Here is a 109,352-nt window from a genome sequence, read left to right on the forward strand (position 1 = left end):
GTAAAATGTACAAACTTGTATAGGGGAGGAGTGGCCTTGACCCAAAACACTGTCTGGCAGAATGTACTCGAGTACGTGCGCCAAAGCATCACGGAGGTGGAGTACCACACCTGGTTCGAGAAGATTCAACCGTTGGGGGTGGTCAACGGCTCGCTCGAGCTGGGTGTTCCTACCAGCTTCTTCAAGGGCTGGATTGAGGATCACTACGCCGAGCTGCTGACCGAGGCCCTGGCCCGTCTGGGAGCCCAGGCACCTCGCTTCGAACTCAAAGTAATTCCAGGAAAACCCGTCCAGGAAGATATTTTTTCCGCATCCACTCCCAGCAAGCCCCAAGAGGCACGCGCCCGGCTCAACCCCAAGTACATCTTCGAGAACTTTGTGGTGGGGCAAAACAACAACCTCGCCCATGCTGCGGCTGTCGCAGTCGCAGAGTCCCCCGGCAACGCATACAACCCCTTATTCATCTATGGCGGCGTAGGATTGGGCAAAACCCACCTAATGCATGCTGTTGGGCACTCGGTAGCCCAGCGTTTCCCCGACAAAAAGATTGAATACGTTTCCACCGAAACTTTTACCAACGAACTTATCAATGCCATCCGCGAAGATCGTATGACCGAGTTCCGCGACCGCTACCGCTCGGTGGATCTGCTGTTGGTAGACGATATACAGTTTATTGCCGGCAAGGAACGAACCCAGGAAGAGTTCTTCCATACCTTTAACGCCCTCTACGAGGCCCGCAAGCAGATTATTCTTTCGTCAGACCGACCGCCCAAAGATATCCTGACCCTCGAGGCCCGTCTGCGCAGCCGCTTTGAGTGGGGCTTGATTACCGATATACAGCCTCCCGACCTCGAGACCCGGGTAGCCATCCTCAAGATGAACTCCGAGTACCGCAACATGCGCGTTCCCGAGGAGGTGCTAGAGTACATCGCCAAACAAATTACCTCCAACATCCGCGAGCTCGAGGGTGCCCTCATGCGGGTAATTGCCTATGCTTCCCTCAATGGTGTACAACTCAGCAAAGCGGTGGCCGTCAAGGCCTTATCCGACGTGTTTGCGGCCTCCGAGAGCGGGCTGGCCCCAGAAGAAATCCTCAAAGCCGTAGCCGAACACTACAATCTTAGGCCGGAGGAAATACGCGGCGCGGGCCGGCGTAAGGAGGTCGTGATCCCTCGTCAAATTGCCATGTATTTGATCCGCGAAATGACCCACGCTTCCCTGCCAGAAATCGGACAGTTCTTCGATGGACGAGACCACACCACGGTGCTATACGCCATCCAAAAGATCCAGGAGAGCCTGGATACCGAACCCAGCCTTCAACAGGCCCTCAAAAGCATCCGGGAACGCCTGCGCTGAGGTTATCGCGCTCAGCGAGTCAAATTATTTGAACAACATAATCGGCAAGCTCGAGGCTGTGGATAAATTAATTTAGCCTGTGGATAACCCTGTGGATAACCTGTGGATAACCCTGTGGATATACCTGTGGATAAATGCGTCCGCACCGAGCCTGTGGATAAGTGCCCCATTTTTCCACAGCTTATCCACAGCTTATTCACAATTCTCCACACCTTTTATCCACAGGCTTAATTCGATACCAATGGGCCTTAATTCAGCCTTATCCACATATCCACAGCCCCTACTACTACTAGTACTAATCTTAAAAATTTTTAAAAACAAGAAGGAGTAGTTTAAAAACGGCCCCACTAACCCGCTGTTTGGTTCAAACCCCTTAAATGGGATGATGGCATTCTGCAAACTGGCTTCAATCGTTTGGTGGGTTGACTGTTAGAATATCTGGGCTGACCGGGGCGGTTGCCCCGACCAGATAGCCCAGCATGGAGGCCAGCGTGGAAGTTCGCATCCCCAAACGTACCCTTGCCGAAGGACTATCCATTCTAGAGCGGATTATTCCCAGCCGCAGCTCCAACCCCATCCTGACCTATTTACCCGTCGAACTTTCCGAACAAGGCCTAATTCTGCGGGGTACCAACGGCGAGGTGGACATCGAGGTTAAGCTACCTGCTGAGGTACGGGGCAGGGGTCAGGTGCTGATAATGGCTCAGACCTTCACACAGATTGTGCGCAGCGCCCCAGGGGAACTGGTGGAATTAATCTTTGGGAACGGGGAGCGCTTAGAACTGCACTCGGGGGCCTTTAATACCCAGCTTTCCACCACCAGTCCAGACGGTTACCCCGAGCTATCGTTTGGCCCGCCAGGTGTTGAAAAAATCGCCGCCGCCCGTCTAGCCCAGGCCATCACCCGTGTGCGCTACGCTGCCAGCACCGAGGAGTACCGGGCCATCTTCCGTGGGGTGCAGCTCGAGATGTCTCCTACCAGCCTGCGTGCGGTGGCCTCCGATGGCTACCGCCTGGCCTGCTACGACCTACCCATGCAGCTTCAACCCCGCAAGCTGGTTATCCCGGCCCGGAGCGCCGATGAGATCGTGCGGGTTTTCAAGGATGCCCAAGGTGAGGTGGCCCTGGCGGTGGCCGAGGGCACCCTGACGCTGGTGGGCGAGGCGGTTCGAATGTCGGTGAAGTTGATGGAGGGTGAGTTCCCTGACTATGGGCGGGTTATTCCGCAAAGTTTTGTGTTGGAGGCCACCTTGCAGGCCGAGGCCTTGCGTGAGAGCCTGAAGCGGGTAGCGGTGCTCTCGGATCGCAACAACCACCGCGTCAATCTTCTGTTTAATAACAACAGGCTTGATATTGATGCCGAGAGCGATTATGGCCGGGGTAGGGAAGAGCTTAGCATAGAGGCTTCGGGTGAACCCCAGCTGATGGTAGCTTACAACGCCCAGTTCCTGATAGATGCCCTGGCCCCCATCGAGGGGGCGGTGCGGATCAAACTATCCGGCACGACCAGCCCCAGCTTGCTACAGGCGGTGGAGGACAGCGGCTACCTGGCGGTGGTGGTTCCCCTGCGGGTTTAAGGCAGTGCAGAGTATCGCTGGTGGTGTAACCAATGTGGCGGCATTCCAGGCCTCGAGGTGTAGACTCTTAAGCGGTTGCGGGAAATAGAAGCGTTTCCAGCGAGGAGGCACAAACCAATGACCACAATTGTTGAAATCAAAGGACGCGAAGTACTGGATTCACGCGGCAATCCCACCGTCGAGGCCGAGGTGGTGCTGGAGTCAGGGGCCCGCGGGCGGGCCATGGTGCCTTCGGGTGCCTCCACCGGGGCCCACGAAGCGGTGGAGCTACGGGATGGCGGGCCCCGCTTTGGGGGTAAGGGGGTGCTGCGGGCGGTGGCGGCTATCAACGAGCGCATCGCCGACGAGGTGATTGGGCTGGATGCGCTCAATCAGGAGGCCGTGGATAAAACCATGCTCGAGCTCGACGGCACCCCCAACAAAGGCAACCTGGGGGCCAATGCCATCCTGGCAGTTTCGCTGGCCACGGCCCATGCGGCGGCCAGCGGGCTGGGCCTGCCGCTTTACCGCTACTTGGGGGGGGTGCAGGGGGTGACCCTGCCGGTGCCCTTGATGAACGTAATCAACGGGGGCAAGCACGCCGACAACAACGTAGACTTCCAGGAGTTCATGCTGGTGCCGGCTGGCCTGCCCACCTTCTCGGAGGCCCTGCGGGCTGGAGTTGAGACCTTCCACGCCCTCAAGTCGGTTTTGAAGGCCAAGGGCTACAACACCAACGTGGGGGACGAGGGAGGGTTTGCCCCCGACCTCAAGTCCAATGAGGAGGCGGTGGAGGTGCTGCTTACGGCCATCGAGAAGGCCGGCTACAAGCCCGGCCAGGAGATCGCCCTCGCCCTCGACCCAGCCAGCTCGGAGTTTTACCAGGAGGGCCGCTACGTGCTCGAGGCCGACGGTAAGTCGCTCTCCGGCCCGGAGATGGTGGCCTACTGGGAAAACTGGGTCAACCAATACCCCATCGTCTCCATCGAGGACGGGCTGGCCGAGGACGACTGGGAGACCTGGAAGCTCCTGACCGAGCGGCTGGGCCGGCGCATCCAGCTTGTGGGCGACGACCTGTTTGTGACCAACCCGGCCATTCTGAAGCGCGGTATCGAGATGGGGGTGGGGAACTCCATCCTGGTCAAGGTTAACCAGATCGGCACCCTCTCCGAGACCCTGGAGGCCATCCGGCTGGCCCACCGCTCGGGCTACACCACCATCCTCTCGCACCGCTCGGGGGAGACCGAGGATAACACCATCGCCGATATCGCTGTGGCGGTCAATGCCGGCCAGATCAAGACCGGCTCGGCCAGCCGCTCGGATCGCCTGTCCAAGTACAACCAGCTTTTACGCATCGAGGAGGAGCTGGGCGCAGGGGCGCGCTTCCTGGGGTTTGAGGCCTTCAAAAAATGAGGCTGCAGGCCAGCCCGAGATGAGACTATGGGACTCTTGAAACGAACCAAAATTGTGGCCACCCTAGGGCCTGCCTCGCGTTCGCCTGAGGTGATCCGGGCCCTGATCGCGGCCGGCGTCGATGTTTTTCGCCTCAACTTTTCGCATGGCGTGCCCGAGGATCACCGGGCCTCGGTGCAGATGATCCGGGAGGCCTCGAGCGCCCTCGGCCGTACCGTGGCCATCCTGCAAGACCTGCAGGGCCCCAAAATTCGCTGTGGTCGCTTTCGCGAGGGGGCGGTGGAGCTGCAGGCCGGGCAGAAGTTCATCATCACCTCTGAGCCTGTCGAGGGGGATGAAACCCGGGTCTCGACCACCTACCGGGGCCTGCCCAACGATGTGACCCCAGGACAGATTTTGCTCCTGGACGACGGGAACATCCGGCTGCGTGTCGATGAGGTGCGGATCAACGACATCCACACCACCGTGCTGGTGGGGGGGCGGCTGTCCAACAACAAGGGCATCAACATCCCCGGCGCCGACCTCTCAATTCCGGCCCTAACCGATAAAGACATCGACGATATCGCCTTGGGGGCCGAGCTCGAGGTGGACTGGGTGGCTATTAGCTTCGTACGCAGCCGCGACGATCTGCTGCTGGCCCGTCACTACCTGACCCGCCACAACTCCCGCGCCCGGCTGATGGCCAAGATCGAGAAGCCCAGCGCGGTGGCCCGCTTCGACGAGATCCTGGAGGAGGCCGACGGCATTATGGTGGCCCGCGGCGACCTGGGGGTGGAGATGCCGCTGGAGGAGGTGCCGGCGGTGCAGAAGCGCATCATCCTCAAGTCGGTGCAGGCCGGCAAGGCCGTAATTACCGCCACCCAGATGCTGGAGTCGATGATTAAAAACCCCAGCCCCACCCGCGCCGAAGCCTCGGACGTGGCCAACGCCATCTTCGATGGTACCGATGCGGTGATGCTTTCAGCCGAGACCGCTGCCGGTCAGTACCCCGTCGAGGCAGTCTCGTTCATGACCCGGGTGGCCAAAACCATCGAGGCCACCCAGGAGTACAAAGACCGTCTCAACGCCCTGCGCCCGCCGGCCACCCGCACCGTGCAGGACGCCATCGCTCGGGCTGTGGACGATGTGGTGGAGTCCACCGGGGCCAAGGCCGTGGTGGTGTTTACCTCCAGCGGCGGGGCGGCCCGCCGGGTGGCCCGCACCCGGCCCCCGGTGCCGATTCTGGCCCTGACCCCCAACCCCCACGTGCGCAACCAGCTGGCCCTGGTTTCGGATGTGCTGCCCCTGCTGGCCCCCGACCCCAAAGACACCGATGACATGGTGCAGATTGCCGTGGCTAAAGCCAAAGAGACCGGCCTGGCCGAGGTGGGCGAGTATGTGGTGATTGCCGCTGGGGTGCCCTTTGGGGTGCGGGGTACCACCAACATGATCCGGGTGGAGCGGGTTAGCTGAAGCCGGAAGGAATGCATGCGGGTAATACTGAAGAGCCTGGTGGTGCTGCTGTGGTGCAGCAGCCTAGCGATGACCCAAGGAGCAAGCGTGGAACGCCCGGATGCCCCGCCCCTGGCGGCTCGAGGCAGCGCGGTGGTGGGGGTCAGAACCCTGCAACTCACCGACCCAAGCCGTCAAAACCGAAGCATTACCGTTGAGGTTTGGTACCCTGCCAGCGGAGTTCAACAAAATACGGTCTACCAAAGCGCGATCGGCCAGACCCCGGTTCGGATTGCCGGGCGCGCCAACCGGGATGCCGCGCCCGCCAGTGGCAGGTTCCCACTGATTGTGGCCTCGCACGGTCAGCCCGGCACCCGCTTTCAGTTTGCTTACCTGAATGAGCACCTGGCCAGCCGGGGCTTTGTGGTGGCCGCGCTCGACCACCCCGGTTCGACCTACCAGACCCTGACCCAGCCAAACTACATCAGCAGCATCGTGGACAGGCCGCTGGATATACTGTTTGCCATTGGCGCGGTAGCCCAGCAGATTCCGAGCGCTGATGCTAGCAACGTGGGGCTGCTGGGCTACAGCTACGGTGGTTACAGCGTGATCAATGCGGCCGGGGCGGGGTTGGATGGTGCGGCCCTGGGCGAATACTGCCGGGCCAGCAACAACGAGGGGCCCTGTTTTGCTCTGCCCTTCTTTGCCCAGCTCGAGGCCCAGCGCGGTGCCAGGATTGCTCAGCCTGATCCCCGCATCAAGGCGGTGTTTGCCATGGCCCCCTACGGCCAGCCCTGGGTAGGGGCCCGCTCGCTGGCAAACCTCAAGGTTCCTTTGTTCGTAGCGGCGGGCGAGGCCGACGATGTGGCCACTTACCGGCGCGATGCGCTGGAGTACTTCCGGCAGGCGGGTTCGCAGGATAAGTACCTCCTGACCCTGGTTGCTGCCCAGCACAATCCTTTTGTCGAATGTCCCCCCGAGGTGCGGGGTAGGGAAGAGGACTACTGGCGCTGCTTTGAGCCGGTGTGGGACATGGAGCGCGCCCACGACCTGGTCAAGCATTTTGCCACCGCTTTTTTCAGGCGCTTTTTGCTGAACGATGGCGAGGCAGGGCGCTTTTTGAACCCCAGTTTGCCTGGATTCAAACCGCGCACCACCGTAGGGGTCAGGCTGGAAACCGCGAGATGAAAGGGTTGCCGATGCCCTGCTGCCCGTTGAGGTAGCAGATTGGCGGGTTTTGCGCCAAGCCGTAAACCGTGATACAACAGCTTTTAGAGGTCGGAGGGCCTCGAGTCGGGAGCCCCAGCCATGCCACACCACCTGCCAACCCAACGCCCCCTAAAGGTCAGCCGCTGCATTAAGCCAATGCTCCGCGAGACGTCCCAGGAAGTCCAGCGGGTCGTTACCATGTTGTGTGGCTCCAACCCAAAGCAGAAGGAGGCGGGGTGGTGAGCCCTCCCCTGAACAGCCCGAAAGATGCCTTCTGGCGGGGTTTTTTGGAGGTAATGCCGATGACCATCGGGGTGATCCCCTTCGGCCTGGTCACCGGCCTCGCCGGGCTCAAGGCGGGGCTGAACGTCCTTGAGATCACCCTTATGTCGGCCCTGGTGTTCGCAGGGGCCTCACAGTTGGTCGCACTGCAGCTAATGCATTCGGGGGCGGCGATTCCCCTGGTGCTGCTGGCCGGGCTGGTGGTGAATCTGCGCTATGTGATGTATTCCTCGGCCATTGCCCGGCACCTGGCACCCTTCCGGGGCTGGCTCAAACCCCTGGCGGCCTTCCTGATGGTGGATCAGAACTTCGCCCTCACCATGGAGCGCCACCAACGATTGGGCCCTAGGTTCACGCCGTGGTACTTTCTGGGCGGAGGGGTGCCGCAGTATATCGCCTGGGTGGGCAGCACCTACATTGGTGCGCTGCTGGGGGCGCGGGTTCCCGAAGGCTGGGGCCTCGAGTTCGCCATTCCACTGAGTTTTATGGTGCTCCTGATCCCTGCCCTGCGCGACCGCCCCAGCCTGGCCGCCGCCCTGGTGGGCGGCCTGGTGGCCACCGCCCTGGTCAGCCTGCCCTACCGCTTGGGGCTGTTTATTGGCGCCCTCGCGGGTATTGCGGCGGGGGTGTGGCTGGAAAACCGCAAGAGGGGCCCGGCGTGGGAAGATGCCCTGAAGGAGATGAAAAAAGGGCCATAACAGAGCAAAACCCCCCACCACTTCAGAGCACGACCGCTTTTTCCTGTAGAACATGACCCCGCTCGATATCTGGCTTAACATCCTGGGGCTTGCCCTGATCGCCTTCGCGGTGCGCTACTACCCCATGACCCTCCTCGAGCGTTTCAGGTTGCCCTCGCTGGTGCAGCAAGGCCTGCGCTACGTACCTGCCGCAACCCTGGCCGGGCTGGTCTTCCCGGCCTTGCTTACAAAAAACGGCCAGTGGGCTGGGCTGGCGCACCCCGAGCTGTGGGCCGGGCTGGTTGCCGCGTTGGTGGCCTGGCGTTTCAAGAACGCGCTGCTTACCATTGGGGTGGGGCTGCTGGCCCTATGGCTGCTGCGCTCGGTGGGTTTATGAGGCTTGCTTTTTGGGCCCCGATTATCTTTGTGCTGCTGTGGAGCACCGGCTTCGTGGGGGCCAAGTTTGGGCTGCCCTACGCCGAGCCCTTCACCTTTTTGTGGGTGCGGATGCTGATTGTGGCGGGGCTGCTGACGGCGCTGGCCGGGCTGCTGCGCTCGGCCTGGCCCAGGGGCTGGGCCCTGAACCTGCACATCGGGGTCTCGGGGCTGCTGCTGCACGCGGGCTATCTGGGCGGGGTGTTTTTTGCCATCTCGCGGGGGATGCCCGCCGGGCTGGCGGCCCTGATTGTGGGCTTGCAGCCCATCCTGACCGCTCTTTTGGCCCAGCCGCTGCTGCGCGAACGGGTGGGTATGGTGCAGTGGGCCGGCCTGCTGCTGGGCTTTGTGGGGGTGGGGCTGGTGGTGGGGGAGAAGGCCCTGGGCGCTCGAGTTCTGCCCATCGAGCCCTCGGCCTTTGCGGCCATCGTTCTGGCCCTGTTCTCCACCACGCTGGGCACGCTGTACCAGAAGCGCTTTGCCGTACAGATGCCCCTTATCGGCGGGACGGTGGTGCAGTACCTGGCGGCGGCGGTGGGGTTGTTTGTTTTAGCCCTGCTCTTTGGCGAGACCATGCAGATCCAGTGGACGCCGCAGTTCATCCTGGCCATGGCCTGGCTGGTTCTGGTGCTCTCGGTGGGGGCCATTCTGCTCCTGATGTACCTGATCCGGCACAACTCGGCCAGCCGCGTGGCCAGCCTGTTTTACCTGGTGCCCCCGGCCACCGCGCTGGAAGCCTATTTTCTGTTTGGCGAGCGGCTCGGGGGGCTGGCCCTGCTGGGGATGGGCCTGGCCGCCCTGGGGGTGGCCCTGGTGGTGCGGCGCTGAAGCGTTCAGGTCGTGGCAACGCTTGCCTTGCTTCTGGAGGCGATCTCCTTCCGCACCACCGGCGCTACCTCGGTGCCTAGAAGCTCGATAGCCCGCAGAACCTTGCGGTGCGGGAGGGTGCCCACGGTGAGCTGGAGCAAGAAGCGCTGGTGACCGAAAATTTCGTGCTGGAACAGGATTTTCTCGATGATCTGCTCGGGGTGGCCCACAAAGTTGGCCCCGCGCAGGCCGGTGGAGCCTTCGTACTGGGCGCGGCTCTGGGGGGGCCAGCCGCGCTCGCGTCCGATGCGGTTCATGATGTAGCTGCTGCTGGCGTAGGCCAGCTCGAGGGCCTCCCGGGGGTCATCGGCGATAAAGCCGTGCGAGTTGATGGAAAGGGGCTGGGGGGCGTGGCCCAGCCGCTGGGCGGTCTGGCGGTAAAGCTCGAAGAGGGGGGCAAAGCGCTCGGGCATCCCGCCGATGATGGCCAGAGCCATGGGCAGGCCCAGGCTGGCCGCGCGCACCACCGACTGCGGCGTGCCGCCCACCGCCACCCAGACCGGTAGGGGGTTCTGCACCGGACGGGGATAGACCGCCTGGTCGTGCAGGGCGGGGCGGAACCGGCCGCTCCAGGTGACGCGCTCCTGCTCGCGGATTTTCAGCAGAAGCTCGAGCTTCTCTTCAAACAGCTCGTCGTAATCGTCGAGGTTGTAGCCAAACAGCGGGAACGACTCGATAAAAGAGCCCCGACCCGCCATAATCTCGGCCCGGCCCCCCGAGAGCAGATCCAGGGTGGCAAACTGCTGGAAGACCCGCACCGGGTCGTCGGAGCTGAGCACGGTGACGGCGCTCGAGAGCCGGATGCGCTGGGTGCGCCCGGCAATGGCCGCCAGGATGACCGCCGGGGCCGAGGCCAGGTACTCCTCGCGGTGGTGCTCGCCCACCGCAAACACGTCCAGCCCCACCTGGTCGGCCAGCTGGGCCTGCTCGAGCAAGTCCTGCATGCGCTGGGCAGGGTCTAGAAGCCGACCGGTGTAGGGGTCGGGGGTGTTTTCTACAAAGGTGTAGAGGCCAATTTCAAAGGGCTTGGGCTCCATGCCGGTAGTATACTTTTTATAGCACTAGCAAACCTGGACTGGATTACCATGGGTGCTCTCAGGCCTCCCGCCGCACCAGGCTTTGCAGGATTTCCAGCACCAGCGCCCCATAAGCGCCCCGTGGGGCCCCGCGCAGCACCGGCTCGAGGGCTTCCAGCCCCTCGGCCAGCAGCCGCTCGGCCACCTGCTGGGCATGGGCCACCGCCCCCGACTGCAACAGCCGCTGGTGCAGCCACTGCACCTCCGGGGCCGGCTTTTGCTCCCTAGGAATGCGCAAAAGGGCCTCGGCCCGGCGGCGCTCCTCGGGGCTGGCCTGCTGCAAAAAGCGCAGCAAAATAAGGGTGCGCTTGCCCTCCCAAAGGTCGCCGGCGATCTCTTTGCCGTACTTGGCGGGGTCGCCCATCAGGTTGAGCACGTCGTCCACAATCTGGAACCCGATCCCCAGCTTCATCCCCGCCTCGGTGAAGGCGGCGGGCGGCTCTGCCCCGGCAGCCAGCGCCCCCAGCCGCAGCGGGGCTACCGCGGTGTAGTAGGCGGCCTTCTGGCCCACCATCTCCAGGTAGTCCGCCTCGCCCAGGTCGAAGCGCTGCCCCTCCATCCAGCTCATCTCCAGGTGCTGGCCCTGGGCGGTTTGCTCCACCATGTGCACAAACTCGAGCAACACCCCCCGGGAAGCCCCCGCCTCCACCAGCAGGGCCCACTGCCGCGCATGCAGGGCATCGCCGGCGTTGAGGGCCAGCGGCACCCCGTACAGCTTGTGCAAAGCCGGCTTGCCGCGCCGTTCGTCGGAGGCGTCCTCGATGTCGTCGTGAATCAGGGCCCAGTTCTGGAAAAGCTCGAGCGCCGCCGCAACGGGCAAAACCTCTTCCAGCGAAGCCCCATAGGCCAGCCCGGTGTACACCAGCAGCGTACCCCGCAGCATCTTGCCGCCGCGCTCGGGGTAGTCGCGCAGCATCCGGGCAAACTGGGCCAGCTCGAGGCGGGTGGCCGCTTCGGGCTTGGGCAGCGCCTCCAGCAGGTACTGCTGGATGGCCGCCCGCACCTGGGCCGGAGAAAGATCGGCAACCATGCCCAAATACTACCCCCACACGCCCCCGCCCGACACCGCCTGCCAAAAATGCCTGCGCGATCGCACCCACCCCACACCAAACTCAACCCGAAACCAGTCCAGAACATCACGGAAGCACTTTCACCAAATAACCCATTCTGTTTTGCGCAAAATGCTATAATGCTCCCGTCGAGCAGTTCGATAGCGCACTTTGAAAGCCAGCTTTTGCGATGAAAAAGGCAAACCCACGCCACAAAAAATCTAAAAGCGTGGAAAAGTAAGCCCTCATCGCAAAAAACGCACTTTTTACCCCAGTTATCCACAGGGGAGCTGTGGATAACTCCACTTTCTCATAAATACCCCCTCCAGCACCCCTGTACAGCACGGCGTTTAACGGGGTATGCTGTCGCAAACAAAAAGCCCCGTAAGGGGATTGCAACTTGGGTTTACGCATAACAAACACCCCTCACGCTTGGGTCGCAAACAAAAAGCCCCGTAAGGGGATTGCAACACTGACCTTGCCTCTACATCCGTGCTTGGCGGATATCGGCCAGTCGCAAACAAAAAGCCCCGTAAGGGGATTGCAACCCGACCGCCGCCGCGATGTGTTCTGCCGCCCGCGTGACATGTCGCAAACAAAAAGCCCCGTAAGGGGATTGCAACAAAGCCAAACTTCGTGGCTTGGCGCGGCGAGGAAGAATGCTTCCGTGTGCCAGCGTGAGGGTGGGAACTGGTGGGTTTTCTGCTATTCCAATAGCTTCATCAGTTGCTCGGGGCGGATTATCCGGGTTTTTCCCACTTTTTTTAGGGATAAGACGTGCTCTTCGTCCAGACTAACCAGGTAGTTGGCTTTGCCTTCGGTGGCAATAAGCAGTATCAGGTCGTCGTCGGTGTCTTGTGACAAGGGTTTGGCTTTACCGTGCGGCACCAGCTCGGCTCTGGCCTTGAGGGTGTTGATCATTGCCCCGGCTTGGGCAGGCCGGATAATATCTTTGAACTTGGCGTAACGGCTTACGCGACGCAGCTCAGCAAGCTGTGCCCTGGAGGTGAGGAGGGTAAACTGGCCGCTCCGCCAGGCCCAGTACACCCGGGCTACGCGGGACGCAGGGGCAATGAGAGTAGAAATGTAGATGTTGGTGTCGAGGACTACCCTCACTGTTTTTTACGGGCTTTTCGCACAGCTTCCACCGCCATTTGTACGGCTTGCTGGTCGCTAATTTTGCTGGCCTTGGCTCCGGCTTTGCGCACCTCGGCGTCCCAGTTGGAAAGCTTCACGGCCTCGTCAAGGATTTTTTCAAGCTCTTTGACCCACCTGCGCCCTTTGATGCGCTTGAAGGCCTCGAGTTTTTTGTTGATCTCCTCGGGCAATGCGGCGGCCATGCCTCGAGGATAGCACACCCAGTGGGCGGGCGTTTCGCCGTTTGATCCCGGCTTTGCGTGCGGTGGAGGTTGTGAGGGGGGTGGGGGTGCGCTACACTGGGTTGCAGGAGGGACAAGTATGGGTATTCTCGACCGGCTTTCGCGCCTGATTCGGGCCAATATCAACGATCTGATTAAGCGGGCCGAAGACCCGGAAAAAATCATCGAGCAGGCCTTGGAAGACATGCGGGCCACCCTGCGCGAGGCCCGGATGGAGGTGGCCGAGGCCATGGCCGAGCTGAAGAAGCTCGAGCGCGAGCAGCAAAGCTACGCCGAGCAGGCCCGGGCCTGGGAGCAAAAAGCCGCCGAGGCCCTCAAGGCGGGGCGTGAAGACCTGGCCCGCGAGGCCCTCAAGCGCAAGCAGCAGGCCCAGGCCCTGGCCGATGGCTTTGCCCAGCAAGTGGCCCAGCAACAGACCCTGGTCAACCAGCTCACCACCCAGCTCAAGGCCCTGGAGGGCAAAATTCAGGAGTCCGAGGCCAAAAAAGCCCTGCTCATTGCCCGCAAGAAGGGCGTGGAGGCCGCCGAGACGGTGCGCAGGTTCGAGTCCAAGGTGGACGCCCACAGCGCGCTGGAGGCCTTCGAAGACATGGAGCGCCGCATCGAGGCCATGGAGGACAAACACGCGGCCCTTTTGGAAATGGACAAAAGCGATGTGGAGAAGGAGCTCGAGCGCCTGGGCAGCAATAAAGAGGTGGAAGAAGACCTGGCCCGCCTCAAGCGTGAACTGGGGATGGCCTAAGGGCTTTGACGGGAAAAGTCGGCTGAGCCCCAAGCCCGGACGCCTGGGCGGTTTTGCACTTTGCGAAGGGGGCTGTACTCTTAAGGCAACATGGCCGGTATTGCCCTGTTGGAGCTGATGCTCTTGTTGCTGGCGGTGGGGCTTTTGGTCTGGGTGTTTGGGGCCAGCCGGAACCTGCCACCAGCGCAAGAAGAGCAGGCTCACCGGCTACAGGCGGCCCTGGCCGAGATTGAGCGGCAGGGGAGGCGGCTGCCCCATCTGCGCGATGCGCTCAAAGAGGCCCAGCAGTACGGGCGGAACCTGGGTAAGTTGCTGCCGCAACTGGCCGAGCTCGAGCGCTTCTTAGCCAAGCCCAGCACCCAAGGCCCCACCCGCGACCGCCTGCTGGTGCGCCACCACGAGCTTACGCGGGGCTTTGAGCGGGGTGTGGAATACCTCGAGCGCCTGGGGGCCGAGCTGTTGCTGGTCTCAGGCTCGGAGGAGCCCCTGGCCCTGGCCGAGCTGCCGCAGCTCTTAATCGAATTGCGCGAGGTTTTACATCCATCCCCCCTCACCCGGGGGTAAATTGGGGCGATGCAACGAATTGCCCTGCTGCTACTGCTGCTTCTGGGGGCCTGCGCCCCCCGTGCTACCGAACCCCAGACCAACACCGCCCTCATTCAGGGCCCGGTGGGCTTCTACCCATCCCAGCCGGGACTGGACTGGATTTACCTGCCGCCCCGGGCTTCCATCGGCGACCCGCCGGTGCGTTTATCGGTGCTGGGCCCCTCCACCTTTGAAGGCCAGCCGGCCATCCGCTACCGCCTGAGCGGGCGGGGCCTCGAGCGCTCCTACTACCGCCAGGTGGACGCCAGCGGGGTGCGGCTTTTGGGTATGGAAGACTTCGGCCGGCTCCAGGTGACCCGCTACACCCCCCCCATCCAGGAATACCCGCCCCAGGCCAGCCTGGTGGTGGGGGCCCGCTGGGGCGGCCAGACCCGCGAGGTCATCGAGCTGCGCACGGGCAACAACGTGACCCGGGTGAGCGACCGGATGCTGGACTATACCTACACGGTGCTGGGCAAGTCCAACGTGACCGTACCGGCGGGCAGCTTCGAGGTTTTCCGCATCGCCTGGGAGGTGCGCGACCCCCGGAACCCCAGCCTGCGTGAGGGCTTCGAGATCTGGTTTTACCCTGGGGTGGGCGAGATCTACAGCTCGGTGAACTTTGGCGACCAGGGCGGGCTCTCGCTGATTGACCGCAACTTCAAATAGGCCCCTTTGTTCCCTGGGGTACTGCAACAGACCCACAAACCCCTAGAGTTTAGAACAGGATGCACGCGGCGGTCGGGTCATCGCCGGGTCGTTTTGGGAGGCGCCTGTGATATTGCAAAAGGTCAACCAGCCGCAAGACCTCAAAACCCTCTCGCAAGAAGAGCTGCTGCAACTGGCCCAGGAACTGCGCAGCGAGATTATCCGGGTGTGTGCCCAGAACGGCGGCCACCTGGCCTCCTCGCTGGGGGCGGTGGAGCTGATTGTGGCTTTGCACCGGGTCTTTGACTCGCCCCGGGATCGCCTCTTGTTCGATGTGGGCCACCAGGCCTACGCCCACAAAATCCTGACCGGGCGTAAGGAGGTTTTCCACACCATCCGCCAGGAAGGGGGCATCTCGGGCTTTACCAAGGTTTCGGAGAGCGAGCACGACGCCATTACGGTAGGCCACGCCTCTACCTCGCTGGCCAATGCCCTGGGCATGGCCATTGCCCGCGATACCCTGGGCGAAAACTACCACATAGTGGGCATCATCGGCGACGGGGCCCTGACCGGCGGCATGGCCCTGGCCGCGCTCAACGTAATCGGCGAGCGCAAGCCCAAGCTGCTGATAATTCTGAACGACAACGAGATGTCCATCTCCGAGAACGTGGGGGCCCTCAACCGCTACTTTAGGGAGTACCAGACCAAAAAATGGGTACAGGACACCCAGAAGTGGGGTAAGCAGGTGCTGGAGGGCATCTCGCCCCGGCTTTTCAATCTAGTAGACCGGGCCAAGGAGGCCGCCAAGCTGATGCTGCACCAGGAGAACCCCTTCTACGCCTGGGGCATTCGCTACGTGGGGCCGGTGGACGGGCACGACCTGCCGGGCCTGATTCACATCCTCGAGCAGATCAAAGAACTCGACGGCCCCACCCTGCTGCACATCGTGACCCAGAAGGGCAAGGGCTACGGGGTGGCCGAGGAAGACCCCATCTACTGGCACGGGCCGCCCGGCTTCAACCCCCAGAAACCCGAGAAGGTGAGCAAGGGCTACTCCTGGTCGGCGGCCTTCGGCGACGCGGTGACCGAGCTGGCCTATCGGGAGCCCCGGCTTTTTGTGATCACTCCGGCCATGCGCGAGGGTTCGGGGCTGGTAAAGTACTCCCAGACCCACCCCGAGCGCTACCTGGACACCGGCATCTGCGAGGACGTGGCGGCCACGGTGGCGGCGGGCATGGCCCTGCGGGGCCTCAAGCCGGTGCTGGCCATCTACTCGACCTTTATGCAGCGGGCCTACGACCAGATCATCCACGACATTGCCATCGAGAACCTGCCGGTGGTGTTTGCGGTGGATCGGGCCGGGATTGTGGGGGGTGACGGGGCCACCCACAACGGGGTTTTCGACATCGCCTACCTGCGCACCGTGCCCAACGTGCAGATTGCCGCCCCCAAGGATGCCCTGGAGCTTCGGGCCATGCTCAAGAAGGCCCTGGAACTGGGCGGGCCCATTGCCATCCGCTACCCCCGCGACAACGTGGAGAAAGCCCCCGAGGGGGCCTGGCCCGAGATCGAGTGGGGCCGCTGGGAGGTGCTGAAGGAGGGCTCCAAGGCCTATATCCTGGCCTTTGGCAAGACGCTCAAGTACGCCCTCGAGGCCGCCCAGGATCACCCCGAGATTGGCGTTATCAACGCCCGCTTCCTCAAGCCGGTGGACAAGGGGATGCTGGAGGCGCTGGCCCTGGAGGGCTACAAGCTGGTTACCACCGAAGACCACCAGAAGATGGGGGGGTTTGGCAGTGCGGTGCTGGAGGCCCTCAACGAACTGGGCCTGAAACCCGATATCCGGGTGCTGGGCCTGCCGGATGTCTTCTTTGATCACGGCTCCATCCCCCGCATGCACCGCGAGGCCGGCATTGACGCTGCGGCCATCCGGGCGGCTTTAGCCGAGATGGGGGTTTCGCTTCAGACCGTTGGCGAAGCAATAAAGCCTTGATGCAAGTTTTTTCGCTGACCGCCAACCTGTACTTGCTGGACACGCCGGAGGGTTTATTACTGGTGGACTCCGGCATGCCGCAGGAGAACCAAAGGCTGCTGCGGCACCTGGGGGGGCGCAGGCCGGTGGCTATGCTGCTGACCCACCACCACCTCGACCACGTGGGCGGGGCCCGGATGCTCTGGGAGCGCTACGGGCTGCCCATCTACGCCCACCCGCTGGATATCCCCTTCATTAGCGGGGAAGCGCGCCGCCCACCTTTTCCGCCCATTCCCTGGCTGGGCGACTGGATTGCCAACAGCCCCAGGCCGGTACCTAAAGAGGCCCTGAGGCCTGTTGAAGAGGGCGCGGAAGTGCTGAGCTGGCAGGTGGTGCACCTGCCCGGCCATACCCCCGGTCAGATTGGCCTGCTGCGCGAGGGGGTTTTGCTGGCTGCCGACGCGCTGCGGGTGGGTGCGAGGGGCCCCTGGGTTCCCCCGGCCATGGTCAACCACGACACCCTGGAGGCCCGGCACACGGTGCGCAGGATCGCCCGCCTCGAGGCCCAGAAGATCTACGTGGGGCACGGGCCGCCCACCACCACCCAGGCGGTGCGTGCCCTGGCCGATAGGCTGGGGGTTTGAGCGCAGTGGGCTAGCGCTGCAAATCCCCCTTTTTCACCGGCAACCCCGCGGCCTGCCAGGCCGAGATTCCCCCGGCCAGGTTGTAGACCTCGAGGCCCTTCTCGGCCAGAAACTCGGCGGCTTGCTGGCTGCGGCTGCCGCTCTCGCAAAAGCAGATGATGGGCCGGTCTTTGGGCAGGCTTTCCCAGCGCCTGGCCAGCTCGGCCAGCGGCAGGCCCTGGGAGCCCGGTATTTTGCTTAGTTTGCGCTCGAGGGGGGTGCGCACGTCGATCAGGAGAGCCCCGGCCTTGAGCTTCTCCTGGGCCTCCAGCGCGCTTATCCGGGGCACCCTTGGCCCCAACCCCAGCAGGTTTTTGAACCAACCCCACATGCTTTTAGTCTAGGGGTCAACCGCTCTTGCGAAATATATCCCCTGGGGGTATACTGAAGGTATACCGGTGGGGGTATAAAACCCCGCTCAAAGGAGAAATCATGTTTCTAGACGAGAAAATTCAAGCCCAGGTGCGCGAGATGCTGGCCCCCATCAAAACCCCTGTGGAAGTGGTGGTCTTTACCACCGCGGGCCTCGAGCTGCCCGGCCAGGAGGTGGGGCTGCAGGAGGAAACCCTGGGCCTGCTCAAGGAAGTGGTGGCCCTGAACCCCCACCTGAGCCTGGAACAACGCTCCATCCACTCCGACCCCGAGGCCCAGGCCTTGGGCCTGAGCTATGCACCCACCATTCTGCTGCGGGAAAAAGGCTCAGAGCGCAACAACATCCGCTTTTTGGGGCTGCCGGCTGGCTACGAGTTCAGCACCCTGATCGAAACCTTGCTGATGCTGGGTACCGGCGAGAGCAAGCTGGGGGAAAAGTCGCAGGCCGATCTGCAAAAAGTGGCCTCGCCGGTGCGTATGCAGGCCTTTGTGACCCCCACCTGCCCCTACTGCCCGCAGGCCGTGCTGGCGACCTACAAGCTGGCCTACCACAACCCCAACATCATTGCCGAAGGGGTGGAAGCCAGCGAGTTCCCCCAGCTCTCGAGGCGCTACAACATCTCGGGGGTGCCCGACACCATCATCAGCGGCGCGACCCAGCAGCGCATCCTGGGCGGGCAGTCCGACCGGGTCTTCGTGGAGGCGGCCATTAAGGCCAGCGCTGGGGTGGTGGCATGAAGGCCATAGCCGGCCTGGTGGTTTTTCTGGTGGCCTCGTCGGGGCTGGCCCAGAGCTTCAAGGTCGTAACTGTGGACGACCTCTACCGCGCGCTATCCGACCCCAAAAGCTTTGTGATCGACGTACGCACCCCGCAGGAGTATGCCCAGGGGCACGTTCCCGGAGCGGTTAACTGGCCCTTGCAGCAGATTGAGCAATGGTGGAGCAAAGTCCCCAAGGATCGGGTGGTCTACGTCAAGTGCAATACCCAGAACCGCAGCAGGGTTGCTGTGCAGTACCTGTTCTCCCGGGGCTATCGGAATCTGAACCTGGTCACCGGGGGCATTCAGGCCTGGATGGCCCGCGGGTATCCCACCGTCCGATAAAGGAGCGTTTCCCATGCCCGCCGCCCCTGAAGCACCCCCGAACCTTCGCTTTGACGTGCAGGATAAAACCCGGATCATCCACCGGCTGCGCCGCCTGGAAGGGCAGGTGCGGGGCTTGCAGAAGATGGTAGAGGAAGACCGCGAGTGTCGGGAAATCCTGACCCTCCTGAGCGGGGTGAGGCGTGCGCTGGACTCGGTGGGGGAGGAGATCCTGGAGGCCTACTTAGCCCGCTGCCAGGCCAGCCCAGGGCAGCCCCAGCCGGCCCAGGTGGTTGAGGTGGTGCGGCTGTTGCGGAAGTAATACCAGAACACTTTGGCAAGAAGACCGACCCATCCCATCCTGGGGGAAGCTGGAGAAAGCCTGCCGTATCCCCAAGACACGCCACCTGGTTCCACAAAGCCTGGGTGCAGGGCAGGGTTTGCTTCAGGGGTGACCGCAATGAGCAATCCTGTGTAGTTTATAGACCGCCAATTGGGCTAATCTTTTGCAATCAGGACGGGGTGAATTCGGTCGCGGCCCGCTTGTTTTGCTTTGTAGAGGGCCTGGTCGGCCTGCTCGAGCCAGCGCTGCACGGTGGCCATCGAAGCGGGGATTTCGCCACCGGCCAGGCCCACCGAGATGCTCAGCTGCCAGGCGATGGGGCTGACCTGCAGGGCCCGCACCTCGCTCTGGATGCGCTCCAGCACCCGGTAGGCGTCCTCGAGGTCGGCCCCGAATAGCACCAGCGCAAACTCCTCTCCCCCCAGCCGCACCGCCAGGTCGTCGCTCCGGCTGGCTTTGTGCAGCACCTCGGCCAGCTGCTTGAGCAGCTTGTCGCCGACCGGGTGGCCGTAGGTGTCGTTGACCTGCTTGAAGCGGTCGAGATCCAGCAGGGCCAGGGTGATGGGTTTGTTGCGCTCACCCGCCAGGCGAATCAGACGCTGCAGCTGGCGCTCAAAACCCCGGCGGTTCAAAAGCCCCGTCAGGGGGTCGGTATAGGCCTTGCTGCGCCATTCGTTGAGGGTCAGGGAGAGTCGCAGCCGCTCGGTGAGCAAAGGGGCCAGGGCTTCCAGCCTGCGGGTGTCTTTGGGTGCGCTGGAGAAGTAGAGCCGTCCCTCGGTAGGGGTGTCCAGGGCCAGCTCGAAGGTGTAGACGTAAGGGCCGCTCTGCCCTGCCCGGATGGTCACGTCCGAGCGCACCTCGATCCCCGCCAGGTTGCCGTACAGGGGCCTGAGTCCGTCCATCACGCTGTGCAGCACCCCTTGGGGCGTGAGGTTCTGGGTGGACTGGGTTTTGGTGGAGAGGCTCTCCAGCAGGTTGATCCAGAGCTCGAGCTGCCGCTCGGCTTTGATAATCCGTTGATAGACCCCCCAGCCCACGCCGCCCAGGGCGACCAGCGCCACATAGCCCCATCCCACCAAGACCGCGCTGTGGAGCGGGTGCACAACCTGGGAAGGCCATCCCAGCAGCACCAGGCTGCCCAGCAAACTCCCCAGCACAAACCCCAGCAAACCCTTGCCCAGGCGGGTCTCGGTGGCCTCGAGGTAGCCCCCCCAGCCGATCAGAACGAAGCCCAGGGCCCAGACCAGATACACAAACCCGCTGGGGGGCCAGCCCAGCGCTAGGGCCCAGCTACCCCCGGCCTTGAAGATCAGGCCTAGGCCCCAGACCAGGCGGCTTTCACCGGCCTGCCCGTGCAAAGCTGCTTCCAGAAGGGGTAGGGCCAGCAGCACCGGTAGCAGGTCGGTTAGCCACACCATCTGAGAAGAGCGGTCTGGAAGACCAGATAGGGCGGTTACCAGGGCGGCCAGCACAAAGGGTAGCAGGGCCAGGCTTAGGCGGGGGGGCTCGTACAGGCGCAGCTGGCGCAGGGTGGCGGCCCAGGTCAGGGCGGCGGCAAACAACAGGACGCCGGAGGGTGTCAGGGAGGCCTCGAGGCCCCCCTGGCGCTCGAGGAGCCAGACTGCGGCCTGCATGCCCCAGAGCAGCGTTCCCAGACTGGCCCAGCGCCAGACCGGTTCTGTCCTGGCCGGCCACCAAAGCGCTAGACCGGAGGCCACAGCCAGCAACAAGAGCCCGACTTCGGGGTGTACTCCAATCACCTTTACGAAGGTAGCATTGACATGGAAGGAAGTGTCCCAAAAATGCACATTACTACGTTACTTTTGCTTTATTTTCTCTTTAACTGAAGCAAGCTTTCTTAATCTGGTGGATCCACAGGCCCGCCCAACCCGATAAATTCGGGCTATGTTCAAGGTGGTACTCTACCAACCTGAAATCCCTCAGAACGCTGGCAACATCGCCCGTACCTGCGCGGCCACCGGGGCCGAGCTGCACCTGATCCGCCCGCTGGGCTTCCAGTGGAACAGCGCCAAACTGCGGCGGGCCGGTCTGGACTACTGGCCCGAGGTGGAGTACGTTCTCCACGACTCCTGGAGGGCTTTTCTGGAAACCCTGCCCCCGGCTGGCCGGGTCTGGGCCTTTAGCAGCAAGGTGCCGCAGCTTTACAGCGAGGTGCGCTACCAGCCCGGCGATTACCTGTTGTTTGGGCCGGAAAGCCGTGGGCTCCCCAGCGAGGTATTGGAGCGTTTTCCTAGTGTGACCATTCCTATGCCAGGCAGGGGCGGGCGCTCGCTCAACCTGGCGGTGGCGGTGGGAATTGGGCTGTATGAGGCGCTAAGACAGGTGGGCTTTGGTACGGCTACTTAGCCAGCCGGATGAGGGCAAGGCGCAGCGCCTCGATGGCCTTCAGAAACTCGGGGATTTCCACGTGCTCGTTGGGGGTGTGGTCGAGGGTGGAGTCCCCCGGCCCGTAGGCCACCATGGGCACCTTCCAGTGTGGGGCCACGATGTTCATATCGGAGGTGCCGGTTTTGTATTTGAACACCGGCTCGCCCCCGGCCTGGCGGATGCCGATGCGCAGGGCGCGGGTCAGGGGGGTGTCTTTGGGGCCCACGTAGGGCACCTCGCGCCCGGAGAAGTCGAGATCCAGAACGGGCGGGGCGTAGGCCGAAAGATGGCGGATGGCCTCTTCCACCGAAAGGCGGGGTGGGAGGCGCAGGTCGAACTTCATCTCGGCGAACTGGCGGGTGTCGGGGTGTTCGATGCGGAAGTCGCGCAGGTTGTACTGCACCTGGTTGAAGGGCCCCTGGCCGCTGTTCATGGCCTCGGCCCAGGCCTTGATGCTCACAAAGTAGCTGATGAGCTCCTCGGCGGCGTTGGGCTCGTGGTGGGCCGAGTGGAAGTTGTCCTTCTCGCGCCGCACCCGCACCAGCAGGCGGCCCTTGTAGCCCAGGGTGATGCCCTGCCAGCTCGAGGGCTCCCCGATCACCACGTAGTCGGGCTTGAGCTTGTCCACCACGTAGCGGGCCCCTTTGGAACTGGGCACCTCTTCCTCGGTGGCCCCCACCAGGTGCAGGGTGAGCTTCTGCAAGACCTCCGGCGGGAGGCTGGCAGCGGCCAGAATGAAGGTCACAAAGGGCCCCTTGGCATCCACCGAGCCGCGGCCAAACAGCTTCTGGCCCTCGATGCGCACCGGTACCTCGCCGGGCACGGTGTCGATGTGGCCCAGGAGCACCACCTGCACCGGCCCCGTGCCAATCTGACCGCGGGCGTTGTCGGCCTCGTCCACCCAGGCTTTGGCAAAACCCAGCTTTCTCATGCCCTCGGCCAGGTACTGGGCCACCGCGCGCTCCTGTCCCGAGACCGAGGGGATCTCCAGCGCACCTTTCAAAAACTCGACGGGGTCTAGGCTCAGGCCAGTATCCATAAGGGTTTTGCTGGCCTTTTGCAGGCCAAACGCTTTTAGAATAGCACTTACGGATGGTGTGGGGCCTCTTGACTTCTTGCAAAATTCTTTAGAATAAAGACCAGTTTGGTGGCTCTGCCCAGCAACCCAAGCCCAGTCAACGGAGGAAAAAGCCATGCCCCATGTGATTGTTGAACCCTGCATCGGCACCAAGGATAAGTCCTGTGTCGAAGTCTGCCCGGTGGAGTGCATCTACGACGGTGGTGATCAGTTCTACATCCACCCCGACGAGTGCATTGACTGCGGGGCTTGCGTGCCAGCCTGCCCAGTCTCGGCCATCTACCCTGAGGAAGACGTGCCCGAGCAGTGGCACGACTACATTGCTAAAAACCGAAAGCTGGCAGGGCTCGAGTAGACCCCTTGCGTTTTGTCGGGCCGGGGTAATTCCCGGCCCTGGCTTTTTCCATCTGCAAATGCCATACCGGATTCAAAAAGAAGGTTATCTTTTTGCATCCGAGAACACACCCCTCCCTACGCTCGGCGAAGAAAGCAGATCCCCTCGGTCGGGTTGGCTCGCTGCCTTCCAGCGCTGAACCAACCAAGTTAGGCTCCCGATGTCTTGTTTTCGGCAGGCGACGGGGGCTGTGCTTTTGACTCCAGTAAGGCTCTCTTCTTATCGCGCCGGATGCGCCACCCCAGGTAGTAGACCGCCACCATCCGCAGCCCCATCGAGACCAGGATGGGCAGGTGATAGGCGCTGGGAAAGAGCTGGAGATTTTTGTGCAGGTTGCCCAGGGCCCCGCCCAAAAGCGAGCCCAGGATGCCCCCCACCGCGTAGGCCGTCCAGTACCAGGCCAGGTAGAGGTTGCGCTTTTCTGGCGAGGCGCTTTGCAAGGCCACGTTGGTCAGGGCGGTGCCAATCCCGCCCCAGGCCACCGCGTCGAAGACCGCGGCCATCCAGATGGTCTCGAGGCGGCCTGGCCCGCCGGCCAGCCACAAAGGGGGCAGCACCAGGGCGGCCACGCTGCTGCTCAAAAGCAAAACCTGCCAGTGCCCGATCCGGTCGGCCAGCCGGCCCCACAAGGGGCTCAGCACCAGCCCGCAGCTTGCAGCGATCACCGTCCAGAGGCCCACCTGGGTAAAGCTCATGCGAGCGTACTCGAGGAAGAGCGGAAACACGAAGGGCCCCCCCACGCTCACCGCGCCCAAAAACAGCACCACAAACCCCAAAAACCCCCGGAAGCGCCGGTCGGAGAGGGGCTGGATGTACTCGGCTGGGCGGGGTGGGGTGCTGACCATGAGCGGCTCAAACTGCCGCCGCAAGATAAAGGTGGCCCCAACCCCTGCCCCCACCGCCAGGCCCAGCACCAACAGAAACCCCCAGGGTTTACCCAGGGCATCGATCAGGCTACCGGCAGCCAGGTTGCCCAGGGTGCCCACCAGGCCCAGCAGCCCGTTACGAAGCCCAAAGTAGCGTCCCCGTAGTTGATCTGGCACCAGATCGGCCATCCAGCTTGTCCAGAGCACGCTAACCGGGGCCAGGATGAACTGTGAGAGGGCGGCAATGGTCAAGAGACCTGGTATGCGCCAGGCTTCGGGCATCAACGGCACGAACAAAGCCAGCACGAAAAGCCCACGCCCGAACACCGAGAGGTTGGCGCTCAAATCCTTTCGGCTGCCCCGGAAGAAGAGGGCCAGCGGCGCGGCCATCTGCCCGACCATGGGCAGCGCCCCTAGAATAGCCAGGGCCACCGGGGGTGCTCCCAGCCACAAAGCGTAGCCGGTCATGACCATGCCGGTGCTCCAGTTGATGAATAGGATGGCCAGCACGCCTTCCCAGATGGCCAGGGTTTGTGAACGGCGGGGCTCGCCAGGGGGCAGTGTCACGAAAGCCCATTATTGACCGACAGGTCAGGTTTGCAAAGGGCAGACTTCCCCAAATCTACATAAATCCCACCCTGGCCCTTCATGGTCTGAGGGCAGACTGGGGACATGGCCGGGTCTACCGATACACTGGAGCCGATGGCGCTGGTACTGGTGGTGGAAGACGAGCCGGAGATCGCCGAGATTCTCGAGGGCTATCTGCGCCGGGAGGGGTTTCGCACCGAGCGGGCCTCCGATGGCCGGCAGGCTTTGAACCTTCTGCGGGCGGCCCGGCCCGACCTGGTGCTTCTGGACATCATGCTGCCGGAGATGGACGGCCTCGAGGTGCTGCGTCGCATCCGCAGCAGCGGCCACACCCCGGTCATCCTGGTGACGGCCCGCGCCGAGGATCTGGACAAGCTGCTGGGCCTGGAGCTGGGGGCCGACGACTACGTGACCAAGCCTTTCAGCCCCCGCGAGGTGGTGGCCCGGGTCAAGGCGGTGTTGCGGCGGGTGGTGCTGGCCGAGGCCCCCAAAGAGGTGCTGCGGGTGGGGCCGTTGGAGATTGATAGCGAGAAGGTGGTGGCGCGGCTGGGAGGGGTGCGCCTCGAGCTCACCCCCACCGAGTTTCGCTTGCTGGAAACCCTGGCCCGTACCCCCGGCAAAGCCTTCAGCCGGGCCGAGCTGCTGGAGGCCGCTCTGCCCGACTCGGACGCGCTGGAGCGGGTGGTGGACGTGCACCTCAAGAACCTGCGCAGGAAGCTCGAGGCCGCCGGGGGCGCGGGGCTTCTGGAGACCGTGCGGGGGGTGGGGTACCGGCTCTGGACGGAGTAGGTGGGGCCACCCGAAAAATATATGCGCTTCTTCAACCGCATTGAGGTTCGGCTAAGCCTGCTGATGGTGCTGGTGGTGGTGGTGACCAGCCTGCTCACGGTGGGCCTCAACACCTACCAGCGCGAGCGCACCTTCCGGGAGCTGCCCGCCGAGGTGCGCGATATCTTGCGGCGCAGCGATAGCCGCCTGCCGGCGCTGGGTTTCCCCGCGGAGCTGCGCGATGTGCTGCTTTCCGGTCAGGAGATTCGCGTGCGGCTCGAGCCCAGCCCCGACCCCGGGAACCCCAATCCGGTCTTTGTGCTGAGCCTGCCCGACGGTTCAGGCAGCGAGATTCGGGTGCAGCCGCCGCCCCGCCTGCGGCGGCCCAGCCTGGAGACCCGGTTGCAACAGAACCTGCTGATTGCGAGCCTGGCCGCAACCGGTCTGGGGGTGTTGCTGGCGCTGGTCTTTGCCCGGCGGATTGCCCGGCCCATCGAGGCCATATCCGATGCCGCAGGCCGCCTGGCCCAGGGCGACCTCAAGGCCCGGGTGGGCCCCCAGCCGGGCGAGGACGAGGTGGCCCGGCTGGCCCGCAACTTCGACCAGATGGCCGAGGCTTTGGAGCGGCTCGAGGCCGAGCGGCGGGCCATGATTGCTGATATCGCCCACGAGCTGCGCACCCCCCTGACGGTGATGCAGGGCCGCCTCGAGGCCATTCAGGACGGGGTGCTGCCCCTGGAGATGGGCGAGGTGGATCGGCTGCACCAGCAGGCCCGGCTGCTCTCGCGCCTGGTCGAAGACCTACGCACCCTCTCGCTGGCCGATGCCGGGCGGCTCAACCTGACCTTGCAGCCCCTCAACCTGGCCGAGCTGGCCGACCGGATGGCCGCCACCTTTCAGGCGGCTCTGGAGGCCAAGCAGATTACGCTCGAGCGGCGGCTGCCCAAGGGGCCTGTCCTGGTACGGGCCGATCCCGACCGCCTGGCCCAGGTGATTGGCAACCTGCTCTCCAACGCCTTGAGCCACACGCCTACCGGGGGGTGGATTGGGCTCGAGGTGGCCGTCGAGGCCGCGCAGGCCCGCTTGCGGGTGCTGGACAGCGGCCCCGGCATCCCCGAAGCGGCTTTGGGCAGGGTCTTCGACCGCTTCTACCGGGCCGAGGCCTCGCGCTCGCGGGCCACCGGCGGCAGCGGGCTGGGGCTTTCCATCGTCAAGGCCCTGGTGGAGCTGCACAAGGGAACCGTGACTGCCCGCAACCGTCCCGAGGGCGGGGCGGTCTTCGAGGTGAGCCTGCCGCTCGATCAGGCCGGCTGAACCCGGATCCACAGCTCGGCTTTCAGGCCGTGGGGCTCGAGGTTCTTGAGCTCCAGCCGGCCCCCGTGCACCTGGGCCACCTGGGCCGCCACGCTCAGGCCCAGCCCGTTGCCCGGCACACGGGTGCCGGGGGCGCGGTAGAAGGGCTCAGCCGCCCGCTTAAGCACTTCGGGGGGCATGCCGGGCCCCTCGTCCAGCACGCTCAGGACGGCGAAGTCTCCCTCCTGGCTGAGCTCGAGCCGCACCGGGGCCCCCGGGGCGTACTTCTGGGCGTTGGAGAGCAGGTTTTCCAGGGCCTGGCGCAGCAGAATGGGGTCGCCGGAGGTTTCCAGGTGAGGGGGCCCCTGGTAGGGCACACCGGCTTTTTGTGCGACCTCCCGGGCCAGCTGGGCCAGATCCAGCCCCACCCGCTGCCCCCGGCCCTCCCGCGCCAGGGTCAGGAGCGACTCGCTCAGGTGGGTCATGCGCTCCACCTCCTCGCGTACCACCGATAGGGTTTCCTCAGGCGAGGCCAGCCCCTGCTGCAAGGCGTCGAGCTGCAAGCGCAAAGAGGTGAGGGGGGTGCGCAGCTCGTGGGCGGCGTTGCGGGTGAACTCGGTCTCGCGCTGGCGAAAGGCCGAGAGCCGCTCGAGCATCTGGTTAAAGGTCTGGCTCAGGTGCAGAAGCTCCCCGCTGCCCTCGGCGGGCACCCGCAGGCTGAGGTCGCCCGAGTCGGCCACCCGGCGGGCGGCCTGCTGAAGGTGGCGCAGGGGCCGCAGGGCCGGCCCGCTGACCAGCCAGGCCACCCCGGCCCCCAGGAGGGCCACCAGCAGGGCGGTGAACAGCACGGTCTGCCGGTAACCGGCCAGGCTGGCCCGCACCTGGCTGGCCTCGAGCGCCCCCTGCAGGTAAAGCCCGGGGCCCAGGCGCACACTTTTGTACAGCCAGTTCTGCTCGAGCCGGGCCTCGGGGTGGTGGTGCATGGGGATCTCGCTGGGAAACTGGCCCCACTCCCGCAGTACCACCTGCCCCTGCACCAGCCGGGCGTGGGCCACGATGCCGGCCGGGGTGGGGTTGGGGAGGGAAAGCAGGGGCGTGTTGCTGCGCAGGCGCTCCACCAGCTCGGTGTCGGGCTCACCACCCCGTTCGCGCCAGAACAGCCGTGGGGGCCGCCGGCGGCCCTCGAGCTGGTCGGCAATGCGGGCTAGGTAGGCGTTCAGGTCGCGCTCGAGGTTGCCCATCTGCAAGCGCTCGAAGCTGGCGTACCCCAAAAACCCCTGCACCAGCAGGGCCAGGGCAATGGCCAGGGCGATAAACAAAGCCAGGCGCAGCCGCAGGCTCATGGCTCCACCCCCAGCCGGTAGCCCCCCGGTACTGTGCGCACCACGCGGCTGTCCAGCTTGCTGCGCAGGTGGTGCACGCACACCTTGACCACCCCGGTATCGGAGGCTTCCTCCCCCCAGATCAGATCCAAGAGCTCCTCGGGGCTGTAGACCCGGCCCGGAAACAGGGCCAGCCGCTCCAGCAGGGCGTACTCGCGGGGGGAGAGCTCCACGCTCCGCCCCTCCCAGCGCACGCTGCGGCTTGCCAGGTCGAGCTCGAGGGGGCCTAGGCTCACCCGGCTCTGCTTAACCTCGCTCACCCGGCGCAAGAGGGCCCGCACCCGGGCTAAAAGCTCGGGCAGGTCGAAGGGCTTGACCACGTAGTCGTCGCCGCCTTCGTCCAGGCCCATCACCCGGTCGGCCAGGGCGTCGCGGGCGGTCATGAAGAGGATGGGGCCTTTGTAGCCGGCGGCGCGGGCCTCACGGGCCAGGATAAACCCCCCGTCCTCCGATTCCGGCAGGCGCACGTCCAGGATCATCAGGTCGGGTTCGGCCTCGGCCAGCCGCGCCCGGGCCGTGGTCAGGTCGGGCGCATGGCGCACCTGGTGGCCCTGGGCCTCCAGGGCCCGCGTGAGCGGGCGGGCGATGTTGGGCTCGTCTTCGACCAGCAGAAGCCGCATGGTTCCAGTCTGCATTCTAGGGGTTACGGGCGGGTTACGGGTGCCTCCATGAGAAACCCTCTCAGCGAGTCGTAACTGCTCCGTAACCGCCCTGCCGCAGACTTCTTCTCGGGAAAGCCAGAGGGCTTTCCACAAGGAGGAAAGCATGAACAAGACGCTAAAAACCCTGTTGGTGGTCTCGAGCCTGGCGGTAGCGGGCGCCTTTGCCCAGCAAACCCCGGCGCCCCAGCCCGCCCCAACGCAGCCCAGGGCCATGCAGCGCATGGCGGCGCCCAAGGGCCTGATTGGCAACCTCTACTACGCTGCGGCTCAGTTCCTGGGGGTCACCCCCGCCGAGCTGGCGGTGCTGAGCGGTGGCAGCAAGACCCTGGCCCAGGTGGCCACCGACCTCGGCAAGACCCCGGCGGCCCTCGAGGCGGCCCTGGTCACCGCCCGCAACCAGGCCATCGACCAGGCCGTGCAGGCCGGGCGGCTCACGGCCGAGCAGGCCAATACCCTCAAAGCCAGCAGCCAGGCGGTGGCCAAGGCTTTTGTGGCCCAGCCGGTGCAGCTGCGCCTGGGGGGCCGGGGCGACTGGGACGGCCCCCGGGGGCGGTGGCGCTAGGCCCTGTCCGGTAGTAGCAGTTGGGCGTGTGGTTGAAGCTTCGGCCACACGCCCCTACTACAAAAGCAAAGGCTTACCCGGAACCGGGTTTTTGCTGTAGGAGGCGCAGTATGTGGATGATGGATCACCGTGGACGTTGGGATGGTTTTGGCTACTACGGCTTTGGCTGGATGGACGATGTGCTGTGGGCCCTGCTGCTGCTCGGACTGATTGCGCTGGTGGCGGTGCTGATCGTGCGGCTGCTGCGCAGCCCCGCCACTGGCAGCAAAGCAGCCCCCGACCGGGCCCTGGAGATCGCCCGCGAGCGCTATGCCAAAGGTGAGATCGGCCAGGCTGAGTTCGAGACCCTCAAGAAGAACCTGGGCGGGTAGGCATAACGGCGGGGTTCGACCCCTATTTTCCTAACCCGTTTGCCACCATTTGCGTGGAAAATGTTGGAAAAAAGGAGGGCCAAAATGGATAACGACGATAAACCGATTGGAACGATATTGAACCGTCGTAAAGTGTTGATGGCGCTGGGCCTGGGCGGGCTGGCCGGGGTGGGTGGGCTAATGAACGGACAGAGGGCCGCAGCCCAGAACAACGCCCTGCCTTCCTGCATTGTGCGCCCGGCCCTGACCGAGGGGCCCTATTTTGTGGATACCCAGCTCAACCGCTCCGATATCCGCTCCGACCCCACCACCGGGGTGGTGAAGCCAGGGGTGCCCCTGAGCCTGCGCTTTGTGGTCTCGAGGGTCTCATCCAGCGGGTGCACACCCCTGCCAGGGGCCATGGTGGACATCTGGCAGTGCGACGCCCAGGGCCTCTACTCCGGGGTGCTGGATCGCTTCGCCGACACCCGCGGGCAGAAGTGGCTGCGCGGCCACCAGATCACCGATGCCCAGGGGGTGGCCCAGTTCACCACCATCTACCCCGGCTGGTATCCGGGCCGCACCGTGCACATCCACTTCAAAATTCGTTACCAGAACCGCGACTTCACCTCGCAGCTCTTCTTCGACGATGCCCTGAGCGACCGCATTTTTGCCAATCCCCCCTACGTGAAAACGGGCACCCGCACCCGCAACGCCAACGACAGCATCTACCGCAACGGGGGGAGCCAGCTTCTGCTCAACCTGACCCAGAGCGGGCAGGGCTATGCGGCTACCTTCGATATTGGGCTAAACCTCTAGCCTTTACAAAAACTTCACCCTTTGTTTACGCAAACCTTATGCCGCACGGGGATACTTCTCCGTGGAGAGGAGAACCTCTGATGCCGCTGGCCCTGTTCAAACCACGCCCGTACCTGCACCAAGCCCACTACGAGGGGGTGCTGGGCACAACCCTGACCCTTCAGGTGCGAGCCCAGGGCCCGCGGCAAGCCCGCGCCGCCGAGGCCGCCAGCTTGGCCGAAATTGAGCGCCTCGAGCGCATCTTCAGTAGCTTTCTGCCCGACTCTGAACTGGCCCGCTGGCAGGCCCAGGGCGTAGCCCAGCTTTCACCGGAACTCCAGGCCTTGCTGCGTGCCGCCGAAGGCTGGATGGCCCACACCCACGGGGCCTTCAATCCGGCGGCTGCGGCCATCCAGGCCTTATACAGGCAAAACCCCAAACCCACCGAGGGCGAGCTCGAGGCCCTGCGACAGGCCCTCCAGGGCCCCTTGTGGCGGCTGGAGGGCCGCACGGCCCACAAACTCACCGCGCTGCCCCTCACCTTAAACGCCCTGGCCAAAGGGCATATCGCCGACCGCGCGGCCCAGGCTGCGATGAGCCAGGGGGCCGAGGAGGTGCTGCTCAACCTGGGCGGGGAGATCCGGCACATCGGGCCCCGGCCGGTGCGGGTTGGGGTGGCCGACCCCCTGGCTGGGGCCGACAACGCCCCGCCGCTGGCCCGGCTTTTGGTCTGCAATCAGGGCGTGGCCACCAGTGGGCGCTCGCAGCGGGGAGCGCACCTGTTCGACCCCCGCACGGCCCGGCCTGTCACCCAGATGGCGCAGGCCACCGTAGTAGCCCCGGATGCGGCCACCGCCGATGTGCTGGCCACGGCTTTTTGTGTGCTCGAGCCCATGCTCAGCCTGGCCCTGGCCGAGGTATTTGGGGTGGGCTGCTTATTGGTGGAGGCCGACGGACGCACCCATACCAACCCCCGCTTTTTAGAGCAGGCTGAGGAAATTCGGAGGATTTAGATGAAGCGTTCCTGGATAAGCCGTCGAAACTTTGTCTACCGCACAGTTGGTTTTCTCCTGACCCTTCTGGCCGGCCGGGGCCTGGCCCAGGCCAGGCTGGCTGGCATGAAGTTGGATATCACCTTCGAGTTCGTGGGCGGTGGTTTCCGCTATCGCCGACCCTATGTGGCGGTTTGGATCGAAAACGCCCAGGGCCTGCCGGTGCGCACCCTGGCGGTCTGGTTTGAGCAGTCCCGCAAGGGCCCGCGCTGGCTCAACGAACTCCGGCGCTGGTATCACAACAACGAGCTGAACGAAACCGTCTCGGGCCCCACCCGGATGCCGGGGCGGTACACCCTGAGCTGGGACGGCAAGGACGATAAGGGCAACCCGATGCCCCAGGGCGACTATTACGTCTGTGTGGAGCTGGCCCGGGAGCACGGGCCCTACCAGCTCTTCCGCGAGAAGGTCACCCTGGCCCAGAGCCCCTTCCAGCGCGCTTACAATCTGTCCGGCGAGAAAGGGGATCTCAAGGAGGTGAGCCTTTCCTATGATCGGCAGGGTTGAGAGGCCCATGGAAAAAGTGCAGAAGCCCCTGCGCTCGAGGGTCTATGCCCTGGCCCGCTGGCTGCACCTTTACGCTTCCATGCTGAGCCTGCTGGTGGTGCTGTTTTTTGCCGCTACCGGCATCACCCTCAACCACCCCGAGTGGGTGTTTGGCAACGCCCAGACCATCCATACCTATCAGGGCACCCTGCCCCAGGACTGGCAGCAACGAGGCGAGATCGACTGGCTAAAGACCGCCGAGACCCTGCGGGCCACCTATGGCCTGCGGGGGCAGGTGAGCGATACCCGTGCCGACGATCAGGAAGCCTCCATCAGCTTCCGCGCCCCCGGCTACGCCGCCGATGCCTTCATCAGCCGGGCCGACGGCAGCTATACCCTCAAGGTGGTGGCCCAGGGCCCGGTAGCCGTCCTGAACGACCTGCACCGCGGGCGCGATGCCGGCCCGGCCTGGGCCTGGCTGATTGACCTCTCGGGTGGGTTTTTGTTGCTGGTGGCGCTTACGGGCTTCGTGCTCTCGCTGTACTTCCGCAAAACCCGCAGCGCGGCCTTGAGCGTGGCACTGGTCGGCGCGGGCGGTTTGCTGCTGCTGGTCTGGCTGGCTATACGGTAGGCCCTTTGGGATCTTTGCCCGCGGCCAGCGCGTAGGCAACAAGGCCCGCCAGCGCGGCAAATCCCACCCCGGTGCGAGCCTGGCCGGTCTCGGGGTCGAAGGACTCGCAGGCGTAGCCCTGGTCGAGGGGGGCCTGCTCGAGCGTCATGAGCGCGTCGCCCGCCGGCCGCATCAGGCCGGAGAGGATCCGGTTGGCCAGGCCAAAGCCTGAGGGGAAGGGAAAATGGGCCGAGCCCTCGCCGGGGAAGCGCCCTTTGTAGTGGTGGGGGTTGTCGCTTCCCAGAATCCACAGCGCGGTGGCCTGCCAGATGGGGTCCTGCCGGCTGCAAAAGCCCAGGTGCGGGAGCAGCAACAGGCTGCCCGCAGGCTCATCGGAGAAAGTGTGGGTGCCCCCCGGCTCAAAACTGAAGACGAAGCGCCCGTTGCGCTCGGCCTGGCGGTAGAGGGTCTCGCGGATGGCCCGGGCCTCGAGCCTGAGCGCCTCGGCCTCCGGCCAGAAGGGGGCCAGCCGTTCCAGTGCCACACACCACAGGGCGTTGTCGTAGGTCAGATAGGGCTCCTTCACCGGGTCGTCGGTGGGGGAGAGGAAGGTGCGGTAGAGGGTGAGGGAAGGGTGCTTCTCCTCGGCCACCCGCGCAAACACCCATGCCAGGGGCTCGCGCAGCTCGGCCACCAGCCCGGGGTCGGGGCCGGTGGCCTCCAGGTAGCGGGCCAGGGCCAGGGGGTAGGCCGCGGCCTGATCCAGTTCGAAGCCGGGGTACAGGGGCGGCCCGCTCAGGTACTGGGCGTGCTCCCCCGGCCAGCGGGCCTGGCGCTGGAATACCGCTTTCAGCACCTGTTTTGCTCGTTTGCGGTCGGCCTTGAGCAGGGCCGGGAAAAACCACAAAAGCGCGTCGCGGGCCCAGTAGGCCCCCGAGACGTAGTAGTGCGGGCTCCTCGAGGTGAGCAGCACAGGCTCGCCCTCCAGGGTGTCGGCCTGGGCGTAGAAGTAGCTGAAGATCAGGTGCCGCCGGTAGACCTCGTAGAGGGGGCCCGTGTAATTGGTGCACAGCAGGGCCAGCTTGTGCAGGGTCTTGTGCAGCAAGCCCTCCCAGCCCACCCGCCGCAGGTGCAGGGCGGTGGTGCGGGCACCATCAGCCTCGGGGGCCAGGCCCAGGTAGAGCGTGACCGGGCCCGCCGCCCACTCGAGCACGAACTGGGGGCCCCAGTCTATTCGGGTGGGCGGGGGGTCGGCCTGCAGGCCCAGAGCCAGCAGGGTGCGGTGGGTGCGGGCTTCCATCACATGGCTCCCCGTCCAGCCGTCGTGCCCGCTAGGGAAGACGCAGTCGAGCGGCTCCTCCCGGAAGCGCCGCAGGCCCAGGTACTCGAGGTTGCCCGCTACCTGAAGGGGGCCTTGCCGTTTGGGCTCGAGGCGCAGCGCCAGCCCCCGCTCCCCCCAGGGGGCCAGCAGCGTAACCTTGAGGTCATCGTTCTCCCAGCAGGGAATCCAGTCCGCGAGGCGCGAAACCTGCCAGCCCTGCCCGGACACTTCCAAAAGCGGGGCCCCCACCCAGTCCAGCAGGCCGCTAAGCCCTAGGGAGGCCACCCCGATGCGCGAAATGGAGGGGGCCTGGGGGCTGGCTTCTACGTGCACCTCGAGGTTCCCGGTGGGCAGGTGCGCGGGGGGTGTGTCCAGGATGGGGGCGGGCGTCATTAGCTCCATAAGGCGGCTCACTGTTTCTTGAGCTTATCGAAGTAGACCCAGATGAAGTACATCGCCCCCAGCACCCCCAGCACGAACAGGATGGTCACGAGGCTCCGCAGCCAGTCGGCGAACATCACGCCCACCAGCACCCCCGCGGCAAAGCTGAGCAGGTGCCCGCGGTACTGCCGCCATAGCCGCTGGCCCAGGCCTTGGTTCATGCCGAACAGATTACCAGGAAAAAACCCCCTAGCCCTTCACCCCGGTCAGCACCACCCCTTCGATGATCTGGCGCTGGAAGAACAGGAAGACCAGCAGCACCGGCAGCACGGCCAGGCTGCTGGCGGCCATAATCAGGTTCCAGGCGGTGCCGGCCTCGCTCGAGAACAGTGCCACCCCCACCGGTATGGTGCGCATATCGGGGGTCTGTACCACGATCAGGGGCCACAAAAAGGCGTTCCAGTTGCCCAGAAAGGTAAAGATGCCTAAAGCCGCCAGGGCCGGACGCACCAGCGGGAAGGCGATACGCCAGAACACCCCAAACTCGCTCAGCCCGTCTATCCGCCCGGCATCCAGCAGGTCGGTGGGCAGGGTCTGGAAAAACTGCCGCATCAAGAACACCCCAAAAGCGCTGATGAGGCCCGGAAAGAGCAGACCCCAGTAGGTGTTGCTCCAGCCGTACTCGGTGCTCATCACGTACCAGGGGATGATCAGCATCTCGGTAGGCACCATCAGGGTCGAAAGGATGAGCACGAAGATGAACCCCTTGCCGGGAAAGCGCAGCTTGGCCAGGGTGTAGCCCACCAACGCGTCGAAGAACAGCACCGAGGCCGTGGTGATGAGCGCCACAATCAGGCTATTGAGGAACCAGCGGGGGAACTGCGTATCGAACAGCACCTCGCGGTAGTTGTCCAGGGTGGGGGCCTGGGGCAGCAGCGTGAGATCGAAAATCTCGGCAAAGGGCTTGAGGGAGGTTAGAAACATCCACACGAACGGAAAGAACATCACCAGGCTGCCCAGGATGAGCAGGAGGTAGATCAGGAGTGTAGAAAGGCGTCTCATCAGTACTCCACCCGCCGGGACAACAGCCGCAGTTGCACCAGGGTGATGGCCAGGATAATCACGAACAGCAGCACCGTGATGGCCGCCGCATAGCCCAGGTCAAACCGGGCAAAGGCTTGCTGGTAGATGTAGAGGGCCAGGGTCAGCGTGGAGCCCAGCGGCCCGCCCTGGTCGGTGAAGTTGAGGTTGACCACCTGGGTGAACAGCTGCAAGAAGCCGATGGTGCCGATGACTGCCGAGAAGACCATCACCGGGTTCAGAAGCGGGAGGGTGATGTGGCGGAAGAGCTGCCAGTTGCTGGCCCCGTCTATGCGGGCGGCCTCGTAGTAGTCGCGGGGGATGTTTTGCAGACCCGCCAGGAACAAGACCACCTGAAAACCCAGGTTCTGCCAGACCACCACCATTGTCACGGTGACCAGGGCCTGGGAGGGGCTGGTCAGGAAGGGCTGGGGTGGGATGCCAAACACCCCCAATATTTCATTGACGATGCCAAAATTGGGCGAGAGCATCCAGCTAAACACCCAGGCAACGGCGGCCGCGGGGGTGACATAAGGCGCAAAGTAGATGGCCCGGAAGACATCCCGGAAACGGGTTACCGCATTGAGCAACAGGGCAATGCCAAGCCCCAGCAGGATCTGCGTGGGAACGCCTAACAGGGTGTAGGCCAGGGTGTTTTGCAGGGCTTTGAGCAAGAGCCGATCCTCCAGCATCTGGTGGTAGTGCTCGAGGCCCACGAAAGGCCGTTGGCTGGGGTCGGCGTGCCAGTCGAAGAGCGAGAGCCACAGGGCCTGGAAGGCCGGCCAGATGCGGATAAACAGGAAGAAGGCCAGCGGGATGGCTAAGAAGGCCAGGGCCCACAGCGCTTCTCGGGCCGCCAGCGATACGCCACGTCGGGCGGGCTCAGATGGTCTCATAGAAAGAATGCCATACCGGACTCAAAGGTCCACGCATAGTTGCTTGTGTTGGGTGGAAAGGGGATTCCTCACCCCCTAGCGAAGAATCCCTCGAGCCGGATAGTGCGGGGTGACGGCAAGCCTCGGGCGCGCTACTTCCAGAACGCGTCCAGCAGCTTTTGCTCCTCGGCCACGGCCATGCGCCAGGACTCCGCCGGGTCTTTGTTTTCCAGGAGCACCCGGTTGATGGCGTCGGTCATGACCTTGCGCTGCCCAATTTCATCCACAAAAGGCGTGGCTTTGGCATAGGCCAGCGAGAGCACGAAGGGGCCAAAGACCTTGTCCAGGGTGAGCTTGGGGTCTTTGATCAGGCTCTTGCGGGCCGGCAGCTCGCCCACCTTCTCGAGCCAGTAGCGCTGGGTTTCCTCGGAGACCAGAAACTCCAAAAACTTGAGCGAGGCCGCCTGCTTAGGCCCGGTGGCCAGGGGGGTCAGGCCGTGCATCCAGAAGGAGCCGTAGTTCACCTTACGGCCGCCAACCTTTTCTACGGGCAGCTCGGCCACGCCCCAGTTGAACTTAGCCCCACTGCGGATGGTGCCGATGGCGAACGAGCCATCGATAATCATGCCCACCCTGCCGGCGATAAAGGCGTCGCGGTAGGCGTTGTTGCCGGGGAAGAACTGGTTGCCCAGGGTGCCCACATTGTGCTTTTTGAACCAGTCGGTGTAGAAGGTGAAGGCTTTGAGCCCGGCGGCGTCGCCATAAAGCACCCGGCGCCCATCGTCGGAGTAGGGCCGCCCGCCAAACTGCCGGATCAGCACCTCACGCACCAGGTGGTGATCCTGCCCGTCGGGGGCCATGGCGTAGCCCAGCTGGGTGAACCTATTGCCCTGCCTGACGGTGAGCTTGCTTGCGATGTTTAGAAACTCGTCCCAGGTTTTGGGTGGGGTGTTAAAGCCGGCGGCGTTGAGCAGATCGCGGTTGTAAAACAGGGCCAGCGAGCGCACAGCGGTGGGGATGCCGTAGAGCCTGCCCTCCACCTTGGCGGCCTGGGCCATGCCCAGGAACTCGTTGTCAACCATCCTTACGTACTCTGCGGGCAAGGGCTGCAGGTACCCAGCCTTGACCCAGGTGGGCAGCCAGCCGTAGAACAGGTTGACCACATCCGGCCCCTGGCCGGCGGGAATCGAGGAAGCCACCTTCTGCTGATAGGCGTCGTAGGGGAAGGTCTGGTGCAGCACCCTGATGCCGGGGTTGGCGGCCTCGAACTTTTTGATCAGTTCATTCACCGCCTCGACCTTGCTTTTGAAGTCGTACTGCCAGTAGGTGATGGTGACCTGACCCTGGGCCAGTGCTGCTCCCAGCAAAGCGATTAGGATGACTAGGGCTTTCTGCATGAACTGCCTCCTTTAACCTCTGAGGGGTCATACCCATTATATGACCAACCGGTCACCCATCCAAAAAGAGGCCAGGCTTTTATCACAACCCTCGGATTAGCTTCAGTAGAGCCTTAGGATTAGCCGAGAACTTTCTAACCGAGCGCAACACCGGCCACTTTTTGAGATGCAAGAGGCTCAGGATTACATCCCGTAAGTACATCAGCCCCACCGCCCCCTTGCGGCTGCGGCAGGCATCTTCTCCCAACACCGTGTCTCGTTTATGGTGTAAGCGGTTCTCCACCTCCCAGTGTCCCCGCCACAGGGTATACAGCTGCTTGGCCGATGCTTGCAGGCTGGTCAGCGCATAGGCACTCTCCTCCCGCAGCTCCCCGGTATTTTTGCGCACCACCCTCCGCCGCATCCGCAAGGCCATCTGCGAGCCCCGCCAACCGCTGACCGCCTCCGGCAGGGGCAGCACCTCTAGGTGCCATGTCCAGACCTCTCCACCCCGAACCTGGTGCTGAATATGCTGGTCTGTAGCCTGGTAGCTGGCAAAAGCCCACTGGATCAGCTCCTTGAGCTCCGCCTGGTTCTCTTTGACGCTGAGCAGATACCCCCCTTTTGCGCCACCACCGCTGCCGCCACCTCCTGGGTGCACAAGGCCGCATCCCCCGTCAGCACCCAGTCCACCCCCAGCCCCTCCATGCGTACCACCCATCCCTGCGCCGCCGCTGCCTCACCGGCAACAACCCCCTGGCTGCCCAGGGAGAGCCCCAGCCCCTGAACCAACGCCGACAAAAAGACCAGCGCCTCTTCCCCTCGCCGGATGCGCCGGGTGCCCCGCAGGTGTTTACCGTCCACGGCTACGCGCAAAGGTTCATCGCCCTCCTTGCCCAAGGCCTTGAGTACCTCCTGAGCCCAGGATAGTAGGGCCTTTTGCAAGGGTTCTAAGTGCTCGCTCAAAAACCAAAAGAAGCGGTAGAGGGTGGCTTGCGCAGGTAGTTTGCGTTCACCCCGGCGGGTACGGATATGCACCTCGTTCAGCAAGAAGCGTCGCTGGTCTTTCACCCACTGGCTGATGGCCAGGATGTTGTGCCGTCCCGAACCCACCGCCATCAAGCAGATGAGCAACAGGTCTTGCCAGCGATGTTGGGTTTTCAGGTACTCGCGGGGATCGGGTATCTGGGCTAGATATGGCAACGGACTGGGAATGGAGACAGCTTTCATATGTGATTATGATAAAACCCTGAAAAGAGGCCCCATGCCCTACGGAGGATCTATTCCTGGGGCCTCGAGGGCGACGGGTCAGGGGCGAAGCTGCCCGTGGGATGCTCAGAGCTTCGGGAGCGGTGCGCGGCCGTGGGGGATGAGCTCGAGCCTCCGCCCATCCTCGGTGGGGGTCAGGCGGATCTCCAGGCTATCGGGAAACACCTCGGGCTTTCCCCACTCGATCAGCACCAGCCGGGCCTCGGGCAGGTAGTCCTCCAGGCCCAGGGTAAAAAGCTCCTCCTGGTCGGCCATGCGGTAGGCGTCGATGTGAACGATCAAGCCCTGCGGGCTGGGGTACTCGTGGATCAGGGTGTAGGTGGGGCTGGTGACCTCGCCTTTGAAGCCCAGGGCCTCGGCTATGAATTTCACCAGGGTGGTCTTGCCCGCGCCCATGGGCCCCGTGAGCAGCACCAGCGCTCCCTCGGGCAGGCTTTGCGCAAGCCGCTGGGCTACCGAACGGGTGTCTTCTAGATGCTCTAACAGCACGTTTACTAGCTTATCGTGTAGATGAGCCTGCGCTTCCAATCCGCCCAGGCCTGGGGTGTCATAATGGCGCGGTCATGTCGAAGCAGGCCTCTATCCCCTTCATCCTGATCTCGGTGCTCATCAACGTGATGGGCCTGGGGCTGGTTATTCCGGTCTTGCCCAGGCTCATCGAGACCCTGGCCGGCGGCGTGGAGGCGGGGGCGCGGCTCAACGGCCTGTTTTTTGCGGTGTACGCGGTGATGCAGTTTGCTTTTGGCCCCATCCTGGGCATGCTCTCCGACCGCTACGGGCGCCGCCCGGTGCTGCTTTTATCGCTGCTGGGCACCGGCGTGGATTATTTGATTGCCGCTCTTACGCAGTCCATCTGGGTGCTGTTTGCTGCCCGGGTGATCGCTGGGGCGCTGGGGGCCAGCCTCTCGACCGCCAACGCCTACATTGCCGATATCTCCAAACCCGAAGAGCGGGCCCGCAACTTTGGCCTGATTGGGGCCACCTTTGGGATGGGCTTCGTGCTGGGGCCGGTGCTGGGTGGGCTTTTGGGCAACATCGACCTGCGTCTGCCCTTCTACTTTGCGGCGGGGCTGGCCTTTCTCAACTTTTTGTATGGCTATTTTGTGTTGCCGGAGTCGCTCAAACCCGAAAACCGCAGCACCCAGGCCCGCTCGCTCAACCCGTTTGTGGCCCTGGGGGTCTTGCGGAAAACCCCCATCCTGCGGGGGTTGTCCCTGAGCCTCTCGCTCATCTTTTTGGCCTTTGGGGCTTTGCAGAGCGTGTGGGTGCTGTACACCGCCTACAAGTTTGGCTGGGAGCCGCTCGAGGTGGGCTTCTCGCTGTTTCTGGTGGGCTTGGGCGGTGTGATTGTCCAGGCCGGGCTGGTTCGGCCCGTGGTGGCCCGCCTGGGGGAGCGCCGGGCCCTGACCCTGGCCCAGAGCGTGGGGCTGTTCTCCTTCACCCTGTATGGCCTGGCCACCCAGGGCTGGATGATGTACGCCATCATCGCCCTGGCCGCCTTGAGCAACCTGGGCCAGCCCCTCATCCAGTCCTTCCTGACCCGCGAGGTCTCGCCGCAAGAGCAGGGCACCTTGCAGGGGGCGCTGGCCGGTCTGCAAAGCCTGACGGTGGCAGTGGGGGGCCTCCTGGGTGGATTCCTCTTTTCGCTGGTGGCAAAGCCCGAGCTGGCTTCCTGGCTGGTGGGGCTGCCCTTTTTTGTGGGGGCCCTCTTCTACGCCACCGCAGCGGCCAACACCGCCCGGCTGTTCCGGGCCCTGCGCTAGCGTCGCCGGGCCAGGGTCTGCCGGATGTCCCCGGCCACTCCACAAACCGTAGAATCACCGTAAAACGACAAACCCGAGGGGTGAGCATCCTCGGGTTGTTGCCTCCTGGACTGGTGCGCCCGGCAGGACTCGAACCTGCGACCTAAGGTTTAGGAAACCTTTGCTCTATCCATACTGAGCTACGAGCGCACGGGGCCTGCCTAGGCAAGCAACCAAGATTCTAGCATCTGGCCGTGCAGACTTCCACGCACAGGCCAAACCACATCTACCGATGGCCCACCCCACAATCGCTTCCAAGCGCATGCTAGCCGGAAAACTCCGTATCAAAATGGGCCCAGGGATATTTGCCGCCCTATAATATCCGCGTATGCCCGATTTCGAAGCCGTGGTAGGGCTGGAAGTCCACCTGCACCTCAAAACCAAAAGCAAGATGTTCTGCGGCTGCGATGCCGATTATTTTGGCGACCCGCCCAACACCCACACCTGCCCGGTCTGCCTGGGCCTGCCGGGGGTGCTGCCGGTGGTCAACGCCCAGGCGGTGGAGTACGGCATTCTTTTCGGGCTGGCCCTGAACTGCCAGATTGCCCCCTGGACGCAGTTCCACCGCAAGAGCTACTACTACCCCGACATGCCCAAAAACTACCAGATCTCCCAGTACGACCTGCCCATCGCGGCCCACGGCTACCTGGAAGTGGAGGGGCAGCGGGTGCGCATCAAGCGGGTGCACCTCGAGGAGGACGCGGCCAAGTCCACCCACCCCGAGGGGGCCCCCTACTCCCTGATTGACCTCAACCGGGCCGGCTCCCCCCTGATCGAGATGGTCACCGAGCCGGACATCCGCACCCCCGAGCAGGCCCGGATTTTCCTCTCCCACATCCGCTCGATTGCCCAGACCCTGGGGGTATCCGACGCCAACCCCGAGGAGGGCAAGATGCGGGCCGATGTGAACGTCTCGGTGCGGCGGGTGGGGGAGCCTTTGGGCACCAAGGTCGAGATCAAGAACCTCAACTCCTTCCGCAGCGTGGCGCGGGCCCTCGAGTACGAGATTCGGCGGCAGCAGGAGATCCTGCGCAGCGGGCGCCGGGTCGAGCAGGCCACTTTGGGCTTCGACGAGGCCGCCGGCAAGACCTACGTCATGCGCCTGAAGGAAGGCGAGGCCGACTACCGCTACTTCCCCGACCCCGACCTGCCCCCCATCGTGGTGGACGAGGCCTGGCTGGCCCGGCTCAAAGCCGCCATGCCCGAGCTGCCCGCCCAGAAATACGCCCGCTACGTGGAGGCCGGGGTGCGCCCCTATGACGCCGAGATCCTGGCCTACAACCCCTCGCTGGCCCGCTTCTTCGACCAAACCCTGGCCTGCTACCGGGGCAACCCCCAGACCGTCGCCAACCTGCTCAACGCCGATGTGGCCGGCTATCTGAACGAGCGGCAGATGGAAGTGCAAGAGACCGCCCTCACCCCCGAGCACCTGGCTGCGCTGGCAGGGCTGTTCGAGCGGCGCGAGATCACCAACCGGGTTCTGAGCCAGCTACTGCCCGAGGTGATGGAAGGGGCCGACCCCTTGAAGCTGGTGGAGGAACGCGGCCTGCGGGCGGTCGCGGACGAGGGCGCGCTGCGGCCCCTGGTGGAGCGGGTGGTGGCCGCCAATCCCAAGGTGGTGGAGCAGGTGAAAGGCGGCAACCTCAAGGCCGCCAACGCCCTGCTGGGCCCCATCATGAAGGAGACCAAGGGCACCGCCAAGGCCGACGTGGTCAAGAAGATGCTGGGCGAGATGCTGGGGGTTGAGCTATGAACTACCGGGATGCGGGGGTGGACATTGACCGCAAGGCGGGGGCTCTGAAGGCCGCCGCGGGCAAAATCAAGGAAACCTACACCCCCGAGGTACTGCGCGGTATCGGGGCTTTTGGCGGCATGATAGAGATCTCCAGGCTCAAAGACATGGCCGAGCCGGTGCTGGTGGCCTCCACCGACGGGGTGGGCACCAAGACCCTCCTGGCCGTCCAGACCGGACGCTACAGCGGGCTGGGTTTCGACATCGTGAACCACTCGGTCAACGATCTTTTGGTACAGGGGGCCCGGCCCTTGTTTTTTATGGACTACATCGCCAGTGCCCGGCTGGAAGCCGAGGTGCTGGCCCAGATCCTGGCCTCGCTGGCCGAGGCCTGCAAGGCGGTGGGGATCCCCCTGCTGGGGGGCGAGACCGCCGAGATGCCGGGGGTCTACCAGGAGGGCGGCCTGGATCTGGTGGGCACCATTGTGGGCGTGGTGGATAAGGCCCAGGTGGTGGACGGCTCCAGGGTACAGCCCGGCGATGTGGTGCTGGCCCTGCCCTCCTCGGGGCTGCACACCAACGGCTACAGCCTGGCCCGCCGGGTGTTCGCGGGGTGGAACCTCGAGGAACCCCGGCCCGAGCTGGGCGGGCGGTCGCTGGCCGAGGCCCTGCTGGAACCCCACCGTTGCTACCTGCGCGAGGTAGAGCTCTTGCAGCGCGAGGGCCTGGAGATCCGCGCCATGGCCCACATCACCGGCGGGGGGGTGTTTGAGAACCTGCCCAGGGTGCTGCCGGAGGGGCTGGGGGCCGAGATCCGACGGGGCAGCTTTCCCATCCCCCCCATCTTTGAGCTGATTCAGCGGGCTGGACAGGTTCCCGAGCAGGAGATGTACCGGGTCTTCAACATGGGGCTTGGTTACATTTTGGTCTTAAGTCCAGACACGGCACCCATAGCCCGGCAGCTGCTACCGCAAAGTTACCCCGTAGGGTATATCATGGAGTCGTCAGGGATTAAGGTTGTCTGAACCCTGATCCACCTTATGAAAGAACTCTGGCTGGTACGCCACGGCGAGACCCCCTGGAATGCCGAGGGGCGTTTTCAGGGGCATTACGACGTTAATCTCTCCCCGCAGGGCCTGCACCAGGCCTTCCGGGTGGCCGAGCGCCTGGCCGCCTGCCGCCAGGGCTTCGATGGCCTGTACAGCTCCGACCTACAACGGGCGGCCCTCACCGCCAAGCCCATTGCTGAGGCCCTGCGCCTCACACCCACCCTCGACCCCCGCCTGCGCGAGATTTACGCCGGCGAGCTGCAGGGGCTGCTGCGCAGCGAGATGCAGGTGCTTTACCCGGAGTTCCACGAGGCCATTCAGCGCGACCCCTGGAACACCAAGCGCCCCGGCGGCGAGAGCATGGCCGATCTGGCTGCACGGGTGCAGGAATTTATCGAGGAGCTGCCAGAGGGCCGGTTTATCGTGGTGACCCACGGGGGGGTCATCCGGGCTGCGCTCAAGATTGTGCTCGAGCTGGAAAACGGGGCCTGGCGCCGCTTCCAGATTCAAAACACCTCCATCACCCGCCTGCTCTACCCCGAGGGCACCGCCCTCTCCATTGGGGATGTGGGCCACCTCGAGGCCTGGGCCGAGGGGCTGATGGACGAGGCCACGCTCACCTAGCTACCTCGACCAGCGGATATTCAGGTCTTCCTTATCCCCCATCGCCTTAGCCAGCAGCTCGATGAGGGCCGGGTCGGCGCCCTGTTCGCGCCAGGCCTCGAGCAGGTCGGCGTTCAGGTAGTAGTCCTGATCCCAGGCGTGCTCTTCTTCCATCTGCGCGACCAGGAACTCGAGCTGCGCCTCGCCGATCTGGCCGATGGGCGCGCCGGTATCGGCGTTGAACAGTTGAACCATGCCCGTTATGCTTGTGGGCATGGACAAGCCTTCCTCGCTCAAACCGGCCTCCTGGCTGGTGGCCGCCGGCCGCCCAAGCGAGCCCGGCGAACCCCTCAACACCCCTTTGGTGCCGGCTTCCAACTTCATCCTGGGACAGGAACGGGCCTACGCCCGCGACGACGGTACGCCCACCTGGGAGGCCCTGGAGGCCCTGGTGGGGGGGCTCGAGGGCGGGCAGGCCGTGGCCTTCGCCTCGGGCATGGCGGCGGTGGCTGCGGTTTTTGACCAGCTTGCGGCCGGGGCGGTGGTGGTGCTGCCGGACGACTGCTACCAGGGGGTGGTGGGGCTGGCGATGGCAGGGGCCCAGAAGAAGCGCTGGTCGGTGCGGCGGCTGGCCCTGGAGGACACCGAGGGCTGGGTGCGGGCCTGTGCCGAGGCCGACCTGATCTGGCTCGAGTCCCCCTCCAACCCGCTGCTCACGGTGGTGGATCTGGCCGCCATCGGGCAGGCCCCGCGCAAGCCCGGGGCCATCCTGGCGGTGGACAACACCTTCGCCACCCCCCTCAACCAGCAGCCTTTGGCCTTTGGGGCCACGGTCTCCATCCAGTCGGCCACCAAGTTCATCGGCGGCCACTCCGACCTGCTCTGCGGGGTGGCCACCACCCGCGACGAGGCCCTCTGGCAGGCCCTCCGAACCTCCAGAACCCTGAGCGGGGCCACCCCCGGCACCCTCGAGGCCTTCCTGGCCGTGCGGGGGGCGCGCACCCTGGCCCTCCGCCTGCAAAAAGCCCAGGAGAACGCCCAGGAGCTGGCCCTTCGCCTGGAAAAGCACCCCCGGGTGGCCCGCGTGCGCTACCCCGGCCTCCCTTCCCACCCCACCCACGCCACCGCCAAGCGGGTGCTGAAGGGGTTTGGCAGCATTATCTCCTTCGACCTGAAGGGCGGGGCGGCGGAGGCCGATGCGGTCTGCCGGAAAGTACAGCTCATCCGGCACGCCACCAGCCTGGGAGGGGTGGAGTCTACCATGGAGCGCCGGGCGGCCATTCCGGGGCAGGAGCACCTTCCCCCTTCGCTGCTGCGGCTGAGCGTGGGCATCGAGGACGTCGAGGATCTCTGGGCCGACCTCGAGGCCGCCCTGCAATAACCCGGCTCAACCTGCTATACTTTTGGCTTTGTGGAGAACCTCACCCCCCGCGCCCTGGGCTTTGGCATGCCCGCCGAATGGGCCCCGCACGCCGCCACCTGGACGGCCTGGCCCTACGACGACGAAAAATGGCTGGGCTACTTAGAGCCCGTGCGGCAGGAGTTCGCCGCCTTCGTGAACACCCTGGCCCGCTTCGAAACAGTGCACCTGGTAGTCCACGACGAAGAATCCGAGCGCGACGCCCGGCAGCGGCTTTCGGGCCCCATTCACTTTCACCGCATCCCCCACGACGACCTGTGGTTGCGCGACTCAGGGGCGATTTTTGTGACCCGCTATAGCCCCCCCGCCACCGAGGTGGCCGCCGTGGGCTGGGAGTTCAACGGCTGGGGCGGGAAATACCCAGCCCAGCAGGACAACCAGATGCCCCAGCACATGGCCCGCCTCCTGGGCATGGGGCTGTTCGAGGCGGGCATCGTGATGGAAGGGGGGAGCCTCGAGGTCAACGGCCAGGGGGTGGGCCTCACCACCCGCCAGTGCCTGCTCTCGCCCGAGCGCAACCCCGGCCTCGACGAGGAGGCGCTCGAGGAGTATCTGCGCCAGTACCTGGGTATCGAGCACCTGATTTGGCTGGGCCGGGGGCTCGAGGGCGACCACACCGACGGGCACATCGACACCCTCACCCGCTTCACCTCGCCCCATACCATCGTCACGGCGGTCTGCCCAGACCCCGACGACCCCAACCACCGCCCCCTGCAGGAGAACCTGGAGATCCTGCGGAGCCTGGGCGGGTTTCGCATCGTGGAGCTGCCCCTTCCCAAACACCCGCTCTGGCTGGACAGCGAAACCCGCCTCCCCCTCACCTACGCCAACTTCTACATCGCCAACGGGGCCGTGCTGGTGCCCATCTACGGCGACCCCCACGACGAACAGGCCCTGGAAATCCTGCGCCCGCTCTTCCCCGGACGCGAGGTGATCGGGCTCAAAAGCCGCTACCTGATCACCGGTGGGGGCAGCTTCCACTGCGTGACCCAGCAGCAGCCCGCCGGTACCATCTGGCCGGGGAGGGAGACCGCATGACCAAGCTAGCCGTTGTTCAGATGTCCATGACCGCCGACCGCGAGCAGAACGTGGCCAAGGCCACCCAGATGGTGCGCCAGGCCGCCGCCCAGGGCGCGCAGATCGTGCTGCTGCCCGAGCTTTTCGAGAGCCTCTACTTCTGCCAGGTCGAGCGGGAAAGGTTCTTTGCCCTGGCCCACCCGGTCGAGCACCACCCTTTTCTGCCGCACTTCCAGCAGCTGGCCCGGGAGCTAGAGGTGGTGCTGCCCATCTCGTTTTTCGAAAAAGCAGGGCAGGCTTACTACAACAGCCTGGCCCTGATCGACGCCTCGGGGGAGGTGCTGGGGATTTACCGCAAGTCGCACATCCCCGACGGCCCCGGCTACGAGGAGAAGTACTACTTCAACCCCGGCGACACCGGTTTCAAGGCCTTTCCCACCCGCTTCGGCTATGTGGGGGCCGGCATCTGCTGGGATCAGTGGTTCCCCGAGTGCGCCCGCAGCATGGCCCTGCTGGGGGCCGAGATCCTGCTCTACCCCACGGCCATCGGCTCCGAGCCGGCCGAGGCCGGCGGGGTGGATACCAAGGATATGTGGCAGCGGGCCATGATCGGCCATGCGGTCGCGAACCTCTGCTACCTGGCGGCGGCCAACCGGGTGGGCACCGAGGTGGTGGAGGGCCACACCCAGACCTACTACGGCTCCTCCTTCATCGCCGACTACATGGGCAACAAACTGGCCGAGGCCGGCCGCAGCGAGGAGACCATCCTGCTGGCCGAGCTCAACCTGGAGGAAGCCCGGGCCTTCCGGGCCGGCTTTGGCTTCTTCCGCGACCGCCGGCCCGATCTATATGGCCCCCTCCTGACCCTGGACGGCAAAACCCGTCCCCCTCGGTCTTGAAGGCCGTATCCTCGAGGCTCATCCCTCCGAGCCGGTGACGATTCGGCATGGGCAGCCATCAGGCATTTGGCCAGGATTCTGCGTGGGAGCCGTAGCTGGGCATGCCACCCAAAGCTCCTACCCGCCTCCTGCATAGGAATCGGGGCCTTTTGAAGGCATGCAGGTTTTACGAGCCGCAAAACACCCTGGCTTTGGATAAACTTTGAACATGTTTCACGGCAAAGTGGTTCTGGTCACCGGCGCCGCCCGGGGGATTGGGCGGGCCATTGCCGAGGCTTTTGCGAAGGAGCGGGCTCTCCTGGTTCTGTGCGACGTGCGGCCCGAGGGCCTCGAGGTGGCCAAGCGCCTGGGGGGCTTGTTCGTCTACGCCGATCTGGCCCAGCCCGAGCACCGCGAGCGTTTTGTGGAGCAGGCGGTTAAGCAGTGGGGCGGGGTGCACGTCCTGGTCAACAATGCGGCCATCGCGCCGCCCGGTTCGGCGCTCAAGGTGGGGCTGGATGACTGGCGGCAGGCCCTGGAGGTTAACCTGACCGCTCCCATGCACCTCTCGGCGCTGGCCGCTCGGGAAATGATCAAGTGTGGCGGGGGGGCAATTGTCAATGTGGCCAGTGTGCAGGGCCTTTTTGCCGAGCAAAACAACGCGGCCTACAACGCCTCCAAAGGGGGCCTGGTCAACCTGACCCGCTCCTTGGCGCTCGACCTGGCCCCCATGAACATCCGGGTCAATGCGGTGGCCCCGGGGGCCATCGCCACCGAAAACGTGCTGGAGGCCATCCAGATGTCCCCGCACCCCGAACTCACCCGCCAGGACTGGGAAGACCTGCACGCCCTGCGCCGACTGGGCCAGCCCCAGGAGGTCGCCCAAGCGGTGGTGTTCCTGGCTTCCGAGAAGGCCAGCTTTATCACCGGCGCGATTCTGCCGGTAGATGGCGGCATGACCGCCAGCTTCATGATGGCGGGCCGGCCGGTTTAGCCAGCGCCTACTGTTCGTGCAGCAGCAGCTCGCCGCTGGGCTTTTCGCCCTCGGTGCCCCGGACGTTGGCCCAGTGTTTGAGCAGCTGGTCGCGGGCGTCCAGAATGGCCTGCTGGATGCGGCTCAGTTCAGTGCGGGAAAAGCCGTTGTTGGACTGCAAGGCCAGCGGCTGCAGCGAGAACTTGGCCACATGCCCCTCGTGTTTGACGCAGACATAGGGGGGCTCGAGGTTATAGCCCGAGTTGACATAAAAGCGATACTGTCCCGAACGGTGAATAGTAATCATACAGGCCCGACTCCTCCCTTAATGTGACAAATAACCGTAAATAGAAAGGACGACGTAACGCTATAGTAACAAAAAGAAGCCCCGCCGGTATGAGATCGGGGTTAATATCGGCACCCAGGGCAACAGCAGGGTTCTCGCCCCCCACAGGCCGGCTAACGGCTAAACGACCAGGAGAGTACCTGGCCCTCGCGGTAGGGCATCACCCCATGAAAAGGCCGTGGGTCGGTATCGAAAACCAGCGGCAAGAAGTACCGGTCGCCCGGCCACATGGGCAGCTCCTGGCGCAGAATTTTTTGGATGGGCACCCAGTGGAGTTCACCTTCGTTGTTGGTTGGGTAGGGGCTGCCTGTCCAGGCTGTAATCAGAAAGATAAAACCAAACCAGTCCTCGCCTTGCCGGCCAAACCCCGGCCAGGAGATGGTGCCGCGCAGGTGGAGTTCCAGCGCAGTAAGGCCGGACTCTTCCAGGATTTCCCGCCGCATGCCCGCCACCACGTCCTCGTGGGGCTCGAGCTTACCACCCAGGCCGTTGTATATCCCAAAAGCCGGATCCTGAGGCCGGGCGTTGCGGTGCACCAACAACACTTCCTGTCTGTCTGGCGATAGAACGAAGCCCAGGGTAGCCAGGATGGGGGTATAGGGCATACGAACGCGGCTACTCGCCTTTCCAAAGGATGCGCCCGCAGGAGGGGCAGCGCACCACCTTGCTGGCCTGGTGAACCTGCTGGGCCACGTGCATGGGGAGCTGCACATTGCAGGCCGTGCAGCGGTAGCCACTGCCAGCTTTAGCCATTTTGGTCAGACCGGTGCCTTTGCGGGCCCGGCGGATGGACTCGTACTCCTTGACGATGGCGGTGGGGATGGTGGCTGCTAGTTGGTCGCGGCTGACCTTTTTGGACTGGTATTCGGCCTCGAGGGCATCCACCCGCGCTTGGTTGGCTGTCTCCAAAGCCTCGAGCTTAGGCCGGGCTTCTTCCATCTGGGCTTTGACCTGGGCCAGTTCCGCCTCCAGCTTCTCGATCTGCTCGAGCAGCGGCATAATCTGGCCGACGATATCCTTGTTGTTGCCCTCGAGGTCTTCAATCAGGCCCGACAACTGGCGAATCTGCTCGCCGTACTGGGTCTGCTCTTTAGCCCCGGTGGCCTGGGCCTGGGCCGCTTTGGCTTTTTCGCGCTTGCTTTTGAGGTCTTGCAGCTCGAGGTCAACCTTGTTATAGGCCAGACGCACCTCGCGCAACTGCTCCTGCAAATCGCCCAGAGAAATTTCCAGTTTCCTGAAGTGCTCACGGGCCTGGGCCAGCTCATCGGGAACGCGGGATTGATCTTCGCGAATCTGGTCAAGCTCGAGGTCGCGTTCCTGCAAACGGTTCAACTCGGCCAGCGGGTCACTCACACCTATAGTCTAACACCGTCCAGCGGGCCATGGGCCAAATAACCCCATTGTGCTCAGACCGTTCCTAGCTTGGCCTCATCGGCCAGGTCGGGTGTTTCTTCTTCCGTCTTTTGGGCTTTTTTGCCCTTGCCTGGCTTGCAATCCAGCTTGCGCACCTCTTCAATAAAGTTCTCCAGGCTGTCGAACTCGCGGTAAACTGAGGCGAAACGGATATAGGCCACCGGGTCGAGTTCCTTGAGGAAGGCCAGCGAACGCAGCCCGATCTCCTCGGAGGTAATTTCCATCTCCTTGACGGTATCTTCGAAGCCGAAGGCGAACTCCTGCAGCACCTCCGGATCGATGGGCCGTTTTCGAGCAGCCAGGCTCAGGCCGCGCAGCAGTTTGTTGGGGTCGAAGGTCTCTTTACGCCCCGAGCGCTTGATGACCAGCAACGGCTCTACCTGGGCCCGCTCATAGGTGGTGAAGCGGCGTTTACAGGCCGGGCACTCCCGGCGGCGGCGAATTACCGAGCCCTCGTCGGAAGGACGCGAGTCCAGCACGCGGCTATCGGGGTTCCCACAAAAAGGACAGTTCATCCGATTGGGGTCTGGGGTGCTAGAACCCCTGGGTGAGTCCCGACATGAGATTGTCCCCAGGCCGCCCTCAGGCGGCCACACCCGCTCACCTCCTTTGCGGTATGACCTTCGATGGCTTCGCACCCACCCTGTGGGATGGCCTTAGAAGGAGCAGATACATTGCCCAGAGCGCAGGCGCGATGGGCATGGCCGCCGGGCGCTGTGCGCCTGACCTGTGTAAAGCGGCCCGGATTGGGAGGATGTCTTCTCAGCATCGTCTTTCCTCGGAAAGCCCTATGGCAGCTCCCTCAATAGATCGTAGATCTCTGGTTGGTGGGGCGGATCGGGCAACAGAACCTCCAGGAGCTGGCCCCGCACCCCCTCTGAAACCATCGAGCCCAGCGCAACAGCTACCCGTACCAGGGATCGGTCGTGCTCCTCACCCACCGGGTCGCGGCTGGGGATGACCCCGTTGACCCGCACATTGGTGGGGAAGACCCGGGTGGCCCCTTCTATCAGGCCGGCCACCGCACCGCGAATGGCGGCCACATGCGGCTGTTCGCGCTGCAAGGGGGGGAGTACCAGGGTGACGAACCCCCCCCCGCTCAAGTAGCGCAGGCCCTGCTGCAACACGTACAGGCTCGACTTTACATCGGCGTTGAGCAGATCGTACCACTCGGCCTCTAAAAGTTCGACAAAGGGGGTTTTGCTCTCAGCGCTGGTTACGTGGACAATCCCGTCCAGCATCCCAAAGAGTTCCTCGATTTTCTCGAAGGTGTTGATCACATCCAGCACCACCGACATATCCCCCCGGATGGGGATGGCCGGGGCGCCGAGCTGCTCAACCTCAGAGGCGATGGCGGTCGCCATCTCCACATCGGGATCTACCGTGATAACCGTGGCCCCGTTGCGGGCATAGGAACGGGCAATGGAGCGTCCAAAGCCCCGCCCTGCCCCGGTGACCATGACGATGCGCTGCTCCAAGCCTAGTAAATCTCGTGAAAATTCGACCATTGGTTTTCATCATAGCGCAAAAAGCCGTGTGGCGCGTAACGAACCTACCTATGCCTCAGTCGGCGGCCTGCGAGGCAGCGGCCTCGAGGCCCTGGGTTTTGAGGAATATCTTCACCAAGTTTTGGTCGAGGTGCCCGCTCTGGGCGCTGCGCCAAAGCTCCTGGGCGGCTTGCTCCGGCGACAGGGCGGTTTTGTAAGGTCGGCAGGAGCAAAGGGCATCGAAGACATCGCAGACCGCAAAAATACGAGCTGCCAAGGGGATGTTTTCTCCGGCCAGGCCATCGGGGTAGCCCCGCCCATCCCAGCGCTCGTGGTGGTGTCGCACAATCTGGCGCGCTACCAGGGGCACAAAGGGCAGGTTGCGTACCAGGTCGTCCCCCAGATGGGTATGGGTTCGCATGGTGCAAAACTCCTCGAGGGTCAGTTTGCCGGGTTTGAGCAGGATGGCATCGGGAAGGGCAAGCTTGCCCACGTCGTGCAAATAGGCCCCCCAGCGCAGGTCGCGCAGCTCGGTTTCGCTCAGGCCCAACGCCCGGCCCAGCTGCTCGACCAGGGCCGCGACCCGGTCGGTGTGTCCGGCAGTCTCGCGGTCCCGCGCTTCCAGGGCCAGACCAATGGCCCGCAAAGCCCCTTCATAGGCAGCCTCGAGCTGCCGGGTGCGTTCCAGGCGCAGGAGCAAAGCCCCCAGAATCTGGGCGGCCCCCTCCAGCAAGCGATCCTCCGCCGGGCCCCAGCCCGGGCCGGGTTCCAGCCGCATCAGGGCCAGGGCCACCTTCAGCTCTGGCTCGTTGAGCACCGTGCGCAGGTACATGCTGCGTATACCCACCCTGGCATACGGCTTTAGCAGAGGGTGCGCTGCGGTATCACCAACCTGGAAGGCCTGCTCCTGGGGGATTAGGTTAACCAGAGGGTGCTCGAGGGGCAGGGGCTTCTGCAAAAACCCCCTGGCTCCGGCCCCTAGATGGCCCGTCAACCAGCGCAGGTGGTATCCATCCGGCTCCTGCACCCCCAGGGCAATCGCGTCGGCGTGGCCCATCTGGCGAATTTTCTCCATCGCCACAGGCAACAAGGCCGCATCGTTATCCCCCAACATCTGTGAAAGTTCGAGCAGGGCGGTTTTTTCGGCGATTTCGGCCTCGAGGCTCTCGGCGGCCCGCACGCGTTCCAGGGCGTTGGCGGCGATGTTGCCGATGATTTGCAGCAAGCGCACGTCGCGCTCGTGGTAGGCCCGCTCGCCGTTGCGCGCAGAGATCAGCACCCCGAGGGGCTGGCCCTGGGAGTTGAGCAGGGGGATTACAATCTCCGAGTAGGCCCCTGGGGGGTGCTTGAACTGTCCGTAGGCCCGCGGATCGAGGTGGGCCTGATCCAACCAGATGGGTGCGCGGGTCTCGATGGCCGCCCAGCCCAGGCCCCATCCCTTGGGCACAGGGGTGTCTTTGATCTCCAGAAACATCCCGGCAGCCGCATAGCAGCGCTGGTGTTCACCATCGGGATCCAGCAGCAGCAGTGCGGCATGCTCGGAGTTCATCAGGCGGATGGTCTCGTACACCAGCCGCCTGGTGATCTCACTGGTGCCCTTGAGTCCCCGCAAGGCCCCGCTCAGGGCTTCGATGACCTCGAGCTCGCGGATCCGGGCCTCGAGTTCACTCTGCTGACGGTGCACGGCCAAAAGCGCCCGAACCTGTTGGGCGTACTGCCGGGCCACCTCAATCGACCGGCAGTCGAAGGCGCGGTCGTGAAAGGCGTCGAGGTTGATCTCCGCCACCACCTCGTCGCCTAGCAGTATGGGCACACAAAGGGTCGAGCGGATATGCTGGATCCGCTGGCGGCTGGCCTGGTTCAGACGCTCATATAGCCGATAATTGGCCGTCTGGGTGGCCCAGACTCGCCGCAAGTCGGCATGGTTGGCGATACGGGGCTGCCCCCGGCGCCACTGCAAAGGGTCTCCATGCCAGGTCATCGCTTCGTGCACGCTGCTGCGCAGACCCAAAACGCCTTCGCCGAAGCCCTGCTGCGCCACAAAGACGAAATCGGCCCCCTGCCGTAGGCGGATGCTACCGGCCTGGGCACCGGGCACCACCTGCACGGCCGAGGCCAGGAGCCGCGACCATAGCTCCGCCTCTGAGCGCTGGGGGAGTGCTGCCATGGTATCGAGCAGGGCCGAGTACACCGACTCAATCGACTCGCTGCGCTGCTGGTGTTGAAGCGCCGTGAGGTAAAAAGCCAGCAGGGGCCCGGCCGATATGGCCTGCAGCAAAAACCCCAGCACCAGCCTGTCCAGCCCCTCCTGGGTCGCCGCAAAAAGCAGCCCGCTGTTGATCAGCGCCAGCAGCGGGAGCGCCACGGCCAGGGCCCGGATAGGGTCTTTGGGGGCCAGCCGTGGGTAGAGCCAGCGGGCCACCCCCCCTCCCAGCAGCAACGCCAGCCCCAGAGCCCCCAGGTGGCCGGCCACGGCACCGCTCGTTGATGGTAGTGGGAGGCCCAGCGGGCGTAGCAAAAGATCCATGCCCAGGAACAGCCCGCCCAGCAAGAGCAGGCCCCGCCAGGTTTGGTGCCAGCGCGTTGGCTGCTCGAGCGCCACCAGCAGCAGCCCCACCTGCAAGGTAAAAAGGCCGAAGTAAAGCCCGGGAAACCAGGTGCTCGAGCAGACCAGAAGGCCCACCGCTCCAAGAAGCGTGTAAAAAGGCGTATGCCCCAGACGCCCTCGATGGCTAAAAGCAACCACCAACAAGGTGGTTAAGAGGCTTGAGATGACCACCCCCCACATCCACACAGCGGGCCTAGCATATCCACCCAGCCCCCACCGCTTCCGGACATTTGCACCAAAAGAGACCCCGCTGCGTTACGTGTGGAAATCGGCGGTGAGGGGTATTCCCTGCTACATTGTCAGAAGGAGGCATCGTTCATGCAGATTCGGCCTTTCTCATTCTCGCCCGCCGATTACCAGACCTACGCTGCGGTGCGGCGCGCCGCCCACCCCGAAAGCCCGCTCGACCTGGCCGGGCTCGAGCACCTCGATCGCACTCGAGCCCAAAGCGATGTGCTGGCGCGTTTTGTGGTTGAAGTAGGGGGGGAAGCCGTGGGGGTGCTGGAGTACGCCACCCCCTACTACGACCCCAGGCCGGGGGTGCTCGAGGTGCAGTACTACCTGCACCCTCGCTACCAGGCCCTGGAAAGGGCTTTATGGCCGTTTTTGCTCGAGCGCGTTGCCCCTCACCAGCCCCAGATGTTGCAGGCCAGCGTGCGGGAGGACTGGCCCCAGTACAGCTTTCTAACCGCCCAGGGCTTCGCCGAGGTGGAGCGCCGCTGGGTTTCGGTGCTCGACCTGGCCCACTTCGACCCCACGCCCTTGGCCCGCCCCCTGCCGCCGGGCCTCACCATCCAGCCCCTGAGCGCCCTGCCCTGGCAGGAGGAGGCCTTCCAGCGCGACCTGTACGCCCTGGAAATCGAGCTGCTGGGCGATGTGCCCAGCGCCCAACCCATCACCCCCTGGCCCTTCGAGCTCTGGCAGGAGCGCACCTTCCAAGACCCCAACCTGCTGCCCGATGGGTTCTTCCTGGCCCTCGAGGGTGCGCACCTGGTAGGGCTGACCATGCTTTTCAAGTCCCACCGCCCCCAGACCCTGCAAACCGGCCTGACCGGGGTGCGCCAAAGCCACCGCCGGCGGGGCCTGGCCCTGGCCCTCAAGCTGCGGGCGGCGGAATTCGCGCGGGCTTATGGGGCCCGCTACATCCGCACCTCCAACCACCAGACCAACCGCCCCATGCTGGCCATCAACGAGGCCCTGGGCTTTGTGAAGGAGCCGGCCACGGTGCTGCTGCGCCTCAGTCCCGCACCCCAAAAACCCGGCCAATCAGGTAGTCAATGAGCAAAAACAGCACCAGCAGCATCAGCAGCGCCCCCCACCAGGGGGTGTTGACCCAGATGAGAACCAGGGTGCGCTCGAGCAGTTTGTACAGGATAAAACCAAACACCACCGTGGTCACAATAGCGGCCAGCTTCTGGCGGGTCTTTTGGCTCACGGTTCTAGCTTAGCATCCGAGGAAAATATGCGTAACCCGAAGATTCGCCCTTTTGAAGCACACGACTACCCGGCCATCGCCGAGGTGCTGCAGGCGGCCTGGCCCGATGAGGCCCAGAGCGTAGACCGGCTGCGCGAGGACGACCGCCATGCCCCGGAAATCAAGTGGGGGCGCTTTGTGGCCGAGCTGGAGGGACAGATGGTGGGGGTGGCCCATTACACCCAGTTTGAGGGCATGTACCACCCGCAAAAGTTTGGGGTCTGGGTCACGGTACATCCTGCTTTCCGCAGCCAGGGGATTGGCAAAGCCCTGTACCGGGTTGTGCTCGAGGCCCTGCAACCCCACGACCCCATCTCGATTCTGAGCACCACCCGCGAAGACCAGCCCCAGGCCATGGCCTGGCTCAAAAAGCTGGGCTACGCCGAGAAGATGAAGTACTGGGAGTCGCGCCTGGATGTGCGGAACTTCGACTTTGCTTCGTGGGCCGGCAAGATCGAGGCGGTGGAGGCCGCCGGTTTCCAGCTCAAAAGCCTGAAGGAGCTGGAGGCCGACCCCCAGCACCGGCAGAAGCTCTACGACCTCTGGCTCGAGGCCCGCCTGGATGTCCCCCGCCCTGGAGAATTAAGCGAGGTGCGCTTCGAGGACTACTGCAAGTGGGTGTTCGAGAGCAGCTACTACCTGCCCGAAGGCCATTTCGTGGCCGTAGACCCCCACACGGGGCAGTACGTGGCCCTGAGCACCCTCTGGAAAACCGACGGCGACTATCTGCAAACCGGCCTCACCGGCACCCGCCGGGCCTACCGCCGCAAGGGCCTGGCCCTGGCCCTCAAACTCAAGGCCATCAAGCTTGCTCAAACTTTGGGCATCCGCGAGATCCGTACCGGCAACGAGTCGAACAACCGGGCCATGCTGGCCATCAACGAGGCCCTGGGCTTTGTGAAGCAGCCCATCTGGATCGACTACCTGCTGACCCTGCGGGAAGAGACCCCTAGCCCGTCGTGAGCCCCAGCAAAAGCCCCAGCAGCCCCCCGCCGGCAATAACCCAGACCACCCCCAGGCCGCGGTAGATCAGGTAACAGGCCACAAGCACCCCCAGGCCCCAGAAGAGCGTGTCCACGCTGAGCTGAACCAGCACCAGCACCATGCTGGCGCTCAGGCCCATGCTGATGGGCACCAGGGCCTTGCGCAGGGCCCGGCTCCACCGGGCTTTGGACATCCAGGCCCAGCCCCAGACCAGCCACATGGCCCCCACCGCGCCCGGCAAGAACATGCCCAAAGCAGCGGCCAGGGCCCCGCCCAGCCCCGCGGCGCTCAGGCCATAGAACAGCACCGCCAGCATGTTGGGCCCCGGTACGAACTGCCCCAGGGCAAAACCGTCGGCAAACTCCTGCCGGGTTACCCAGCCGTTGCCGATGATGACCCGGGCCATCTCGGGCAGGTTGGCCATGCCCCCGCCAAAGCTGAGCACCCCAAAGCGCAAAAAGGCCAGGAAGACCTCGAGGATCTCACCCACGTTCATCGGCCTCCATCCCCTGGCTCGCCCGAGGGTGGGCTGAATTTTCCGCGGCCTCTTGCCAGTACAACCCCATCCCCACCGGCACCGTGAGCAGCAGCACCAGCAGCAGCGGCCAGTGCAGCAGGCCATAGGTCACAAACACCACCAGGGCCAGCCCCACGGCCTTGAGGGAGTCCAGCGCGATGGGGGCCTGGTGCAGCATGGTGGCCAGAATCAGGCCGATGGCCGCCGCCGCCACCCCGTTGAGGGCGCTCTCGGCCAGTGAGCCGGGCACCGCCCCAAAGCGAAAATAAGCAAAGCTCAAAAGCAGCATCAGGGTGGCCCCCGGGGCCAGAACCCCCAGCAGAGCCAGGACACCCCCCAGCACCCCACCCAGCCGCGCCCCGATATGGGCGGCGGTGTTGGCAAAGACCGGCCCCGGCAGGACGCGGCACAGCGCGGTGGTTTCCAGAAACTCCCGCTCCTCCATCCAGCGGTGCTTTAGCACGATGCTCTGATAAATCTGGGCCTGTCCGCCCCCGCCAAAAGCCACCAAACCCACCTGCAAAAAAGCCAGAAATAGTCGGCTGCGCGGCACTTTCACGCTTTGGATGATACACTGTCGGATGGTGCACTACGTCGTCGGCGACATCCACGGCTGCCTTCAACCCCTCATCCGGCTCCTGCAGCGCGAGGGGTTTATCGGCGAGGGGCTCGAGTGGGCTGGGGGCACCAATCAACTCTGGTTCCTGGGCGACTACACCGACCGCGGCCCCGATGGGGTGGGGGTGATTGAGCTTTTGATGCGCCTGGAGCGCGAGGCCCGCGCTGCCGGGGGCGCTGTGCACGCCCTCTTGGGCAACCACGACCTGATGCTGCTGGCCGCGTACCACTTTACCGATACCGAGATCCCCAGCTTCAAGCGCCAGGGCCAGAGCGTGACCTTTTACGAAATCTGGCAATATGTGGGGGGTAAAGCACGCGACCTCAAGCGCCTTGGCGAGGCCCATGTCGAGTGGCTCTCCAACCGCCCGGCCCTGGCCCTGGTTGAAAACACCCTGCTGATGCACGCCGACAGCTTGTTTTATCTGGAATGGGGCAACAGCCTGGAGCAGATCAACCGCAGCCTGTACGAGGTTTTGCACTCCGACAGGGTCGAAACATGGGATCACCTGTCCGAGCAGTTCACCAGCCGGTTTGCTTTTATCGAGGGAGGCATCGCTCTGACCGAGCAGTTTCTGGGGCAGCTGGGCGGCCGGCGGCTGGTGCACGGCCACACGCCCATCTACAGCCTGACCAAGCAACGGCCCCAGGAGGTGCTCTATCCGCTGGAGTACAACGACGGCCTGTGTTTCAACGTGGATCACGCCCTGTGGCGCAGGGGGCCGGGGTTTACATTCCACCTGGGCCCCTAGGCCCATAATATCGGTGGATATGCTGCCTTATCTGCAACTCTCCGGCCCCCCCTACGAGCAGGGCCACCAGCAAGGAACCGCCTGGGCCGAGCAGATCGCCCACAACCTCGAGCTCTACTTTCGCCGCTTCGAGGTGGAGTGCAGGCTCTCCCCCAGCGAGGCCCGCGCACGGGGGGGCCGCTACCTCCAGGCCATCCGGGAACAAAACCCAGCTTACGCGCAGGGCCTCGAGGGCATCGCCGCAGGATCCGGCCAACCCCTGGTCGACATCGCCACCCTCAACGTGCGCTACGAGATCGTCTACTACCAGTTCGCCCACGAGGCCCCCAACGGCTGCACCGCCTTTGCCCTGATGCCCGCCCACAGCGCCGACGGCCACCTGTGGCTGGGCCAGAACTGGGACTGGATGGAAGGGGTAAAGGGGGCCTTGCAGCACATCACCGAGCCCGACGGAACCCGCATCCTGGCCTTTACCGAGGCCGGCATTTTCGGCGGCAAGATTGGGCTCAACTCCCATGGTCTGGGCCTGTGCATCAACGGGCTGGTCTCGCTGGGCGACAACTGGGCCGGGCTGGGCAAGCCCTTCCACCTGCGCACCTATGAGGTGTTGCGGCAGAAAACCCTCGCAGAGGCGCAGAAGATTCTTGTCGCCGAACCGCGAACCGCCTCGGGCAACTTCCTCCTGGGCCAGGGGGAGCGGGCCGTGGATATAGAGGTCTCGCCCAAGGCCGTTGCCCTCTGGCAGGACGAGCGCCAGCTGGTGCACGCCAACCACTACCTGGCCCCCGAGCGCTACGGCATCGAGGTGCCGCCCATCGAGTGGCTCGACCGCTCCCACCACCGGGCCGAGCGCCTGGCCCTGCGGCTGAGTGAGGTGGAAAAACCCGGCCTGGAAGACCTGCAGGCCGCCCTGCGCGATCGGGAGGGGGCCCCCTACGCGGTCTGCCGCACCGCCAGCCCGGAGGAATACGCGCTGGGTGAGCCCTACCGCACCATCGTTTCGGTGATCATGAACCTGGGGACAAAGGAGCTCTGGATCTCCGACGGGCCCCCGCACGAGAACCCCTATGTGCGCTACCAGGTTTAGCCAGGCGCATCCTCCAGCGGATTAAGAAACCACACCCCCTCCAGCACTGCACCCGTGGGAAAGTCCTGCCGGGCGCACCAGTCTCAAGACATACCGCCCTTGGTGGCTGCTCGAGGCCAGCCGGCAAATTCAGATGCCGGTAGCGGCCCTGCAGAGGCTATCTTTATTGAATCCTGGAGCACAAACTCGCTACGCTCAGCGAAGAAAGCGTATCCCGTTGGTCGGGTTGATGCGCTGCCGGAAGGCGGCGAACTAACCGAATCTGGTATTACTCGGGTGAGGGGCGGCTTATGGATGGCCTCTGGGGTGATGGCCGTTCAGTCGAGGAAGGCCTAGGAGCCAGAGCGGTGCTCGAGCGGCCCGGCTTGGTCATCCTGGCGTTCTGGGTGTTTTTTGAAGAAAAGATGCTCTCGATGTCCCGGAAGCATCACCTCAGGTTGAGCACCGGGCAATCGTCGAGCTGCACGGCGGTGGCGGGGCCAGGGGTGCGGATGCGGTACTCGCCGGCGCTACCAGTTTCCCAAGTGGAAGCGGTGATGTTGCCCTGGTCGGTGTAGACCAGGATGCGCTCTGCCGAGCCGGTGATGGTCAAGCGAATCTCGTTTGCACCTTGAGCTACTTGCGTGATCTGGCCCAGGCAGGTAGAAGCGGGGGTGGTGGCCGGTGCTGGAGCGGGCACCTGGGTTGCCAGGGGCTCTTCTGGCTGTGGCCGGGTGAAGAGGAAGGCGAAGTATCCGATTAGAGCAGTCAGCAGCACCAGGCGCAGCGGGTTCAGTTTCTTATCGTCCATGCTTCTAATCTTTAGGTTAGCAAATTTTTGAGACGACCCTGTTCGGGACAAAAGTCCAGATGACCCATGGCATCTTAGGCGCATGGAGAGGCTGCAGCGAACACCCCGTCCGTTCGACCGCCTTGACCGCAGAATTACGCGCTTTTTAGCTCGCAATAGCCTGGGCATGCTGCGGGTGAGCCTGGGGTTGGTTTTCCTTTGGTTTGGCCTGCTGAAATTTTTCCCAGGGCTCAGCCCGGCTCAGGATCTTGCGGGCCGCACCATCGAGGTGCTCTCCTTCGGGCTGCTTCCACCTGCCTGGGGGCTTCTAATACTGGCTGCGTGGGAAAGCCTGATCGGTCTTGGATTGATCTTTGCGCACCCGCAGGGTTTTGTGATGCGGGCCACCTTACTGCTCATGGCTTTGCAGATGCTGGGCACGCTCTTGCCGGTCTTCTTCTTTCCGGCGGAAGTATTTACCCGCTTTCCCTACGCGCCCACTTTAGAGGGGCAGTACATCATCAAAAACCTGGTGCTGGTGGCGGCCGGCATGGTGGTTGGTGCGACAGTGCGTGGGGGGTATCTGGAACCAGAGCCTGCCGAGCCGTAGGCGCTTCTCACCGCGGCTTGGTTTTTCGGGTGGGCTCGGCGTTCCAGGGATCCTCGGGCCAGGGGTGCTTGCTGTAGCGCCCGCGCAGCTCCTTGCGAACCTCGGGGTAGGTGTTGTTCCAGAAGCTCTTGAGATCCTGGGTCACCTGGATGGGCCGCCCGGCGGGGGAGAGCAGGTGCAGCAAAACCGGGGTGCGGCCCTCGTTGACGGTGGGGGTATCGGCCAGGCCAAAGAGCTCCTGTAGCTTGACCGCCAGCACCGGCGGGCTGCCATCGGGGCTGTAGGTGAGCTTGATTTTCGAGCCGCTGGGCACCTCGAGCCTCGTAGGAGCCAGCGCCTCCAGGCGGGCCGGTAGAGGCCAGGGCAGAAGCCCGCCCAGCAGGCTTTGGAGCTCGAGCCGGCCAAAGTCCTCGCGGCGCGAGACCCCGTCCAGCCAGGGGGCCAGCCAGTCCTCGAGGGTCTCCAGCAGGTGGGCGTCCGAGACATCGGGCCAGCCCTCCTCAGGCCGCCAGCGGCGCAGGCTCAGCACGCGGGCCTGCCACTGGCGCAGCGCTTCCGTCCAGGGCAGAAGCCCCAAACCCTCGCTGCGAACTGCTTGGCACAGCACCTCGCGGCGCCTGGCGGGCTCGAGGTGGGCCAGGGGCTCTTTGGATAGCACCACCTCCCCAATCCGCAGCTCGCGCTGGGCTACCAGAACCCCGTTGCGGGCGTCCCAGGCGATATGCTCCACGGGACGGGCCAGGGGGGCCAGACGCTCGGGCTCGACCGGAGCAGCCAGAAAGATGCGCCCTTCCTCCTGGCCGGCATCCAGATGGGCCACGGCCAGCCAGGGGGTGCCGGCCAGGGGGTCGTCCTCGCCCAGCCGTACCCCGCGCCCCCCCGAGAGCCGGTAGCGCAGGCGGTCGCCCTCGCGCAGCTGGGCCAGGCGATCGGGGTAGGCCTGGGCCACCAGCAGGCCCACCGTGTGCGGGTCGGGGGGGCGGTTGTCGGTTGTCACCCCCAGCCGCTTGCGCCACTCCTGGCTGAGGCGCTCCACCCTGGACAGCGCGCCGGTCTCGGCACCGTGCAAAGCCTGCCGGGTCTGGCGCCAGTGCCGCAGGGCTTCGATCCGCAGGCCCAGGTCGGCCCCGGCCTCGCGGGGCAGGGGGTCGCGCTCCTCCAGCAGCGCCGCCAAGTCGGCGGCGAGGGCGCCCTGCCCCAAAGCCAGACCCTCCAGCAGCAGATGGGCCAGCCGGGGGTGGGTGGGCCACTCGAGCAGGGCCTTGCCCCGCTCGGTCAGGGTGTGGTTTTCCAGCGCCCCCAGGGCCTCGAGCAGATCGCGGGCCTGCCGCAAAGCCCCGGCGGGGGGCGGTGTGACCCAGTCCAGGGCGTAGGGATCCTGCACCCCCCAGCGGGCCAGCTCGAGCACCAAGGAGGCCAGGTCGGCTTCCAGAATCTCCGGTCGGCGCTGGGGTAGTAGCTGTGCATCGGTGGCCGGGCTCCACAGGCGGTAGCAGACCCCCGGCCCCAGGCGCCCGGCCCGCCCGGCCCGCTGCTGGGCAGCATCGCGGGTGACCCGCACGGTGACCAGGCGGGTGAGGCCGCTGCGTGCCTCGAAACGTGGAAGCCTCGAGTACCCCGAGTCCACCACCACCCGGATGCCCTCGATGGTCAGGCTGGTCTCGGCGATGGAGGTCGCCAGCACCACCTTGCGTTGCCTCGGATCGGGCAGGATGGCGGCCTGCTGGGCGGCCAGGGGCAGGTCGCCATAAAGCGGGGTGATTTTTATCTCGGGATGCCGCTCGGTCAGCAGCCGCTCTACACGGGCAATCTCAGCCACCCCCGGCAGAAAGACCAGCACATCGCCCGCATGCTCGGCCAGGGCCCGCGAGACCGCAGCGGCCACCACCCCCGGCAGGGGGCCCTCGGGGTCACGGGGCAGGTAGCGGATCTCTACCGGGTACTGCCGGCCTTCCGCGGTTAGCACGGGGGCTTGTAAAAACGTGCCCAGCCCCTCTGCATCCAGGGTGGCCGACATCAGCAAGAGGCGCAGATCCGGGCGCAGGGCCTGCTGCACCTCGCGGCACAGCACCAGGCCCAGATCGGCCTGCAGGCTGCGCTCGTGGAACTCGTCGAAGAGGATCAGCCCCACCCCTTCCAGGCCGGGGTCCTGTTGCAGGCGGCGGGTCAGGATGCCCTCGGTGAGCACCTCGATGCGGGTGGCGGGCCCCACCCGCCGCTCGAAGCGCACCTGGTAGCCCACGGTCTGGCCCACCGGCTCCCCCAGCAGGTCGGCCATGCGGGCCGCCACGTTGCGGGCGGCCAGGCGGCGGGGCTGGAGCATCCAGATCTTCTGGCCCTCGAGCCAGGGCTCGTGGAGCAGTTCCAGCGGCAGCACCGTGCTCTTGCCCGCACCGGGCGGGGCTTGCAGGATGGCCGTGCGATGCGTGTCCAGGGCCTTTCGCAGCGCGGGTAAAACAGAATAGATGGGCAGACTGGTATCGGACATGGCCCCAACTTCCCTGGTATTTTTGCACAGGCCCGGGCCAGCCGGGGTGCTAACCTGGGCACAATATGTTCGGATTTATTTGGTTCCTATTCACGGTATTTGCGGCTTTTGCGGCTGCTCAACTGGTGCGAAGGCCCCGTTTATGGCGCACCGAAGCACCGGCTCTGGGTGAGGTGGTATCGGTCTGGTTGATTCTGACCCTGGTGATGGCAGGTGCTCTGGTGGGCCTGCGGGAGCTGCTGGTGCAGTTCTGGCCCCAAAGCCCGGCCGGGCTGAGCTCTCGATAAGGCCTGGCGCCCCTTGGCCCTGCGCTAGTAAACCAAGAAGCGGCACCCTATTAGGCTGAGAAGTCTAAGAAACGCTCGAGGCCGTTTTGCTGTCGAATTTCGACATGGCCTTTGGTTTTTCTCCGCTATTTTTATCTGAGTATGAGCAGAATCGAAGAATACCTGCCCTGGGCCGAGATTTTTATCCAGACCCGGCGGGTGGTGGCGGTGCGGGTGGATGCTGAGCGCGGTGAGTACGAAGCCCTGAGTGAGACCGGCTCGAGCTACTTTATCGAGCGGCTCGAGCAGGCCCAGGCCCTGCTACGGGTGTTGCAGACGGCCGAGCAGCGCACTGAAAAGGTCTGATACGGGTTTGGGCATGGGGGGCCTCTGACCGGGGGCTCCCTGCGCCTTTTGGGCTTGCCCCCAGCGCCCAAGCGTGTGAGAAAATTTGGATGGGGTTTGGGATGAACGGGGTGGAACTGCTCGCCTATCTGGTGCTGGGCCTGACCTACCTGGGCCTGGGCCTGGGCTACTGGCCCGGCTACCGCATGAACCGTGCGGCCATCGCCCTTACCGGGGCTGCTTTTCTGATTGTGCTGGGCGTGCTCGACTTCGAGCAGGCCTGGCGGGCCCTGGAGCCCCATACCCTGGGGTTTTTGTTTGGGGTGATGGTGCTCAACACCCACCTGGCCTATGCGGGGTTTTTTCAGCTGACGCTGAATGGGCTGGTGCACCTGGCCCGCTCGCCGCTGGGCCTCCTGGTCTGGCTTACCTTTGGCACCGGCCTGCTGTCGGCGCTCTTCCTCAACGACACCATCGCCATCCTCTTCACCCCGCTGGTGCTGGCCCTCACCCGCACCCTGGGGCTGCCGCCCGTACCCTACCTGCTGGCCCTGGCCGGGGCTACCAACCTGGGCAGTGTGGCCACCCTGACCGGCAACCCCCAGAACATTGTGGTGGGAAGCCTGTCCGGGATTACCTACCTGGACTTTGCCGCGGCCCTGACCCCGGTGGCCCTGCTGGGCCTGGCGGTGCAGGTGGGGCTTTTGTACGCGCTGTACCCGGCGGTGCGCTCGAGGGCCCCCCTGCCGCCCCTGCCGCCCTTGCGCTTCCGCTTCAACCGGGCGCTTTTGTTCAAGGGGGTCTGGATTACCCTGGCCCTGCTGGCCGCCTTTGTGCTGGGCTACCCGCTGGCCCAGGCCGCCCTGATTGCCGCGGGGCTGTTGCTGTGGAGCCGCCGCATCCGTTCGGAGCGCTTTTTTATGCGGGTGGACTGGGAGCTGTTGGTGATGTTCTCGGGCCTGTTCATGGTCACGGCCGCGGTCAAGAAGCTGGGCATCCTGGCCCTGCTGGAGCCCCTGGCCGCCACCGCCCCCGGCCTGGTGGGGGTGACGGTGCTGCTCTCCAACCTAATCTCCAACGTGCCGGCGGTGCTGCTGCTGTACCCCTTGATTCCGGCGGGGGATACCCAGGGCTGGCTGCTGCTGGCGGCGGCCTCCACCCTGGCGGGCAACCTGACCCTTTTGGGTTCGGTGGCCAACCTGATTGTGGCCGAGGCGGCCCGGCGCGAGGGCTACCACCTGGGTTTTGGGGAGCACCTGCGCTTTGGCCTGCCGCTCACGCTGGTAACGCTGCTGGTGGCCTATGCCTGGATCTACCGCTAAACTCGAGCCCCGCCTACAAGCGGTGGCCCAGGAAATAAGCGCCCCGACCCACGCCGACATCGGCTCCGACCACGCCCTGCTGCCCCGCTACCTGCTCCTGAGCGGGCGGGTAGAGCGGGTGATCGTGGTGGAGAAGCACAGGGGGCCCTGGGAGAACTCGAGGCGGGCTTTGCAGGGCCTCTGCGCGGAGGTGCGGCTGGGCGACGGGCTGGGGCCTTTGGAACCGGGCGAGGCCGACTCGCTGAGTCTGTGCGGGATGGGGGCCCGCCTGATGGTTCAGATTCTCTCGGCCCACCCCGAGCGGCTACCGCCCCGCCTGGTGCTCCAGCCCAACGACAGCGCCCTGCCCCTGCGCCGCTGGGCGCTGGAAGCCGGCTACGCCCTGGTCAACGAACAGATGGTGCAGGGCTTCTGGCGCTACAGCATCCTGACCCTGGCGCGGGGGCCCTGTACGGCCTACCAAGGGCTGCCGCTCGAGGCCGCCCTGCGCTATGGGCCGCTGCTGCTCAAGGCCCGGCATCCTCTGTTATGGGCCGAACTGCAAGCCAGACGGCAACACCTAGCCAGGCTGCCGCAGGTAGAACGGGTGCGGCAGGAGCAAACCGACCTCGAGCAGGCCCTGGCCTTTTGGGAACCGGATTAGTGCGGCAGGTGGCGCTGCACCAGGCCATACACATAGGTGCCCAGCAGCGCCCCCAGCAGGATCACCAGCGCCCCGGCATAGCCGCTGCCCAAGAGCGCGTAGATGGGGCCGGGGCAGGCCCCCACCAGCCCCCAGCCCAGCCCAAACACCACCCCGCCCAGCAGATAGCGGTAGCGCCCGGGGTCGGCGGGCCGCACGCGCAGGGGCTCACCGTCGCGCGACCTCACCTCCAGTTTCCGCAGGAGCCACAGCGAGAGGGACGCGGTGAGCACCGCGCTGCCAATCACCCCGTACATGTGAAACGACTCGAAGCGGAACATCTCGTAGATGCGGTACCACGAGGCAATCTCGCTGCGGATGGCCACTATGCCAAAGAAAGCCCCGGCCAGCAGGTAGGGTAGGTACGCCAGCAGGCCCACCGCGCCGGGGGTGTGGGCTTTGCTTTGCAGCTCGAACTCGTCACGAATCGGGAGTGCCATGCTTCACCTCAGGAGACCCAGGGCCCAGGGCAGGATGAAATGGGCCGCGACCAGGCCGCCCGCGAAAAAGCCCAGGGTGGCCAGCAGGGAGGGCAGTTGTAGCGCGGCCAGCCCCGTAATGGAGTGGCCCGAGGTGCACCCCGCCGCCCAGCGGGCCCCAAAGCCAATCAAAAAGCCGCCCAGGAGCAAAAACAAGAACCCCACCGGACTCAACACCGCCTGCCAGGAGAACAATTCTTTGGGCAGAAAACCCGAATCCGCCGAGACCCCCATCTGCTGAAGGGCCCCTGCGGTCTGGGGATTAAGCTGCACCGGGTTGGGGTTGGCCAGTAGCACCCCCGCCACAAACCCCCCCAGCACGATGCCCAGCACAAAGGCCAGGTTCCAGCTTTCGGCCCGCCAGTTGTACTGGAAGAAGGGCAGCCGGCTGCCCAGCGCGGCGCACACGTGCCGCAGCGAAGAGGAGATGCCAAAGCGCCGGTTGCCAATCAGGAGCAGTAGGGGTACGGTCAGGCCAATCAAGGGGCCGGCCACGTACCAGGGCCAGGGCTGGGTTAGCCATTCCATAGAAGCTCATTGTGGGGCAAAAACTGATAAAGATTGTAAAGTGATTTGCAAAAAGAGCGCCTCGAGCCCTCTGGCAGCTCGAGGCACCGAAAAACTAAATCCGGCAGTTCGAGAGCACCACCTGCCCCCGTACAATCAGGCGGCCTACCTGCCCGATCTCCCAGGTGTAGATGTTGTTGGAATAGACCAGCTCCGCGCCGCTACGCACCAGGGGCAGGGTCTGGAAGGCCCCGTCGTAGAACAGGCGCACCTGGCTGCTGCTGATGTAGTTGACCACCAGCGTGCCGCCCTGGCAGGTGTAGGTGAAGGAGCCCGAGGGTGGGCGCACCGGCTGAACCGGTTGGACGGGCTGCACGGGTTGCACCGGCTGGACGGGCTGAACCGGTGGTGGTGGGGGCGCAATGCTGATCAGGTTGGCGGTCAGGCGCGTGGTGCGGCCCGCCTGAATGGTAACCAGGGTGCGGAAGGGGCTGAACCCGCCGCGGCGCAGTTCCACCGTGTAGCTACCGGGGTTGAGGGTGATGTTGAGGGGGGTGTTGCCCACCACCCGGCCATTGATGAGCACCTGTGCGCCCGAGGGGTTGCTCTCCACCGACAAAACGCCGGTGGGCGGTGGGGTGGCGACGAGGGTCAGGTTGAGCCGCGTAACCTGGCCGGCCTGGATGGTAAAGGCCGTGCGCAGGGGGTTGTAGCCGCTGCGGCGCAGCTCGAGGTTGTACCTACCCGGCAGCAGCTCGAGGGTGAGGGGCGTAGTACCCACCAAGCGCCCGTTGATAAGCGCCTGGGCCCCGCTGGGGGTGCTGTTGAGCGACAGGGTACCGGTGCTGGGCGGGGGCGGGGGCAGTTGCCCGGCAATGAAATAGGCCTCATCGGTCACCCAGTCGTTGGTGGGGATGGGCGTAACCACAATCGAGAGGGCCCGGGCCAGGTTGCTCTCGCCCTGGATGCGGGCCCGCCCGGTCTGGATGTCCACAATCTCCGAAACGTCCAGCGGACGGCGGCTGGCCACTGCCAGCACCCTGTCCTGCCCCGCCGGGCCTTCCACCGTAAAGGTGTAGGGGGCCCCGATGCCGGGGAAGGTGCGCACCTCGCCGGCCTGGAGGAAGTTTTGCTGCTCGAAGGCGTTGGGCAGAATCCCGTTGATCTCGCCGGTGGCCCGCACGCTGAAGAGGTACACAAAAGCCGGCTGCGTAACCTGCACCGAGATCTGGATGTTCTCGCCAAACTGGTAAACCGGGTTGCCGGTTTTGCCCGGATCCTTATCCACCCAGACCCGCACCTGCAGGTCTTGTGGAGGGGTGGGGTTCACAATGATGCTTTGAGGACGCAAAGGCTGTGCCAAGGCCGAAGAAAGCAATGCCAGGCCCAATATGCCGATGATTTTTTTCATACCGCCTCCGCTCGTGTGATTTTTTACAGAGCGCAATTGCTAAGCACCACCTGGCCCCGCACCGTAAGAGTGCCACGGCTGCCCGTCCACTCCCAGGTATAAGCACCCCCGGCCCCGCCGCTAAACAGCAGGGTGGGGCTGCGCCGCACCAGGCTCAGGTTCTGGAAGGCGCCATCGTAGAACAGCCGCAGGTTGTTGCTGTCCAGGTAGTTCACCACCAGCGTCCCCCCGCTGCAGCGGTAGGTGAAGGTGCCGGGGCCGGGCGTCACAATGCTGGGCTGTACCGGGGTAACCGGCGTAACGGGCTGCACCGGCTGGACGGGTCGCCGGGGTTCGTCCTCTTCCACCAGAAGGATGCACGAAGAAAGGGCAAAAGCCAGCAAAAGAAGCAAAAGCGGGCGAAGCATAGGATTCAAAAGTCCTTTCTAGGGGCAGTTGGCATAGGTAATGTAGGTGTAGGTTCCGCGATAGGTGATGCCTGCAGTGTTGACCACTTCCACCGTCACCTCGGTTGCACCGTTTATGGCAGCGCGGGGTGGGTTGGTAGTGACAGGGGGGGGAAGGGTGGGAACTACCACTATCGAAAACGGTTGCAAGCTTTGTGGAATGCCTGTATCACCGAAGGTAAGTTTACCAACAAAAGTATATCTGCCACCTGAATAGTTTAGATCTGATTTCGGACGAAGTACTGGCAATTCTCTTCCTGAGATTTCTCCTCGATAAATCTCAGTGATGGTTCGAATGCGATCTGGACTGGGTCCGCTGAAGCTATAGCGTATGTAGCTGTCTTGGTTGGTGCAGAACACATAGGCTCCATCGGTTGTACGCTGCCAGTTGCTGTCGAAACGGAAGTTAGATACCGGTAAGTCGACCACAACAATGCAGCTCGAGAGCACCAGCGGCAGCAAAAGCAGAAGCCAGGGTGTTTTCCTCATGCCTCGAGCCTAGCACAAGCCCCCCCCTGTGCCTAGTTGCGGACGAGTTATCTTAAAGCGAGCTTAATCAAACTATCTACAGGATGTTTTTATTGCAAGTTTTGCACAAGCGCCGATTGGCCTGTGGGTTAGGCCAGCAGGATGGGGCGCTCGAGGTAGTAGGCGATGCGCTCCAAGAGCTTTCCGGCCTGGTCGGCTTGCATATCACCCGAAAGCGAGAGCAAAGCATGGCCGCCGCTGGCCCGGCCCAGGGTGAGGGTGGAGAGGCCAGGGAAGATGACCTGATCGAAGGCGCTGTCCGCCAGCGAGAGCACCACCAGCCCTTCGGCGGGTTCAGAGGCCATGCGCAGCGAGTCCAGGGTGCCCCGCAACGACTGGGCGGGGGCCACCCGCAGGCTTTTGAGCTCGTTGCCCTCGAGGCGGCCTTTGGTGGGGCGCAGGGGGGTTTGAGTGTCGGATAGGGCTTTGTCAACCGCCCGGTACAGCAGAGCGTCCAGCCCCACCTCCATGTGCCAGGCCTCGCTCAGGGTTTGGGCGGCCTCTTGTGCGGGAGCAATGGCTACCAGCCGCTGCCAGGCCTGAACCCGCAGCATGTGGGTGCTGGGCGTAGCTTCCGCGCCAGGAGCGATGCCTAGACCGGTGTCGGCGAAAGGGGTGGGTATGGCAGCCGCAGGGGGTGTCGGGGGCGCTTCGACCGGGGGTTGATACCCAGGGGTGGGTGGAGGCTCGGCTTCAGCCAGGCGGGGTTCGGGGACGTTGGTGAAGCTCATGCCGGGCGCTAAGGGTTCGGGTGCAGGGGGAGGAACCTCGGGGGCGGTCAGAACCTCCTGGGTTTCCCAGATTAGCTTGTTGGCGCTGCTGGGGGGCTCGAGGTCGGGCTCACTGGGCAAGGGGGGCAGGCTGGCCAGCTCGGGGTTGACCTCGGGGAGCGGGCTTAGAGGCTCGGGCTCCTCCCACTGGAGGGTGGAAAGAGGCCCGGTGCTTACGAGCGGCTCTGGCTCTTCAAAATTGGGTACGATTTCAGGCTCGGAGGCCAGCGTGGGGGCTTCCTCGAAGGCCGCGCTGGCCGGGGGTACCGGAGGGGGAGGGGTGGGCTCGAGGTCGAGGTCGAACTCGATGTCTTCCAGGGTGGGCAGGGCCGATGCCGGTGGTGGGGGGGTGCTGGGGCTCGAGGGCACCAGATCGCCAAGCTGCACCCCTTCCTTCTGCAGAACCGCCTGGGCCTGGGTCATGTCGGGAACGACGCTGGCCGGAGGGGCCGTCTCCTCGGGGGTGGGCGGCAGGTTGACCTCACCCGCCATAACCTTTGCCAGGAAGGCTAGGATATCACGCTCTACCACCGTGCCGTCGGGGCCGGTGCCCTTAATTTGACGCCAGTCTATGCCGTTCTCTTCCGCCAGACGACGGGCCAGCGGTGTGATTTTGACTTCGCTCATGCTTTTTACATCATAGCGCAGAAGTGGTGAATTTCACGTGCATATGCGCCTGAGGATTTCGACAGGGTAATTTGCTCGATGTGCTGGGCAAAATTCCAACGGTCTCCGGTATAACTTTGAGGATATGGAAGGCCGCTTTGCCTGGTTACTGGCGCGCTACTGCCTGGACTTGCAACCGGGTCAGACCGTGCTGATTGAAGCTGAACCCGCCGCCCTCCCCTTGCTCGAGGCCCTGCATGAGGTGGTTTTGCAGTGTGGTGCCTACCCCATTGTGCAGCTATTTCCGGCGGCGGTCTCGAGGCCCTTCTTTATGCTGGGCGAGGCCTGGCTGGATCGGCCCCCAAGACCCCAGATGCAGCTCATGGAACAGGTGGATGCCAGCCTACGCATCGAGAGCGCCCAGAATCCGCTCGAGCTCAGCGAGGTGCCCCCAGCCCGCATAGCCCAGTTTGAAGCAGGCTGGCGGCCCTACAAACAGATGCGGGCCCGCAAGCGCTGGTGTCTGACCCTATACCCCACCGCTGGCTATGCCCAGCAGGCCGGCATGTCCACCGCTGGGTTCCGGGCCTTGGTGGAGCGGGCCTTGTACCTCGACCGGCCCGATCCCATTGCGGCCTGGCACGAACTTTCGGCATTCCAGGCCGCCCTCATCGAGCGGCTGCGTAAGGTAAAGGAACTCCGCATCCAGGCCGACGGAACCGACCTGCGCTTATCGGTGGAAGGGCGCACCTGGATCAACTCCGACGGCAAGCGCAACATGCCCAGCGGTGAGGTGTTTACCAGCCCGCTCGAGGCCTCGGTTGAGGGCCAGGTACACTTCAACCTGCCAGTGGTGGTATCGGGGCAGCGGGTGGAGGGGGTGCGCCTATTTTTTCGGGAAGGGCGGGTGGTAGAGGCCAGCGCTCAGACCGGCGAGCAATACCTGCTGAAAATGCTCGAGGCCGACCCAGGAGCCCGCTGCTTGGGCGAGCTGGGCATCGGCACCAACTTCGGTATCACTCACCCCACCGGCCTCATCCTCTACGACGAAAAAATCGGCGGCACGGTGCACCTGGCTTTGGGCCAGAGCTACCCCGAAACCGGCGGAACCAACACCTCCTCGATCCACTGGGATCTGATCCTGGACTTGCGCCAGGGGGGGCGTCTTCTGGCCGATGGGGTGGTTTTGCAGGAAAATGGGCGGTTTTTGGGGTTTTAATACCAGACTCGCTTAGTTCGGCGCTGGAAGGCGGCGCACCAACCCGACCGAAGGGAGTGCTCTAGGATTCAAAAAGATAGCCTCTGGAGGTCTTTGCTTTGGAAGATTATCTTTTTGAATCCGGTATGACTGGCTTTTGGGAGCCGTATCACCAAACGCCGATCTCCATGAAAATAGCCGCCCACCTGGGCGGCTGCTGTCTGGCAGAGTAATGGTTAGGCCTTTTCTTTGTCTTTGTCCTCTTCCAGCGCAAGCTGGCTCAGGAGATCGCCGAACACATCACCGAGCTTCACGTTGGTGTTGGAGGTAGCCACCACGCTGGGATCGTAGTTGGTATAGGAGGCGGCCCCACCACCCATGCCGTACTCGTAGTCGTGGTCGCGGCTGCGCCCTTCGCGAGCCCCACCCTTGCTCTTCGAACGCTTGGGGCGCTCGCCTTCTTTGCCCTCGCGGCGGTTCTTGCGACCCTCGCCTTCCTCGCCGCCGGGGATGCTGACTGCATGGGCCGGAGGAGGTAGCAGGCGTTTGCGTGAGAGGCTGATGCGCTGCTCTACCGGGTCAATCTGGAGGATGGCCGCCTCAACCTCGTCGCCCTTCTTGAAGATCTCGGAAGGCTTCTCGACGCGCTCGTAGGCTAGCTCGGAGACGTGAATCAGGCCTTCGATGCCCGGCTCGATCTCTACAAACACCCCGAAGTCGGTGAGGCCTGTGACCTTGCCCTTGACTGGGGTGCCCGGGGGGTAGCGGTCGGGTAGGCTCTTCCAGGGGTCGGGTTGGGTCTGCTTTAAGCCCAGCGAGAGCCGGCGCTCCTCCGGGTCAATGCGCAGAACCTGGGCCTCAACCTCCTGGCCCTCTTTCAAGATCTCGCCAGGGTGCTTGGGGCGCTTGGTCCAGGACAGCTCGGAGATGTGAATCAGACCCTCGAGGCCGGGCTCCACCTCCACAAAGGCCCCGAACTGGGTTAGGCCTACCACCTTGCCAATGAGCCTGGAGCCCACGGGGTATTTTTCTGAGACGGTCAGCCAGGGATCCTGGGAGAGGGCTTTCATCGAGAGGTTGACCCGTTCGCGCTCGGTGTCCACCGAGAGCACCTTGGCTTTGACGGTCTGGCCCTTCTGCACCACATCCTTGGGGTGATTGAAGCGGCCCCAGGTGATTTCGCTGCGGTGCACCAGGCCATCCACGCCGCCTAAAGCCACAAACACGCCAAAATCGGTGACCTCAACCACCTGGCCCTCGACAATGTCGCCCTCTTTCAAGCTGGCGAGTATCCGGCTCCGGGCTGCTTTTTGCTCAGCTTCCAGCACCGTACGGCGCGACAGGATAATCCGGCCCTTTTTGCGATTAAGCTCGATGATTTTGACCAAAAAGCTCTGGCCTACATACTCGTCGAGCTCGGGGGTGCGCTTCAGATCCACCTGGCTGGCAGGCAGGAAGGCGCGAAGGCCCTCAATGGTTGCTACCAGACCCCCTTTGACCTTTTCCTTAACCTGCACCATTACCGGTTCGCCCTGCTCGTAGAGGGCCTGAATCTTGACCCAGCTCTGGTCGGCCTCGGCCCTCTTTTTAGAGAGCACCACCTGGCCGTTCTCGAGGTCGGCCCGAACCACGTAAGCAGTCACGGTATCCCCTGGCTTGAGGAGATTCTTGAGCTCCTCTTCAGACAGGTTCTCCTCGGTGAGCTGATTGAACGGAATAACGGCTTCGGTGCGCGCCCCGATGTCTACCATCACGCCGTCGTTGGTGACGAACACCACTGTGCCGGTGACAATCTGGCCGCGCTGGACGGTCTTCTCGAGCCTTGCCTCTGCGTCCTGCAGGGCCTGCTCCATGCTAAAAGCTTGGGGTTCTTTTCCAGTTTCCACTGGAGTCTGGGTAGCTTGGTCTTCCATTCGCCTGTTTCCTCTCTGCCTTTGCCGTTCGTCGCGCTAAAACCCCGCCCAGATTGCTCTGGGACTGGGCTGTGGATGGTCTGCGCGACGGGTTGTCTCCCCAGGGACTCTAGACCCTATGCTGAGACATACCTGTCATTTATAGCATAGGCGCTCGCGTTTGTCCAACGCGACAGGACAATTGGGGTGTTGTAGATACTCAGTCCAGGGCGGTCTTTCTCATGCTTTGCATTGAGGCTTCCCGACAGGAGGCTGTAAAGGGTGTTAAAGGCGGTGTTCCTCCGATGCATGCCCCTCTACCCAATGGGAGCCGTCGGGCAGGAATTCCTTTTTCCAAACCGGAAGAATTTGTTTGACCCGCTCAATGGCATAGCGGCAGGCTTCGAAAGCCTCGGGGCGGTGGGGTGCCGAGACCACTATTAAGATCGAGCTTTCACCCGGCAGCACCCGGCCCAGGCGGTGCCACAAGGCCACACGGCCCAGCACCCAGCGCGTGCGCATCTCGGCGATAATCTGCTGCATTACCTTCTCGGCCATGCTGGGGTAGGCCTCGTACTCCAGATGGCTCACCACTAGGCCTTTGTTGGGGCTACGGGTGGTGCCCAGAAAGCTGACCACCGCGCCGTAGGGTTCGTCTGAAGCCCAGTCTATCCAGGGTTGTAGGGCCAGGGCTTCGTAGGTCAGGCCAAAGCTTTCGTTTCCGCTTGCCAGGGCTGGATCGGCAGCGTGTGTAGTGGATCCGCCCGATACTGGTGGTAAGAAGGCCAGCTCGTCACCGTCCTTGAGTGGCTGGTGGGGTTGGGCGAGCTGTTCGTTGATGGCAGCCAGTCCACCGCTGAGCTGCAGGGGATACTGGGCTTCCAGCAGGGCTTTGACATCGGCCACGGTGGAACCTTCGGGCAGCTCGAGCTGCAGCCGGGCCTGGCCGGCCTGCTCACGGAAAAGGGCAAACAACAACACCTGTACGCGCATATTTAAAAGAATAGTCCAGGGCTGTGGTTTAGATGCATAGGGTTGAGAGCGCCTCCAGTATGGCCTGGTCACTTTCCCATGTACACCTGGCTCATGGTAAAAGCTACCGATAAGGCCCTTTCGTAGCGCATGCGAACCGGGCCTAGAAGGGTCAGCTCGCCGATCTGGTCGTTGATCTTAATGCCGGCTTGCACCAACGAAAGCCCTTCATTTTCACCAACCCGAACATTCACACCGCCGGGCGGGGTAAAGGTGGAGTCGCTGGGGGACTCGAACACCGCAATGGCTTGGCGCAGGAATAGAGGGTTTTGGGCTTCGGGCTCACTAAGCAAGAGGCCCATTCCCTCGCGGTACTCTTCTTGGCTGCCCTGGGCGAAGGCCCTTCCGATGGATTCGTACAGTTCCATCATGGCAGGTGTGCTGGCCTTAACCGGCCCGTTGGCCTTGTACAAGCGTTGCTCGGCCTCATTGAGCTGGGCTTCGGTGGGTGTGAAGGACAGCTCGATACGGGCTTCGCGAACCCGTCCACCTTCCAGCACTGCCACCGCCAAAACTTTGCCAGATGTCAGGTTGGAAAGGTGCACCTGCAAAAGCTTGGGTGCGCGCTGAGGCCGTAGCCGCAGGGTAGCGGGGTAGCCGGCTAACTTGGAGGCTACCTGCACCAGCAGCGTTTCTCGCCTTGGGCCGGCATCCTCCAGCACCTGGGCTAGTTTCTCCAGCATGGCCTGGGGCAAGGGGTTGGGGGGTAGTTTGGAGAGCGCGTAGTGATGGAATCCGGCGCGGGTGGGTACACGACCTGCCGAAGTATGCGGTTTGCCGATTAAGCCTTGTTGCTCGAGCTCAATCAGCTCATACCGCACGGTGGCCGGCGAAAGCGACAACTGCTGGGCCAGCACCCCCGAAGGCACGGGGGCTTGGGTCTGGATGTAGGTATCTACCAGAAGGTGCAGTATGCGCCGCTGCCGCTCGGTCATGCTCGAATTCTAGTTTAGAGCCAAATGGGTTGTAGGGGGTATGGTGGATTGCATTGTAGGACAGCTCGCGGTGGCCCGGCGCATGAATCCAGGGTATGTCAAATTTTTTCTGGACATCTGGCATATATTGTCCAAAATAAGGCGACTTACATTACAGTAAATTGCATAGTGTAAATAAAAATATTAACAGATGTCACAAAAAGCATTGACAATTTGTACAATCCATCGGTAGCCTAGTGCTCAGGAGGTGAAGGGTTGATGAAAAACCTTCGACTACCGCTTGGCTTGACGGTATTGCTGGGTGGCCTGGCTTTCGCCCAAGACCCTGAGTTCAACGCTGCCGACACCGCCTGGATGCTGGTAGCCACCGGCCTGGTTCTGCTAATGACGCCAGCGCTGGCTTTCTTTTATGGGGGGATGGTTCGTTCTAAAAACGCCCTTAACACCATGATGATGAGCTTCTCGGCGCTGGGCTTTGTGGCCGTGGCCTGGGCCTTGCTGGGCTACACCCTGGCCCTCTCCGGGGATGGCAACTTCATTGGCGACCTGCGTTACGTGTTCTTAAATAACGTGGGTATGGAGAACAAGGGGGCGATTGTTTCCCTCACCATTCCCCACATGCTCTGGATGATCTTCCAGGGAACCTTTGCCATCATCACCGCTGCTCTAATCTCGGGGGCGGTGGTCGAGCGGATGCGCTTCCCGGCCTTTTTGCTGTTCGTCACCCTCTGGAGCCTTTTGGTCTACGCCCCCATTGCCAAGTGGGTCTGGGGGGGCGGTTTTCTGGCTGATCTGGGGGCCTGGGACTTTGCTGGCGGTACGGTGGTGCATATCAACTCCGGGATTGCCGCGGTGGTGGCGGCCCTGGTGCTGGGGGCCCGTAAAGACTTCGGACGGCAGGCCATCCTGCCGCACAACGTGCCTTTTGTTTTGCTGGGAGCTGCGCTGCTGTGGTTTGGCTGGTTTGGCTTCAATGCCGGCAGCGCCTGGGCGGCCAGTGCTACGGCCGGGCTGGCCCTCACCAACACCATCCTGGCCCCTGCTGCGACCATTGTGGTGTGGTCGCTTATTGATCTGTTGCGCACGGGGCGGGTGACCGCCGTGGGGTTGGCTACTGCGATTGTGGTGGGCCTGGTGGTAATTACCCCTGCGGCTGCTTTTGTCGCCCCCTTCTACGCACTGGTGATGGGGGCGATTGGAGCCTTCCCCAGCTATTTTGTGCTCTTATGGCGGGCTAGGAGCGGGATGGATGACTCGTTGGATGTGTTTGCAGCGCACGGGATTGGCGGTATTACGGGCGCGATCCTGACCGGGGTGTTTGCGCAAAAGTCGGTCAACGGTTTGTTTGATGGCCTGATTGCAGGCAATCCTGCCCAGGTGCTGATCCAGGCCTTCGCCGTGCTTATAGCGGTGGTGTACAGCGGAGCTATAACCTTTGTGTTGCTTAAGCTGGTGGGGGCCATCACCCCCCTCAAGGCGACTGCCAAGGAAGAAGGGGTGGGCATGGATGTCAGCCAGCATGGTGAAGAGGCCTACACCAGCGGTGAAGGGGCCATCCTGGTAAAGAGCGAGACCGTTCTACCGGCTGCCAGACCCAAGCCAGCGGGTGGCACCGACTAAGGGAGGGCTTGATGAAGCTGATTGTTGCCATTATCCGGAGCGAAAAGCTCAACGATGTACTCGAGGCCCTCTTCAAGGCCGAGGTGCGGGGTTTATCCATCAGCCGCATACAGGGGCACGGTGGCGAGACCGAGCGGGTTGAAACCTACCGGGGCACCACCGTAAAGATGGAGCTTTCCGAAAAGGTTCGGCTGGAAATTGGCGTTTCGGACCACTTTGTTGAGCCAACTGTGCGGGCTATCCTGACCGGGGCCCGCACCGGCGAGGTGGGGGACGGCAAAATTTTTGTGATCCCGGTAGAGAAGGTTTACCGCATTCGCACTGGCGAGGAGGATACTGCTGCGGTGACGCCGGTCTCGTAGCTCGAGCCGCGTGTGCAGAAACCTGGGTCGTCAGGACTGATACGCATTCCGGCAGTATCGTTAACTTTTGAAAGTCTAAACGGTACTGCCGAAATGCTTTTCTATCCCCTTTGTCGGCTTGAATCCTTGACCTCGGACTGCCCATGGCGGTGAAGGATTCAAGCGAAACTGGTATAAAGCGGTTCCCATAAAGAGCCCGGCGATGCTGAAAAAAATCAAAATTTCTGGCCGCCACCAGCTACCGGTCAGTTTAGACTGTTCCCATGTTGATCTATGGGCGCAACCCGGTCTTGGAGGCCTTACGCGAAGGCTGGGTGGAGCAGGTCTGGGTAGCTAAGGGCGTGGAAGCTTGGCTTTTAAGAGAGCTGGACAAACTGGGGGCTTCGTACCAAACGGTACCGCGCATCCAACTCGATCAGATGGTGCGAACCACCCAGCACCAAGGGCTGGTGGCCGAGATTGCAGAGCTTGCCTACGCCGACCTCGAGGCCCCTTTTCGGCTGGCAAAAAAGCGCGGTGAGCAGGTTTTGCTGGTGGTGCTGGACGGCATCACCGACCCACGCAACTATGGGGCCATCATCCGCAGCGCGTTTGCCCTAGGGGCGCATGGAGTGGTAACAGAAGAACGCAGAAGCGCACCGCTGTCTGCCCTGGTGATGAAGGCCTCGGCAGGCACAGCCAGTAAAATCCCTTTGCTACAGGTCAAAAACATTCCTCGCTACCTCGAGCAGCTCAAACAGCAAGGGGTCTGGGTCTACGGCACCAGCGGCAAAGCTGGCAAAACCATCGCCGAACTCGACTACCAGCGCCCCTTGGCCCTTGTAATCGGCTCCGAGGGCGAGGGTATGCGCCGGCTGGTGGCCGAGCACTGCGACGAACTGGCCAGAATCCCTCTATCTGAAGGGGCTGAAAGCCTGAACGCGGCGGTGGCGCTGGGGGTGGTGTTGTACCAGGCAGCAATCAATCGCAGGCCCAGATAAAGCCTCCGCTGTAGCAGCTCGACACCGCAAGGCAAAGCTCGGGCCGCCACGGCTGGATCTTATACCGGATTCAAAAAGATAGTCATCCAAAGCAAAAGCTTCCAGAGGCTATCTTTTTGCATCCTAGAGCCCACCCCTCGCTACGCTCGGCGAAGAAAGCCTACCCCGTCGGTCGGGTTAGTTCGGCGCCGGAAGGCGGCGGACTAAGCGAATCTGGTATCAGTTGCTCTGTTGCACCACCGATTCGTCAATAAGGGTCTGGCGGGCTGCGTTGATCTGCAGGGCCTTGACCTTGACATACTGGGCGCTGGTGGCGTGGGCCAGGGCGGTCTCCAGGTCGATTTGGTCGCGGGCGTAGAGCTCGGCCAGATGGTCATCGAAGGTCTGCATCCCATCCAGCGAGGAGTCCTTGAGGGCCTCGTAGATTTCGTTGGTGCGCTCGGGGTCTCGAATGAGATCGCGAATGCGCAGGTTGCCCTTGAGGATTTCCATGGCGCACACCCGCCCCCCTTGTTTGCTAGGCAGAAGCCGCTGAGAAACAATTCCCACCAGCGACTCAGCAAAGAGGATGCGGGCCACCTCCCGCTCGTGGGGGGGGAACAGGTCGAGCACCCGGTTGACGGTGCGCACGGTGTCGAGGGTGTGCAGGGTGGAGAAGACCAGGTGGCCGGTCTGGGCCGCTTCCAAAGCAGCGGCGGCGGTGGCGTGATCGCGAATCTCGCCGATCATGATGACATCGGGATCCTGGCGCATGGCTGCGACCAGCCCGTCTTTAAAGCTGGGGGCATCCTGTCCAATCTCCCGCTGCACAACAATAGATTTCTTGCTGCGGTGCAGGTACTCGATGGGATCCTCCAGGGTGACGATCATCTTGGAGTGGTGCTGGTTGATCTCATCGATGATGCGGGCCAGGGTGGTGGATTTTCCTGAGCCGGTGGGGCCGGTGACCAGCACCAGGCCCTTTTCTTTATCGCGGAAGTAGTTGATGGTGTCTTGGGGTAGTGAGACGATTTTGAGCTTGCTCTCGTCGGAGTTGACCACCCGCATTACACAGCTCACCGAGCCGCGCTGCTTGAACAGGTTAACCCTAAAACGGGCCACACCCGGCACGCCATAGGCCAGGTCTACCTGGCTGCGTTCGGCGAAGAGGGTTTTCTGCCGTTCGTTGCACATCAAGTCTACCAGTGCCTCGGTGTATTGAGGGGTAAGCGGGCTTTGAGTAATGGGGATAAGCCGGCCATGCAGGCGGGCCATGATGGGCAGGCCCACGTGCAGGTGGATATCAGAAACGCCTTTGGCGACCAAGTTGGCGAGCAGTTCAGGAAAGGTCATAAGCAATTGCGATTGTAGGAGGGTTTTGTAAAACGACCTGGCCCCCTGCACACCCGGCTGTTACGTTAATTTTGTTTATTTGCGCTTGACAGGCATGTAGCAGAAAATCACGTAAAAATCGCATTTTTTTGCATAATGGGAGCGTTACGCGGCTGGGCTAATGCGTTACGAGGCTCGAGCGCGGGGGGCTTTCGTCCTGGGTGCAGGGTATTAGACTGGAAACAGCCAAGACAGGGAGGGTGCCATGTACAAACGAATCCTAATGCCCACCGACGGCAGTAACTGCAGCCAGCAGGCCATTCGCGAGGGTCTGGAAGTCGCAAAAAACATGGGGGCTCGGGTGACCTTCTTGTACGCCCTGGAGAATATCAGCTCGAGCTTCTGGATTAGCCCCGAGAGCGTACCTTATGGCCTCGAGCTGCTCGAGGATCTCAAGCGGGTAGGGAGCGAAGCCCTGAGCAAAGCCGCCGAACTGGCCCAGACGGTTGGGGTAGAGGCCGAAACCAAGCTGGTGGAGGCCAGGCCGGTGGAGGCCATCCTGGCCGAGGCCAAAAACCACGACCTGATTGTGATGGGCACCCACGGACGCAGCGGGCTGGATCGTTTCATGCTGGGCTCGGTGACCGAGGCTGTGTTGCATCGTTCGGAAAGACCGGTGCTGGTGCTGCGCTGCAAGTAAGGGCCTCAGCGCGGCGGGCGGGTGGTTGGCCTAAACTAAAGGGGTGTTACGCAAACTCCGTGCTCTTTTGACCACCTGGTATGCCTACTTCCTGGAATACCGCGCTGAGGTGCTGCTCTGGGCCCTTTCGGCCATGCTGCCCCTTATTCTGATGGGGGTCTGGACCCAGGCTGCGGAAGGGGGTGACTTTGCACTTTCGGCCCCGGAGTTTGCCCGCTACTTTCTGTGCGTATTTCTAGTGCGCCAGCTCACCATCGTCTGGGTGATCTGGGAGTTTCAGGACGACGTGGTGCAGGGGCGCTTATCGTTCAAGCTCTTGAAGCCCATTGACCCCGGCTGGGATCACCTGATGCAGCACCTGGCCGAGCGCCTGACCCGGCTGCCCTTTGGCCTGTTGATTGTGGCGGTTTTTCTGCTGGTGTATCCACAGGCCCGCTTTGTGCCCGATGTAGAGGGGGTGTTGCTGGGCCTGGCAGCCTCGCTGGCGGCTTTTTTGCTGCGCTTTCTGATGCAGTACACCTTCGCCATGCTGTGCTTCTGGACCGAGCGCGGGGCTGCAGTGGAGGAGCTATGGTTTGTGGCCTACCTGTTTTTGTCGGGCCTGATTGCCCCCCTCTCGGTATTTCCCGAAGCCGTGCGCAACCTTGCGCTCTTCACGCCCTTCCCCTACCTGGTCTACTTCCCGGCGGCGCTGTTTGCCGGGCTGCCGGTGCCCGGTGGGGTGGGGCAGGGCTTCTTGGTGCTGGGGATCTGGTTTGCGGTCTTCTGGGTGATCAACCGCTGGCTATGGCGCAAAGGGCTTCGGCAGTTCTCCGGCATGGGGGCCTAGGCTTTGGGCTTCGCAACCCAAGAACCGCCGTGCACATCAAAGAAGCAGGCCCCTTACGCTTATAAGTACCCCGGCGCAAGGGTAGTATTGGCGCTATGAACACCATTGCAGCAGACCTCGAGGGCACCCTTACTACCGGCGAGACCTGGCGGGGCCTGGCTGCCTGGATGCAGGCGCACGGGCGGGCCGCGCAATACCAGTGGTTTTTCTACCGGAACCTGCCGGGTGCAGTGGCTGCACGGCTGGGCTTGCAAGACAGGCGGGCCTTTCAGGATCGCTTTATGGAAGGAGCGGCGGGCTTGCTGGCGGGGTTGGGGCAGGCCGAGCTGGCCGCGGTGAGCGAGTGGGTGGTGACCAACGAGCTCTGGCCCAAGCGGCGACAGGACGTGCTGGACGAACTCCTCCGGCTACGGCAGGATGGGCGGCGGCTGGTGCTGTGCTCGGCCACCTTCCAGCCCATTCTGGAGGCGTTTGCCCGGCGGATGGGGGAGGGGGTGGTGGCCCTGGGTACGCCCCTCGAGGTCGAAGGCGGCGTTTTTACCGGGCGGTTGCGGGGGCCGGTGCGCTCAGGGGCGCATAAAGCCGAGCACCTGCGCAAGCTGTTGGATGGTGAGGTGCTTTATAGGGCGTATGGCGACAGCCTGCCCGATCTGGCTATGCTCGAGCTGGCCGAAGAGCCGGTGGCGGTATACCCTGAACCCAGGCTGCGAGAGCTGGCCTTACAGCGTAACTGGAGGGTGATTGGATGAGCTACTTTCCTCTAGGACGGCCCGCCCGCATGGCGGTGATGGCCTCGGGGCGCGGGAGCAACCTGGAAGCCCTGATCAAGGCCTTTCCCCACGACAACCCCCTGGGCCACATCGTGCTGGTGATCTCCGATAGGCGGGAGGCCCTGGCCTTGCAAAAGGCCGTCGAGGCGCAGATTGAAGCCGAGTATGTGCCCTGGCCCAAAGAACGTGGACGCGAACAGTTTGAACGGGTGGCAGGCCGGCTTTTACATGACCACCGCATCGACCTGGTTCTGCTGGCGGGCTTTATGCGCTTGCTATCGCCGGGGTTTGTGCAGGCCTGGGAGGGGCGCATTCTCAACATTCACCCCTCGCTTTTGCCACAGTTTCCGGGCCTGCACGCCCAGCGCCAGGCCCTCGAGGCTGGGGTAAGCGAGACGGGCTGCACGGTGCACTTTGTGGATGCCGGGATGGACACCGGCCCCATCGTGCTGCAACGCCGGGTGCCGGTGCTGCCGGGCGATACCGCAGAAACCCTGGCCGCCCGTATTCTGGAGCAGGAACACCTGGCCTACCCCGAGGCGGTGCGGCGGGTGTTGAAGGGGGAGGTGTAGCGAGCGGGAGGCTTTGTGGCCCCCTCACCCCCTATCCCTGTTTGGCCCCGCCCCCTGTTATTCTTAGCTCCGTGAAAGTTTTGGTTGTGGGTTCAGGTGGGCGGGAACACGCCATCTGCTGGAAGGTAGCGCAGTCGCCGCTGGTGCGCGAGCTGTACGCCGCGCCGGGCAACCCCGGCATGGCCGAGCTGGCCGAGTGCGTTCCCTGGGATGGCAATGTGCGCGGACTGGCTGAGTGGGCCCTTCGGGAGGGCATCGAGCTGACCCTGGTGGGGCCGGAGGGGCCCTTGGTGGAGGGCATCGCCGATGCGTTTTTGGAGAAGGGCCTGAAAATTTTCGGGCCCACCCAGCAGGCCGCCATGATTGAAGGCTCCAAGGCCTTTGCCAAGGGGCTGATGACGCGTTTTGGTATTCCTACTGCCAGGCACCAAAGTTTTAGCGATGTGCTTGATGCCCTGGCCTACCTCGAGGCCGTGGGGGCGCCCATTGTGGTCAAGGACTCGGGCCTGGCCGCTGGTAAAGGTGTGACGGTGGCCACCAGCCTGCAGCAGGCCAAGCAGGCCGTGACCAACATCCTCTCGGGGCCCGAGCGGGCCGAGATCGTCATCGAGGAGTTTTTGAGCGGCTCCGAGGTCACCGTGCTGGCCGTGACCGACGGCGTAACCATCAAGCCCCTGCTGCCCTCCCAGGATCACAAGCGCCTGCTGGACGGCGATACCGGCCCCATGACCGGGGGCATGGGGGCCATCTGCCCCTACCCCCTGGCGCCCGGCCTGATGACCGAGATTGTCGAACGGGTGCTCAAGCCCCTGGTGGACGGCCTGCGGGCCGAGGGGATTGTCTACAAGGGGGTCATCTATGCCGGCCTGATGCTCACCGACGATGGGCCCAAGGTGCTGGAGTTCAACGCCCGCTTTGGCGATCCGGAGTGCCAGGCCATCCTGCCGCTCTTGGAGACCGACCTGGTGGAGCTGGCCCTGGCGGTGGTGGAGGGCCGCCTGCACGAGCTGGAAATCCGCTGGCGGGAGCAGGCCTCGGCCTGTGTGGTGATGGCCGCGCCCGGCTACCCCGACGACCCCCACAAAGGCCTGCCGCTGTCGCTGCCCCAGCTACCCCCAGAGCAGGTGCTCTACTTCCAGGCCGGCACCCGCCGGGGCCCACAGGGGCTGGTCACCAACGGGGGCCGGGTGCTCAATGTGGTGGGCCTTGGGCGCGACTTGCGCGAAGCCCTCGAGCGGGCCTACACCGGGGTGGCCGCAGTCAGGTTCGAGCACGCCCTATACCGGCGGGATATTGGCCGGAAGGTAATCTGAATGGCCTGCCGGTAGTCGCCCAGCGGGTATTTGTGCGCACAGTAGGGGCAGCGTCGCTGCAAACCACAAGCGACCACAAAATCCTTGGGCAGCTCCATTCCGCAGGCCAGGCAGACCCGCCGGTTGCGCTCGAGGAAGACCTCGGCATCGGCGGCGGGTACTGTGTACCCTCGAGCCTCTCCATCTTTGGGGGATTTCACCAACCGATCCCCTGCCTTTGCCTATCGCCCGTGGAGGGTGTCCAGCAAGGGCTGATGAATTAGGCCGTTGGAGGCCACCAGGTAGCGGTTGCCCAGCCGGTAATCCTCGCCCTGAAGGCCGCTTACCCGCCCCCCCGCCTCACTGACGATGAGCCAGCCCGCGGCCACGTCCCAGGGGTTCAGCTTCACCTCCCAGAAGCCGTCCAGGCGCCCGGCGGCCACATAGGCCAGGTCGAGGGCCGCCGCGCCGGGGCGCCGTACCATGAGCCCTTTGGTCAATGCCCGCTGGAAGTAGGTCAGGTTTTCGGTATCCTTGCTTACGTCGTAGGGAAATCCGGTGGCCAGGAGGCTGCCCACCAGGGTTGAACGAGTGGAAACCCGGATGGGACGACCGTTCAGGTAAGCCCCACCCCCTTTGGTAGCGGTAAACAGCTCGCCTCGAGCGGTATCCAGAACCACCCCCAGCACCACCTCGCCGTGGGCTTCCAGGCCAATGCTCACCGCATAAAAAGGAAAACCATGGGCGTAGTTTACGGTGCCGTCCAGGGGGTCTACAATCCAGCGGAAGGCCCCTTCTTTGTCCTGGCCCTGCTCCTCGCCCAGCACCACGTGGTCGGGGTGGCGCGCGGCGATGAGTTCTCGGATGGCCGCCTCCGACTCGTGGTCGGCCTGGGTGACCAGATCGGTGGGGGTGGACTTGCTGCTCTGGGTAAAGCCTTTTTCCTGGTAGTACTGGTGGATGCCTTTGGCTAAATAGGCGGCGTCGAGGGCGGTTTGCAGGTAGGCACGCAAGTCCATGGGTCAGATTCTATCGCGGTTTTTGTGGGTGCTGCTGAGTTAGTTCCTGCCCGAGGCCAGCCGGCCCGCCTTCTCATCTGCAAGCCCAGCAGCGGCCTGAGCGGGCTTCTGAGCACCCAGGTAGCGGGGTTGCTGGGCCAGGTCGCGGAACACCCTGGCTTGGCGCCAGCCCTGCGCGATGGCTTCCTCGAGCAGCGTGTAAACGTTCTCGGGGGCCAGCTCCAGCCACAGCCAGCCGCCGGGTTGGAGGGCGTCCCAGGCCTGGGGCAGCAGCGCTCGAGCCACGTCGAGCCCCTCAGGGCCGGCGTAGAGGGCGCTTTCGTCCTCGTAGGCCAGCTCGGGCGGGGCCTCCAGGCGGTAGCTGTCGGGCAGGTAGGGCGGGTTGGAGATAATCAGGTCGAGCCCCGTCAGGTTGGCGGTAAAGGGGGCCTCCAGGAAGGTGACCTCGAGGCCCAGGCCCAGGGCATTTTCCTTGGCGAGCTGAAGAGCCTGGGGGTTGATCTCGGTGGCCCAGACCATGGCCTGGGGCCGCAGGGCCTTGATGGCCAGCGCAATGGCCCCGCTGCCCGTGCCGACATCCAGAACCCGCGCCGGTGTATGAAGCGGCAGATAAGCCAGGGCTTGCTCGACCAGTCCTTCGGTCTCGGGCCTGGGAATCAAGACCCCCCGTGCCACTTTAAGCCGGAGCCCGTAAAACTCCGTCTCGCCCAGCAGCAGTTGCAAGGGGTGGCCGCTTAGGCGCAAATTCAAGAGGCTCCAGGCCGCTTCTTCTACGTCCGGTGGAACCGGCTGTCTCAGACGGGCCGCCAGTTGGGCATCGCTCAGGCGGGCGGCGTGGCTCAGAATCCAGCGGGACTCGACAGCGGGTTTGCCAGCGGCCACCAGCTTTTGCTGCAGGGCTTGCAAAAGCGCCAGGTGGCTTTTACTCGAGGTCATTCTCGGGGGAGGCAGAAGAGGCGGTGCGGGGCAGAACCACCACGTGGCGCTCCTCCCCCTCACCAACGGAGGTGGTGGTCACCTTGGGGTGCTGCTTGAGCATCACGTGAATTAAGCGCCGCTCGCTGGGGCGCATGGGCGGCAGCTCGATGGGCTGACCGCTCACCTCCACTTGCAGTGCGGCGTCCGAGGCTATCCGCCGGATGCGCTCCTCGTTGCGGCGGCGGTAGCCAGCCGCGTCCAGCATCACCCGGTAGGCCGAGCCAAAGTGTTTGGCCATGGCTACGTTGGCGATAAACTCGAGGCTTTGCAGGGTTTTGCCCTCGCGCCCAATCACCCGCCCCGAGTCGCCGCCCAGAATCTCAACCCGGAAGAGGTTCTCCTCCTGAGCAATATCCACCGAGTAGGCCGGGTCGAGGCGCAACAAGAGCCCCACCATAAAGTGCTCGAGGACGCTTTTGGGGTCTTGCGCTGGGGCTGGCTGGGTTACGATGGGGGCTGCCTCTTCCTCCTTCAGTACGACCTCGGGGGCGGTTTCGTTTTCCCCAATCCCCAGGTCGGATAACAGATCGTCGAGTCCGCGCTTTTTGTCATCCATAACTAATCGTCCGATTATAGCTTACCAGGCACAAGAAATACCGTGACCTGACGTTGCCATACCGGATTCGGTCAGTTCGGTGCCGGAAGGCGGCGAAGCAATGCTCTGGGATTCAAAAAGACACACCGGCACAGCAAGATGCCGCACCGGTGCATAAACAGACCGAACTAGCTTTTGGCTGGGTGCATAGGCAGGCCCAGTTGCCTGTTTATAATCCACTGCTGCCCCACACTGATAATCGTTGAGAGCAGCCAGTACAGGGTGACCCCCGCTGGGAAGCTAAAGAGCAAGAAGGCAAAAATCAGGTTAATGAGGATGCCTTGTCGCAACGCGTCTTTGTTGCCCGCCGCTGAAAGCCAGGTGGAGGCCAGCAGAACTACCACGTACAAAAAGGGCAGGATGTACAAGGGGTCGGGCAGCGCAAGGTCTCTGATCCACAAAAAGCCCTGCCCAAACTCGTAGCCCACCATAATCTTGTACATCAGGAACAAAATGGGCATTTGGAGCAGCAGGGGGAAGCAGCCGCCCAGGGGGTTAATCTTGTGTTCCTGGTAGAGCTTCATCATCTCTTCCTGCTGCTTTTCTTTGTTGTCTTTGTACTTTTCCTGAATTTTCTTGATCAGGGGCTGGATTTTTTGCATTTCGGCCATGCTCTTGTACTGCTGGTGCATCAGGGGCCACATCAAGAGCCGGATCAGGATGGTCACCAACACAATGGCCAGCACCCAGCTACCCCCCACCAGGCGGTGGGCCTCTTCCAGCAGCCACAGCAGGCCCAGCGAAATTTGACCCCAGATGTTGGGCTGGAAAACCCCCGGCAGCTCGTAGAAGTTCTCCACGCTCAGGCGCACCAGCTCGTTGGCCCCTCCATACACCTTAAGGTTGAGGCTGCCCGCTGGGACGCTGATTTCGGCAATCCCCGTGCCGTTGAGCTGGGTGAGGGTGATGGGGGTGGGGGTTTGCGGGCGAATAAACATAGCGAAGCCCGAAGCCTTCTGGGTTTGCCAGCCCACGTACACCGCCGGGCCCTGCCCCGCATTGAGGGGCTGGTTGTTGCCCTGCCCCAGCCATTTGGTGATGGGGGTGTCGGTGCCGCCGATGCCCGTCCAGACCAGTTTGCGCGGGGTGGGGCTTTGCACGTCTACGTCTATGGTCAGGAAGCGGGGGTGGATGGTGTAGGTCAGGGTGGTGCTGCCGTCGCTGAAGCGGGCGATGAAGTCGGCGTCGGGGCTGCCCGGCTCCCGGCGGATAAACTCGCGGCTGGTGGGGGTAAAACCCTCGAGGGTTCCGGGCGGGGTTTGTCCGGCCCGTACTAGGTTGGGGGCGCGGTCGTAGTTGCCCCTGAAGTCGGTGGCACGCACGGTTTTGATGTACCAGCCCACAATCTGTCCCTGCTCGTTGAAGGCGATGTCGGCCAGGTTGGTGACGGCCACCTTCTCGGGCCTGCCGTCTTTGTTCACGTCCACATCGCGCCATTCAGGGGAGAGGGCCAGGGCGGGGGCCAGGGCAAACACAGCCAAACTTATCCAGAACCAGCGTTTCATCCAGTAGCTCCTTCTATTTCAACGAGTCCAGGGGGTTCCAGCGGACTCGAGGCCTTTCTGTGGGTACATAGTCCAGCCCACCGGGGTGCAGGGGGTGGCACTTGAGGATGCGCTTGATGCTCAGGTACAGGCCCCAAAAAGGCCCGTGACGCTCGAGCGCCTCCAGCGCGTAGTGGCTGCAGGTCGGATAAAAGCGACAGGTGGGCGGCTTCAAAGGGGATATAAAGCGCCGATAGAAACGCACGCTTCCTTGCAAAAACAGATTGATCATCACCCGATGCTCCAAGCCTTTACCATAGAGCAAACCAACCTGTGTCATTGTACCAGCCCGCTCTTTTTTAGGGCATGGGTTAAATCTTTGAGCAAGTCCCAGTAGGACGCCCCTACCGCCTCGGGCTGGGCCACGACCACCATCTCACACGGCGGAAGGTGCATTTTGCGCAGAATCTCCCGCAGGCGACGCCGGATTTTGTTTCGCACGGTGGCTTTTTTGGAGACCTTATTCGAGACCACGATACCCACCCGCACCGGGTTGAAGGCGGTAGGCCGCAGGGGAAACCAGCGCACCGTCAGATACCTGCCACGCCCCACACGCCCCCCCCGAAGGCGCTGGAAGGCTTTTTCACCCTTGAGGGAAGAGAACGGCATGGGCAAATTAGATAGGAAAAAAAACTCCCCGGCAGAGGGGAGCTGGGCCAATGGGCTGGGCCTAGCGGCGGAGCTGGGGCTCGCTGCTGACGGTAAGCTTCACACGGCCTTTGGCCCGCCGGCGGGCCAGCACCTTGCGGCCATTGGCGGTCTTCATGCGGGCGCGAAAACCGTGGGTTTTTGCCCGTTTGCGCTTGTTGGGTTGCCAAGTGCGTTTCATCGCTTCCTCCAGAGAACTGGCCTAAGGGGCCAGACAAATATCCTGCCGGGTCGAGCCAGGCAACCCTAAAAGTTTAGCACATTCACCCCAAGGCGGGAAGCGGGGGTGGGTTGCCAAATGTGGGCTGTGGCCAAGCGGTGTTCTCATGGCAAAAATCTGTACTTTTTGCAATGCTTGCAATATAACGTTTTTTTGCGTAAACGATTGCAAAACGTTGACATGCTATAGGGGCCATCGGTATACTCAGCCCCAACCAAACGCTTGTTTGTTAGTCATCCGCAAAGCGCCTTTGAGGTGTTTATTAGGAAGTTTTAGGAGGCCAGGTGCAGCTCAAGGTAGAACGTGTATCGCTGAACTTCGGTGGGGTGAGGGCCCTCAGCGAGGTTTCCCTCGAGGTCGCCCAGGGCGAGCTGGTCTCGGTGATTGGCCCCAACGGCGCGGGCAAGACCAGCCTGCTCAACTGCATCTCCGGTTTCTACCACCCCAGTGCGGGCCGCATCACCTTCGAGGGCCACGACCTGACCCGCGCCTCGCCCCACCAGGTCACCCAATTTGGTATCGCCCGGGCTTTCCAAAATATCGAATTGTTCACCGGCCTGTCGGTGCTGGAGAACCTCCTGATGGCCCGCCATACCTTTGGCCACTACAACCTGCTGGACAACATCCTGATCTACGGCCGGGCCATGCGGGTGGGGGTGGAGAACCGCCGCTTCTGCGAGGAGATCATAGATTTCATGGAGCTCGAGCCCTACCGAAAAGCCCTGGTAGGCGACCTGCCCTACGGGGTGCGCAAGCGGGTCGAGGTGGCCCGGGCCCTGGCCCTCGCGCCCAAGCTCTTGCTGCTGGACGAGCCCATGGCCGGCATGACCCTGGAGGAAAAAGAAGACATGGTGCGCTTCATCCTGGATATCCGGGCCGAACGGGGCACCACCATCATCCTCATCGAGCACGACCTGGGCGTGGTGATGGACATCTCCGACCGGGTGTACGTGTTGGATTTCGGCCAGGTGATTGCGTCGGGCCTGCCCGAGGAGGTCAGCCAGAACCCGCGGGTGCAGGAAGCCTACGTGGGGGTGGATCATGGGGCGTAAGCCATCCGCGATGCCTTCCGGTTACGAACTCAAAAAATACACCCTCCCGCAGGTGCTGCAAATGCGGGCTAGAGCGATGCCCAAACAGGTGGCCATCCGCGAGAAGGATCTGGGCATCTGGAACGAAATTACCTTCGCCGACTACTACCGCCACGTGACCCGCTTTGCCGCAGGGCTTTTGGCCCTGGGCTTCGAAAAAGGGGAGCGGCTGGCGGTAATCGCCGACAACATCCCTGAGTGGCTCTACGCCGAACTGGGGACGCAGGCCCTGGGAGGCATCTCGGTGGGTGTCTACCAGTCTTCGCTGCCCCCCGAGATCGCCTACGTGCTCTCGTACACTGGGGCGGCCTTCGTGGTGGCCGAAGACCAGGAGCAAGTAGACAAACTCCTAGAAATCCGCAGCGAAATTCCCAGCGTGCGCAAGGTGATCTACGAAGACCCCAAGGGGATGCGGGCCTACCGCGACGACCCCTGGATTATCAGCTTCGACGAGGTGGAGCGGCTGGGCGAGGAATACCTGCAGAGGCACCCCCAGGCCGTGGAGGAGCGCATCGCCCAGGGCCATCCCGAGGACGTTTGCCACCTCTCCCTCACCTCCGGCACCACGGGCCGTCCCAAGGCCGCCATGCTGCGGCACCGCAACCTGCTGCACATGGGGGTGGCGCTGCAGGAGATCGACCCACTAAAGCCCACCGACGACTACCTATCGTTTCTGCCCTTCGCCTGGATTGGCGAGCAGATGATGTCGGTGGGGATGGCCCTGGCCGGTGGGTTTGCCGTCAACATGCCCGAGTCGGTGGAGACCGCCATGGCCGACCTCAAGGAGATTGGGCCGCACGTGATGTTCAGCCCGCCCAGGGTCTGGGAGGGCATCCAGAGCCAGACCTGGGTGCGCATCTCCGAGACCTACGCCTTCAACCGCTGGGTCTACCAGCAGATGCTCAAAATCGGCTACCGCGCCGCCGACTACCGCATGCGCGGTAAACCCATGCCCCTGGGGTTGCGCCTGGCCTACTGGTTCGCCGACCAGATCATGTTCAAGCCTTTGCGCGACCAGCTTGGCTTTTTGCGGCTGCGCCGGGCCTATACCGGGGGGGCGGCGCTGGGCCCGGATGTCTTCCGCTTTTACCACGCCATTGGGGTCAACCTCAAGCAAATCTACGGCCAGACCGAGATTATCGGGATTGCCTTCGTGCACCGCGACGGCGACGTGCGGGCCGACACGGTGGGGCTTCCGATTCCCGGTGGCGAGGTCAAAATCAGCGAGCGCGGCGAAATTCTCTGCCGTTCGGACGCGGTGGTGGCGGGCTACTGGCAGAACCCAGAGGCCACCGCCGAGACCTTCGCCGATGGCTGGTTGCATACCGGCGACGCCGGCTACCTCACGCCCGAAGGGCACCTGGTGGTGATCGACCGGGTATCGGATGTGATGCACACCAGTACCCAGCAGATGTTCAGCCCGCAGTTTATCGAGAACAAGCTCAAGTTTAGCCCCTACATCAAAGAAGCGGTGGTTTTTGGCGACCAGAAGCCCTTCCTGACCGCCTTCATCAACGTAGATCCCCAGACCGTAGGCAAATGGGCCGAGGATCACCGGATTGCCTACACCACCTACCTCGATCTGTCGCAAAAACCGCAGGTGGCCGAGCTTATTCGCAAGGAAGTCCAGCATGTCAACCAGGGCCTTCCCGAGCACCTGCGCATTCGGCGCTTCGTGCTGCTCTATAAGCTGCTCGACGCCGACGACGACGAGCTAACCCGCACCGGCAAGGTGCGCCGGAAGTTCATCATGCAGCGCTACCAGCCCATTGTGGATGCGCTGTATGGCGGCACCGACAAAGTACAGGTAGATACCGAGTTCAAATACCAGGACGGCACGGTGCAAAAAGTCTCGGTGGAGGTACGGGTGCTCGAGGCCGACGGAAAGCCTGAAATAGTGGGGGTGTAGTATGGTTGATTTTGTGCAAAACCTCATTTCCGGTGTGGCCGTGGGCTGCATCTACGCCCTAGCGGGGCTGGGATTTGTGCTGATTTACAAGTCCAGCCGGGTTATCAACTTTGCCAACGGTCAGTTCATTGCCATTGGGGCTTTTATGGCCTATGCCCTGGCGGTGTGGGTTAAGCTGCCGGTTCTACTGGCGGCGCTGCTGGCTATGCTGCTTACCGCGGGGCTGGGCTTTTTGGTCGAGCGGGTTTTTCTGCGCAGGCTGGTAGGCCAGCCGATCATCTCGGTCATCATGGTGACCATCGGGCTGGCCAGCGTGCTGGACGGACTGATGTACCTGACCCCCTTTGGCTCGGGCAACTTCACCTTTCCGCAATTCCTACCGCAGGGCGGTCTTAGCCTGGGCGGTGTTAACGTTTCGTACCCGCAGCTTTTAGCGATTGGCTTTACCGCTATTTTCCTGGTGTTGTTTAGCTGGTTCTTCCAGCGCTCGGTGCTGGGGGTCTCCATGCGGGCCGTGGCCGACGATCAGATGGCCGCGATGAGTGTGGGGGTCTCGGTACAGCAGGTGTTTGCGCTGGCCTGGGCTGTGGCCGGGCTTACTGCTGCTGCCGCGGGCATTGTGGTGGGGGCGGTCTCAGGCCTGAACCAGGATGGTCTGATCGCCATCGGGCTGGCCGTGTTTCCGGCGGTGATTTTGGGTGGACTGGACTCGGTGCCGGGGGCGGTGGTGGGAGGAATTATCATCGGTGTCCTGCAGTCTTTTTCCACCGCCTACCTGGACGGGCTTTTTAGCCAGATTGGCCTGGTAGGGGGCGGTTCGCAGTACGTGATGCCCTTTGTGGTGCTGCTGGTGATGCTGTGGTTCAAGCCGCACGGGCTATTTGGTACCGAGGAGATTGAGCGGGTATGAGCACGTCCATTCAGCTTGACGGTCGCATGGGGGATGTCGATGCGTAACCCCTGGGCTCAGACTGGCAACTACCGCACCTCTTACGTGCAGGACACCACCATCTTTGCCAACTACCGCGAGATTGTCTCGGTGGTACTGCTTTTGCTGGCACTGTGTATACTGCCGCTGTTTCTCGAGCGCTCACAGGTGCTGGTGCTCAACTTCATTCTGATTTACGCCATTGCCGTGCTGGGACTCAACATCACCACCGGCTACGCGGGCCTGATCAGCGTGGGACAGGCAGCGTTCATGGGGGTAGGGGCCTATACGGTAGCCCTGAGCGCACCCAGCCTGCCCTTCTGGCTGACCATTCCCCTGGGGGGCTTTACAGCGGCCATCATCGGCTTCATCGTGGGCATCCCCAGCCTTCGGGTTAAGCACCTCTACCTGGCGCTGGCCACGCTGGCCTTTCAGGAGATCTTTGTCTGGGTGGTGGGGCGCAGCCCGGCCCTGGCCCAGGGGGCGGCCATTCCAGTGGAGATGCGCAACTTTTTGGGCCTGGAAATCGGTTTCCGCAACCACAACTACTTCTGGTATTACGTTGTCCTGTTTGTACTGGTACTGATGGTGATAGCCTGGCGCAATCTACTAAGGGGCAAGTATGGCCGGGCCCTTATTGCCGTGCGCGACAACGACCGCGCAGCCGACGCCATGGGCATGGATCCGGGCCGAACCAAGCTCATGGCCTTTGCCCTGGGGGCCTTTTATGGCGGGGTGGCCGGGGGCTTGCTGGCCTATATGCAGCGGGCGGTGGTGGTTGAGGAGTTTACCCTAAGCCGCTCGGTGGCGCTCCTGGCTATGGCCATCGTGGGCGGGCTGGGCACGGTGGTGGGCAGCCTACTGGGCCCGGCCTTTATCGAGTTCCTGCGGCTTTACATGGAGCGCCTCTCCGAATGGATGAAGTCCAACGCCTTTATTCAGAGCATCACCCCGGCCGGTGTGGATGTGGCCTCGGCCCTGCTGCCCCTTTCCTTTGGTTTGGTGATTGTGCTGTTTTTGATCTTTGAGCCAAGAGGCCTCTACAACTGGTGGCGGCTTTTGCGAAGTTATTTTCGAACCTGGCCGTTCAGGTACTAGCGGGGCAGGGAAGACTGGGCAACACCGCGACAGGCGCGTTGCAATAGGCGAGATAGAGGAGGCATCATGAAGCGAGCGATAATTTTAGTGGCAATGGCCTTCCTGGGGCTGGTTATGGCCCAAGGGCGCACGGTAAACCTGTTGTGGTCGGGGGCCATAACCGGCCCGACCTCGGATGTGGGAGGGCCTTACGGGGCCGGCGTGGAGGACTACTGCAGGTACGCCAACGAGCAGAAGTTGATTCCTAACTTTACCCTGAACTGCACGGTGCGCGACGACCAGTACCAGAACCCCAACACCCAGCGCATCTTTGAGGAAGCCCTGGATCGGGCCAAGCCAGCTATTTACCTGGGCTACTCCACCGGGGCCATGCTGCAACTCAAGCCCCTCATCAACGAGGTGAAGATGCCCACCATCCCGGCCTCGGCCCACATCGGGCTGATTGACCCACCCAACAACCAGTACATGTTCTTGCCGGTGAGCAGCTACTCCGAGCAGGTGGTGGCTTTGATGGAGTACATCAACCGCACCACCAAGAACGCCAAGATTGCCCTGGTGATCAACCCCAGCCCCTTTGGGCGGGCGGTGGTGGATCACGCCCGCCGGGCGGCCCAGCGCCTGGGCCAGACCATCGTGGATGTGCGGGAGGTGGGGAGTGGCAACCTGGATAACACCGCGCTGCTGCGGGCCCTGGATGCAGCAGGGGCGCAGTTTATCATCCACCAGAACGTGGCCGGGCCGGTGGCCAACATTCTCAAGGACGCCCAGCGCCTGGGCCTGAACCGCAAGATTCGTCAGATGGGGGCGGTGTACACCGGCGGCTCGGATCTGATTCGTCTGGCAGGGGATGCCGCTGAGGGGTTCTTGTGGGCCAGCAGCTACTACACCCTGGACGAGAACGCACCGGGCATCAACCTGCAGAAGCAGCTGGCTCAAAAATATAACCGCAGTGCAGACATCCTCAACTCCACCAACTACACCGCTGGGATGCTGGCGGCGGCTATAGCGATAGAGGCCATGAAGCGGGCGGCCCAGCGCTTCAATGGGCGCATTGACAACGAAACCGTCTACCAGGCCTTGATTGGCATGAACGGCCCCAACGCCTTCAAGCCTGGCTTTGCGGTTTCGACCAAAGCCGGCATCGAGATTGACTTTACCCGCAGCGAGCAGACCGGTGCCGAGGGCCTGCGGGTGCTGGAAGCCAGGGGTGGTAAGTTTGTGCCGGTAACCGAGCCCTTCACTTCGGCCCTGTTCCGGCAGGTGCGCAACCCATAGCATCAGACTGTCGCCCCATAGCCGGTAGACACGGGCTCGAGCAAGCTACCGGCTATGGGTGACCAACGAGGTTATATGCACCCTGAAGACCTGGGCCCCATTTTGCTGGAAGTCAATAACATCGAGGTGGTGTACAAGGACATCATCCAGGTGCTGCGCGGGGTATCGCTGAAAGTGCCCGAGGGGCAGATTACCGCTTTGCTGGGCCCCAACGGAGCGGGAAAAACCACCACCCTGCGGGCCATCTCGGGGTTGCTGGTGCCTGAGGACGGCCAGGTGGTCTCGGGTTCCATTCTGTACCGGGGTGAAAACATCGCCAACAAGCCGCCCGAGCAGATTGTGCTAAAGGGCATTGTGCAGGTGCCGGAGGGGCGGCGGGTGTTCAAGCACCTCACGGTGGAGGAGAACCTGCGGGTGGGTGCGGTGACCCGGCGGGATGGGGCCAAGGTAAGAGAGGATCTCGAGCGCATCTACCACTACTTCCCCAAGCTGGCCCTGATCAAGACCCGTCTGGCGGGCTACTGCTCCGGGGGTGAGCAGCAGATGCTGGCCATTGGGCGGGCCCTGCTGGCCAACCCCAAGCTGCTGCTGCTGGACGAGCCGAGTCTGGGTCTGGCCCCCCTGCTGGTACGGGAAATTTTCGATATTGTGGCCCAGATCAATGCCGAGGAAGGCGTGACGGTGCTGGTGGTGGAACAGAACGCTCGAGTGGCCCTTTCGGTGGCCCACTACGGCTACATCATGGAGTCGGGTCGGATTGCCCTGGAAGGTACCCGGGAATACCTGGAGACCAACCCTGACGTGAAGGAGTTCTATTTGGGCGTAGCCAAGTCGGGTGGGCGCAAGAGCTACAAGGACGTCAAAAGCTACCGCCGGCGCAAGCGCTTTATGTGAGGGGAAGGAGCAAGTACAAGCTCGCTCTTTTTTGGAATGCGGCTCAGCATGTGTGGCTCCGGCCTAAAGTACCATAGGGCTATGAGCGAGACCACGCTACCCACCAAAGAACAAGTTCTGGAGGCCCTCAAGGTTGTGCGCGACCCGGAGATTCCGGTGAACGTGGTGGATCTGGGGTTGGTTTACGAGGCCGAAGTTAAGGAAGGCGGCATTGTAGACATCACCATGACCCTGACCTCCATTGGCTGCCCCGCGCAGGACATTGTCAAGGCCGATGCCGAGATAGCGGTGATGCGCCTGGCAGGTGTTAATGCTGTGAATGTGGAGTTTGTCTGGACACCGCCCTGGACGCCGGCTCGCATGACCGAGGACGGCAAGCGCCAGATGCGGATGTTTGGTTTTAATGTTTGATACCGGATGCAAAAAGATAGCCATCCAGAACAGAGACCTCCAGAGGCTATCTTTTTGAATCCTAGAGCACACCCCTCGCTACGCTCGGCGAAGAAAGCGTATCCCTTCCAAGGGAGGTATCGCCCTCCGCTACGCGGATAACTTCGGTCGGGTTAGTTCGCCACCGAATGGTGACGAACTAACCGAGTCTGGTATTACATCCGGCTGGTGAATTCCCGTTTTATGTAGAGCATGGGGTCGGTGGGGTTGGCGCTGGCCATAATCAGCTTCTGAGCTGTTTCCGCCTCGAGCTCAAACAATGCCGCGAACTCGGAGGGGGCTACCACGGCTTCCTTGAAGTCGGTCACGCCCCGTTCAATCAGCCAGAGGGTCAGGTCTTTGAGCGCCGCGTCGCCCTCGAGGCCAAACCGTGGGCCGAAGGCATCTCGGCTTAAGACGCGGTGCTTGCCCTGTCGCACAAAGAGGGCGAAGCGGGCCTGGGCTCGCCGATCCTGCCAGTCGGTGATATAGATCGCCACAGCCTCGGGAAAGTCAACGCCCTTCAGGGCTTCCTTGAGGGCTCGGAGGGTCTCGTGGGGCGCGCCGCGAAGGCCTACAATTTCCATAGGCACCATTTTATAGCCCTTTTTGCAGCCCGGTGTTTTGAGGGCGAAAAGTGTCTTCATAAAGATTTTATTTGACAATAGTTTGTTTTGAAACTATACTAACGAAAGTATGACCTGGGGCTTACTTACCAACCTATGGCGGCTGTCCCGTGGTTTGCGAGAGGAGGTGGTGCCCCACCTCGAGCACCTCGGCCTGGCCCCAACCGACCCCTGGCTTCTGGCCGAAATTGAGCGCCACCATTACCCCACCGAGGCGGTGCGGGCCATGCAGATGCCAGCCCCTACCATCAGCCAGATGTTGAAGCGGCTCGAGCAGGCCGGTTTGGTGGTGCGCTCGCTGGATCCTGCCGACCTGCGCCGCTACCGCTTTGAGCTGACCGAGGCCGGTCGGGCAGCGCTGGAGGAAAGCCGCCAGCACATCCTGAAGGCTTTGGAGCGCCGCCTGGAACGACTAAGCCCTCAGCAGCGCCGGCATTTTGCCGAGTGGTTGGAGATTCTGGCGCGAGAAGAGACCCCTGCCCACAAGGAGTAATTCACTGTGAACCCCTCAACCCAAACCCCATCCCAAAGCACTTCCCGCGAAACCCAGCTCACCTTCATTGGGATTCTGCTGGGGCTTTTCCTGGCTGCGCTCGACCAGACCATTGTCTCGACTGCGTTGCCCAAAATTATCGCCGACCTTAACGGCGCCGAGCTGTACGCCTGGGTGACCACCGCTTACCTGCTGGCCTCCACTGTTTCCGCCCCCATCTTTGGCCGCCTGACCGAGCTTTTCAGCCGCAAGGCTATTCTGCTGGTGGCAATCGCCATCTTCCTGCTGGGCTCGGCGCTTGCGGGTTTGTCGCAGAACATGCCCGAGTTAATCCTGTTCCGTGGAGTCCAGGGGATAGGCGGTGGGGCTTTATTCGCCCTCGCCCTGACCACCATCGCCGTGCTCTTCCCCCCCCGCGAGCGCGGGCGGGTGGGGGGGTTCTTCGGAGCCATCTTTGGGGTGAGCAGTGCGGTGGGGCCGTGGCTGGGGGGGCTCCTGACGGATCACTTCTCTTGGCACTGGGTTTTTTACATCAACATGCCTGTAGGGGCGGTGGCGCTGTGGTTCATCTTGCGCTATATGCCCCGGCTGAGCCCAGAGCACCGCGAACGCTTCGACTACCTGGGGGCTACCTTGCTGGTAGCTTGGACGGTGCCGCTAATGCTGGCCTTTTCCTGGGGGGGCAGTACCTACCCCTGGCTCAGCGCCCAAATTCTGGGCCTATTGGGGCTGAGCGCGCTGGCCCTGGCGTTGTGGGTATGGTCGCAGAACCGTGTGCAGCACCCGCTTTTTGACCTCTCGGTTCTGCGGGTGCGCAGCTTTAGTCTGGCCTCGGCTGCAACCTTCTTCTACGGCCCTGCTTTCCTGGGGGCGGTGGCCTTCTTGCCCCTGTACTTGCAGGTGGTGAAGGGGGTCTCGGCCTCGGCCTCGGGGGTGACGGTGTTGCCCCTTACGCTGGGGGTGGTCTTGGGGGCTACTGGCAGCGGGGTGCTCTCGGGGCGGCTGGGCCGTTTCAAGCCCCTGCTGCTGCTGGGTACCGGCTGGCTGCTGGCAGTTTTTCTCACCCTGCACTTCTTGATTAAGGTGGATACCCCCCTCTGGCTGGCGGTGTTGTTTTTCTTCCTGTTAGGACTGGGGTTGGGCCCCGCCCAGTCGCTGCTGCAGATTGCTGCCCAGAACAACGTACCGCCCCAGCGCCTGGGCTCTGCCACGGCTTTTACCCAGTTGATGCGGCAGATTGGTTCAACGGTGGGCATCGCCCTGATGGGCACGCTCTTAGCCAAGAGCCTTACTACTGAAACCTGCAAGGTATTCCCCGACGATGCGGCCTGCCGTCCGGGTGCGCTGGTGCAAAGGAGCAACGAGGCGGGGGTTGGCTTCAACCTCGATGAGCAGTTTGCCAAGCTCGAGGCCCAGATTGTGGCCGCCCTGAAGGGGGATACCCAGGCCTACGCCGCCCTATTGCAGGATGCCCAGGTGCCCACCCAGGTCAAGGAAAACCTAGTAAAAGGTGGCATTCCGGCGCAGTTTAAGCAGCTCGAGGGCCGGGTGATAGCAGCTCTCAAAGGCGATACCCAGGCCTACGAGGCCCTGATGCACGACCCCAACCTGCCGGCGGAGTTCAAATCGAAGCTCACCAGAGGGGGTATTCCGGCGCAGTTTGAGCGGATGGAAGGTCTGATGGTCTCGGCGCTCGATGGGGATATCAAAGCCTACGAGGCCCTGGTGCGCGACCCCAACCTGCCGGCAGAGTTTAAAGCCCGGCTGGTGAAGGGCGGCATTCCAGCCCAGTTTGCCCAGTTGCAGGGTCTGGTGATCGCGGCCCTCGAGGGGGATGTAGCCGCTTACAACCAGCTCATCCACAACCCCCAGATTCCAGCCGACCTGAAGGCCCGGTTGGTGAAAGGTGGTATACCCGCCCAGTTTGCACAGCTAGAAAAGCTGCTCTTGGCGGCCTTAAACGGGGATGCCCAGGCTTATCAAGCAGTGCAGCAGAACCCGCAGATACCCTCTGCCTTCAAAAGCCAGATTCCGCAGGGCGGCCTGGCGGCCCAGGTGGAGGCCCAGCTACAAGCAACCGTGCGCTTGCTCGAGGCGGCCTGGCAGGGGGATGAGAGTGCACAACAAGCCCTGCGTCAGAATCCCAGGCTCGACCCTCGTCTGCGGAGCCTGCTCGACAACCCGCCGCCCGTGGAGGCCCAGCCGGGGGTGCTGGCCCAGGTGCGGGCCCAGGCGCCTCAACTCCAGGAAGCCGCTTTGCAACAGGCCACAGCCCGGATTAAGGCGGGCCTAGAGCAAGCCCAGGCCCAGGCCCTTGCCCAGGCCATTGCCGGGGTCAAGGCGGGTCTGGCCCAGGCCCAGGCCAAAGCCCAGGCAGCGGCCATCGCGGCAGTTCGGGAAAACCTGCAAAAAGCCCGGGCCCAGGCGCTGGAGCGGGCTGTACAGGCCACCCACGAGAACCTGGTCAAAGCTGAGCAGCAGGCCCTCGAGGAGGTGCCCCGCAAAGTGGTAGCGCAGCTCGAGGAAACCAAGATCAAACTGCACCAAGCCCTCAGCAATGGCATCACCAACGCAGAGAAAAACATTTTCCTCTACGCAGCCCTGTTTGTTCTACTTTCAATGGCCTTTATTTTTCCCTTGCCCAACGAAGAACTGCGCGGCCGGGAGGCTCGAGCCTAAATCCTAGAGCATTGGTTCGCCGCCTTCCGGCGGCGAACTAACCGAATCTGGTGCCGGTATCAATCAACAAAAACCCAGCACAGCCAAAGTCGCTGTGCTGGGTTTTGTGGCCGGGCTAGGGCAGCAAAAACGAGATGAGCTTGGTCTCGAGGAACTCCTCCATGCCCCAGTGCCCGCCCTCGCGGCCCAGCCCCGAGTTCTTGTAACCGCCAAAGGGCAGGTTGGAGCCCATGGCACTGGGAACCGGGTCGTTCACACCCACGATGCCATACTCCAGGGCCTCGGCCACCCGGAAGGCGCGGGAGAGGTCTTTGGTCCAGATGTAGGCCGCCAGCCCGTAGTCGGTGTTGTTGGCCCAGGCGATGGCCTGCTCTTCGTCCTCGAAGGGCATCAGGGGGGCGACCGGCCCGAAGGTTTCTTCCTCCAGGATGCGCATCCCGGGCTGGATGCCGGTGAGCACCGTGGGGGCGTACAAAAGCCCGCCCAGGGCCTTGCCACCCGTGACCACCTTGGCGCCTTTGGCAACGGCATCCTCCACGTGCGAGACCACCTTATCCAGGCCTTGCTGCTCCACCAGGGGGCCTACGTTGGTGCTGGGATCCAGGGGGTCGCCTACCTTCAGCTTGCTCACCGCCTCGGCCAGGGCGCTGGCATAATCGGCCTCGAGCTTCCTGTGCACATAGATGCGGTTGGTGGTTACGCAGGTCTGGCCGGTGTTGCGGTACTTGGAGAGCAGGGTAAACTGCACGGCTTTTTCGATGTCGGCGTCCTCGAAGATGATAAAGGGGGCGTTGCCGCCGAGCTCCAACGAAACCCGCTTGAGGGTATCGGCCCCCTGGCGGTAGAGGATCTTGCCCACCGGCGTGGAGCCGGTAAAGGTGATCTTGCGGATGCGCATATCCTCCATCAAGACCTTGGAGACCGGCACCGGGTCGGAGGCCGGCAGCACCTGCAGGGTTCCGGCGGGCCCCCCCGCTTCCTCCCAGAGCTTGGCCAGGTAGAGCGCACACAAAGGGGTTTGTTCGGCAGGCTTGACGATGATGGTGCAGCCCGCAGCCAGCGCCGGGGCGGCCTTGCGGGTGATCATGCTGGTGGGGAAGTTCCAGGGGGTAATGGCATACACCGGCCCCACCGGCTCGTACACGGCCATCTGGCGCTTGTTGGGGAAGCGTGAGTGGATGAGCTCCCCGGTCACTCGAGGGGCCTCCTCGGCGCACCACTCCACAAAGCTGGCGGCATACAGCACCTCTCCCTTGGCCTCGGTGATGGGCTTGCCCATCTCCAGCGCGGTCAGCCGCCCCAGCTCTTCCTGGTGGGCGATGAGCAGGTCGTTCCACTTGCGCAAAATCCTGCCCCGCTCAAAGCCGGTCAGCTTTTTCCACTCCTTAAAAGCTGCCACAGCGGCATCGGCGGCCATTTTTGCTTCGGCCTCGCCGCAGTCGGCCACCTCGGCCACCAGTTCGCCGCTGTAGGGACTCTTGACCGCAAAGGTTTTGGAGGCTTTATGCCATTGGCCGCCCACATAGGCCAGACTTGGAAAATCGAAATCTTTGACCATAGCAAGGCCCAGCATACTCCTGAGCGGCTGGGCTGGTGCTAGGGGGAGGCTCGCAATTGGAGCGCGGCAGGTCTGAAGGCCCTCGACGAAGGCACCGGATCTTCTGGGTGGGCATCAACCAAAATCCCTAGGGGTTGCGGGCCGGACTCAAGAAGCTTTTCCAGTCGCGGTCTGTCAGCAGGGGCAGGGGGTCAATTACCCGGTAGTCGCAGGTGCGCCGGCTGCCCGCGTACACCCCAAAGTGCAGGTGGGGTGGGGTGGTGCGGGCGTTGCCGGTGTTGCCCACGTACCCCAGCAGGGTCTGGGGGGTTACCCGCTGGCCTTCCTGGAGGCCCGGGGCGTAGCGGTCGAGGTGGGCGTAGTAGTAGCGCCGCCCACCCGGCCCCACCACAAACACGTACAGCCCGCCCAACTGCCCCTGCCCGATGCGCCAGACAAACCCACGGGTGGCCGAGTAGACGGGGGTGCCCCTGGGGGCGAAGATGTCCTGCCCTTCGTGGGTACGCCAGCCGCTGCGGGGGGCGCCGAAGGTGTTGGTCACCTGGCGTACCCGTACCCCCTGTACCGGCATGGCCAGCCGGGTGTCGGGTTCTTTGGGCAGCAGAGCCAGATAGCTTTGCAGTTTGGCCCGGTAGGCCGCCCAGCGTTCCCGCTCGCGCCGCTCGGCCTCGGTGCGGGGCTCGGGTGGGCTCCAGCTCGAGTTGCACACGCGCCCGGGCTCGGGGTCGGGCTCTCCCCGCTGGGCCAGGCCCTCGCTGCCCCACAGGAGCACACATAGCAGCGCAGAAAAACCCACTTGTCGAGCCAGCATAGCTTTAGTTTGCGACTGCAAGATTAGTTTTACAAAAGAGCTGGTCAGAGCAGGCCGGGATGGCTAGACTCTATTTATCGGTTCTACCGATGGGAGGCCTCGGTGCAGATATCGCTCAAGCAGTTGGTGTACTTCATTGCGGTGGCCGAGTCGGGCTCGATTTCCAAAGCCCTCACCTCGCTCAACGTGACCCAGTCGGTGGTCACGGAGGCCATCAAAAAGCTGGAAGACACCCTGGGGGCCGAGCTTTTTACCCGGCACGCTCGAGGCATGATTCTGACCCACGCCGGACACCAGTTTTTGCGCCACGCCCACGAGGTGCTGGCCGCGCTGCGCAACGCTGAACAGGCCATCCGCGAGCGCCCCATCACCATCTTCGGACGAAAGAGAGGAAAGCCATATGGTAAAAACCCGCATAACACAGGACAAGATGCTGATTGGTGGCGAGTTTGTGGCCGGGGAGAGCACCCCGCTGGAAATCCTCAACCCCGCCACCGGCGAGGTGCTTTTGAAGCTGCCGGAGGCCTCGGTGGAGCAGGTTAAGCAAGCCGTGGCAGCCGCAGAAAAGGCCTTCGACGCCTGGTCGCAGACCACCCCCAAAGACCGCTCCATGATGCTCTTGAAGCTGGCCGACAAAATTGACCAACACGCCGAGGAGCTGGCCCGGCTGGAATCGCTCAACTGCGGCAAACCCTACCTGGCGGCGCTGAACGACGAAATCCCGGCCATCTCGGACTGCTTCCGCTTTTTTGCCGGGGCGGTGCGCTCGATGACCGGGGCGCTGGCGGGCGAGTACCTGGCCGGCCACACCAGCATGATCCGCCGCGACCCCGTTGGGGTGGTGGCGAGCATAGCCCCCTGGAACTACCCCCTGATGATGGCGGCCTGGAAGCTAGCCCCGGCCCTGGCGGCGGGCAACACGGTGGTGCTCAAGCCCAGTGAGCAGACCCCCCTGACCACCCTCAAGCTGGCCGAGTTTTTGGCGGAAATTTTCCCGCCGGGAGTGGTGAATGTGATCACCGGGGTTGGGGAGACCGTGGGTTCCACGCTCATCCACCAGCCGGCGGTGCGGATGATCTCGCTGACCGGCGATGTGGCCACGGGTAAGCGGGTGCTCGAGGCCGCCGCCGGCAGCCTCAAGCGCACCCACCTCGAGCTCGGCGGCAAGGCCCCGGTGATCGTGATGGACGACGCCGACCTCGAGGCCGCCGTGCAGGGTATCAAAATCTTTGGCTACTACAACGCTGGCCAGGACTGCACCGCAGCCTGCCGGGTGTATGCCGGCAAGAAAATCTACGACAAGTTCGTGGCCGAGCTGTCCGACGCGGTCAAGTCCATCAAGCTGGGGGCCCAGACCGACGAAGGGGTGGAGATGGGCCCCCTGATTACCGAGCGGCAACGGGCCCGGGTGGCCAGCTTTGTGGAGCGGGCCAAAATGCAGAAGCACATCGAGATTACCGCCGGTGGACACCCCGTGGAGGGCCGGGGCTTCTTCTACGAGCCCACGGTGGTGGCCGGGGCCTTGCAGTCCGACGAAATCGTGCGCCGCGAGGTGTTTGGCCCGGTGGTCTCGGTCACGCGCTTCTCCGACCCCGAGGAGGCCATCGCCTGGGCCAACGACTCCGACTACGGCCTGGCCAGCTCGGTCTGGACGCAGGATGTGGGCAAGGCCATGCGCATTGCCAGCCGCTTGCAGTACGGCTGCACCTGGATCAACACCCACTTCATGCTGGTCAACGAGATGCCCCACGGGGGGCTCAAGCAGTCGGGCTACGGCAAGGATATGAGCCTGTACGCACTGGAAGACTACACCGTGGCGCGGCACATCATGGTCAAGCACTGAGAAGACTAATGCTTACGGCCAACTTGCTTCAGTGGTGATATTTGGCGGTTGTCCCATTCATCGGCGGGATCGAACCATTGCCTGTTTAGCTTTGCATAAAAAACGTCCCCCTCATGAGGCTCGGAGCCTAGAGGGGGCTTTCTCGATTCCAACTCTACATTGGGGGGGAAGCCTGTCAAGTACATCCCACACATACTAAAGCTGGCCGGTATCGCCCCAGCTCTTCAGCCGTTGCTGGTAGGCCGGGTCTTGGTAGCGCGACAGCAAAAAGGCCGGGGCATAGCTGGGGAGGGGTGCGCCGGTCAGGTGGGCGGCCAGGAGTTCCCCTGCCGCACAGGCCGCCATCACCCCAAAGCCCGACAAAGCCCCGATAAGGTAAGCGCCCTTTACGGGCAGCGGGCCAATCAGGGGGCGGTTTTCCTGGGTTTTGAGGTAGTAGCCGCCGTCAACCCAGGGTTTGGGGGCCTTGTCGAAGTACTGCCGCAGGCCAGGAACCATCACCGACATAGCGCGCAGAGCGATCTCGGCATAGTTGGGCTCCTGGGGAATTGGGAAGGTGGGCGCAACGGGTTGTGTGTGGTAGTTGTACAGCACGATTAGGGTGGTGCTTTCCCCGTGGCCGTCGGGCCGGCCATGCACCCCTGAAGGCAGCCGCTCCAGCAGCCAGCGGGTGGAGGCCTCCTCGGCCAGCAGGGCGCGCTCTTGGGGGCTCCAGGGCAGCTCCACCTCGTCCAGCCAGATCAGCATGGGGGCCTCGCGGGGCACCACGCCCAGGTGCTCGCGGAAGCTCATCTTGCGGTGCAGCTCGGCAAACACCGGCAGCTCGAGGCCCAGCAAGGCCGCCACTTCCCGCTGCATGGGCCCGGCGGCGTTGACGAAGGCTGGCGCCTGGATGAACAGCAGGCTGCCGTCCTTCTGCCGCACCTGCACCCCCTGCACCGCACCCCCCGCGGTCTCGAGCCCCACCACCTGGCCCGGTAGAAGCCGGGCCCCGTGGCCTCGAGCCTCCTCCAGCAGGTACATACCCAACTGCTGGGCCGAGAGCCAGCCCGCCCGCCGCACGTGCAATACGGCTTGGGTGTCGGGGGACAGGTAAGGGAAGTGCTGGCGAATCAGGCTTTGCGAGGTGATCAGGTCGGCCCCATCCTCGAACCCACCAGGGTAGGCCGCAGAGGGGTGGCTGTGCACCCGCAGGGCCCCCGCGCCCTGTTGGGCGGCCTGCTCAGCGGTCTGGGCCAGCCGGTCAACTTTGCTGCTCTCGGCAGTGGCGTACAGATAGCCGCGCCGGTTGAGCTGGATGCGGTTGGCCGACCGCTGGGCCACTTCCTCCAGCAGCTCGATGCTGCGGTTCATAAAGGCCACCATGGCCCCGTCGGGGCCGGGCCACCAGTTGCGGTAGGCCTCGCTGGACTTGTCCGAGGTGAGCGAGAGCGGGTCGCCCTGCTCAACGATCACCACCTCCTTCAAGCCCTGCTTTACCGCCAGGTGGTAGGCTGTCGCCACCCCGGCAATACCGGCCCCACAGATCACGACCTCGGCTGTTTGCGTTGGCATAAAGTGTATACAGTATACATCTGACTACAAATCAGGGAACAGCACACCAGTCCGCCACCCGGTTTGGCTTGAAAGGGAAAAACCGACCTGTACCAAGTTTATATAGCGTAGGACTTACGCAGTTGGGTGAAGGATGTGTATGGGATTGGCCAGGTAACTTCGTATCGCCTCGCGGATAATACTTGCCTTGGACTCATACCAACTCACCCCCGTTCGCAAGCGGTACACCTCCAGCCTCAGAAAAGCACGTAGGGACAGAAGAAGGTGGCCCAGGATAGAGGCCCTCTTTCTCACCTGGGCCCGCTCCACCCCGCAACACCCCTTGAGCCCCCGGTGGTAGACCTCGATACCCCAGCCTGCCCGCTCCAACTCCCCCCGCCGACCTTCAGTCATCCCCAGGTCGTTGGTCGCCCAGTGCTCCGCGTCCCCGTCTTTCGAAACCGTCCGGAACACCCTGACCAGACCAAAACCCCTCAGGTGCACCACCCGCCCCTCCGGCGGTATCTCCACCTCGCTCACCGGCCGAAGCCCCTCCCTATCCGGGTTCACCTGCCGGTTCCCCTTCAGCCGCGTGAGGAAGCGCCAGCCCAGGCGAGCAATCTCCTTCAGGTTCTCCAGCGAAGCGTACCAGCTATCCATTAGCACGTACGCTGGAGCAAACCCCCGTCCCTTGGCTACCCGCAGCATCTCCATAAAGTGCTCGTTCTTGGTCGTCCCTTCCCAGGGCTTGTCATAAATCCTGAAGTCGCAGGGGATGAGGGCCTGGCCCTCCGTCCACAGCAGGGTCATGAGGGCGATCCCCTTGACCACCCGCTGGTGCTTGCCGCTCCAGTGGTAGGTCACCAGCTCCATCCGCTGGGCATAGGGTTTATCCAGGGTGGTGTCGTCCAGGATCAGAAGCCCCCGGGTGGGCTCCACCACGGCCCTGGCCTCCTGCCACAGCGCCTCCGTGTCGGGAGGCTGTCGCTGGAGCAGGCGGGTGAAGGCGTCGTGGGCGGGAGCGCTGGGTTCCTCGGGTTGGCAGCGGGCGGCTTCGGTACAGGTGAAGACCTTCTGGGCGGCGATGAGGAAGTGGATATAGTCCAGGTCGGTGCACTTTGGGGGGTTCATAGCAGCTAACTCCTCTTGGCCTGTTTGCTTTGCAGAAAAGGGTAGCCGAGTAGAGGGGTGAGAGGCAACTGCGTAACTCCTATAGCGATTATCTGATTGACCATACTCGCGCACCCAACCTAAACTGAGTCAGGCTGCCCAAAATGTAGCCGGGGCTGTGGAGGTGTATTCAGCCATGTGTGTTGCATCTTTTGCTCGTTGGGCTGGTTTTGTTGCTGGCGGTGTGTGAAGCAATGATTCTGCGCCTGATTCCAATCACGAAGACGACAGGGAGGGCGCTGGCTCACTTGTCGCTTGTCGCAGAGGACTCAAAGTTGGAGACCGGATAGAAACCCAACAAGTGGTTCGTGCTGGAACAGATTGTTCCGAATTGTAAACCAGTTCAGGTAAACACGATGACCAGGTTCACGCTTCAGGACGTGCTCCTCCGGATGATCACGCGTCCGCTCAACGGAGTTAGCGGTGTGTACTACAAGATTCGCTGGGAGCAGGATGCGGGCCTGTGGGCGCTTACCAGGGCCCGGCTGCCCAGAGATCACGACAAGACCACGCCGTACCGGGCAGAAGAGGGGGTCGGAAAGCCCGAGTTTTTTCTTAACCCACAAGGTAACCTTGTGATAGAGAGCCAATTCTGGTGGAAGCCAAAGGTGGGCTACCGGATAAGATCGAAACCGCACACAGACGAATCGTTTTATGAAGGTACAGAGAGGTATTTCTATGAGCAGGGGCGAGTCAAAAGGAAAGTAGATAAGCGGCAAAGAGAGGAAGAGCGGCTGGGAGCTATAAAGTTTCAAATAGCCAGCTTTTTGCAGGAGACCGGGAGGGCGCAGGCGGGCATAGAGTTTTTGCCAGTGGGCGTAGAGATTGACCTGGGTGCACAGGCCGAGGTGAAAGACGAGGAGATTGAGCGGGTTCTCAAACCCCTGCTACAACCTGAAAACCTCATCAGGCAAAGTACAGTGTGCTGTGATAGCCCGGACGGAGTGGACGCCTTCTACTGCGACCCGGTTAATGTGCGGGCCCGACGCCCCAACCTGACCATCGTCAACGAACACCACTATCTGAGACCTTTGGCCCTGGATTTGAAGCTCGAGGTACTGGGGGAGTGCAGCCACCTGGGCCGGCCAGCGGTGCTGGTTCGGGGGGTGCCCCGCACCATTGAGGAACAGGATGAGATGCTCTGGGTGGACTGGTGGGGTGCGCCGGATGACTGGTGGTTGGTGTGTGACCACTACGAGCTGGCCATAGACATGGAATCGGGGCTGCTGCTCTACTACCGGGGTGTGGTTGGAAGCAAAACCATGGTTCGCTCGGAGATGCTCGAGCTTGTTTTTGACCCCCCAGAAGTGCTGGATGAATCTATTTTCAGGGGTGGGAAAGCTACCCGATCAGCGCCCTAACCGCCTCCTCGAACACCTCGGTATGCCGCCGCACCTGCGCCGCGGTGGTCTCGGGCGAGATCAGGGTCATGTTGTGGAAGGGGGTGAGCAGGATGCCACGGTTCAGCATGAAGAGGTGGATGAAGGGGTCGAGGTCGGGATCCTGGCCGGCCAGGGCCTCGCTGCCGTTTTGGGCGGGGTTGGGGCGGAAGAGGTACTCGACCCGGCAGCCTACGCGGGTGACGTGCCAGGGCAGGTGGTAGCGGGCCATCACCTCCTGCACCTCGGCCTCGAGCTGACTTCCCAGGGCGATCATGTGGGCATAGTTTTCCTCGGTCAGGACGTGCTCGAGGGTGGCCCGCATGGCCGCCAGGGAGAGGGCATTGGCCGCCAGGGTGCCGCCAATCCCGCCGGTGTCGGCGTAGGGGGGCTGGATGACCGCCTGGGCCTGCC

At 63.3% G+C, this 109,352-nt stretch carries 117 protein-coding genes, 1 tRNA gene and 1 pseudogene (1 of these 119 running past the window's edge); 64 read left to right on the plus strand and 55 right to left on the minus strand.

Going from position 1 to position 109,352, the window contains the following annotated elements; translation table 11 throughout:
* Positions 1-36 precede the first annotated feature (36 nt).
* The 8 genes from dnaA (at position 37) to MTAI_RS00040 (ending at position 9,187) form a co-directional block, all read left to right on the plus strand.
* Complete coding sequence (dnaA, locus tag MTAI_RS00005) at positions 37-1,356, plus strand: chromosomal replication initiator protein DnaA (RefSeq protein WP_027888184.1); 1,320 nt, start codon at positions 37-39, stop codon at positions 1,354-1,356.
* A 491-nt stretch (positions 1,357-1,847) separates the two neighbouring features.
* Positions 1,848-2,933: a DNA polymerase III subunit beta gene (gene dnaN, locus MTAI_RS00010; protein WP_027888185.1), complete on the plus strand. Its 1,086-nt coding sequence runs from the start codon at positions 1,848-1,850 to the stop codon at positions 2,931-2,933.
* Between the two features lie 117 nt (positions 2,934-3,050).
* On the plus strand, positions 3,051-4,325 hold the full coding sequence (eno, locus tag MTAI_RS00015; protein WP_027888186.1) for a phosphopyruvate hydratase: 1,275 nt from the start codon (positions 3,051-3,053) through the stop codon (positions 4,323-4,325).
* A 27-nt stretch (positions 4,326-4,352) separates the two neighbouring features.
* Entirely contained in the window at positions 4,353-5,777 is a 1,425-nt protein-coding gene (pyk, locus tag MTAI_RS00020; protein WP_027888187.1) for a pyruvate kinase, read from the plus strand.
* Positions 5,778-5,792: 15 nt separating this feature from the next.
* Positions 5,793-6,944, plus strand: a complete 1,152-nt coding sequence (locus MTAI_RS00025; RefSeq protein WP_223299540.1) for an alpha/beta hydrolase family protein — start codon at positions 5,793-5,795, stop codon at positions 6,942-6,944.
* A gap of 260 nt (positions 6,945-7,204) precedes the next feature.
* Complete coding sequence (locus tag MTAI_RS00030; protein WP_027888189.1) at positions 7,205-7,945, plus strand: AzlC family ABC transporter permease; 741 nt, start codon at positions 7,205-7,207, stop codon at positions 7,943-7,945.
* Positions 7,946-7,997: 52 nt separating this feature from the next.
* Complete coding sequence (locus MTAI_RS00035) at positions 7,998-8,321, plus strand: AzlD domain-containing protein (RefSeq protein WP_027888190.1); 324 nt, start codon at positions 7,998-8,000, stop codon at positions 8,319-8,321.
* Positions 8,318-9,187 (plus strand): DMT family transporter, encoded by an 870-nt coding sequence (locus MTAI_RS00040; RefSeq protein WP_027888191.1) that lies wholly within the window; start codon positions 8,318-8,320, stop codon positions 9,185-9,187. Before MTAI_RS00035 ends, MTAI_RS00040 begins: the two co-directional genes overlap by 4 nt.
* A gap of 5 nt (positions 9,188-9,192) precedes the next feature.
* On the opposite strand, the gene MTAI_RS00045 is transcribed toward MTAI_RS00040, so the two are convergent.
* The 4 genes from MTAI_RS00045 to MTAI_RS00060 all read right to left on the minus strand — a co-directional run bounded on the left by MTAI_RS00045 (position 9,193) and on the right by MTAI_RS00060 (position 12,691).
* Positions 9,193-10,263: an LLM class flavin-dependent oxidoreductase gene (locus MTAI_RS00045; protein WP_027888192.1), complete on the minus strand. Its 1,071-nt coding sequence runs from the start codon at positions 10,261-10,263 to the stop codon at positions 9,193-9,195.
* A gap of 58 nt (positions 10,264-10,321) precedes the next feature.
* On the minus strand, positions 10,322-11,332 hold the full coding sequence (locus MTAI_RS00050) for a polyprenyl synthetase family protein (protein ID WP_027888193.1): 1,011 nt from the start codon (positions 11,330-11,332) through the stop codon (positions 10,322-10,324).
* A 724-nt stretch (positions 11,333-12,056) separates the two neighbouring features.
* Positions 12,057-12,467, minus strand: a complete 411-nt coding sequence (locus MTAI_RS00055; protein ID WP_027888194.1) for a putative toxin-antitoxin system toxin component, PIN family — start codon at positions 12,465-12,467, stop codon at positions 12,057-12,059.
* Entirely contained in the window at positions 12,464-12,691 is a 228-nt protein-coding gene (locus MTAI_RS00060) for a hypothetical protein (protein WP_027888195.1), read from the minus strand. Before MTAI_RS00060 ends, MTAI_RS00055 begins: the two co-directional genes overlap by 4 nt.
* A 118-nt stretch (positions 12,692-12,809) precedes the next feature.
* Here MTAI_RS00060 and MTAI_RS00065 point away from each other — a divergent pair, with 118 nt between their 5' ends.
* The 5 genes from MTAI_RS00065 to MTAI_RS00085 all read left to right on the plus strand — a co-directional run bounded on the left by MTAI_RS00065 (position 12,810) and on the right by MTAI_RS00085 (position 17,321).
* Positions 12,810-13,472, plus strand: coding sequence for a PspA/IM30 family protein (locus tag MTAI_RS00065; protein ID WP_027888196.1), 663 nt, complete (start codon positions 12,810-12,812; stop codon positions 13,470-13,472).
* 90 nt (positions 13,473-13,562) lie between these two features.
* The gene (locus MTAI_RS00070; protein WP_027888197.1) at positions 13,563-14,036 is read left to right on the plus strand and encodes a hypothetical protein; all 474 of its coding nucleotides are present in this window, start codon (positions 13,563-13,565) and stop codon (positions 14,034-14,036) included.
* Between the two features lie 9 nt (positions 14,037-14,045).
* Positions 14,046-14,726, plus strand: coding sequence for a hypothetical protein (locus MTAI_RS00075; protein ID WP_027888198.1), 681 nt, complete (start codon positions 14,046-14,048; stop codon positions 14,724-14,726).
* Between the two features lie 106 nt (positions 14,727-14,832).
* A complete protein-coding gene (gene dxs / locus MTAI_RS00080; RefSeq protein WP_027888199.1) occupies positions 14,833-16,698 on the plus strand; it encodes a 1-deoxy-D-xylulose-5-phosphate synthase in 1,866 nt (621 codons plus the stop codon).
* A complete protein-coding gene (locus MTAI_RS00085) occupies positions 16,698-17,321 on the plus strand; it encodes an MBL fold metallo-hydrolase (protein ID WP_027888200.1) in 624 nt (207 codons plus the stop codon). Before dxs ends, MTAI_RS00085 begins: the two co-directional genes overlap by 1 nt.
* A 10-nt stretch (positions 17,322-17,331) precedes the next feature.
* On the opposite strand, the gene MTAI_RS00090 is transcribed toward MTAI_RS00085, so the two are convergent.
* On the minus strand, positions 17,332-17,691 hold the full coding sequence (locus MTAI_RS00090) for a rhodanese-like domain-containing protein (protein WP_027888201.1): 360 nt from the start codon (positions 17,689-17,691) through the stop codon (positions 17,332-17,334).
* 101 nt (positions 17,692-17,792) lie between these two features.
* On the opposite strand from MTAI_RS00090, the gene pdo reads away from it, so the two are divergent.
* Genes pdo through MTAI_RS00105 form a run of 3 tightly spaced genes read left to right on the plus strand, consistent with a single transcriptional unit; the run spans position 17,793 to position 19,136 of the window.
* The gene (pdo, locus tag MTAI_RS00095) at positions 17,793-18,470 is read left to right on the plus strand and encodes a protein disulfide oxidoreductase (RefSeq protein ID WP_187388564.1); all 678 of its coding nucleotides are present in this window, start codon (positions 17,793-17,795) and stop codon (positions 18,468-18,470) included.
* Entirely contained in the window at positions 18,467-18,835 is a 369-nt protein-coding gene (locus tag MTAI_RS00100; RefSeq protein WP_027888203.1) for a rhodanese-like domain-containing protein, read from the plus strand. The genes pdo and MTAI_RS00100 overlap by 4 nt, the downstream gene beginning before the upstream one ends.
* Positions 18,836-18,848: 13 nt before the next feature.
* The gene (locus MTAI_RS00105; protein WP_027888204.1) at positions 18,849-19,136 is read left to right on the plus strand and encodes a metal-sensitive transcriptional regulator; all 288 of its coding nucleotides are present in this window, start codon (positions 18,849-18,851) and stop codon (positions 19,134-19,136) included.
* Positions 19,137-19,312: 176 nt separating this feature from the next.
* Here the strand turns inward: MTAI_RS00105 and MTAI_RS00110 are convergent, their stop codons facing one another.
* Complete coding sequence (locus MTAI_RS00110; RefSeq protein WP_131455648.1) at positions 19,313-20,917, minus strand: GGDEF domain-containing protein; 1,605 nt, start codon at positions 20,915-20,917, stop codon at positions 19,313-19,315.
* Positions 20,918-21,062: 145 nt separating this feature from the next.
* Between MTAI_RS00110 and MTAI_RS00115 the strand changes: the two genes are divergently transcribed.
* Positions 21,063-21,524, plus strand: coding sequence for a tRNA (cytidine(34)-2'-O)-methyltransferase (locus tag MTAI_RS00115; protein ID WP_027888205.1), 462 nt, complete (start codon positions 21,063-21,065; stop codon positions 21,522-21,524).
* On the opposite strand, the gene MTAI_RS00120 is transcribed toward MTAI_RS00115, so the two are convergent.
* The gene (locus tag MTAI_RS00120) at positions 21,517-22,584 is read right to left on the minus strand and encodes a [LysW]-lysine hydrolase (protein ID WP_027888206.1); all 1,068 of its coding nucleotides are present in this window, start codon (positions 22,582-22,584) and stop codon (positions 21,517-21,519) included. The genes MTAI_RS00115 and MTAI_RS00120 overlap by 8 nt on opposite strands.
* Positions 22,585-22,738: 154 nt before the next feature.
* On the opposite strand from MTAI_RS00120, the gene MTAI_RS00125 reads away from it, so the two are divergent.
* Complete coding sequence (locus tag MTAI_RS00125; protein ID WP_027877285.1) at positions 22,739-22,978, plus strand: ferredoxin; 240 nt, start codon at positions 22,739-22,741, stop codon at positions 22,976-22,978.
* A 188-nt stretch (positions 22,979-23,166) separates the two neighbouring features.
* Here the strand turns inward: MTAI_RS00125 and MTAI_RS00130 are convergent, their stop codons facing one another.
* Positions 23,167-24,450, minus strand: a complete 1,284-nt coding sequence (locus tag MTAI_RS00130) for an MFS transporter (RefSeq protein ID WP_027888207.1) — start codon at positions 24,448-24,450, stop codon at positions 23,167-23,169.
* A 135-nt stretch (positions 24,451-24,585) separates the two neighbouring features.
* On the opposite strand from MTAI_RS00130, the gene MTAI_RS00135 reads away from it, so the two are divergent.
* Positions 24,586-25,260, plus strand: coding sequence for a response regulator transcription factor (locus MTAI_RS00135; protein ID WP_036197113.1), 675 nt, complete (start codon positions 24,586-24,588; stop codon positions 25,258-25,260).
* A gap of 21 nt (positions 25,261-25,281) precedes the next feature.
* On the plus strand, positions 25,282-26,553 hold the full coding sequence (locus MTAI_RS00140; RefSeq protein ID WP_027888209.1) for a sensor histidine kinase: 1,272 nt from the start codon (positions 25,282-25,284) through the stop codon (positions 26,551-26,553).
* Here MTAI_RS00140 and MTAI_RS00145 read toward each other — a convergent pair.
* Positions 26,541-27,875 (minus strand): sensor histidine kinase, encoded by a 1,335-nt coding sequence (locus MTAI_RS00145; protein ID WP_027888210.1) that lies wholly within the window; start codon positions 27,873-27,875, stop codon positions 26,541-26,543. The two genes, MTAI_RS00140 and MTAI_RS00145, sit on opposite strands and share 13 nt — an antisense overlap.
* Positions 27,872-28,534, minus strand: coding sequence for a response regulator transcription factor (locus MTAI_RS00150; RefSeq protein ID WP_027888211.1), 663 nt, complete (start codon positions 28,532-28,534; stop codon positions 27,872-27,874). Before MTAI_RS00150 ends, MTAI_RS00145 begins: the two co-directional genes overlap by 4 nt.
* Positions 28,535-28,679: 145 nt before the next feature.
* On the opposite strand from MTAI_RS00150, the gene MTAI_RS00155 reads away from it, so the two are divergent.
* The 6 genes from MTAI_RS00155 to MTAI_RS00180 all read left to right on the plus strand — a co-directional run bounded on the left by MTAI_RS00155 (position 28,680) and on the right by MTAI_RS00180 (position 32,455).
* Positions 28,680-29,138: a hypothetical protein gene (locus MTAI_RS00155; protein WP_027888212.1), complete on the plus strand. Its 459-nt coding sequence runs from the start codon at positions 28,680-28,682 to the stop codon at positions 29,136-29,138.
* Between the two features lie 110 nt (positions 29,139-29,248).
* Positions 29,249-29,509 carry an SHOCT domain-containing protein gene (locus MTAI_RS00160; protein ID WP_051349838.1) on the plus strand — a complete coding sequence of 87 codons (261 nt, stop codon included), beginning with the start codon at positions 29,249-29,251 and terminating at the stop codon, positions 29,507-29,509.
* Positions 29,510-29,593: 84 nt separating this feature from the next.
* Positions 29,594-30,307, plus strand: coding sequence for an intradiol ring-cleavage dioxygenase (locus MTAI_RS00165; protein WP_027888214.1), 714 nt, complete (start codon positions 29,594-29,596; stop codon positions 30,305-30,307).
* Between the two features lie 80 nt (positions 30,308-30,387).
* The gene (locus tag MTAI_RS00170) at positions 30,388-31,299 is read left to right on the plus strand and encodes an FAD:protein FMN transferase (RefSeq protein ID WP_043982066.1); all 912 of its coding nucleotides are present in this window, start codon (positions 30,388-30,390) and stop codon (positions 31,297-31,299) included.
* Positions 31,300-31,845 carry a DUF2271 domain-containing protein gene (locus tag MTAI_RS00175; RefSeq protein WP_027888938.1) on the plus strand — a complete coding sequence of 182 codons (546 nt, stop codon included), beginning with the start codon at positions 31,300-31,302 and terminating at the stop codon, positions 31,843-31,845.
* Positions 31,846-31,852: 7 nt separating this feature from the next.
* Positions 31,853-32,455 carry a PepSY-associated TM helix domain-containing protein gene (locus MTAI_RS00180; protein ID WP_043982067.1) on the plus strand — a complete coding sequence of 201 codons (603 nt, stop codon included), beginning with the start codon at positions 31,853-31,855 and terminating at the stop codon, positions 32,453-32,455.
* Here the strand turns inward: MTAI_RS00180 and MTAI_RS15555 are convergent.
* The 8 genes from MTAI_RS15555 to tsaE all read right to left on the minus strand — a co-directional run bounded on the left by MTAI_RS15555 (position 32,445) and on the right by tsaE (position 39,225).
* Complete coding sequence (locus MTAI_RS15555) at positions 32,445-34,157, minus strand: glycoside hydrolase family 125 protein (protein WP_027888940.1); 1,713 nt, start codon at positions 34,155-34,157, stop codon at positions 32,445-32,447. The genes MTAI_RS00180 and MTAI_RS15555 overlap by 11 nt on opposite strands.
* 8 nt (positions 34,158-34,165) lie before the next feature.
* Positions 34,166-34,357: a hypothetical protein gene (locus MTAI_RS00190; RefSeq protein ID WP_027888941.1), complete on the minus strand. Its 192-nt coding sequence runs from the start codon at positions 34,355-34,357 to the stop codon at positions 34,166-34,168.
* Between the two features lie 28 nt (positions 34,358-34,385).
* On the minus strand, positions 34,386-35,198 hold the full coding sequence (locus MTAI_RS00195; protein ID WP_027888942.1) for a carbohydrate ABC transporter permease: 813 nt from the start codon (positions 35,196-35,198) through the stop codon (positions 34,386-34,388).
* Positions 35,198-36,112, minus strand: coding sequence for a carbohydrate ABC transporter permease (locus tag MTAI_RS00200; protein WP_027888943.1), 915 nt, complete (start codon positions 36,110-36,112; stop codon positions 35,198-35,200). Before MTAI_RS00200 ends, MTAI_RS00195 begins: the two co-directional genes overlap by 1 nt.
* Before the next feature lie 131 nt (positions 36,113-36,243).
* Complete coding sequence (locus MTAI_RS00205; RefSeq protein ID WP_027888944.1) at positions 36,244-37,488, minus strand: extracellular solute-binding protein; 1,245 nt, start codon at positions 37,486-37,488, stop codon at positions 36,244-36,246.
* A gap of 82 nt (positions 37,489-37,570) precedes the next feature.
* Positions 37,571-38,128 carry a DDE transposase family protein gene (locus MTAI_RS15130; protein ID WP_245392049.1) on the minus strand — a complete coding sequence of 186 codons (558 nt, stop codon included), beginning with the start codon at positions 38,126-38,128 and terminating at the stop codon, positions 37,571-37,573.
* Entirely contained in the window at positions 38,038-38,697 is a 660-nt protein-coding gene (locus tag MTAI_RS15135; protein WP_245392050.1) for a transposase family protein, read from the minus strand. Before MTAI_RS15135 ends, MTAI_RS15130 begins: the two co-directional genes overlap by 91 nt.
* Positions 38,698-38,802: 105 nt before the next feature.
* On the minus strand, positions 38,803-39,225 hold the full coding sequence (gene tsaE, locus MTAI_RS00215; protein WP_027888886.1) for a tRNA (adenosine(37)-N6)-threonylcarbamoyltransferase complex ATPase subunit type 1 TsaE: 423 nt from the start codon (positions 39,223-39,225) through the stop codon (positions 38,803-38,805).
* A gap of 74 nt (positions 39,226-39,299) precedes the next feature.
* Here tsaE and MTAI_RS00220 point away from each other — a divergent pair, with 74 nt between their 5' ends.
* Positions 39,300-40,499, plus strand: coding sequence for a TCR/Tet family MFS transporter (locus MTAI_RS00220; protein WP_027888887.1), 1,200 nt, complete (start codon positions 39,300-39,302; stop codon positions 40,497-40,499).
* A 111-nt stretch (positions 40,500-40,610) separates the two neighbouring features.
* On the opposite strand, the gene MTAI_RS00225 is transcribed toward MTAI_RS00220, so the two are convergent.
* A tRNA-Arg gene (locus MTAI_RS00225) sits at positions 40,611-40,688 on the minus strand.
* A 178-nt stretch (positions 40,689-40,866) separates the two neighbouring features.
* On the opposite strand from MTAI_RS00225, the gene gatB reads away from it, so the two are divergent.
* From gatB to MTAI_RS00240, 3 genes are read left to right on the plus strand one after another with little or no spacing between them, the layout of a single operon-like run.
* On the plus strand, positions 40,867-42,291 hold the full coding sequence (gene gatB, locus MTAI_RS00230) for an Asp-tRNA(Asn)/Glu-tRNA(Gln) amidotransferase subunit GatB (protein WP_027888888.1): 1,425 nt from the start codon (positions 40,867-40,869) through the stop codon (positions 42,289-42,291).
* A complete protein-coding gene (purM, locus tag MTAI_RS00235) occupies positions 42,288-43,295 on the plus strand; it encodes a phosphoribosylformylglycinamidine cyclo-ligase (RefSeq protein WP_027888889.1) in 1,008 nt (335 codons plus the stop codon). Before gatB ends, purM begins: the two co-directional genes overlap by 4 nt.
* Positions 43,296-43,310: 15 nt before the next feature.
* Positions 43,311-43,943 (plus strand): histidine phosphatase family protein, encoded by a 633-nt coding sequence (locus MTAI_RS00240; protein WP_027888890.1) that lies wholly within the window; start codon positions 43,311-43,313, stop codon positions 43,941-43,943.
* On the opposite strand, the gene MTAI_RS00245 is transcribed toward MTAI_RS00240, so the two are convergent.
* A complete protein-coding gene (locus MTAI_RS00245; RefSeq protein WP_245453121.1) occupies positions 43,944-44,198 on the minus strand; it encodes a galactosyldiacylglycerol synthase in 255 nt (84 codons plus the stop codon).
* Here MTAI_RS00245 and MTAI_RS00250 point away from each other — a divergent pair.
* From MTAI_RS00250 to MTAI_RS00265, 4 genes are all read left to right on the plus strand, one after another.
* Positions 44,197-45,303, plus strand: coding sequence for a trans-sulfuration enzyme family protein (locus tag MTAI_RS00250; RefSeq protein ID WP_027888892.1), 1,107 nt, complete (start codon positions 44,197-44,199; stop codon positions 45,301-45,303). The two genes, MTAI_RS00245 and MTAI_RS00250, sit on opposite strands and share 2 nt — an antisense overlap.
* Positions 45,304-45,333: 30 nt before the next feature.
* Complete coding sequence (locus MTAI_RS00255) at positions 45,334-46,380, plus strand: agmatine deiminase family protein (protein WP_027888893.1); 1,047 nt, start codon at positions 45,334-45,336, stop codon at positions 46,378-46,380.
* Entirely contained in the window at positions 46,377-47,258 is an 882-nt protein-coding gene (aguB, locus tag MTAI_RS00260; protein WP_027888894.1) for an N-carbamoylputrescine amidase, read from the plus strand. The genes MTAI_RS00255 and aguB overlap by 4 nt, the downstream gene beginning before the upstream one ends.
* 202 nt (positions 47,259-47,460) lie before the next feature.
* Complete coding sequence (locus MTAI_RS00265; RefSeq protein WP_027888895.1) at positions 47,461-48,231, plus strand: SDR family NAD(P)-dependent oxidoreductase; 771 nt, start codon at positions 47,461-47,463, stop codon at positions 48,229-48,231.
* A 7-nt stretch (positions 48,232-48,238) separates the two neighbouring features.
* On the opposite strand, the gene MTAI_RS00270 is transcribed toward MTAI_RS00265, so the two are convergent.
* The 6 genes from MTAI_RS00270 to MTAI_RS15140 form a co-directional block, all read right to left on the minus strand.
* Complete coding sequence (locus tag MTAI_RS00270; RefSeq protein WP_027888896.1) at positions 48,239-48,517, minus strand: DUF4160 domain-containing protein; 279 nt, start codon at positions 48,515-48,517, stop codon at positions 48,239-48,241.
* A gap of 152 nt (positions 48,518-48,669) precedes the next feature.
* A complete protein-coding gene (locus MTAI_RS00275; protein ID WP_027888897.1) occupies positions 48,670-49,161 on the minus strand; it encodes an NUDIX hydrolase in 492 nt (163 codons plus the stop codon).
* A 10-nt stretch (positions 49,162-49,171) separates the two neighbouring features.
* Entirely contained in the window at positions 49,172-49,909 is a 738-nt protein-coding gene (locus MTAI_RS00280) for a zinc ribbon domain-containing protein (RefSeq protein WP_043982070.1), read from the minus strand.
* A 53-nt stretch (positions 49,910-49,962) separates the two neighbouring features.
* Entirely contained in the window at positions 49,963-50,484 is a 522-nt protein-coding gene (gene nrdR, locus MTAI_RS00285; protein WP_027888118.1) for a transcriptional regulator NrdR, read from the minus strand.
* Between the two features lie 273 nt (positions 50,485-50,757).
* Entirely contained in the window at positions 50,758-51,477 is a 720-nt protein-coding gene (locus tag MTAI_RS00290) for an SDR family NAD(P)-dependent oxidoreductase (RefSeq protein ID WP_027888117.1), read from the minus strand.
* A gap of 55 nt (positions 51,478-51,532) precedes the next feature.
* Positions 51,533-54,139: an HD domain-containing phosphohydrolase gene (locus MTAI_RS15140; RefSeq protein ID WP_241768713.1), complete on the minus strand. Its 2,607-nt coding sequence runs from the start codon at positions 54,137-54,139 to the stop codon at positions 51,533-51,535.
* 243 nt (positions 54,140-54,382) lie between these two features.
* On the opposite strand from MTAI_RS15140, the gene MTAI_RS00305 reads away from it, so the two are divergent.
* The gene (locus tag MTAI_RS00305) at positions 54,383-55,345 is read left to right on the plus strand and encodes a GNAT family N-acetyltransferase (RefSeq protein WP_027888116.1); all 963 of its coding nucleotides are present in this window, start codon (positions 54,383-54,385) and stop codon (positions 55,343-55,345) included.
* Here MTAI_RS00305 and MTAI_RS00310 read toward each other — a convergent pair.
* Positions 55,302-55,499: a hypothetical protein gene (locus MTAI_RS00310; RefSeq protein ID WP_027888115.1), complete on the minus strand. Its 198-nt coding sequence runs from the start codon at positions 55,497-55,499 to the stop codon at positions 55,302-55,304. The two genes, MTAI_RS00305 and MTAI_RS00310, sit on opposite strands and share 44 nt — an antisense overlap.
* A gap of 27 nt (positions 55,500-55,526) precedes the next feature.
* Between MTAI_RS00310 and MTAI_RS00315 the strand changes: the two genes are divergently transcribed.
* Positions 55,527-56,501, plus strand: a complete 975-nt coding sequence (locus MTAI_RS00315) for a GNAT family N-acetyltransferase (RefSeq protein ID WP_027888114.1) — start codon at positions 55,527-55,529, stop codon at positions 56,499-56,501.
* Here MTAI_RS00315 and MTAI_RS00320 read toward each other — a convergent pair.
* On the minus strand, positions 56,488-57,018 hold the full coding sequence (locus MTAI_RS00320; RefSeq protein ID WP_027888113.1) for a chromate transporter: 531 nt from the start codon (positions 57,016-57,018) through the stop codon (positions 56,488-56,490). The two genes, MTAI_RS00315 and MTAI_RS00320, sit on opposite strands and share 14 nt — an antisense overlap.
* Entirely contained in the window at positions 57,005-57,598 is a 594-nt protein-coding gene (locus MTAI_RS00325) for a chromate transporter (protein ID WP_027888112.1), read from the minus strand. Before MTAI_RS00325 ends, MTAI_RS00320 begins: the two co-directional genes overlap by 14 nt.
* Before the next feature lie 22 nt (positions 57,599-57,620).
* On the opposite strand from MTAI_RS00325, the gene MTAI_RS00330 reads away from it, so the two are divergent.
* Positions 57,621-58,409, plus strand: a complete 789-nt coding sequence (locus tag MTAI_RS00330; RefSeq protein ID WP_223299751.1) for a metallophosphoesterase family protein — start codon at positions 57,621-57,623, stop codon at positions 58,407-58,409.
* A gap of 19 nt (positions 58,410-58,428) precedes the next feature.
* Complete coding sequence (locus MTAI_RS00335) at positions 58,429-59,496, plus strand: C45 family autoproteolytic acyltransferase/hydrolase (protein WP_051349833.1); 1,068 nt, start codon at positions 58,429-58,431, stop codon at positions 59,494-59,496.
* Positions 59,497-59,923: 427 nt separating this feature from the next.
* On the opposite strand, the gene MTAI_RS00340 is transcribed toward MTAI_RS00335, so the two are convergent.
* Entirely contained in the window at positions 59,924-60,286 is a 363-nt protein-coding gene (locus tag MTAI_RS00340) for a hypothetical protein (protein ID WP_027888109.1), read from the minus strand.
* Between the two features lie 82 nt (positions 60,287-60,368).
* Here MTAI_RS00340 and MTAI_RS00345 point away from each other — a divergent pair, with 82 nt between their 5' ends.
* Positions 60,369-60,875 (plus strand): hypothetical protein, encoded by a 507-nt coding sequence (locus MTAI_RS00345; RefSeq protein ID WP_027888108.1) that lies wholly within the window; start codon positions 60,369-60,371, stop codon positions 60,873-60,875.
* Positions 60,876-60,882: 7 nt separating this feature from the next.
* Here the strand turns inward: MTAI_RS00345 and hrpB are convergent, their stop codons facing one another.
* Complete coding sequence (gene hrpB / locus MTAI_RS00350) at positions 60,883-63,363, minus strand: ATP-dependent helicase HrpB (RefSeq protein WP_027888107.1); 2,481 nt, start codon at positions 63,361-63,363, stop codon at positions 60,883-60,885.
* A gap of 65 nt (positions 63,364-63,428) precedes the next feature.
* On the opposite strand from hrpB, the gene MTAI_RS00355 reads away from it, so the two are divergent.
* The 4 genes from MTAI_RS00355 to MTAI_RS00370 all read left to right on the plus strand — a co-directional run bounded on the left by MTAI_RS00355 (position 63,429) and on the right by MTAI_RS00370 (position 65,939).
* Complete coding sequence (locus MTAI_RS00355; RefSeq protein WP_027888106.1) at positions 63,429-63,650, plus strand: hypothetical protein; 222 nt, start codon at positions 63,429-63,431, stop codon at positions 63,648-63,650.
* A 141-nt stretch (positions 63,651-63,791) separates the two neighbouring features.
* A complete protein-coding gene (locus MTAI_RS00360; protein ID WP_027888105.1) occupies positions 63,792-63,995 on the plus strand; it encodes a hypothetical protein in 204 nt (67 codons plus the stop codon).
* A gap of 101 nt (positions 63,996-64,096) precedes the next feature.
* The gene (locus tag MTAI_RS00365; RefSeq protein ID WP_182482376.1) at positions 64,097-65,296 is read left to right on the plus strand and encodes an anion transporter; all 1,200 of its coding nucleotides are present in this window, start codon (positions 64,097-64,099) and stop codon (positions 65,294-65,296) included.
* On the plus strand, positions 65,277-65,939 hold the full coding sequence (locus MTAI_RS00370; protein ID WP_027888103.1) for a tRNA (adenine(22)-N(1))-methyltransferase: 663 nt from the start codon (positions 65,277-65,279) through the stop codon (positions 65,937-65,939). Before MTAI_RS00365 ends, MTAI_RS00370 begins: the two co-directional genes overlap by 20 nt.
* Here MTAI_RS00370 and MTAI_RS00375 read toward each other — a convergent pair.
* From MTAI_RS00375 to MTAI_RS00400, 6 genes are all read right to left on the minus strand, one after another.
* Entirely contained in the window at positions 65,936-66,418 is a 483-nt protein-coding gene (locus MTAI_RS00375; protein ID WP_027888102.1) for a DUF6691 family protein, read from the minus strand. The genes MTAI_RS00370 and MTAI_RS00375 overlap by 4 nt on opposite strands.
* Before the next feature lie 3 nt (positions 66,419-66,421).
* Entirely contained in the window at positions 66,422-66,985 is a 564-nt protein-coding gene (locus MTAI_RS00380; protein ID WP_027888101.1) for a YeeE/YedE family protein, read from the minus strand.
* 94 nt (positions 66,986-67,079) lie between these two features.
* Positions 67,080-68,375 carry a PEGA domain-containing protein gene (locus MTAI_RS00385; protein ID WP_027888100.1) on the minus strand — a complete coding sequence of 432 codons (1,296 nt, stop codon included), beginning with the start codon at positions 68,373-68,375 and terminating at the stop codon, positions 67,080-67,082.
* Between the two features lie 23 nt (positions 68,376-68,398).
* Positions 68,399-68,782: a hypothetical protein gene (locus MTAI_RS00390; RefSeq protein WP_027888099.1), complete on the minus strand. Its 384-nt coding sequence runs from the start codon at positions 68,780-68,782 to the stop codon at positions 68,399-68,401.
* Between the two features lie 18 nt (positions 68,783-68,800).
* Positions 68,801-69,310 carry a hypothetical protein gene (locus tag MTAI_RS00395; protein ID WP_081698394.1) on the minus strand — a complete coding sequence of 170 codons (510 nt, stop codon included), beginning with the start codon at positions 69,308-69,310 and terminating at the stop codon, positions 68,801-68,803.
* A 128-nt stretch (positions 69,311-69,438) separates the two neighbouring features.
* Positions 69,439-70,746 (minus strand): E3 binding domain-containing protein, encoded by a 1,308-nt coding sequence (locus tag MTAI_RS00400; RefSeq protein ID WP_027888098.1) that lies wholly within the window; start codon positions 70,744-70,746, stop codon positions 69,439-69,441.
* A gap of 124 nt (positions 70,747-70,870) precedes the next feature.
* Here MTAI_RS00400 and MTAI_RS00405 point away from each other — a divergent pair, with 124 nt between their 5' ends.
* Positions 70,871-71,944 (plus strand): aminopeptidase, encoded by a 1,074-nt coding sequence (locus MTAI_RS00405; protein WP_027888097.1) that lies wholly within the window; start codon positions 70,871-70,873, stop codon positions 71,942-71,944.
* 215 nt (positions 71,945-72,159) lie between these two features.
* Here MTAI_RS00405 and MTAI_RS00410 read toward each other — a convergent pair whose 3' ends face one another.
* From MTAI_RS00410 to MTAI_RS00420, 3 genes are all read right to left on the minus strand, one after another.
* Positions 72,160-73,836: a 30S ribosomal protein S1 gene (locus MTAI_RS00410; protein WP_027888096.1), complete on the minus strand. Its 1,677-nt coding sequence runs from the start codon at positions 73,834-73,836 to the stop codon at positions 72,160-72,162.
* Positions 73,837-74,100: 264 nt separating this feature from the next.
* Complete coding sequence (moaD, locus tag MTAI_RS00415) at positions 74,101-74,808, minus strand: molybdopterin converting factor subunit 1 (RefSeq protein ID WP_027888095.1); 708 nt, start codon at positions 74,806-74,808, stop codon at positions 74,101-74,103.
* Positions 74,809-74,876: 68 nt separating this feature from the next.
* Positions 74,877-75,782: a DeoR family transcriptional regulator gene (locus MTAI_RS00420; protein ID WP_027888094.1), complete on the minus strand. Its 906-nt coding sequence runs from the start codon at positions 75,780-75,782 to the stop codon at positions 74,877-74,879.
* A gap of 258 nt (positions 75,783-76,040) precedes the next feature.
* Here MTAI_RS00420 and MTAI_RS00425 point away from each other — a divergent pair, with 258 nt between their 5' ends.
* The 3 genes from MTAI_RS00425 (at position 76,041) to rlmB (ending at position 78,744) form a co-directional block, all read left to right on the plus strand.
* A complete protein-coding gene (locus MTAI_RS00425; RefSeq protein WP_027888093.1) occupies positions 76,041-77,402 on the plus strand; it encodes an ammonium transporter in 1,362 nt (453 codons plus the stop codon).
* 11 nt (positions 77,403-77,413) lie between these two features.
* The gene (locus MTAI_RS00430; protein ID WP_027888092.1) at positions 77,414-77,764 is read left to right on the plus strand and encodes a P-II family nitrogen regulator; all 351 of its coding nucleotides are present in this window, start codon (positions 77,414-77,416) and stop codon (positions 77,762-77,764) included.
* Between the two features lie 263 nt (positions 77,765-78,027).
* Positions 78,028-78,744: a 23S rRNA (guanosine(2251)-2'-O)-methyltransferase RlmB gene (rlmB, locus tag MTAI_RS00435; RefSeq protein ID WP_027888091.1), complete on the plus strand. Its 717-nt coding sequence runs from the start codon at positions 78,028-78,030 to the stop codon at positions 78,742-78,744.
* A gap of 219 nt (positions 78,745-78,963) precedes the next feature.
* Here the strand turns inward: rlmB and MTAI_RS00440 are convergent, their stop codons facing one another.
* Positions 78,964-80,076: a type IV pilus twitching motility protein PilT gene (locus tag MTAI_RS00440; protein ID WP_027888090.1), complete on the minus strand. Its 1,113-nt coding sequence runs from the start codon at positions 80,074-80,076 to the stop codon at positions 78,964-78,966.
* Between the two features lie 244 nt (positions 80,077-80,320).
* Between MTAI_RS00440 and MTAI_RS00445 the strand changes: the two genes are divergently transcribed.
* The 5 genes and pseudogenes from MTAI_RS00445 (at position 80,321) to purD (ending at position 84,239) form a co-directional block, all read left to right on the plus strand.
* Positions 80,321-80,755 (plus strand): universal stress protein, encoded by a 435-nt coding sequence (locus MTAI_RS00445; RefSeq protein ID WP_027888089.1) that lies wholly within the window; start codon positions 80,321-80,323, stop codon positions 80,753-80,755.
* Between the two features lie 43 nt (positions 80,756-80,798).
* Entirely contained in the window at positions 80,799-81,584 is a 786-nt protein-coding gene (locus MTAI_RS00450) for an ABC transporter permease (protein ID WP_027888088.1), read from the plus strand.
* 95 nt (positions 81,585-81,679) lie between these two features.
* On the plus strand, positions 81,680-82,333 hold the full coding sequence (locus MTAI_RS00455; protein ID WP_027888087.1) for an HAD family hydrolase: 654 nt from the start codon (positions 81,680-81,682) through the stop codon (positions 82,331-82,333).
* A pseudogene (purN, locus tag MTAI_RS00460) lies at positions 82,330-82,917 on the plus strand (phosphoribosylglycinamide formyltransferase); the annotation flags it as partial. The gene MTAI_RS00455 and the pseudogene purN, both read left to right, overlap by 4 nt.
* A gap of 80 nt (positions 82,918-82,997) precedes the next feature.
* On the plus strand, positions 82,998-84,239 hold the full coding sequence (gene purD / locus MTAI_RS00465) for a phosphoribosylamine--glycine ligase (RefSeq protein WP_027888085.1): 1,242 nt from the start codon (positions 82,998-83,000) through the stop codon (positions 84,237-84,239).
* On the opposite strand, the gene MTAI_RS00470 is transcribed toward purD, so the two are convergent.
* The 8 genes from MTAI_RS00470 to rpmH all read right to left on the minus strand — a co-directional run bounded on the left by MTAI_RS00470 (position 84,167) and on the right by rpmH (position 89,183).
* On the minus strand, positions 84,167-84,439 hold the full coding sequence (locus MTAI_RS00470; RefSeq protein WP_131455650.1) for a hypothetical protein: 273 nt from the start codon (positions 84,437-84,439) through the stop codon (positions 84,167-84,169). The genes purD and MTAI_RS00470 overlap by 73 nt on opposite strands.
* 21 nt (positions 84,440-84,460) lie before the next feature.
* A complete protein-coding gene (locus MTAI_RS00475) occupies positions 84,461-85,237 on the minus strand; it encodes an inositol monophosphatase family protein (protein ID WP_027888084.1) in 777 nt (258 codons plus the stop codon).
* Positions 85,238-85,276: 39 nt separating this feature from the next.
* Entirely contained in the window at positions 85,277-86,173 is an 897-nt protein-coding gene (gene prmC / locus MTAI_RS00480) for a peptide chain release factor N(5)-glutamine methyltransferase (RefSeq protein ID WP_027888083.1), read from the minus strand.
* A complete protein-coding gene (locus MTAI_RS00485; protein ID WP_027888082.1) occupies positions 86,160-86,771 on the minus strand; it encodes a Jag family protein in 612 nt (203 codons plus the stop codon). Before MTAI_RS00485 ends, prmC begins: the two co-directional genes overlap by 14 nt.
* 167 nt (positions 86,772-86,938) lie before the next feature.
* Positions 86,939-88,315, minus strand: a complete 1,377-nt coding sequence (locus tag MTAI_RS00490; RefSeq protein WP_027888081.1) for a YidC/Oxa1 family membrane protein insertase — start codon at positions 88,313-88,315, stop codon at positions 86,939-86,941.
* A gap of 13 nt (positions 88,316-88,328) precedes the next feature.
* Positions 88,329-88,586 carry a membrane protein insertion efficiency factor YidD gene (gene yidD, locus MTAI_RS00495; protein ID WP_036197074.1) on the minus strand — a complete coding sequence of 86 codons (258 nt, stop codon included), beginning with the start codon at positions 88,584-88,586 and terminating at the stop codon, positions 88,329-88,331.
* Between the two features lie 44 nt (positions 88,587-88,630).
* The gene (gene rnpA, locus MTAI_RS00500) at positions 88,631-88,963 is read right to left on the minus strand and encodes a ribonuclease P protein component (protein ID WP_027888079.1); all 333 of its coding nucleotides are present in this window, start codon (positions 88,961-88,963) and stop codon (positions 88,631-88,633) included.
* A gap of 61 nt (positions 88,964-89,024) precedes the next feature.
* Positions 89,025-89,183, minus strand: a complete 159-nt coding sequence (rpmH, locus tag MTAI_RS00505) for a 50S ribosomal protein L34 (RefSeq protein WP_013012433.1) — start codon at positions 89,181-89,183, stop codon at positions 89,025-89,027.
* A gap of 323 nt (positions 89,184-89,506) precedes the next feature.
* On the opposite strand from rpmH, the gene MTAI_RS00510 reads away from it, so the two are divergent.
* The 7 genes from MTAI_RS00510 (at position 89,507) to MTAI_RS00540 (ending at position 96,828) form a co-directional block, all read left to right on the plus strand.
* The gene (locus tag MTAI_RS00510) at positions 89,507-90,274 is read left to right on the plus strand and encodes an ABC transporter ATP-binding protein (protein WP_027888078.1); all 768 of its coding nucleotides are present in this window, start codon (positions 89,507-89,509) and stop codon (positions 90,272-90,274) included.
* 10 nt (positions 90,275-90,284) lie between these two features.
* On the plus strand, positions 90,285-92,222 hold the full coding sequence (locus MTAI_RS00515; RefSeq protein WP_027888077.1) for a long-chain fatty acid--CoA ligase: 1,938 nt from the start codon (positions 90,285-90,287) through the stop codon (positions 92,220-92,222).
* A gap of 1 nt (position 92,223) precedes the next feature.
* Entirely contained in the window at positions 92,224-93,132 is a 909-nt protein-coding gene (locus tag MTAI_RS00520) for a branched-chain amino acid ABC transporter permease (protein WP_027888076.1), read from the plus strand.
* Between the two features lie 39 nt (positions 93,133-93,171).
* Positions 93,172-94,248, plus strand: coding sequence for a branched-chain amino acid ABC transporter permease (locus tag MTAI_RS00525; RefSeq protein ID WP_027888075.1), 1,077 nt, complete (start codon positions 93,172-93,174; stop codon positions 94,246-94,248).
* Positions 94,249-94,314: 66 nt separating this feature from the next.
* Entirely contained in the window at positions 94,315-95,523 is a 1,209-nt protein-coding gene (locus MTAI_RS00530) for an ABC transporter substrate-binding protein (protein ID WP_027888074.1), read from the plus strand.
* A 75-nt stretch (positions 95,524-95,598) separates the two neighbouring features.
* Entirely contained in the window at positions 95,599-96,417 is an 819-nt protein-coding gene (locus MTAI_RS00535; RefSeq protein WP_027888073.1) for an ABC transporter ATP-binding protein, read from the plus strand.
* Positions 96,418-96,498: 81 nt separating this feature from the next.
* On the plus strand, positions 96,499-96,828 hold the full coding sequence (locus MTAI_RS00540) for a metal-sulfur cluster assembly factor (RefSeq protein ID WP_027888072.1): 330 nt from the start codon (positions 96,499-96,501) through the stop codon (positions 96,826-96,828).
* Positions 96,829-97,022: 194 nt separating this feature from the next.
* Here MTAI_RS00540 and MTAI_RS00545 read toward each other — a convergent pair whose 3' ends face one another.
* Entirely contained in the window at positions 97,023-97,433 is a 411-nt protein-coding gene (locus MTAI_RS00545) for a DUF3197 domain-containing protein (protein ID WP_027888071.1), read from the minus strand.
* A 109-nt stretch (positions 97,434-97,542) separates the two neighbouring features.
* Between MTAI_RS00545 and MTAI_RS00550 the strand changes: the two genes are divergently transcribed.
* A complete protein-coding gene (locus tag MTAI_RS00550) occupies positions 97,543-97,965 on the plus strand; it encodes a MarR family winged helix-turn-helix transcriptional regulator (protein WP_027888070.1) in 423 nt (140 codons plus the stop codon).
* Positions 97,966-97,971: 6 nt separating this feature from the next.
* Positions 97,972-100,644, plus strand: coding sequence for an MDR family MFS transporter (locus MTAI_RS15665; RefSeq protein ID WP_027888069.1), 2,673 nt, complete (start codon positions 97,972-97,974; stop codon positions 100,642-100,644).
* 115 nt (positions 100,645-100,759) lie between these two features.
* Here MTAI_RS15665 and MTAI_RS00560 read toward each other — a convergent pair whose 3' ends face one another.
* Both MTAI_RS00560 and MTAI_RS00565 read right to left on the minus strand, forming a co-directional pair.
* A complete protein-coding gene (locus MTAI_RS00560; protein ID WP_027888068.1) occupies positions 100,760-102,202 on the minus strand; it encodes an NAD-dependent succinate-semialdehyde dehydrogenase in 1,443 nt (480 codons plus the stop codon).
* 127 nt (positions 102,203-102,329) lie between these two features.
* The gene (locus MTAI_RS00565) at positions 102,330-103,013 is read right to left on the minus strand and encodes a M23 family metallopeptidase (protein ID WP_027888067.1); all 684 of its coding nucleotides are present in this window, start codon (positions 103,011-103,013) and stop codon (positions 102,330-102,332) included.
* 102 nt (positions 103,014-103,115) lie between these two features.
* Here MTAI_RS00565 and MTAI_RS15150 point away from each other — a divergent pair, with 102 nt between their 5' ends.
* Both MTAI_RS15150 and MTAI_RS00575 read left to right on the plus strand, forming a co-directional pair.
* On the plus strand, positions 103,116-103,556 hold the full coding sequence (locus tag MTAI_RS15150) for a LysR family transcriptional regulator (protein ID WP_223299609.1): 441 nt from the start codon (positions 103,116-103,118) through the stop codon (positions 103,554-103,556).
* Entirely contained in the window at positions 103,444-104,856 is a 1,413-nt protein-coding gene (locus MTAI_RS00575; protein ID WP_223299608.1) for a gamma-aminobutyraldehyde dehydrogenase, read from the plus strand. Before MTAI_RS15150 ends, MTAI_RS00575 begins: the two co-directional genes overlap by 113 nt.
* 195 nt (positions 104,857-105,051) lie before the next feature.
* Here the strand turns inward: MTAI_RS00575 and MTAI_RS00580 are convergent, their stop codons facing one another.
* Both MTAI_RS00580 and MTAI_RS00585 read right to left on the minus strand, forming a co-directional pair.
* Entirely contained in the window at positions 105,052-106,410 is a 1,359-nt protein-coding gene (locus MTAI_RS00580; protein WP_027888065.1) for an NAD(P)/FAD-dependent oxidoreductase, read from the minus strand.
* Between the two features lie 114 nt (positions 106,411-106,524).
* Positions 106,525-107,520: an IS701 family transposase gene (locus tag MTAI_RS00585; RefSeq protein WP_187388528.1), complete on the minus strand. Its 996-nt coding sequence runs from the start codon at positions 107,518-107,520 to the stop codon at positions 106,525-106,527.
* 851 nt (positions 107,521-108,371) lie between these two features.
* Here MTAI_RS00585 and MTAI_RS15155 point away from each other — a divergent pair.
* Complete coding sequence (locus tag MTAI_RS15155) at positions 108,372-108,920, plus strand: hypothetical protein (RefSeq protein ID WP_223299607.1); 549 nt, start codon at positions 108,372-108,374, stop codon at positions 108,918-108,920.
* Here the strand turns inward: MTAI_RS15155 and MTAI_RS00595 are convergent.
* Positions 108,901-109,352: the 3' end of an aspartate aminotransferase family protein gene (locus tag MTAI_RS00595; protein ID WP_027886671.1), read on the minus strand. Its footprint extends 910 nt past the window's final position; 452 of the gene's 1,362 nt are visible here — the last part of the coding sequence; its start codon lies off the right edge, out of view; the stop codon is at positions 108,901-108,903. The genes MTAI_RS15155 and MTAI_RS00595 overlap by 20 nt on opposite strands.

Source organism: Meiothermus taiwanensis WR-220 (genome assembly GCF_003568585.1).
Classification (GTDB): Bacteria; Deinococcota; Deinococci; order Deinococcales; family Thermaceae; genus Meiothermus; species Meiothermus taiwanensis.

What these genes read in the sequence shown, in the direction of transcription:
- MTAI_RS00025 (WP_223299540.1), top strand. Translation starts at nt 5,793, where the DNA reads ATGCGGGTAATACTGAAGAGCCTGGTGGTGCTGCTGTGGTGCAGCAGC.
- moaD (WP_027888095.1), bottom strand. Translation starts at nt 74,808, where the DNA reads ATGCGCGTACAGGTGTTGTTGTTTGCCCTTTTCCGTGAGCAGGCCGGC.
- MTAI_RS00175 (WP_027888938.1), top strand. Translation starts at nt 31,300, where the DNA reads ATGAAGCGTTCCTGGATAAGCCGTCGAAACTTTGTCTACCGCACAGTT.
- yidD (WP_036197074.1), bottom strand. Translation starts at nt 88,586, where the DNA reads ATGATCAATCTGTTTTTGCAAGGAAGCGTGCGTTTCTATCGGCGCTTT.
- MTAI_RS00205 (WP_027888944.1), bottom strand. Translation starts at nt 37,488, where the DNA reads ATGCAGAAAGCCCTAGTCATCCTAATCGCTTTGCTGGGAGCAGCACTG.
- MTAI_RS00320 (WP_027888113.1), bottom strand. Translation starts at nt 57,018, where the DNA reads ATGAACGTGGGTGAGATCCTCGAGGTCTTCCTGGCCTTTTTGCGCTTT.
- MTAI_RS00575 (WP_223299608.1), top strand. Translation starts at nt 103,444, where the DNA reads ATGCTGATTGGTGGCGAGTTTGTGGCCGGGGAGAGCACCCCGCTGGAA.
- MTAI_RS00525 (WP_027888075.1), top strand. Translation starts at nt 93,172, where the DNA reads ATGCGTAACCCCTGGGCTCAGACTGGCAACTACCGCACCTCTTACGTG.
- MTAI_RS00275 (WP_027888897.1), bottom strand. Translation starts at nt 49,161, where the DNA reads ATGCCCTATACCCCCATCCTGGCTACCCTGGGCTTCGTTCTATCGCCA.
- MTAI_RS00165 (WP_027888214.1), top strand. Translation starts at nt 29,594, where the DNA reads ATGGATAACGACGATAAACCGATTGGAACGATATTGAACCGTCGTAAA.
- MTAI_RS00565 (WP_027888067.1), bottom strand. Translation starts at nt 103,013, where the DNA reads ATGCTGGCTCGACAAGTGGGTTTTTCTGCGCTGCTATGTGTGCTCCTG.
- MTAI_RS00075 (WP_027888198.1), top strand. Translation starts at nt 14,046, where the DNA reads ATGCAACGAATTGCCCTGCTGCTACTGCTGCTTCTGGGGGCCTGCGCC.
- MTAI_RS00375 (WP_027888102.1), bottom strand. Translation starts at nt 66,418, where the DNA reads ATGGCACTCCCGATTCGTGACGAGTTCGAGCTGCAAAGCAAAGCCCAC.
- MTAI_RS00560 (WP_027888068.1), bottom strand. Translation starts at nt 102,202, where the DNA reads ATGGTCAAAGATTTCGATTTTCCAAGTCTGGCCTATGTGGGCGGCCAA.
- MTAI_RS00060 (WP_027888195.1), bottom strand. Translation starts at nt 12,691, where the DNA reads ATGGCCGCCGCATTGCCCGAGGAGATCAACAAAAAACTCGAGGCCTTC.
- MTAI_RS00315 (WP_027888114.1), top strand. Translation starts at nt 55,527, where the DNA reads ATGCGTAACCCGAAGATTCGCCCTTTTGAAGCACACGACTACCCGGCC.
- rnpA (WP_027888079.1), bottom strand. Translation starts at nt 88,963, where the DNA reads ATGCCGTTCTCTTCCCTCAAGGGTGAAAAAGCCTTCCAGCGCCTTCGG.
- gatB (WP_027888888.1), top strand. Translation starts at nt 40,867, where the DNA reads ATGCCCGATTTCGAAGCCGTGGTAGGGCTGGAAGTCCACCTGCACCTC.
- MTAI_RS00065 (WP_027888196.1), top strand. Translation starts at nt 12,810, where the DNA reads ATGGGTATTCTCGACCGGCTTTCGCGCCTGATTCGGGCCAATATCAAC.
- MTAI_RS00135 (WP_036197113.1), top strand. Translation starts at nt 24,586, where the DNA reads ATGGCGCTGGTACTGGTGGTGGAAGACGAGCCGGAGATCGCCGAGATT.
- MTAI_RS00035 (WP_027888190.1), top strand. Translation starts at nt 7,998, where the DNA reads ATGACCCCGCTCGATATCTGGCTTAACATCCTGGGGCTTGCCCTGATC.
- MTAI_RS00365 (WP_182482376.1), top strand. Translation starts at nt 64,097, where the DNA reads ATGAACGGGGTGGAACTGCTCGCCTATCTGGTGCTGGGCCTGACCTAC.
- MTAI_RS00370 (WP_027888103.1), top strand. Translation starts at nt 65,277, where the DNA reads ATGCCTGGATCTACCGCTAAACTCGAGCCCCGCCTACAAGCGGTGGCC.
- prmC (WP_027888083.1), bottom strand. Translation starts at nt 86,173, where the DNA reads ATGACCTCGAGTAAAAGCCACCTGGCGCTTTTGCAAGCCCTGCAGCAA.
- MTAI_RS00490 (WP_027888081.1), bottom strand. Translation starts at nt 88,315, where the DNA reads ATGAAACGCTGGTTCTGGATAAGTTTGGCTGTGTTTGCCCTGGCCCCC.
- aguB (WP_027888894.1), top strand. Translation starts at nt 46,377, where the DNA reads ATGACCAAGCTAGCCGTTGTTCAGATGTCCATGACCGCCGACCGCGAG.
- MTAI_RS00155 (WP_027888212.1), top strand. Translation starts at nt 28,680, where the DNA reads ATGAACAAGACGCTAAAAACCCTGTTGGTGGTCTCGAGCCTGGCGGTA.
- MTAI_RS00125 (WP_027877285.1), top strand. Translation starts at nt 22,739, where the DNA reads ATGCCCCATGTGATTGTTGAACCCTGCATCGGCACCAAGGATAAGTCC.
- MTAI_RS00385 (WP_027888100.1), bottom strand. Translation starts at nt 68,375, where the DNA reads ATGAAAAAAATCATCGGCATATTGGGCCTGGCATTGCTTTCTTCGGCC.
- MTAI_RS00550 (WP_027888070.1), top strand. Translation starts at nt 97,543, where the DNA reads ATGACCTGGGGCTTACTTACCAACCTATGGCGGCTGTCCCGTGGTTTG.
- MTAI_RS00105 (WP_027888204.1), top strand. Translation starts at nt 18,849, where the DNA reads ATGCCCGCCGCCCCTGAAGCACCCCCGAACCTTCGCTTTGACGTGCAG.
- MTAI_RS00580 (WP_027888065.1), bottom strand. Translation starts at nt 106,410, where the DNA reads ATGCCAACGCAAACAGCCGAGGTCGTGATCTGTGGGGCCGGTATTGCC.
- purM (WP_027888889.1), top strand. Translation starts at nt 42,288, where the DNA reads ATGAACTACCGGGATGCGGGGGTGGACATTGACCGCAAGGCGGGGGCT.
- MTAI_RS00145 (WP_027888210.1), bottom strand. Translation starts at nt 27,875, where the DNA reads ATGAGCCTGCGGCTGCGCCTGGCTTTGTTTATCGCCCTGGCCATTGCC.
- MTAI_RS00070 (WP_027888197.1), top strand. Translation starts at nt 13,563, where the DNA reads ATGGCCGGTATTGCCCTGTTGGAGCTGATGCTCTTGTTGCTGGCGGTG.
- MTAI_RS00355 (WP_027888106.1), top strand. Translation starts at nt 63,429, where the DNA reads ATGTTCGGATTTATTTGGTTCCTATTCACGGTATTTGCGGCTTTTGCG.
- MTAI_RS00120 (WP_027888206.1), bottom strand. Translation starts at nt 22,584, where the DNA reads ATGGATACTGGCCTGAGCCTAGACCCCGTCGAGTTTTTGAAAGGTGCG.
- pdo (WP_187388564.1), top strand. Translation starts at nt 17,793, where the DNA reads ATGTTTCTAGACGAGAAAATTCAAGCCCAGGTGCGCGAGATGCTGGCC.
- rlmB (WP_027888091.1), top strand. Translation starts at nt 78,028, where the DNA reads ATGTTGATCTATGGGCGCAACCCGGTCTTGGAGGCCTTACGCGAAGGC.
- pyk (WP_027888187.1), top strand. Translation starts at nt 4,353, where the DNA reads ATGGGACTCTTGAAACGAACCAAAATTGTGGCCACCCTAGGGCCTGCC.
- MTAI_RS00040 (WP_027888191.1), top strand. Translation starts at nt 8,318, where the DNA reads ATGAGGCTTGCTTTTTGGGCCCCGATTATCTTTGTGCTGCTGTGGAGC.
- MTAI_RS00085 (WP_027888200.1), top strand. Translation starts at nt 16,698, where the DNA reads ATGCAAGTTTTTTCGCTGACCGCCAACCTGTACTTGCTGGACACGCCG.
- MTAI_RS00330 (WP_223299751.1), top strand. Translation starts at nt 57,621, where the DNA reads ATGGTGCACTACGTCGTCGGCGACATCCACGGCTGCCTTCAACCCCTC.
- eno (WP_027888186.1), top strand. Translation starts at nt 3,051, where the DNA reads ATGACCACAATTGTTGAAATCAAAGGACGCGAAGTACTGGATTCACGC.
- MTAI_RS00045 (WP_027888192.1), bottom strand. Translation starts at nt 10,263, where the DNA reads ATGGAGCCCAAGCCCTTTGAAATTGGCCTCTACACCTTTGTAGAAAAC.
- MTAI_RS00430 (WP_027888092.1), top strand. Translation starts at nt 77,414, where the DNA reads ATGAAGCTGATTGTTGCCATTATCCGGAGCGAAAAGCTCAACGATGTA.
- MTAI_RS15135 (WP_245392050.1), bottom strand. Translation starts at nt 38,697, where the DNA reads ATGAAAGCTGTCTCCATTCCCAGTCCGTTGCCATATCTAGCCCAGATA.
- MTAI_RS00360 (WP_027888105.1), top strand. Translation starts at nt 63,792, where the DNA reads ATGAGCAGAATCGAAGAATACCTGCCCTGGGCCGAGATTTTTATCCAG.
- MTAI_RS00115 (WP_027888205.1), top strand. Translation starts at nt 21,063, where the DNA reads ATGTTCAAGGTGGTACTCTACCAACCTGAAATCCCTCAGAACGCTGGC.
- MTAI_RS00540 (WP_027888072.1), top strand. Translation starts at nt 96,499, where the DNA reads ATGAGCGAGACCACGCTACCCACCAAAGAACAAGTTCTGGAGGCCCTC.
- MTAI_RS00305 (WP_027888116.1), top strand. Translation starts at nt 54,383, where the DNA reads ATGCAGATTCGGCCTTTCTCATTCTCGCCCGCCGATTACCAGACCTAC.
- MTAI_RS00140 (WP_027888209.1), top strand. Translation starts at nt 25,282, where the DNA reads ATGCGCTTCTTCAACCGCATTGAGGTTCGGCTAAGCCTGCTGATGGTG.
- MTAI_RS00535 (WP_027888073.1), top strand. Translation starts at nt 95,599, where the DNA reads ATGCACCCTGAAGACCTGGGCCCCATTTTGCTGGAAGTCAATAACATC.
- MTAI_RS00485 (WP_027888082.1), bottom strand. Translation starts at nt 86,771, where the DNA reads ATGGATGACAAAAAGCGCGGACTCGACGATCTGTTATCCGACCTGGGG.
- MTAI_RS00100 (WP_027888203.1), top strand. Translation starts at nt 18,467, where the DNA reads ATGAAGGCCATAGCCGGCCTGGTGGTTTTTCTGGTGGCCTCGTCGGGG.
- rpmH (WP_013012433.1), bottom strand. Translation starts at nt 89,183, where the DNA reads ATGAAACGCACTTGGCAACCCAACAAGCGCAAACGGGCAAAAACCCAC.
- MTAI_RS00270 (WP_027888896.1), bottom strand. Translation starts at nt 48,517, where the DNA reads ATGATTACTATTCACCGTTCGGGACAGTATCGCTTTTATGTCAACTCG.
- MTAI_RS00220 (WP_027888887.1), top strand. Translation starts at nt 39,300, where the DNA reads ATGTCGAAGCAGGCCTCTATCCCCTTCATCCTGATCTCGGTGCTCATC.
- MTAI_RS00520 (WP_027888076.1), top strand. Translation starts at nt 92,224, where the DNA reads ATGGTTGATTTTGTGCAAAACCTCATTTCCGGTGTGGCCGTGGGCTGC.
- MTAI_RS00390 (WP_027888099.1), bottom strand. Translation starts at nt 68,782, where the DNA reads ATGCTTCGCCCGCTTTTGCTTCTTTTGCTGGCTTTTGCCCTTTCTTCG.
- MTAI_RS00455 (WP_027888087.1), top strand. Translation starts at nt 81,680, where the DNA reads ATGAACACCATTGCAGCAGACCTCGAGGGCACCCTTACTACCGGCGAG.
- MTAI_RS00170 (WP_043982066.1), top strand. Translation starts at nt 30,388, where the DNA reads ATGCCGCTGGCCCTGTTCAAACCACGCCCGTACCTGCACCAAGCCCAC.
- MTAI_RS00395 (WP_081698394.1), bottom strand. Translation starts at nt 69,310, where the DNA reads ATGAGGAAAACACCCTGGCTTCTGCTTTTGCTGCCGCTGGTGCTCTCG.
- MTAI_RS00585 (WP_187388528.1), bottom strand. Translation starts at nt 107,520, where the DNA reads ATGAACCCCCCAAAGTGCACCGACCTGGACTATATCCACTTCCTCATC.
- MTAI_RS00440 (WP_027888090.1), bottom strand. Translation starts at nt 80,076, where the DNA reads ATGACCTTTCCTGAACTGCTCGCCAACTTGGTCGCCAAAGGCGTTTCT.
- hrpB (WP_027888107.1), bottom strand. Translation starts at nt 63,363, where the DNA reads ATGTCCGATACCAGTCTGCCCATCTATTCTGTTTTACCCGCGCTGCGA.
- MTAI_RS00195 (WP_027888942.1), bottom strand. Translation starts at nt 35,198, where the DNA reads ATGAGACGCCTTTCTACACTCCTGATCTACCTCCTGCTCATCCTGGGC.
- MTAI_RS00445 (WP_027888089.1), top strand. Translation starts at nt 80,321, where the DNA reads ATGTACAAACGAATCCTAATGCCCACCGACGGCAGTAACTGCAGCCAG.
- MTAI_RS00515 (WP_027888077.1), top strand. Translation starts at nt 90,285, where the DNA reads ATGCCTTCCGGTTACGAACTCAAAAAATACACCCTCCCGCAGGTGCTG.
- MTAI_RS00530 (WP_027888074.1), top strand. Translation starts at nt 94,315, where the DNA reads ATGAAGCGAGCGATAATTTTAGTGGCAATGGCCTTCCTGGGGCTGGTT.
- MTAI_RS00050 (WP_027888193.1), bottom strand. Translation starts at nt 11,332, where the DNA reads ATGGTTGCCGATCTTTCTCCGGCCCAGGTGCGGGCGGCCATCCAGCAG.
- MTAI_RS00410 (WP_027888096.1), bottom strand. Translation starts at nt 73,836, where the DNA reads ATGGAAGACCAAGCTACCCAGACTCCAGTGGAAACTGGAAAAGAACCC.
- MTAI_RS00250 (WP_027888892.1), top strand. Translation starts at nt 44,197, where the DNA reads ATGGACAAGCCTTCCTCGCTCAAACCGGCCTCCTGGCTGGTGGCCGCC.
- MTAI_RS00405 (WP_027888097.1), top strand. Translation starts at nt 70,871, where the DNA reads ATGGAAGGCCGCTTTGCCTGGTTACTGGCGCGCTACTGCCTGGACTTG.
- MTAI_RS15555 (WP_027888940.1), bottom strand. Translation starts at nt 34,157, where the DNA reads ATGGAGCTAATGACGCCCGCCCCCATCCTGGACACACCCCCCGCGCAC.
- MTAI_RS00290 (WP_027888117.1), bottom strand. Translation starts at nt 51,477, where the DNA reads ATGGTCGAATTTTCACGAGATTTACTAGGCTTGGAGCAGCGCATCGTC.
- MTAI_RS00545 (WP_027888071.1), bottom strand. Translation starts at nt 97,433, where the DNA reads ATGGAAATTGTAGGCCTTCGCGGCGCGCCCCACGAGACCCTCCGAGCC.
- MTAI_RS00190 (WP_027888941.1), bottom strand. Translation starts at nt 34,357, where the DNA reads ATGAACCAAGGCCTGGGCCAGCGGCTATGGCGGCAGTACCGCGGGCAC.
- MTAI_RS00380 (WP_027888101.1), bottom strand. Translation starts at nt 66,985, where the DNA reads ATGGAATGGCTAACCCAGCCCTGGCCCTGGTACGTGGCCGGCCCCTTG.
- MTAI_RS00160 (WP_051349838.1), top strand. Translation starts at nt 29,249, where the DNA reads ATGTGGATGATGGATCACCGTGGACGTTGGGATGGTTTTGGCTACTAC.
- MTAI_RS00340 (WP_027888109.1), bottom strand. Translation starts at nt 60,286, where the DNA reads ATGGACGATAAGAAACTGAACCCGCTGCGCCTGGTGCTGCTGACTGCT.
- MTAI_RS00240 (WP_027888890.1), top strand. Translation starts at nt 43,311, where the DNA reads ATGAAAGAACTCTGGCTGGTACGCCACGGCGAGACCCCCTGGAATGCC.
- MTAI_RS00475 (WP_027888084.1), bottom strand. Translation starts at nt 85,237, where the DNA reads ATGGACTTGCGTGCCTACCTGCAAACCGCCCTCGACGCCGCCTATTTA.
- MTAI_RS00200 (WP_027888943.1), bottom strand. Translation starts at nt 36,112, where the DNA reads ATGAGACCATCTGAGCCCGCCCGACGTGGCGTATCGCTGGCGGCCCGA.
- MTAI_RS00420 (WP_027888094.1), bottom strand. Translation starts at nt 75,782, where the DNA reads ATGACCGAGCGGCAGCGGCGCATACTGCACCTTCTGGTAGATACCTAC.
- MTAI_RS00150 (WP_027888211.1), bottom strand. Translation starts at nt 28,534, where the DNA reads ATGCGGCTTCTGCTGGTCGAAGACGAGCCCAACATCGCCCGCCCGCTC.
- MTAI_RS00090 (WP_027888201.1), bottom strand. Translation starts at nt 17,691, where the DNA reads ATGTGGGGTTGGTTCAAAAACCTGCTGGGGTTGGGGCCAAGGGTGCCC.
- MTAI_RS00335 (WP_051349833.1), top strand. Translation starts at nt 58,429, where the DNA reads ATGCTGCCTTATCTGCAACTCTCCGGCCCCCCCTACGAGCAGGGCCAC.
- MTAI_RS00245 (WP_245453121.1), bottom strand. Translation starts at nt 44,198, where the DNA reads ATGCCCACAAGCATAACGGGCATGGTTCAACTGTTCAACGCCGATACC.
- MTAI_RS00345 (WP_027888108.1), top strand. Translation starts at nt 60,369, where the DNA reads ATGGAGAGGCTGCAGCGAACACCCCGTCCGTTCGACCGCCTTGACCGC.
- MTAI_RS00425 (WP_027888093.1), top strand. Translation starts at nt 76,041, where the DNA reads ATGAAAAACCTTCGACTACCGCTTGGCTTGACGGTATTGCTGGGTGGC.
- MTAI_RS00400 (WP_027888098.1), bottom strand. Translation starts at nt 70,746, where the DNA reads ATGAGCGAAGTCAAAATCACACCGCTGGCCCGTCGTCTGGCGGAAGAG.
- nrdR (WP_027888118.1), bottom strand. Translation starts at nt 50,484, where the DNA reads ATGAACTGTCCTTTTTGTGGGAACCCCGATAGCCGCGTGCTGGACTCG.
- MTAI_RS00180 (WP_043982067.1), top strand. Translation starts at nt 31,853, where the DNA reads ATGGAAAAAGTGCAGAAGCCCCTGCGCTCGAGGGTCTATGCCCTGGCC.